Origin of the sequence: Streptomyces blastmyceticus, assembly GCF_039521185.1 — a bacterium.
GTDB classification, from domain to species: domain Bacteria; phylum Actinomycetota; class Actinomycetes; order Streptomycetales; family Streptomycetaceae; genus Streptomyces; species Streptomyces blastmyceticus.
Window position 1 is genome coordinate 155,612 of sequence record NZ_BAAABW010000001.1, and the last position, 109,253, is coordinate 264,864.

Here is a 109,253-nt window from a genome sequence, read left to right on the forward strand (position 1 = left end):
CGGAGGAGGTGCCACGACCGGGCCCGGTCACGAGAGGGGTGAGGCTCAGGCCTCGGTGCCCTCGGCGGCCTCGACGACCTCGGTGGCGGCCTCGACCGTCTCGCCGGTCTCGTCCTCGTCGTCCAGGTCGACGACCTCGCCGTTGCCGTCCTTGACCGTGGCGGCCTCGACGACGGCCGCGAGGGCCTTGCCGCGGGCGACCTCGCCGACGAGCATCGGCACCTGGCCACCCTCGACGACGGCCTGGGCGAACTGGTCGGGGCTCATGCCGGAGGACTGGGCACGGCGCATGAGGTGCTCGGTGAGCTCCTCCTGGCCGACCGACAGCTTCTCCTTGTTGACGATCTCGTCCAGGATGAACTGGGTCTTGATGCCCTTCTCGGCCTGCTCCTTGAGCTCGGCGTCGAACTCCTCGGCGGTCTTGCCCTGGATCTCCAGGTACTTCGCGAGGTCCAGGCCCATCTGGCCGAGCTGGTGGTGCTCGAGGTTGTGCTTACGGGTGTTGACCTCGTCCTCGAGCAGCTTCTCCGGCATCGGGACCTCGACCAGCTTGATCAGCTCGTCGAGGACCTTCTCCTGGGCCTGCGTGGCCTGGTCGAACTTCTTCATCCGGGCGAGGCGCTTGGCGCTGTCGGCGCGCAGCTCCTCCAGGGTGTCGAACTCGCTCGCCAGCTGGGCGAAGTCGTCGTCCAGCTCCGGCAGTTCGCGGGCCTTGACGGCGGTGACGTCGACCTTGACCTCGGCCTCCTTGCCCTCGGCGGAACCGCCCTTGAGCTCGGAGGTGAAGGTGGCGGTGCCACCGGCCTCGAGACCGGTCACGGCCTCGTCGATGCCGTCCAGCAGCTGGCCGGAACCGATGGTGTAGTCGATGCCCTTGGCGACGCCGTCCTCCAGCACCTCGCCGTCGACCTTGGCCTCCAGGTCGACGGTGACGATGTCACCCTCGGCGGCGGCGCGCTCGACCGGGGAGGTGGTGGCGAAGCGGTCGCGCAGCTGCTCGACCGACTTCTCGATGTCCTCGTCGGTGACCTCGACGGAGTCGACGGTGACCTCGATGCCCGAGTAGTCCGGGATCTCCAGGACCGGGCGGATGTCGACCTCGGCGGTGAAGGAGAGCAGCTCGCCGTCCTTCAGCTCCTTGATGTCGACCTCGGGCTGGCCCAGCGGGTTGAGGTCGGCCTCGTTGACCGCCTCGGTGTAGAACTTCGGAAGCGCGTCGTTGACGGCCTCCTCCAGCACCGCACCGCGGCCGAACCGCTGGTCGATGACACGGGCGGGGATCTTGCCCTGACGGAAGCCCTTCACCGTGACCTGCTGGTTGATCTTCTTGTACGCCGCGTCGAGGCTGGCCTTGAGCTCCTCGAAGGGCACCTCAACAGTGAGCCGAACCCGAGTCGGGTTCAGGGTCTCCACGGCGCTCTTCACGGTTCGGTCTCCTTGGGGCTGACTTCTGGGATTCTGCTGATGTCCAGCGGAGTCGCGCCCGGTACAGAGACACACGGGCACGCAGCTTGCATAGTAACCGCAAGCAGTACGAGCCCCACAATGTGATCTTGATTGGTCGGGGTGGCCGGATTCGAACCGACGACCTTCCGCTCCCAAAGCGGACGCGCTACCAAGCTGCGCCACACCCCGTCGGTGCGACACGTAGGGTACATGCCCGCAGGGCTTCCGGCTGCCGATTACGGGCCGGTCGGCGAACGGCACCCCGGGGTGTGCGGTGGAGCGCCCGGACCCGCTACGATGCACAACGTGCCGCACGCCCCTCATGGGGATCGCGGTGCGCGCGGGCGTAGCTCAATGGTAGAGCCCCAGTCTTCCAAACTGGCTACGCGGGTTCGATTCCCGTCGCCCGCTCCACGACGCCTCCGGCTCCGGCCGGGGGCGTTTTTCATGCGCCGGGCGGCGGTCAGAACTTGATGTTGTTTATGGTCTGGGCCAGCGAGTCGAGGAATTTCTGGATCGACGGCGCCATGCCCGTGGAGGCCAGGAAGAAGCCGAAGAGGATCGCGATGATCGCCGGCCCGCCCTTGATGTGGCCCTGGCGCATCAGCACCAACAGCACGATCGCCAGAAGCAGTACACCTGACAGCGAAACGGTGGTCATAGCTGATCACGCCCTCGGTCGGAATCACCCGGCCTGCCCGGAAGTCCTACTGCCCGCAGACCCCTCACGACCACCATCGTGCCATCAACTGGCCTGCTGTTGGGGGCTAGTGACATTTCATCGGTGGATCGTCCAGAAAGCTGCATGGAGAGGATATCGGCCGACTTGGCGGATACCGTGCCGGTTCGGGGTGAATAGCTCAATAGATGGAACGGGGTTTTACCGGCCCTGATTACGCCGCTAGGGTGCCTCGGATGTCCCCCGCCGCCACCCCGCCGCCCCCTTCGGCCGCCTCGACCCCGTCGAGCGCCCGGCCGTCCGCCCCGGCGGCGCCCGCCCCGGCGCAGCGCGATCCCTTCTTCGACAACGCGAAGTACCTGGCGATCGTCCTGGTCGCCCTGGGCCACGCGTGGGAACCGCTGACGCACGGCGGGCGCGCCGCGATGGCGCTGTACCTGACCGTCTACGCCTTCCACATGCCGGCGTTCATCCTCATTTCCGGCTATTTCTCGCGGGGCTTCGACATGAGCCCCGCCAAGGTCAAGCGGCTGATCACGGGGGTCGCCGTGCCGTATGTGATCTTCCAGGTCGCGTACATCTACTTCCAGCACTGGGCGGACAAGGGCACTCCGCCGGATCCGCTGTCGCTGCTGAACCCCTGGTACCTCAACTGGTTCCTGGCCGCGCTGTTCATCTGGCGGCTGACCACGCCGATCTGGAAGCTGATCCGCCGGCCTGTCCCCGTCTCGTTCGCGATCGCGATCATGGCCGCGCTGACACCGGGCATCGGGGTCGACTTCGATCTTCAGCGGGTGCTGCAGCTGCTGCCGTTCTTCGTGATCGGGCTGCACATGAAGGCCGAGCACTTCCATCTGGTGCGGCGGCGCTGGGTGCGGATCGCGGCCGTGCCGGTGTTCGCGGGAGCGATCGCCTTCGCGTACTGGGCGGCACCGCGGATGAACAGCTCGTGGTTCTACCACAACGCCGCCGTCCAGGACCTGCACGCGCCGCTGTGGTCCGCGCCGGTGATGACGCTGGCGATGTTCGGCTGCGCGGCGGTGCTGACCGCGTGCTTCTTCGCCTGGGTGCCGCGCCGCACGGTGTGGTTCACGACGCTGGGCGCGGGGACGCTGTACGGCTATCTGCTGCACGGCTTCCTGATCAAGCTGTCCCGCTGGCAGGAGTGGTACGACGCCTACGCCTGGATCCGCCGGCCGGTCGGCGAGGTCGTGGTGACCCTGATCGCGATCGCGGTGATGACGGCGCTGTGCAGCACGCCCGTGCGGCGGGTGTTCCGCTTCGCGATGGAGCCGAAGATGGAGTGGGCCTTCCGCAAGCAGGCTTGAGTCAGCCGGCGGGCGCGTCCAGGCCGAGAAGGGCGCGCATCCGCGCGTACTTCAGCCGGAGCCGTTCGCGGGTGGCCGGGTCGAGCGCCACGGCCCGCCGGGGGTCGGAGTTGTGGGCGAGGTCCGCCTCCTTGACCAGCAGCGCGCCCGGGGTGGCCAGGATGCGGGCGGCGTACGCCTCCGGTGCCTCGCCCGCCCGCTTGGTGACCGCCAGCACGATGTCCTTGGTCCGCTGCGGCAGGTCGGCCCGCGCCAGCCACTCCTCGGTGACGGCACCGTCCTCGACGGCGTCGTGCAGCCACGCGGCGGCGATCTGTTCATCGCCGCCGCCTCTTTTGCGTACGCCTTCGGCCACGGCGGCCAGGTGCTCCGCGTAGGGGCGGCCTGCCTTGTCCTTCTGCGCGGCGTGCGCTTGCCTTGCGAAGGCTTCTACGGCGTCCAGGGGCATGGGTGGCATGTCGTCTCCGTGAGCGTTGTCCGGGTGCAGGTGCGCCGTCCTCCGGCTGCGGGTCGGTGGGGGCTGATCGCGCAGTTCCCCGCGCCCCCATCAGGTGCGGCAGATCAAGAGCAGCGCTCGGTCGTCGTTGACGTCCTTCGCCACCGCTTCGATCAAGTGCCAGGCCGCGCCCTGGAAGCCGGCGGAGACGTAGCGGTCCGCTTCGCCCGTGAGGCGGTCCATGCCCTCGGTCAGGTCCCGGTCGGACGTCTCGACCAGGCCGTCGGTGAAGAGCATCAGGACGTCCCCCTGGGACAGCTTCCCCTTTATCGGGTTGAACTGGGCTCCGTCGTAGACCCCGAGGAGCGGTCCTTCGGCGGCCTTCTCCTCCCAGCGGCCGGTGCCCGCGCTGAGCTGGAGGCCCGGCAGGTGACCCGCGGAGAACATCTCGTAGTCCCCGCTGTCCAGGTCCAGGACGAGGTGGACGGAGGTCGCGAAGCCCTCGTCCCAGTCCTGGCGGAGCAGATAGCCGTTGGCGGCGGGCAGGAAGGCGTGCGGCGGCAGCGAGCCGAGCAGCCCGCCGAAGGCACCGGACAGCAGGAGGGCGCGCGAGGCGGCGTCCATGCCCTTGCCGGAGACGTCGGTCAGCACGATCTCCAGGGTGCGGCCGCCATTGGTGCGGGCCGCGACCACGAAGTCGCCGGAGAAGGACTGCCCGCCGGCGGGGCGCAGGGCCATCTCCCGGTGCCAGCCGCGTGGCAGTTTGGGGAGCTTGCTCTGGACGCGGATGCGTTCGCGCAGGTCGAAGAGCATGGTGCCGCCGCGCCGCCAGGGCACGCCGACCCGGCTGCGGAACTGCGCGATGAGCAGCCCGAGGAAGCCCACCGCGGCGACGACGAGGATCGTGCCGGGGGTGACCCGGCCGTCGCCGTGCACGGCCCGGTCCAGGGCGTAGGACTCCACGATGAGCGCGACGGCGGACGCCGCGTAGAGGGCCAGCAGGCTGGCGGGGCGCAGCAGGAGGCCGCCCGCCACGATGGGCAGGACGAGCGCGGAGGGCGCGCACCACTCGGGCAGCGCGATGGTGCCGACCGCGAGCGCGGGGACGGTGAGCAGCAGGGCCGCCAGCGCGATCCAGTCGGAGCCGTCGCCGCGGAAGTAGTCGACCCCGGCTTTGCGCATGCTCGTGCGGGCCCGGTGCAGTGCTTTGCGCATCCGGGCCGTCGGGGTCTCCGCACCGCCAGTCATTGCATCGTGACCTTATCCACCCATTCGGCGGTGCGTCGACTCACGCCGCGCCGACGCGGCCGACCGCGGCGGACCTGCGAAGAGCTGGGAGAAGCCGTGGGACGCACCGTGTCGCACGGATGGGCACCATATGCGAAATTCGTTCGCCCGCGCGGGAATCCGCTGCTACTCATGGGCTCATGACGACAGAGTTGCGTGTGCTGCGCCCGGCGGAGTGGGACCAGTGGTACGGGTCGCTGGAGTTGGCGTTCGGCGGCATGCCCGAGCCCGCCGAGGAGCTCGCGCTGTGGCGGGAGCTGACCCTGTTCGACCGGTGGCTGGGCACCTGGGACGGGGATGAAGTCGTGGGCACGACGGGGGCGTTCGACTTCCGGATCGCCGTGCCGGGCGGTGCCCTGGTCCCGGCGGCCGGGGTGACGATGGTGGGCGTGCGGCCGACGCACCGGCGGCGCGGGGTGCTGCGGAGCATGATGCGGCGCCAGTTGGACGACGTCCGGGCCTGGGGCGAGCCGCTCGCCGCGCTGACGGCGTCGGAGCCGGACATCTACGGGCGGTTCGGCTACGGCCCGGCGACGCACCAGGTGCGGGCCCACATCGACACGGACCGGGTGCGGCTTTCCATGCCGGACGGCGCGGACGGCGTGCGGCTCCGCTTGTCGAAGCCCGAGGAGGCGCGCGACGCTTGCGAGGCGGTGTACGCGCGCCGGGTGACCGCCCGGCCCGCGATGCTGGAGCGCCGGCCCGGCTGGGAGGCGCTGCCGTTGCTGGACGCACCGAGCCGCCGCGGTGACGCTTCGCCGCTGCAGTGCGTGCTGGCCGAGGCGGACGGCCGGACCGTGGGCTACGCCCGCTATTCCGTCCGGCCCCGGCCGGACGACGCGCCGTACGGCACGGTGCTGCTGCGCGATGTGGAGGCGCTGACCCCCGCCGCGTACGCCGCGCTGTGGCGCTTCCTGTTCGACCTGGACCTGACCAACGAGATCGTGGCCCGCAACCGGCCGTCCGACGACCCGCTGTGGCAGCTGGTCGACGACGTCCGGCGCTGCCGGCTCGCGTCGGAGGACTCGCTGCACCTGCGGCTGGTCGAGGTGGGGGCGGCGCTGGCGGCCCGTACGTACCAGGCGCCGGTGGACGTGGTGTTCGAGGTCGAGGACGCCTTCTGCCCCTGGAACGCGGGGCGCTGGCGGCTGACCGGTGACACCAAGGGCGCGTCCTGCGAGCGCACGGAGGACCCGGCCGATCTGGCCCTGTCCGTACGGGAGCTGGGCTCGGCGTATCTCGGCGGGGTGTCCCTGATCTCGCTGGCCGGTGCGGGGCGGGTGCGGGAGCTGCGGGAGGGGGCCCTGCACGAGGCGTCGGTGGCGTTCGGCAGCCCGGTGGCCCCGTGGCTGCCGCACGGTTTCTGACGGTGCGGCAGCTTTAGGGTGGTGTGCCGTCAGCGCTGCTGGCAGGCGGGGCACCAGAAGAGGTTGCGGGCGGCGAGATCGGCGGTGCGGATCTCGCCGCCGCAGATGTGGCAGGACTGCCGGGCCCGGCGGTAGACGTACACCTCGCCGCCGTGGTCGTCCACGCGCGGCGGGCGGCCCATGGCCTCGGGTGTGTGCTCGGGGCGCACGGTGTCGATCCTGTTGTTGCGCACGCCCTCACGCATCAGATCGACCAGATCCGACCAGATCGCGTCCCATTCCGGGCGGGTGAGATCGCGGCCGAGGCGGTAAGGGTCGATTCCGTGCCGGAAGAGGACCTCGGCGCGGTAGACGTTGCCGACGCCCGCGATGACCTTCTGGTCCATGAGCAGGGCGGCGACCGTCGTACGGCTGCGGCTGACGCGGGCCCAGGCGGCCTCGCCGTCGTCCTGTGCGCGCAGCGGGTCGGGGCCGAGCCGGTCGTGTATCGCCTGCTTCTCCCCCTCGGTGACGAGGGCGCAGGTGGTGGGGCCGCGCAGGTCGGCGTACGCGGTGGCGGTCGCGAGCCGCAGCCGCACGGTGTCGGTGGGCGGGGGGACGGGGGCGTCGCCGAAGGTGTACTTGCCGAAGAGGCCGAGGTGGATGTGGATCCATGAGTCGGCGTCGCCGAAGCCGAGGAAGAGGTGTTTGCCGTGGGCTTCGGCGGTGGTGAGGGGGGTGCCGTCGAGGAGGGCGGCGCTGTCTGCGAATTTGCCTTGCGGGCTGGTGACACGGAGGGGGTGCCCCTCGAAAAGGTCACGGTGGTCCGCGGCGAGGCGGTGGATGGTGTGCCCTTCGGGCAAGGCATTTCTCCTGCGGAGTGCGGGTTGCTGGTTGGGCGCGGCTTTTGTTCCCCAGCCCCGCCCCTTCCCGAAACCGGGGGAAACCCCCGGACCCCCGAAGCGGCTGCGCCGCTTGTCCTCAAACGCCGGACGGGCTGAAATCAGCCCGTCCGGCGTTCGGTCAGCCCTGCTGCGGGTGGTGGGCCGGGATTTCGGGGAGTTCGCCGGTCTGCTCGTAGTGGGTGAGCATCTCGATGCGGCGGGTGTGGCGCTCCTCACCCGAGTACGGCGTGGCCAGGAAGATCTCGACGAACTTCGTCGCCTCTTCCTGGGTGTGCATCCGCCCGCCGACGCTGATCACGTTGGCGTTGTTGTGCTCACGCCCGAGGGCGGCCGTCTGCTCGCTCCAGGCGAGGGCGGCCCGTACGCCCTTGACCTTGTTCGCGGCGATCTGCTCGCCGTTGCCGGAGCCGCCGATCACGATGCCGAGGCTGTCGGGGTCGGCCGCGGTCCGCTCCGCGGCGCGGAGGCAGAACGGCGGGTAGTCGTCCTGGGCGTCATAGATGTGCGGGCCGCAGTCGACGGGGTCATGGCCATGGGCCGTGAGCCACTCGACGAGGTGGTTCTTGAGTTCGTAGCCGGCATGGTCGGAGCCGAGATACACGCGCATGCGACCGAGTGTGGCACGAGTGGCGACCGAGCTCCGCCTCAGGGCTCGCCGCGCGCTCCCTCGATCACAACGATACGGATTCGACTCTTCCCGATCACACCTTCGAAAAGTTCTAATGCGGGAACTCGTAACCCGAGAACCTTAAGGAACGTACTCATGGCCACATCGCCGACTCCGACAAAGGCGTCGCACACCGGCGCCCCCGGGCAGGCCGACGCGTCGGCCCAGGACGGCCTGAAGGCCGGACTCAAGAACCGTCACCTGTCCATGATCGCCATCGGCGGTGTGATCGGTGCCGGTCTCTTCGTCGGCTCCTCCTCCGGCATCGCCGCGGCCGGCCCCGGCATCCTCATCTCCTACGCGCTCGTCGGCGCGATGGTCGTCTTCGTGATGCGGATGCTCGGTGAGATGGCCGCCGCCAATCCGACCTCCGGCTCCTTCTCCGCCTACGCGGACCGGGCGCTGGGGCGCTGGGCGGGCTTCTCCATCGGCTGGCTGTACTGGTTCTTCTGGGTCGTGGTGCTCGCGGTCGAGGCGACCGCCGGTGCCAAGATCCTGGAGGGCTGGATCCCGGCCGTGCCGCAGTGGGCCTGGGCGCTGATCGTCATGGTGCTGCTGACCGTGACCAACCTGGGGTCGGTCAGCTCGTACGGCGAGTTCGAGTTCTGGTTCGCCGGGATCAAGGTCGTCGCGATCGGCGCGTTCGTGGTCATCGGCCTGCTGGCCGTGTTCGGCGTGCTGCCGGGCGCGCACAGCGACACCGCGGGGATATCGAACCTCACCTCGCACGGAGGATTCCTGCCGAACGGCCCGGGGGCGATCCTCACCGGTGTCCTGATGGTCGTCTTCTCCTTCATGGGCAGTGAGATCGTCACCCTCGCCGCCGGTGAGTCCGAGGACCCGCGGCGCGCGGTCACCAAGGCCACCAACAGCGTGATCTGGCGCATCGGCGTCTTCTACCTGGGTTCGATCTTCGTGGTCGTCTCCCTGCTGCCGTGGAACTCCAAGGAGATCGCCGACAAGGGCAGCTACGTCGCGGCCCTCGACTCCATCGGCATCCCGCACGCCGGCCAGATCATGAACGTGATCGTCCTGACCGCCGTGCTCTCCTGCCTCAACTCCGGCCTCTACACGGCCTCCCGCATGGCCTTCTCGCTGGGTCAGCGCGGCGACGCCCCGCGGGCCTTCTCCCGGGTCAGCAAGAACGGTGTGCCGCGGATCGCGATCCTGGGTTCGGTCGTCTTCGGCTTCGTGTCGGTCGTCTTCAACTACGTGTGGCCCGACACCGTCTTCAAGTTCCTGCTGAACTCCTCGGGCGCCATCGCCCTCTTCGTCTGGCTGGTCATCTGTGTCACCCAGCTGAAGATGCGCGGCATCATCCTGCGCGAGATGCCGGAGAAGCTCGTGGTGCGGATGTGGCTCTTCCCGTATCTGACCTGGGCCACGATCGGCATGATCACCTTCGTGCTCGGCTACATGCTTTATGACGGTGGCGACAACCGTGAGCAGGTGCTGCTCTCGACGCTGCTCGGCGTGATCGTCGTGGGCGTCGGGATTGTCCTGGACCGGCGCCGCCGGGCGGTGAAGGCCGCCGCCGGGCAGTAACCGCAGAGGGACGCGTACGCGTACGGGCCGGGCCCGCACCCTGACTGGATCAGGGGTGCGGGCCCGGCCCGTACGCGTTGCCCGCGGGGGACTCAGCCGCGCCGGCCCAGCAGCTTCCACGCCGCCGGGAGCGCGCCCATCGCGAGGGCAGCCTTGAGCGCGTCGCCGATCAGGAACGGGGTCAGGCCCGCGGCGACGGCGTCGGTCAGGGAGAGGTGGGCGTACAGCGCGAGGTAGGGGACGCCCACCGCGTAGATGATCGCGGAGCCCAGTGCCATGGTGCCCGCGGTGCGCAGCGCGGAGCGGTCGGCGCCCCGGCGGGCGAGGGCGCCCGCGACGGTGGCGGCGAGCATCATGCCGAGGACGTAGCCGAAGGAGGCGAAGCCCGCGCCGGACCGGGCCTCGGCGAACCACGGCACGCCCGCCATGCCGACCAGGGCGTAGAGCGCGAGGGAGAGGAAGCCGCGCCGGGCGCCGAGCGCGGTGCCGACGAGGAGGACGGCGAAGGTCTGGCCGGTGACGGGGACGGGCGAGCCCGGGACCGGGACGGCTATCTGGGCGGCGACGCCGGTGAGCGCCGCGCCGCCGAGGATCAGGGCGGCGTCGCGGACGCGGGAGCGGCCCGCCGTGGACAGGGCGGGGAAGAGCGCGTCGGCGAGGACCGTACCGGTCCGGGTTACTGGGGCAGCGGTGGCCATCGGTACTCCGCGTCATCAAAGAAGGTCGGGGACACCGTGACGTTAATCGAGGGGCCCGGCGCGGGCACCGGGCGACCGTGACAAGGCGGTCCGCCCGGCTTTGGAGACTTCCGAGCGGTTCCGCCGCCGGTCGGCGCTGATAAGGGCGCGCCCTTCCCACTCCGTTCCCGGGTCATGCGTGATGCTCGTCACGACGGGCCGGCCAAGCTTGGCGTCGGCCGCCCGCTCGGGAGAGTGTGGAGTACCTTCGCAGCCTTTTTGCGCCCATCGCACCGATCCGAGAGTACGAGCGCCATGTCTGACGCACCGCCTGCCGCCGAACCGCTGAGCGGCGAGAAGGAACCCCTGTCGGCGGGGCTCAAGCAGCGCCATCTGACGATGCTGGGCCTGGGCGGGGTGATCGGGGCCGGGCTGTTCGTCGGCTCCGGCGGCGGTATCGCCGTCGCGGGTCCGGGGATCATCGTGTCGTATCTGATCGCGGGCGCGCTGGCGATGCTGGTGATGCGGATGCTCGGCGAGATGTCGTCGGCGATGCCCGCCTCGGGCGCCTTCTCCGTGCACGCGGAGCGTGCGCTGGGCCGCTGGGCCGGGTTCACGGTCGGCTGGCTCTACTGGTTCCTGCTGGTGGTCGTGCTCGCCGTGGAGGCGACGGGTGCCGCGCAGATCGCCAACGGCTGGCTGCCGTCGGTGCCGCAGTGGGCCTGGGTGCTGCTCTTCATGGTGGTCTTCACGACCGCCAACCTCTCCGCGGTGAAGAACTTCGGCGAGTTCGAGTTCTGGTTCGCGACGCTGAAGGTCGGCGCGATCGTCCTCTTCCTCGGGCTGGGTCTGCTGGCCATCTTCGGCGTGCTGCCGGACACGGACGCGGTGGGGATGGGCAACCTCACCGGCAAGGGCGGCTTCCTGCCCAACGGCTGGAGCGGTGTGATCTCCGGCGTCCTCGCCGTCGTCTTCGCCTTCGGCGGCCTGGAGGTCGTCACCATCGCCGCCGCCGAGTCCGACGACCCGGCGCGCGCGGTGGGCCGTGCGGTGCGCAGCGCGGTGTGGCGGATCCTCTTCTTCTACGTGGGCTCGATGCTCGTCATCGTCACCCTGCTGCCGTGGTCGTCGATCGTGCCGGGCAAGAGCCCGTACGTGGCGGTCCTGGACCATATCGGGGTGCCGGGGGCCGGTCAGATCATGAACATCGTGGTCTTCGTGGCGCTGCTGTCCGCGCTGAACGCGAACCTCTACGGGTCCTCCCGGATGGTCTTCTCGCTGGCCGAGCGGGGCGAGGCGCCGCGCTCGCTGCTGAAGGTGTCCGGCGGCGGGGTGCCGCGCCGGGCCGTGCTCGCCTCGGTCGCCTTCGGATTCGCCTCGGTGATATTGAATCTGGAGTGGCCCGATTCGATCTTCCGTTATCTGCTGAACGCGGTCGGTGCCGTACTCCTCTTCGTCTGGGGTCTGATCGCCGCGTCCCAGCTGCGGCTTCGGCGGCGCATCGAGCGCGAGATGCCGGAGAAGCTCGTGCTGCGGATGTGGGCATTCCCCTATCTCACGTGGGTGGCGCTCGCGGGGATGGGCGCCGTGCTGGTCCTGATGCTCACCGACGACGGCGCGCGGCCCCAGCTGCTGTGGTCGGGGGCGGCGACGGCGGCGGTGCTCGTGGTCGCGGGGCTGCGCGAACTCCGCTTGCGGCGCCGCTGAGTTCCGGCCGCGATACGCGGGCCCGATTCCCCTTTACCGGAGCCTTTTCTTCCGCTCCAGCCGCAATATGAGTTGCTCCTGGAGATATGCGTCATGCACAGTCAGTGACGTTGCCGTCTAGATATCGGACAGCAATGTCACAACTGTTGTCCTGAGCGAACATGACCTCCACACTGAGGCAACTTTTCCGCTCTCACCCCACGGGAATCACACGATCATGACTCGGACACCTGCGACCTCCTCCGCGCCATCGCGCGGCGAGGCCACCGATCAGGCGCCGGGCGGCACGGATCTGTCGCACGGCCTCAAGCAGCGCCATCTGTCGATGATCGCCCTCGGCGGTGTGATCGGCGCCGGTCTCTTCGTCGGCTCGGGCGCGGGCATCGCCGCGGCCGGTCCCGCCATCGTGCTCGCCTATGCGGTGTCCGGGCTGCTGGTGATGCTCGTGATGCGGATGCTGGGCGAGATGTCGGCGGCCAACCCCGCCTCGGGCACCTTCTCCGTGCACGCCGAACGCGCGATAGGCCCCTGGGCGGGCTTCACCGTCGGGTGGATGTTCTGGGTGGAGCTGTGCGTGGGCATCGCCGTGGAGGCGATCGGCGCGGCGGCCATCATGGTCTCGTGGTTCCCCTCGACGTCCTCCTGGATGTGGGTCCTGCTCTTCATGGCGGTCTTCTGCGGGGCCAACCTCGCGGCCGTCGGCAATTTCGGCGAGTTCGAATTCTGGTTCGCCACCCTGAAGGTCGCCGCGATCGGCGTCTTCCTGGTGCTGGGCGTCCTGGCGATCCTGGGGCTGCTGCCGGGCACCGACGCCCCGGGCGCCGACAACCTCACCGGCCACGGCGGCTTCGTCCCCAACGGCGCCAACGGTCTGGTCGCCGGCCTGCTGGCCTCGGTCTTCGCCTACGGCGGCCTGGAGACGGTGACGATCGCGGCGGCGGAGTCCGAGCAGCCGGTCAAGGGCGTCGCCAAGGCCGTGCGGACGGCGATGTGGCGAATAGCCCTGTTCTACGTCGGCTCGATGCTCGTCGTCGTCACGGTGATCCCGTGGACCAACAAGTCGATCACCGAGAACGGCCCCTACGTCGCGGTGCTGAAGTACCTCGACATCCCGGCCGCCGGGCAGATCATGAACGTCATCGTCCTGATCGCCCTGCTCTCCGCGATGAACGCCAACATCTACGGCGCCTCCCGCATGTCGTACTCCCTCGTCCAGCGCGGCGAGGGCCCCCGCTTCCTCGCCAAGGTCTACGGCGGCGTGCCGCGGCTGACGGTGCTGGCCTCCTCCGCCTTCGGCTTCTGCGCGGTGCTGTTCAGCTACTGGTGGCCGACGACGGTCTTCAAGTGGCTGCTGTACATGACGGGCGCGGCGATCCTGGTGGTGTGGGCCTTCATCGCCGTCACCCAGCTGCTGATGCGGCGCCGGCTGGAGCGGGAGTCGCCGGAGAAGCTGGTCGTCCGGATGTGGCTCTTCCCCGCCCTCACCTGGGTGGCGCTGGCCGGGATCCTCGGGGTGCTGGCGCTGATGCTGCGCGAGTCGGACACCCGGGTGCAGCTGTACTCCACGGCCGGGCTCACGGCCGCGCTCGCGATCGCCGGGTACGCGCGCCAGCGGTTCCGGGCGGCGGCCGCCCGGAGCTGACGCACCGACACCAGCGCACCGCACGAGGCGGGGTAGGTCCTGATCTTCAGGACCTACCCCGCCTCCGTCTTTGGACCGAAGCCCACCCCCGGAACCGCAATTCACAATCACTTGCTGGTAGCGTCTACCTGCAAGTTAATTGCAATAAGCAGTCGGAGGGCTCGGCATGGCCATCTACACACTTCCTGAACTTCCTTACGATTACGCGGCACTCCAGCCGGTCATCGACGCGAAAATCATCGAGCTGCACCACGACAAGCACCACGCCGCGTACGTCAAGGGCGCGAACGACACGCTGGAGCAGCTCGCCGAGGCCCGCGACAAGGACCAGTGGGGCGCGATCAACGGCCTGGAGAAGAACCTGGCCTTCCACCTTTCCGGTCACATCCTGCACAGCATCTACTGGCAGAACATGACCGGCGACGGCGGCGGCGAGCCCCTCGAGGCGGACGGCGTGGGCGAGCTGGCGGACGCCATCGCCGAGTCGTTCGGCTCCTTCGCGAAGTTCAAGGCGCAGCTCACCAAGGCGTCGGCCACCACCCAGGGCTCCGGCTGGGGCGTCCTCGCCTACGAGCAGGTCAGCGGCCGCCTCATCGTCGAGCAGGTCTACGACCACCAGGGCAACGTCGGCCAGGGCTCGGTCCCGATCCTGGTCTTCGACGCCTGGGAGCACGCGTTCTACCTTCAGTACAAGAACCAGAAGGTGGACTTCATCGAGGCCATGTGGCAGGTCGTCAACTGGCAGGACGTCGCGGCGCGCTACGCCGCGGCGAAGGAGCGCGGCAACACGCTGCTGCTCGTGCCGTAACCCCTGCGTCCTGCTCGTGATCGTCTTCTCACACTTCACGCAGCAGGCGAGGCCCCCACGTGAGTGGTTCACGTGGGGGCCTTTACCTTTCCGGGTGCGGGTTTGCCGCCGCCTGCGGCGGGAGCGCCCTGCGGGCGCGTCCTCAAACGCCGGACGGGCTGGAAATTGCGCACCCCAACCCCTGGGCTCACACGTGGCCGAATGCCTCGCCCGTCACCGTGAACTCCCGTGCCAGGCCCGCCTCGTGGAGACGCCCACCGCCGCCCCACACCTTGCACACCGCGAACCGGTAGTCCGTGACCACCACCCCGTCGGGAGACACCCGCACCGTCCCCGTCAGCCGGTAGTCGACCGCGCGCAGCGCGAGCCACCAGTCCGTGCCGCCCCGCCGGGCGAGTGTCACCGCCCGCCAGCCGCTGTCCGCCGGATAGGCGGACGGCGTGCGGGGCCCCTCGCGCCACCGCGCGACCGCTTCCGCGCGCCAGCGGCCGAGCTGTTCCTCGGCGGCGGACCGTACCCCCGGAAGGGCGAGCAGCAGCGCGGCGTCCACCCGGTAGGGCGCGCCGGTGCCGCGCAGATAGTGCCGCAGGGTGGCGGCCGTCTGCCGCAGGCCGAGCGCCGCCCAAAGCGGCGGCAGGGCGCGGCAGACGGCCCGCATCACCAGGTCGTACGGGCGGACGGGCCGCTCCGCGAAGCGGGCGTTGCCGCCCGGCGGCTCCGTGTCCGCCCGGCCGCCCGTGCGGCCGAGCGGGCGGGAGAGGTCCGTCTTGCCCATACCGGGACATTAAGGGACCTCATCGGGAGCCGCCCGTCGAACGTCACCCTCAGTCGAAGATCGGACCCTGCGTCCGCGTGCGCTTGATCTCGTAGAAGCCCGGCGTCGAGGCGACCAGCAGCGTGCCGTCCCACAGGCGGGCCGCCGCCTCGCCCTTGGGGGCGGGGGTGACGACCGGGCCGAAGAACGCGACCTGCTCGCCGTCCGCGCCGGGTACCGCGATGACCGGGGTGCCGACGTCCTGGCCGACCTTGTCGATGCCCTCCTGGTGCGAGGCGCGCAGCTCCTCGTCGAACGCGTCGGTGTAACCCGCGTCCGCCAGCTCCACCGGAAGACCGGCCTCCACCAGCGCGGCCTCGATCGTCGCGCGGTCGCGCGGCAGGCCCTGGACGTGGAAGCGGGTGCCGAGCGCGGTGTAGAGCGCGCCGAGGACCTCCGGGCCGTGCTTCTTCGCGGCCGCGATGCACACGCGCACCGAGACCCAGGCGCTGCCGCCGGGGAGCAGCGCCTCGCGGTACTCCCCGGGGATCTCATCCAGTTTGTTCTCGTTGAGAACGGCCAGGCTCATGACGTGCCAGCGAACCTCCACGGGCCGTACCTTCTCGACCTCCAGCATCCAGCGCGAGGTCATCCAGGCCCACGGGCACTGCGGGTCGAACCAGAAGTCTGCGACGGTCTTCTCGGAAGCGGTCACGCGAATCTCCTCATGAGAGCTCATCTGAGCTGGTCAGTAGCAGCTTCAACAACATGCCCCATGCCATGATTCCTGAGTTGTCCGAGTACCGAGACGAAGCCGAGGGAGCCACCTGTGCCCGGTGAGAATCTGACCCGTGAGGAGGCCCGCGACCGGGCCCGGCTGCTGGCGGTGGACGCCTATGACGTGGCGCTCGACCTGCGGTCCGCGGTGGGCGCGGCCCCGGAGAACCGTACGTTCCGTTCGGTGACCACGATCCGCTTCCGCTGCTCCGAGCCGGGGGCCGACAGCTTCGCCGACCTCGTGGCGCCTTCGGTCGCCTCCGTGACCCTCAACGGCGAGAAGCTCGACCCCGCGGCGGTCTTCGACGGCACGCGGATCGCGCTGCCCTCGCTCGCCGCCGAGAACGTCCTGGTCGTGGACGCCCGGTGTGCGTACAGCCGGACCGGTGAGGGCCTGCACCGCTTCGTCGACCCGGAGGACGGCGAGGTCTATCTCTACACGCAGTACGAGCCCGCCGACGCCCGCCGGGTCTTCGCCAATTTCGAGCAGCCCGACCTGAAGGCGCCCTTCACCTTCTCGGTGACCGCGCCGGCCGGCTGGACCGTCCTCGGCAACGGCGAGGCAGCCGGTGAGCCCGAGCCCGTCGGGTCCGACGCCGCCACCTGGCACTTCGTGCCGACGCGGCCCATCTCGACGTACATCACGGCCGTGGTCGCCGGCCCGTACCACGTGGTCCGCGACCACTACAGCCGCACGTTCGAGGACGGCACGGTCCTGGAGATCCCGCTGGGCGCGCTCTGCCGCAAGGGCCTCGCGCGGTACTTCGACGCCGACGAGATCTTCACTGTCACCAAGCAGGGCCTGGACTTCTTCCACGACCACTTCGACTACCCGTATCCCTTCGGGAAGTACGACCAGGCGTTCGTGCCCGAGTACAACATCGGCGCGATGGAGAACCCGGGGTGCGTGACCTTCCGGGAGGAGTTCGTCTTCCGCGGCAAGGTGACCCGGTCGTCGTACGAGCGGCGGGCCAACGTCATCCTGCACGAGATGGCGCACATGTGGTTCGGCGACCTGGTGACCATGGAGTGGTGGGACGACCTGTGGCTCAAGGAGTCGTTCGCCGACTTCATGGGCTCGTTCTCGCAGGTCGAGGCCACGCGCTACGACAACGCCTGGATCACCTTCGCCAACCAGCGCAAGTCCTGGGCCTACCGCGCCGACCAGCTGCCCTCCACCCACCCGGTCACGGCCGACATCCGTGACCTGGAGGACGCCAAGCTGAACTTCGACGGCATCACCTACTCCAAGGGCGCCTCGGTGCTCAAGCAGCTCGTCGCCTATGTGGGCCGGGACGCCTTCTTCGAGGGCGCACGCCGCTACTTCAAGCGCCACGCCTACGGCAACACGCGCCTCGCGGACCTGCTGTCCGTGCTGGAGGAGACCTCGGGCCGTGACATGGCCGGCTGGTCGCGCTCCTGGCTCCAGACGGCGGGCGTCAACTCCCTGACGCCGATGGTCACCTGTGACGCCGCCGACCGGATCACGGAACTCGCGGTCCTCCAGGAGGCTCCCGAGTCGCACCCCACGCTCCGCCCGCACCGGGTGGCCGTGGGCCTCTACCGGCGGCGGGAGGACGACGGCACGCTCGTGCGGTACGCGCGCGCCGAGGTGGACGTCTCCGGACCCCGTACGGTCGTGACCGAGCTCGCCGGGGCCGAGCGGCCGGAGCTCGTGCTGGTCAACGACGAGGACCTCACCTTCTGCAAGATCCGCTTCGACGAGGTCTCGCTGGCCACCCTCCGCAGGCACCTGGGCGAGCTCACCGACCCCCTCGCCCGCGCCCTGTGCTGGTCCGCGCTGTGGAACCTCACACGCGACGGGCTGATGCCCGCCCGCGACTTCGTCGCGCTCGTCGAGCGCTTCGCCGGGGCCGAGACCGAGATCGGCGTGCTCCAGATGGTGCAGAGCTGGGCGCAGTCCGCCCTGGTGCACTACGCCGCCCCCGACTGGCGCGCCCAGGGCGGCCGGGCGCTGGCCGGGAGCGCGCTGCGCGAGCTGCGGCTCGCCGAGCCCGGCAGCGGCCACCAGCTGGCGTGGGCGTCGTTCTTCGCCCAGCTCGCCACCGCGGAGTCCGATCTCCAGCTGCTGCGCGAACTGCTGGACGGGGCCGGGAAGATCGACGGCCTCGAGGTCGATCAGGAGCTGCGCTGGGCGTTCCTGGCCACGCTCACCGCGCAGGGCGCGGCCGACGAGTCCGCCCTCACGGCCGAGCTGGCCCGGGACAACACCGCCTCCGGCAAGCGGCACCAGGTGCGCTGCCTGGCGGCCCGGCCGTCCGCCGAGGTCAAGGCGGAGGCGTGGGCGGCCGTCGTGGAGTCCGACACCCTCTCGAACGCGCTCGCCGAGGCGACCATCGCGGGCTGGAACCAGCCGTCGCAGCGTCCGCTGCTGGCCCCTTACGCGGCGCGGTACTTCGCTTCCGTCGAGCGGGTCTGGCAGGAGCGGTCGATCGAGATCGGCATGGCCGTCGTCCGCGGCCTCTTCCCCCTGCTCCAGGGGGACCGTCGGACGCTGGACCTGACGGACGAGTGGCTTTCGGCCCACGAGGACGCGGCTCCGGCGCTGCGCCGCCTGGTGGTCGAGGCCCGTGACGACCTCGCGCGTGCGCTGCGCGCGCAGGCATGCGATTCGGCTACTGCCGGGGCCGCCTGACCACTGCCGCCCGGTGGGAGGACACCCGCTCCGCGGGTGTCCTCAATCGCCGGACGGGCTGGGTTTCGCGGACCGTAGCCAGCGAACTCAGCCCGTCCGGCGTTTGAGGACCGGGGTCCGGGGCGGAGCCCCGGTTTCGGGGAGGGGCGGGGTTGGGGAGAATCTCCCCCTCGGTCATCGAACGCCCGTACTTTAGGACAGAGTTGTCCGGATTTGCCTACGGGCCTGTAACACCGGGTTAGAGCGGCCGCGAACAGCGGCACTGGCTAGACATGAATCACGGAACCCCACTCTCGCCCCGCCCGCTGCACCACCTCTCGGACGTCCGCCACCGCGTCATGACATCGCGTCAGCTCCGCGACCACGGCATGCCGGGCGCCGTCGTGACCGAGCGCTGCCGCCCCGGCGGCCCCTGGCAGCAGCTGCTCCCCGGCGTGTTCCTGCTCCGCACCGGGCCCGCCACCAGCGAGGAGCGGCTGCACGCCGCGCTGTTGTACACCGTGCCGCGCGCCCAGGGCCTGCCCTCGCAGCCCGGTCCGGGCACGGCGACCGCCGCCGCCCGGCAGGCCGCGGCGGGCCCGTACGGCGACGCGATGATCACCGGGCTGGCGGCGCTCGCCCTGCACCGCTTCACGTCCGTCCCCCCGCTGCTCTCCCTGGACCGGATCGACGTGCTCGTGCCGCGCACCCGGCGGCTGCGGACGACCGGGTTCGTCCGGCTCGTACGGGCGCACGCGCTGCCGCACCCGAAGACGGTGACGGGCATCCCGGTCGCACCCGTGGCGCGCGCGGTGGCCGACGCCGTCGCCGAGCTCACCGACGCGTCCGCCGTGCGCAGGGTGCTGACGGAGGCCGTGCGCGGCGGGCACTGCGAAGCGCAGGCCGTCGTACGGGAGTTGACGCGCGCCCGGCTGCTGGGGCGGCCCCATGTGGTGGACGCCGTGGACACCCTGCTCGCCGAGAGCCGGGCCGTCGCGGAGGGCCGGCTGTACGACCTGGTGCGCGAGCACGGGCTGCCCGTACCGCTGTGGAACGTGGACCTCCGGCTGCCCGGGGGCCCGTGCCTCGGGCGGGTGGACGCGTTCTGGCCCGAGCACAGCGTCGCGCTGGAGATCGACTCGCGGACGCCGCGCCAGGACGACGAGGCACTGTGGTCGGAGCAGTACCGCAAGCGCGAGCACCTGGAGCGGCTCGGCATCACGGTGGTGCACCTGACGCCGAAGAAGCTGCGGGACGCGCCCGACCAGCAGGCCGCGGTGGTCCGTACCGCCGTGATGGCGTCGGCCGACCGCGACCCCGCCGCGTATCTCGTCGTCCTGCCCCACTGAACCGGCGTGGGGACCGGGGGCTCAGCGCCTGGGGAGCAGCAGCTCGGTGTTGCGGTCGTCGGCCGCGCCGCCGAGGGAGGTGTCCGCGCCGGGGGCGTTGAAGGCCAGCTCGCGGTAGAGGGAGGCGAGGCCGGTCTGGGAGAGGTCGCCGAAGTCGGTGCGGTAGGGGGCGGCGGATTCGATGAGCGTGGTGAAGAGGGACATCGTGCCGTCGTGGTTGTCCGTGACCTCGATGATCCGCGCCAGCTGGGGGTAGTCGACGTGGGAGGCGGTGGCGATCTCCCAGAAGGTGCCGCGCGGCCGGATGCGGTTGCGGTGGCTGTGCCCGTTGATCCACGCCAGGACGTTGTTGTGGCTCTGGAGGAGGCGGATCAGCTCGTTGCCGTCGTGCCGGTCGTCGTCGGGGCGGCCGGGGTCGGGAGTGAGGTTGTCCATGCTCCAGCTGGGGTGGTGGCTGAAGACGAGGGCGTATTTGTCGCGGTAGTTCCGCAAGGTCCGGTCCAGCCAGAGGAGTTGGTCCGTTCCGATGGAACCCTGGTAGTGGCCGCCGGGGTCGGTCGAGTCGAGGCTGATGCCGACGACGCTGTCGGAGACCTTGAAGGAGTAGTAGAGCCTGCCGGAGTCGAGGTTGTCGCGGGAGTAGCCGTGGCCCACGGGTCCGTGGCCGGTGTATTTCCGGTCGAGGTGGGCGGCGACGTACTGCTGCGGGGTGAGCGGGACGCGGCGCGGGTCGGGGGTGACGGTGCGCATCTCCTTCTTGTGGACGCGCAGCAGCTCACGGATGCGCTCCCCCTTGGGGTCGGCGCCCTTGGACTCGCCGTCCATGAGCCACTTCGCGTCCGCGGCGGAGATGATCTGGAGCTTCTTGTTGCCGACGGCGGCGTCCTGGATGAAGGTGCCCGCGGCGGGGTAGCAGCCGCCGGACAGCAGGTCGTGGTTGCCGAAGGTGGAGTACCACGGGATGTTCAGGCCGGGGCTGTTGACGCTGCGGGTGGCGGCGGAGAGGTACCCGTCGATGCGGGGGTAGCCGAGCTGCTTGTCCTGGTCGCGCAGGGCGCTCTCGGGGTGCCAGAAGAGCTTGAGTCCGCTGTTCTGCACGCCCTCGTAGTGGCGCGGGTCGCCGGTGTTGGGGTTCATCCGGCCGCCGCTGAGGGCGGTCAGGAACCACTCGACCTCGATCTTCGCGTTCTCGTCGCCGTTGTCGCCGGTGGTGATGACGAAGCCGAAGGGGGTGCCGGTGGCCGGGCCGCGGCGGATCTTGTTGACGCGCTCGATGAGGGAGACCACCCCGGGCAGGGTGAGCGCCTCGTGCGGGCGCCAGGCCCCGGGTTCCCCGGCGCGGAAGAACTCGTAGCGCAACGGGTGCTGGACGTCCGTGAGGTGGAGGTCGGTGAACTGGACGAAGGAGGCCAGCGTGGAGCGCCGGTCCTCCCGGCCGTTCTTCCCGGCGATGATGTCCGGGCGCACGACGCGGGGCCAGCCGGGGCCGTCGCCGAGCCGCCGGTAGCCGCCGCTGCCGCGGGGTGCCGCGACGGAGACGAGGGTGGTGCCCGCGCCCGTGGGGGCGCCCGCGGCGGCGGCCGCCGCCTGCTTGGCCGAGGCCGCCGCGGACTCGTTGGGGCCGGTGGCTGCCGCGCTGCCGTCCGATCCCAGGGCCATGCCGAAGCCGGTGGCGGTGGTCACGGCACCGGCCGCGGCGAGGAACGTACGGCGGTCGAGGCCGGCGGCTGCTGGTCCGTCAGATCTGCGGTACATATGCGGTCTCCCCGAGTGCGAACGCGAATGCTGGGCTTGACGGCGGGTCCTGCTGGCGGGTCGGTGCGGTCCTGGTTCCTGTCACTGAGGATCGTTGGCAGTGGGGGTGGCGTGGGCGTGAACACGACCGCAACGGCCGCCGCCGATCACCTCACATCGATCTTGGCGATTGCGAATCGACATACACCACTCGTCCCCTGGCGAGCTGACGCTCACTCAGCGTTCACCCGCGTGGGGAGCGCCCGGCCGGTATTGGGACCAAAGCTGTAGTCCGTTTGCGCTACAGCTCCTGAGCTGCGAGAACGCCCCTGACCGCTTCACGGCCTTCGGCATGCTTCCTCCCGTGTGGCGAATGGCGGGTTTACGCCACTCTTACTTTCCCTCACTGACAACTCTCCCCAAACCCCCGTCACTTCCATAAAAGTGATCGGTCATCCGGCTCCGATTTCCGGACGCCCCCTGTACAGCCCGCTCCTGCCGTCAACCCAGCTAGGGATGTTCATGACCCCCGCAGACCGGACCGCGCCCCTCGGCGGCGCGAGACACACGCCGTACGCCCTGACCCGAATAGCCACCGCGGCCGCCCTGGTGGCCGCGCTCACCGCGGCGGGCGCCGCCCCCGCGCTCGCCTCGGACCCCTCCCCCGCGCAGGGCCCCAACTCGGGCCCCGCCAAGCTCGGTTCGCACAACGCGGCCCTGCTCGCCGACGCCAAGGCCGACGGCGACAAGACCGTCACGATGATGATCGCCACCGCCCCGGGACAGACCGCGCAGGTCGCCGGGAAGCTCGACGCCATCCAGGGCGCCTCGGTCGGGCAGACCTACGACAAGCTCGGCTACGTCCGGGCCACCGTGCCGACCCCGAAGGCCGACGCCGCGATCGCCGAGGCGCAGAAGCTGGGCTCGGTGCACGGCATCGACCTCAAGCAGGAGATCAAGCTTCCCGACCCCTCGCCGAAGGCGGACTCCGTCCAGGGCGCCAAGGGGCGGAAGGCGGGCTCCTACCCGGGCCCCTCCAAGGACACCCCGGCGAAGAACCCCTACCAGCCGGCCTTCGAGACCGGCGCCGTCGGCTTCGTCGAGGACCACCCCAAGGCGGACGGCCGCGGCGTGACCATCGGCATCCTCGACTCGGGCATCGACCTCGGCCACCCCGCGCTCCAGAAGACCACCACCGGTGAACGCAAGATCGTCGACTGGGTCACGGCCACCGACCCGCTGACCGACAAGGACGACACCTGGCTGCCGATGACGTCCGACGTCACCGGCCCCAGCTTCTCCTTCGGCGGCCGAACGTACACCGCGCCGGGCAACGGCTCGTACGAGGTCGCCCTCTTCCGCGAGAGCGCCACCGTCGGCGGCGACATGAACGGCGACCTCAACCGGGACGGCGACACCACCGACTCCTGGGCGGTGCTGTACGACAAGGCCAAGGGCACCGTCCGCGTCGACGTCAACGACAACGGCGACTTCTCCGACGACGAGGAGATGAAGCCGTACAAGGACGGCTTCCAGGTCGGCTACTTCGGCAAGGACGACCCGGCCACCCCGGTCTCCGAGCGCATCCCCTTCGTCGTGCAGGTCCGCAAGGACGTGCCGATGGACCCCAAGGGCGGCGACTGGATCGGCAAGAAGGCCGACTTCGTCAACATCGGCGTCATCGAGTCCGAGCACGGCACGCACGTCGCGGGCATCACCGCGGCCAACGGGCTGTTCGGCGGGAAGATGAACGGCGCGGCGCCCGGCGCCAAGCTCGTCTCCTCGCGCGCCTGCACCTGGAGCGGCGGCTGCACCAATGTGGCGCTCACCGAGGGCATGATCGACCTCGTCGTCAACCGCGGCGTCGACATCGTCAACATGTCGATAGGCGGCCTCCCCGCCCTCAACGACGGCAACAACGCCCGCGCCGAGCTCTACACCCGCCTCATCGACACCTACGGCGTGCAGCTGGTGATCTCCGCGGGCAACAGCGGACCCGGCGCCAACACCATCGGCGACCCCGGTCTGGCCGACAAGGTCATCAGCGTCGGCGCGGCCGTGTCGAAGGAGACCTGGGCCGCGAACTACGGCTCCGAGGTCACCACCAAGTACGCGATGATGCCGTTCTCCTCCCGCGGCCCGCGCGAGGACGGCGGCTTCACCCCCACGATCACCGCGCCCGGCGCGTCGATCAACACCACGCCCACCTGGGAGCCCGGCGCCCCCGTCAAGGAGGCCGGCTACGACCTCCCGCCCGGCTACGGCATGCTCCAGGGCACCTCGATGGCCTCCCCGCAGGCCGCCGGCGCCTCCGCGCTGCTGATCTCGGCCGCCAAGCAGAAGCGGATGCCGCTCTCCCCCGCCGACCTGCGGACCGCGCTGACCAGCACCGCCAAGCAGATCAAGGGCGTGCAGGCGTACGAGCAGGGCTCGGGTCTGATCAGCATCGAGGACGCCTGGGACGCCCTGCGCGACCACGCGACGGCGCACACCTACACCGTCAAGGCGCCCGTCTCCACCGCGCTGTCCGACAGGCTGAAGACGCCCGGCTTCGGCACGGGGATCTACGACCGCGAGAGCGGCCTCAAGCCGGGCGAGACCCGGACGTACGACGTGACCGTCACCCGTACCTCGGGCCCCGACAAGGCCCTGTGGCACGAGCTGAAGTGGCGCAACAACGACGGCACCTTCAAGCTCGCCGGGGACGACGAGGTCAAGCTGCCGCTGAACAAGCCGGTGACCGTCAAGGTCAAGGCCAGGGCGAAGGCCGCCGGGCTGCACAGCGCGATCCTCACCGTGGACGACGACCGCACCGAGGGCATCGACCAGCAGATCATGACGACGGTGATCGCCGCCGAGCCGCTGACCGCCGCGCAGCCGCTGAAGAAGTCCGGCAAGGCGGTGCGCAACGCCACCACCTCGTACTTCCTGACCGTGCCGAAGGGCGCCAAGTCCCTCGACGTGGCCCTCGGTGACCTCGCGGCGGGCAGCCAGACCCGCTTCATCGCGATCAACCCCTACGGCGTACCGGTCGACCCGACCTCCACGGTCAACTGCTACCCGAACTACCCGAACCCGGCGAACACCTGCCGCCCCGACGCCCGCAGCTACAAGAACCCGATCCCGGGCGTGTGGGAGATCGAGGTGGAGTCCCGCCGGACGTCACCGCTGCTCGACAATCCGTACGGCCTGACCGTCACCGCGAACTAGATCATGTGCTCGAACGCCGGGCCCGCTGGAAATCGGCCGGTCCGGCGTTCGCGCGGCAGGATCCGGGGCGTCCTTACCCCGGACAACGGATTGGACTTTTGGGGCACCCGGCACCGCATGATGGAGCCGTACATACAGGCGTACAGGAGTAGGGAGTACCCGTGAGGATCGGAATCGTCGGAGCCACCGGCCAGGTCGGCGGAGTCATGCGCAAGATCCTCGCCGAGCGGGCTGCGTTTAATTCTCTCGGCCCCATCAGCGAGCTGCGTCTGTTCGCCTCCGCGCGCTCCGCGGGCACCGTCCTCGACGGGGTCACGGTGGAGGACGCCTCCACCGCGGACTACTCCGGCCTGGACATCGTGCTCTTCTCCGCCGGTGGCGCCACCTCCCGCGCGCTCGCGGAGAAGGTCGCCGCGCAGGGCCCGGTCGTGATCGACAACTCCTCCGCCTGGCGGATGGACCCCGAGGTCCCCCTCGTCGTCTCCGAGGTCAACCCGGACGCGATCGCGAACCGCCCCAAGGGCATCATCGCCAACCCGAACTGCACGACCATGGCCGCCATGCCCGTGCTGCGCCCGCTGCACGACGAGGCCGGTCTGACCGCGCTGATCGCCACCACCTACCAGGCCGTCTCCGGCTCGGGCCTCGCCGGTGTGGCGGAGCTGGACGGCCAGGTGCGCGAGGTCGCCGACCGGGCGACCGGGCTGACGCACGACGGCGGGGCCGTGGCCTTCCCGGAGCCCGCCGTCTACAAGCGCCCCATCGCCTTCAACGTGCTGCCCCTGGCCGGCAGCATCGTCGACGACGGCCGCTTCGAGACGGACGAGGAGCAGAAGCTCCGCAACGAGTCCCGCAAGATCCTGGGCATCCCGGAGCTCAAGGTCTCCGGCACCTGCGTCCGGGTGCCGGTCTTCTCCGGCCACTCCCTCCAGGTCAACGCCCGCTTCGAGCGTCCCCTGAGCGTCGAGCGCGCCTACGAGCTGCTGAAGGACGCCCCCGGCGTCGAGCTCTCCGAGATCCCCACCCCGCTCCAGGCGGCCGGCAAGGACGCCTCGTACGTGGGCCGCATCCGCGCCGACGAGACCGCCGAGAACGGCCTCGCGCTCTTCCTCTCCAACGACAACCTCCGCAAGGGCGCGGCGCTCAACGCCGTCCAGATCGCGGAGCTGGTCGCGCGGGAGCTGCGCGGCTGACGCCGTGAGCGACGCACGGAAAGGGCCGGACGCCTCGCGTCCGGCCCTTTCCGGTGCACCCCGGTCCAGGACCGCCCCGCGGGCGGCATGGAAGGATGGCGCGAACGTCGCAATGTAGAAGGAGATGCCCAGGTGCCTGGAACGAATCTGACCCGCGAAGAGGCGCAGCGGCGCGCGCAGCTGCTCACCGTCGACTCGTACGAGATCGATCTCGACCTCTCCGGTGCGCAGGAGGGCGGTACGTACCGCTCCGAGACCCTGGTGCGGTTCGAGGCGGCCGAGGCGGGCGCGGAGTCGTTCATCGACCTGGTGGCGCCGGCCGTGCGCGAGGTCGTCCTGAACGGGACCGCGCTGGACGCCGCCGAGGTGTTCGCGGACAGCCGCATCGCGCTGCCGGGCCTGCTCGCCGGGCGCAACGAGCTGAAGGTCGTCGCGGACTGCGCGTACACCAACACCGGTGAGGGGCTGCACCGGTTCGTCGACCCGGTCGACGAGCAGGCCTATCTCTACACGCAGTTCGAGGTGCCGGACGCGCGCCGCGTCTTCGCCTCCTTCGAACAGCCCGACCTGAAGGCGACGTTCCGGTTCACCGTGAAGGCCCCCGAGGGCTGGACCGTGATCTCCAACTCGCCGACGCCCGAGCGCCCGGCCGACAACGTGTGGCGCTTCGAGCCGACGCCGCGGATCTCCACGTACATCACCGCGCTGATCGCCGGCCCGTACCACAGCGTGCACAGCACGTACGAGAAGGACGGGCGCAGCATCCCGCTGGGCATCTACTGCCGGCCGTCGCTGGCGGAGTTCCTGGACGCGGACGCCGTCTTCGAGGTCACGCGGCAGGGCTTCGAGTGGTTCGAGGAGAAGTTCGCCTACGACTACCCCTTCGCCAAGTACGACCAGCTGTTCGTGCCGGAGTTCAACGCGGGCGCGATGGAGAACGCGGGCGCGGTCACCATCCGCGACCAGTACGTCTTCCGCTCGAAGGTGACGGACGCGGCGTACGAGTCGCGGGCGGAGACCATCCTGCACGAGCTGGCCCACATGTGGTTCGGCGACCTGGTCACCATGGAGTGGTGGAACGACCTGTGGCTGAACGAGTCGTTCGCCACCTACACCTCCATCGCCTGCCAGGCGGACGCCCCGGGCTCGAAGTGGCCGCAGTCGTGGACGACGTTCGCCAACTCCATGAAGACGTGGGCGTACCGGCAGGACCAGCTGCCGTCGACCCACCCGATCATGGCCGAGATCCGCGACCTGGACGACGTGCTCGTCAACTTCGACGGCATCACCTACGCCAAGGGCGCGTCCGTGCTCAAGCAGCTCGTGGCGTACGTCGGCAAGGACGAGTTCTTCACGGGCGTGCAGGCGTACTTCAAGGCGCACGCCTTCGGCAACACGCGCCTGTCGGACCTGCTGGGCGCGCTGGAGAAGACCTCCGGCCGTGACCTGAAGACCTGGTCGAAGGCGTGGCTGGAGACGGCCGGCATCAACGTCCTGCGCCCGGAGATCGCGGTCGCCGAGGACGGCACGATCACCTCCTTCGCCGTCAAGCAGGAGGCCCCCGCGCTGCCCGCCGGCGCGAAGAGCGAGCCGACGCTTCGCCCGCACCGCATCGCGATCGGCCTGTACGAGCTCCAGGGCGGCAAGCTGGTGCGCACCGACCGCATCGAGCTGGACGTCGACGGCGAGCTGACGCCGGTGGAGGCTCTGGTGGGCCGCAAGCGCCCCGCCGTCGTGCTCCTCAACGACGACGACCTGTCGTACGCGAAGGTGCGCCTGGACGAGGAGTCCCTGCGGGTCGTCACCGCGCACCTGGGCGACTTCACCGAGTCCCTGCCGCGCGCGCTGTGCTGGGCCTCCGCCTGGGACATGACGCGCGACGGCGAGCTGGCCACCCGCGACTACCTGTCGCTGGTGCTCTCGGGCGTCACCAAGGAGTCGGACATCGGCGTCGTCCAGTCGCTCCAGCGGCAGACGAAGCTGGCCCTGGACCTCTACGCGGCCCCGGACTGGCGCGCGACCGGCCTGGCCACGTGGACGGAGGCGGCGCTGGAGCAGCTGCGCGCGGCCGAGCCGGGCAGCGACCACCAGCTGTCCTGGGCGCGGACCTTCGCGGCCACCGCCCGCACGGACGAGCAGCTCGACCTGCTCCAGGCCCTGCTGGACGGCACGGAGACCATCGACGGCCTCGCCGTCGACACCGACCTGCGCTGGACGCTGCTGGGGCGGCTCGCCGCGACCGGCCGCGCCGACGAGAAGGCGATCGCCGCCGAGCTGGAGCGCGACAAGACGTCGGCGGGCGAGCAGCACGCAGCCTCGGCCCGTGCCGCGCGCCCGACCGCCGAGGCCAAGGCCGAGACGTGGGCGTCGGTCGTCGAGTCCGACAAGCTGCCCAACGCGGTGCAGGAAGCGGTCATCGGCGGCTTCGTCCAGCCCGACCAGCGCGAGCTGCTCGCCCCGTACAGCGAGAAGTACTTCTCGGTGATCAAGGGCATCTGGGAGAGCCGCAGCCACGAGATCGCCCAGCAGATCGCGGTCGGCCTCTACCCGGTCCTGCTGGTCTCGCAGGCCACTCTGGACGCCACGGACGCGTGGCTGGCCGCCGCGGAGCCCAACGCGGCCCTGCGCCGCCTGGTCACGGAGTCGCGCGCGGGCGTGGAGCGCGCCCTGAAGGCCCAGGCGGCGGACGCGGCCTCGGCCTGATGAGGATGTGAGGGGCGCCCCGGATGCCCGGGGCGCCCCTCAGCGTTTGCTCAGGCCTTCCCGGCGCGGGCCCGACGGCGGGCGAGCAGGGCCTCGCGGCGCTCGTCGAACTTCGTCGCCTCCGCGTCCAGGCCGCCCATGAACAGGCCGAGCTCCTCCTGGGCGCGCAGGCCCTCCGGGCCGAGGCCGGTGATCTCCAGGACCTTCAGGAAGCGCAGCACCGGCTGGAGCACGTCGTCGTGGTGGATGCGGAGGTTGTAGATCCCGCCGATGGCCATCTGCGCGGCGGCCCGCTCGAAGCCGGGGATGCCGTGGCCGGGCATCCGGAATCCGACGACGACGTCGCGGACGGCCGACATCGTCTGGTCGGGGGCCAGCTCGAAGGCCTTGCCGAGGAGGTTGCGGTAGAAGACCATGTGCAGGTTCTCGTCCGTGGCGATACGGGCGAGCATGCGATCGCAGACGGGGTCGCCGGAGTGGTGGCCGGTGTTCCGGTGCGAGATGCGGGTGGCCAGCTCCTGGAAGGCGACGTACGCCACGGAGTGCAGCATGCTGTGCCGGTTGTCGGACTCGAAGCCCTCCGACATGTGCTGCATCCGGAACCGCTCCAGCGCGACCGGGTCGACGGCCCGCGAGGTCAGCAGGTAGTCGCGCATCACGATGCCGTGCCTGCCCTCCTCCGCGGTCCAGCGGTGCACCCAGGTGCCCCAGGCGCCGTCGCGGCCGAAGAGCGACGCGATCTCGTGGTGATAACTGGGGAGGTTGTCCTCGGTCAGCAAGTTGACGACGAGGGCCGTACGCCCGATATCAGTGACCTTCGACTGCTCCGGCGCCCACGCCTCGCCCCCCATCACCCCGTCGAAGTTCCGCCCGTCGCTCCACGGCACGTACTCGTGCGGCATCCACTCCTTGGCGACCTTCAGATGCCGGTTGAGCTCGGCTTCCACGACCTCTTCGAGTGCGTACAGCAGCCGGCTGTCGCTCCATGCGGCCCGGGCGTGGTGGCGAAGGGGGGCGATGGTCACAGACAGCTCCAGGCGGGGACGATTGATCTTACTTACGGATCCGTAGGTTACGACACCGTAGGTTAAGGCGGCGATAAACGGCAAGGGGTACCGGAATTTGATCTCTCACTTCATGGGTGAGCGGGCGCTTGCGCTGTGTAGCCGCTCCATGGCGAGCCACCCGTACGGACGAACCGCCGCGCACCCGGGATGCCGACGGCCCGGTGGTACGTGAGGCTGTCGGGGCGTGGCCCGCCACGAGCCGGTCCCAGGATCGCGAGGCCGGCCACACCATGCCCTCGACAGCAGCAGGAGGTCCGCCGTGGCGAACAAGATCTACGCCGTCAGCATGGGCGACAGCTATGTCTCGGGCGGTGATCCCTCCAGCAAGAACACGGTGCTCTACGCGAAGTGGGACCCGCCGACGGACACCCTCGACAAGGACTTCACCCGGGTCTTCGCGGAGTCCTGGGAAGGCACCCCGGAGCAGCGGCGCTGGATGGAGAAGGCGGCGGCCGCGGGCCGGAGCATCCCGTCGCTCTACCTGCCGAAGACGGGCAAGGTCTACTTCCTGCACGAGGACCAGTACGTGCGCTGCACGCTGGCGACGATGACGATCGACGAGGGATTCCCGAAGTCGATCGGCTCGTACTGGCCGGGGCTGAAGGCCGTGGGTTTCGACAGCGGGATCGACTCGATCCTGTGGTGGGACGAGAAGACGATCTACATCTTCAAGGGCCTGCACTACGTGCGCTACAACCTTGAGACCGACAAGGTCGACGAGGGCTATCCGAAGTCGATCGTCGCCTACTGGCCGGGGTTCAAGGAGGCGGGCTTCGAGGGCGGGATCGACGCGATCTTCCGCTGGGAACCCGACTGGGTCTACGCCTTCAAGAACGACCAGTACATCCGCCTCCACATCCCCACCAACAAGGTCGACGTGGGCCCCAGGACGAGCGCCAGATACTGGAACCCGCTCGGCGAGCTGAGCTCCCGCCGGGTCCTCACGGTGTTCCAGGCTCCGGACGTCACCGCGCCTGTCCGCGTCAGCCTCCCCAAGGTCCAGGTGATCGACGGGTTCCCCACGGGGACGTTCAAAATCACCAATGCCGAGACGGGGCTGTGCCTTGAGGCATACCTGAGTTCCGAAGGAGACTACAAAGCCGGCACGTACGCGGTGAAAAACCCCACCCCTGGGCGCACCGAGCAAGCCGCCTTCCTGGAGAAGTGCACCAACAGCAAGGACCAGCTGTGGCGCTACAACGCCAAGAAGAAGACGCTGGAAAACATCGGCACCGGCCGGTGCCTGATCATGGACATCCCGCCTTCGGGGGCGGCCATCCTGTCCGGCTTGGTGCCCAAGGGCGCGGCCTGGGTCCTCGGCCTCCACGGCTGCAACACCGACCCCGGTTGCTTCGAGGCCGGTACCAACCAGTTCCGCGCCGAGAACGGCTACATCACTCTCGCCGATACCACCAAGGAAGAGGCGGAGAAGAGCTACTGGACAGCCGACAAGGACTCCAAGACGGCAATGATCCATGGCATGGCCAAGGGCGGACCCCGCCAGAAGTGGATCCTCACCCCCGCCACGTAGCAGCCAAGAAGCTGGCATGCCTCTCGCTGTCCGGGCATCCGGGATGCCCGGACGTATTGCCGCACCGACGGTCGTACCGATCTCGAGAGTTTGCGCTGCTCAGCGGCCAGGCTCCGGCGTCGTCGGTACAGGCGATGCGGTAGGTCAACCGGCACTCCTGCACTCGTCCGTCTCATTGTCGAAGCGCACGTCGGAGAAGTCCCCGGCCTTCAGCCGCCGGACGCCAGCGCGCGGGCAAGGAGTGTGCCCGTCTTCCAGCCCTCGGCCGGGGCCATCTCGCGTACCAGGGGATGACGGAATCCGTGCTCCTTGAGAAGAGCGGTCCACATGTCAGGGGTGTAGTCCCAGCGCTTGACGACCAGCGGGTTCGGGTCGTCGGCCTGGTTGATGTAGGAAGCCTGGCAGCCGTAGCAGCCTTCGACCGGGGGACGCTGGGAGAACGCCAGGACTCCACCCGGTTTCATGACTCGGCGGATCGCGGGGAGCATCTGCCCCGGATCGGTGAACCAGATGGCGCCGAAGACGGAGTACACGGCATCGAAGCGCTCGGCGGTCTCGCTCATGAAGTCGAGCGCGCCCCGCTGGTGCAGTTCCAGGCCCGGCAGGTCCCCCCAGCGTTCGCGGGCGGCGTTGAGCTGGACGGGGGAGACGTCGACGCCGACGGCGCGGTGTCCAAGGGTGGCGACGTGAGCAAGGTTGCCACCGGTACCGCACCCGAGCTCCAGGACACAGGCTGCGGCCCTGTCGCCCAGCACTTCGACGCCGGGGCCGTGGTCGGGGTACTGCGTCCAGTTGAACCAGGTGGTCTCACCCTTGGCGTTCTTCTCCCGCCGACCGCCGGGCTTCCTGCGGGCGTAGGTGTCCCACGCCATCGTGTCGGTCACGTGCTCCTCCGTCGCGTCCATGGGTGCGGCCGGCCGCACCACACGGGTACGACCGGCCTGGCTGCCTTCTGCTCTGATCAACCGCTCTTGGCAGCGTTGTGATTCGGGCTGTTGTGGCAGTTCGCGTGACACTGCGAGCAGTCGGCGATGTCAAGCTCCGGCCAGAACTCCGGATCCACCGCGTACCCGGCGGCCTGGATGGCGTCCACAGTCCGGGCGCGCAGGCCCTTGCCCCCGCCGTGCTCCTCACGGTCCAGGAACCCGGGCTGGTGGTGGACGAACTTCCCGAAGGTCTCTCCACAGAAGTCGGCATAAGCCTTGGTCCGCAGAACGAACGCGTGCCAGAAGTCGTCCACCAGCGGGGACGGACTCAGCGGCTTCTCACTCGCCGCACTGGCAGCCACGAACGCCAGCATCTGACCCACGCCCCGGTGAGCCATGCCCGCCGGGATGTGGTCGTACTTGGCCCGCACATCAGCCGCGATGATCTCCCGCAGCTCCGCACCGACCAGGGTCCCCGCATCGATCGCGGGCCGTTCCTCAACGTTGGTCACGTCTTACCTCCGGGGCTTCGTCCGGCGTCGTCTCTCTGCTGCTTGCCTTGCAGACACGCTAGGGGCGAGGCGCTTGCCCGGAATCTCTGATTCGCGAATATTCGACCAACGCAAGCGGGACTTCCGCATGATTCTCAAGCGGTGTCCAGCGCCCGCCGGGCCCGGGTGAGCACGCGATGTGCGTCGGCACCGTAGACAGCCGAGTCGGCGAACGCCTGCCACACCTTGAGATACAGACCGACGCTCTCCGCGTCGTCGAGCCACAGTTCCGCGTGCCAGTCCTCCGCGATGACCAGGCGTTCGTCATAGACCCAGAACCCGTTGGCCGGCGGTAGCTTGAGCGGGGCACCGAACGGGACAATGCCCAGGGACACGGTGTCGAGTCCGAGTACGCCGCTCAGGCGGTCGAGTTGCGCGGCCAGCACTGAAGGCGGGCAGACCAGGGAGTGCAACGCGGCTTCCCACATCACGATGTGGAACGTCCTGCCCGGCTCGTACAGCATTTCCTGACGCTTCACGCGTGCCCGGACGGCTTCTTCCGTGTCCCGGACCGACTGGTGCAGATCTCTGTACCGCGAGATAATGTGGCGGGCGTACTCCGCCGTCTGGAACATGCCGGCGACCATGGCGCTCTGCCAGGCCCGGAAAATCGTGGAACGCTCGTACTCGGCCGTGAGTGCGTCCTGGACGGGCTTGTGTCCGGCGGCGAGCTGTCGCCGCCAGGAGCGGGACCGGGATTCCAGGCTCCGGAGCCGCGTGGTCAGTTCCTCGGCGGCCTCGGGCCGCCCGGTGCCCCGCGCCCACGCCAGAAGGTCGTCAGCCGTCGCGGTCTGGCGGCCGGTCTCCAGCTTGCTGACCTTGGACTGAGTCCACCCCAGCTTGTCCGCCAGCTCCCTGCCCGTAAGCCTCCGCTCGGTGCGCAACTCGCGGAGTCGCGCACCGAGGGCAGCCCTGGCCTGCTGAAAGTCTGTGGTCACTCGGTGGAAGGCACCTGATCCCTGAACTTGTCGTAGGGAATGGCGTGGTGCCATGCCGCATCGCGGACCTGGCAGGCGCGCGCGACTTCCACAGGATCCGTGACGAGTTCGACGCCGGTCATCCGGTCGGCGTCGTCGAAGTGAAGCCGCGCGATAACGCGCGAATCGAAGAGCCAGAAGTCTTCCTCCGGGAGCTTCAGCCGCTCCGCGTCGCCCCTCCACAGGTTCCGGATGTCTTCGCCCACGGCACTGTTCCGGCGGGCGTTGTCGAGCAGGTACCGCTGCCCCGGAGTCGGCGGGTTGTCCACCACACGGACGCGCTCGAACCGCTTGCCCAGGGCCGACTGTTCACGCCGGGAGACGCACCACGGGTCATCCAGATCCCATCCGGCGTCCTCGCCACGAGCGAACCGGCGGTATGTCTCCGTCTCCTCGTCCGACTGATAGCGACGACGGGTCTCCAGGCGCCAGGCGGTGTGCTCGAACGTCCGGAACATCCCTCCGAACTCGCCGAAGCCGATCATCACGGGCACCCTGTCAACCTCCCTCGGAGCGAAGTCCGCCAGCAGGACGCGCGGCACCACGACGGCCCGCTCTCCGTCCTTCACATTACGGAGCTGAGCCACGTCGTCGGGGTCGGTCACCGCATCCCCTTGGACCAGCACATCCCCGGTGTCCAGGTCTTCATACAGCGTCGGACAGCCGTCGTTGCCGGAGTTGGTACCGATGAAGCGAAGTCGCCGAGCCATCGTCGTTCCCCTCTCGTCGGACGGATCCCGACCAGGATGGGACCGCCCAGGAGGTTCTGTCCGGCGTGATTCTCGATTATTCGCGTGGGATCCCGCTCTACTGGTAGCTGTCGAAGCGCCCCGTCTTCACGCCGGCCAGGAAGGCAGCGAAGGGGGCGTGGCTCGCTCTCGCGGTCACGCCCGGTTCGTCGCTCTCGCGTATCAGGATCACGTCGACTTGGGCTGCGATCTCGACGCACTGCTCACCACCGGCTCCGGAAAAGGAGGATTTCTGCCACTTGATTCCAGTACTCATCGCCAGGACCTTCACAGCTCTCGTGTGACATCACGAATGAACCTTCGCGATTCCAGGGGATCAAGGGAGGCGCGCTCCGCAGAATCAACGAGCGCCCTGTAACTGCCGAGTTCTGCAACGGAGTTCAGGTATCGACCACCAAACGGCGTATCGATTTGAACCGTGTCCAATTGACGAACAACACCACCCGCGTACAGCACAGTCTGGGTGACCTCGACGAAGTCATCGCTGGCGAACGGGATGACGCGCACGGTCACGTACGGCCGCTCGGACGCTTCCATCAGGTGATCGAGCTGTTCCCGGGCCACTTTCCGGCCACCGATGCGCATACGCAGGGCAGCTTCATGGATGATCACTTCGAAGCGCGGAGGCGCCGCACGTTCAAAGATCACCCGCCGCTTCATGCGATGCTCCACTCGCGCTTCGACCTCGTCAGCGGGTAGCACGGGACTGGACCCCCTGAAAAGGGCCCGCGCATAACTCTCGGTCTGGAAGACACCCGGGAATGTCACCGGCTGCAGGGCTCGAAGGCTTACCGCATGGTGTTCCAACTCGGCAATATCAAGGAACCCAGGGACAAGGACCCCTCGGTACGCGTCCCACCACCCCTTGCCACGATGCTCCCGTGCTATCGAGCAGAGCGCATCAATCAGCGCCTCATCTCGGCAGGAGTAGAACGTCGCCAGGCGACGGATGCGCTCCTCACCGATCCCGACACGACCCGCTTCGATATGACTGATCTTCGCCTGGTCAGTGGAGATCAGACCAGCGGCTTCGCGGGCCGTTTTACCCGCGCGTTCACGCAGCTTGCGCAGCTCTGCACCCAAACGCACCTGTCGGGCACTCGGGTTGTCCCTCGGCGGCATGTCACCTTCCCCTGGTCGCGCACAGTGTCCCGCGCAACCGTGCCATGGGTCCACTCGTGAGGGCTACTTCGAAGCAACAAGCTTGCTCCGGAGCATGGTTGACCCCTACGGTCCTCACAGAGTCGGGGTAGCCCGAACTACAGCCATCCGCAAGCAAGTTGCAGTAGCGGGAGACAAACATGAGTACAGCAACGCTCGCCACTCCCCTCACCACCACCGCCCACAAGACCGCGCAGACCTACCAGCTGACCGCCCCCGCGACCGCGACAACCGCCCACGTGGCCCGGAGCTTCATCACGGCCGCGCTCGCGGCCAACGCGCACGAGCCGCTGATCGGTGACGCCTGTGTCTGCGTCTCCGACGCCGTCGCCAACGTCGTGACGCACGCGCGCGTGGCCGCGCTCACCGTGGAGGTCGTCGTCCACGACAACGGCAGCGTCGTAGTGGCCGTGCGCGACGACGACCCCGGACGACTGCCGTGGCCCCGCAGCGCTCGCGCCGACGCGGAGAACGGCCGGGGGCTCACGCTCGTACGCCGCCTCGCGCACGCGTCCGGGGTCACGCTGCTGTGGGACGAGCTGCGGCCCATCGGCAAGGAAGTGTGGTTCGTCCTGCGGGAAGACGCCCCAGCGGCGATCAGCGGCTGAGCGCGTCGGTCTCCGCGTAGCCGGGGATGCCCGCGGGCAGCGGGTCGCCGTCACGGACCGCGACTGCCGTGGTGACCGTGGCTTTCAGGGCCGCGCGGAAGAGCAGGGAGCCGGTGCTGACCCGCCGCACGCCCAGGTCCGCCAACCGGTCGAGGCCGAGGGCGGGCAGGTGCAGCACGTTGACCGGTACGGGCACCGCGGCGGTCACGGCGGCGATGTCCTCCTCCCCGGCCAGGCCCGGCACGAAGATCCCGTCGGCGCCCGCTTCCACGTACCGTCGCGCGCGGTCCAGCGTCGCGGGCACCGAAGCGTCGACCCCCAGCCAGTAGGTGTCCGCGCGGGCGTTGAGGAAGACTTCGGGCGCCCGGCTCTTGACCGCGCGGATCAACGCCACCTGCGTCGCGGGGGCGGCCAGCCGGTCGCCGCGCCCGTCCTCCAGGTTGATCCCGGCGACCCCGAGGTCGGCCAACTCGGCTACCAGGTCACCTACTTCCCCCGGGTCGGCGCTGAAGCCCGCCTCGATGTCGACGGTGACCGGGCACGACAACCGGACCAGCCTCCTCGCCAGCGCCACGGTCTCGTCGCGGGCCAATCCCGCGGCGTCGGGCAGGCCGTTGGCCGCGGCCACACCGAGGCTGGTCGTGCCGATGGCCGCGAACCCCGCAGCGGCCAGCGCCGCGGCCGACGCGAAGTCCCAGGCGTTGGGCAGCAGCAACGGCCGGTCCGCGTGATGCAGTGCGTGGAACGCGGTGTTCAACGGGTCCTCGCTTCCAGTGGGACGACGAACTCCGGGCCGGTCAGAGGGGCGTGGCTCATCAAGGGCATGGCGCCAGGCTAGCGGGCAGGTCAGACATCGCGGCCGGGACTCGGGCTGGTTAGGCTGCCGGCCATGAATACGGCCATGACCAGCAGCGGGACCCGCGAGCCCGTCGTCCTCGACGCGACGGAAGTGACGGCCGATCCGGACCTCGGGGCCCGGTTCGCGGAGTCGGCCCATCGGATCCTGGCGGACCTGGTCCGTGGAGGTGCGGCACTCGGCTGGGTCGAACCGCCCTCGCCCGATGAGGTGGCGGAACTCCTCGACCACGTCGTCTCCGCGGCCCACGCCGGCGATGCGGCGATGCGTGCCGCTTACGTCGACCGTCGGCTGGTCGGGCTGGGGTACTGGCTGCGCTACGCGCGACCGACGCATCGTCCGCACGCCGATCTGGAGAAGATCGCGGTGGCTGCCGCCGCCCACGGTCGCGGCGTCGGTCGGGCACTGACCGCCGCCCTGATCGCTGACGCCAGGCGGGCGGGAATCGAGGTCCTCACCCTGGACGCCCGGGGCGACAACAGCAATGCCCTGCACCTCTACCGGTCGCTGGGCTTCAGCGAATACGGGCGTCTGCCCGACTTCGTCGCCGTCGGCGCACGCCGCTACGACAAGGTTTTCCACATGCTCGACCTCCGCCAAGAGGGGTGACCCCACGCGCGCGAACAAAACCGCCCGGCACCCCGCCCCGAAGGGGCAGTGGCGCCGGGCGGCGGAAGGAGAAGGGTCAGCGCGTGCGTGCGTGGTGGGTGTCGCGGGTGTGCGGGTTGTCCCCGTGGCGCGAGGCGACCATGACGAGGCCGGCGATCACCAGGAAGAGGACGATCGGCGCGGCGACGTAGAGGCCGAGGGTGTCGAGCACGCTCAGGCCCGGGCCCGGGTCGTCGCCGTCGTCGCGGGTGAGCGCGAACGCGGGGGACGACATCAGCAGCATCAGCATTGTGCCGGTGGCGATGGCACCGGCACGCACGGCGTTCTTGTTGACCTTATTGCTCACGGGCTCAACGTATCGGACACTCGCTCGGACCGCGCGTCCGGGGTGGCCTATGGGGACCTCACCCCTCTGACCTCCTGCATCAGGGCGTGTAGCCGGGGCGAGGCGACCAGTTCCTCCAGGGAGACGGGGCGGCCGGTGGCGTCGGCGACGGGCAGTCGCCAGTTGGGGTACTGGTCCCACGTGCCGGGCAGGTTCTGCGGCCGCCGGTCCCCGACCGTGTCCGGCAGCCAGACGCCGATCATGCGGGCCGGGGTGAGCAGGAGATAGCGGTGGACGGCCCGGACGGCGGCCTCCTCGTCGACCTCCCCTTCCGGAAGCAGGCCCAGCCGCCGGAAGAGCGCCAGCCACTCGGCGACCTCGCGCGCGTCCTCCCGCCGCTCGTCGGCGAGCGGGCGGCCGAGGAGGCCCAGCCGGTGGCGCAGCCCGACGTGGTCGCCGGTCAGCCGGGAGGCGGTGCTCGGCAGGTCGTGGGTGGTGGCGGTGGCCAGGCAGGACGTGCGCCACCGGGCGGGCTCCAGGGGCTCGGCGGGCTCCCGCGCCCAGTCCCGTTCGAACCACAGCACCGAGGTGCCCAGCACGCCCCGCTCGGCGAGCGCGTCGCGGACACCCGGTTCGACCGTGCCGAGGTCCTCCCCCATGACGGTGGCGCCCGCGCGGTGGGCCTCCAGGGCGAGGACGCCGAGCATGGCCTCCGGGTCGTAGCGGACGTACGTGCCCAGCGTCGGTTCGCGGCCCTCCGGAACCCACCACAGGCGGAACAGGCCCATCACATGGTCGATGCGCAGCGCGCCCGCGTGCCGCAGCAGGCCGCGCAGCAGGTCGCGGTACGGGCCGTAGCCGCCGGCCTCCAGGGCGTCGGGCCGCCAGGGCGGCAGGCCCCAGTCCTGGCCGCGGGAGTTGAAGGCGTCGGGGGGCGCGCCGATGGACATGCCCGCGGCGAAGGCGTCCTGCTGCGCCCAGGCGTCGGCGCCCGAGGGGTGGACGCCGACGGCCAGGTCGTGGACGAGCCCGACGCGCATGCCCGCCTCGCGCGCCGCCCGCTGCGCGGCTGCCAGCTGCTCGTCGGTCAGCCAGGCGAGCCAGCAGTGGAAGTCGACGCGGTCGTGGAGTTCCTCGCGGGCGCGGGCCGTGGCGGCGGAGCGGGGGTCCTTCAGGCCGCCGGGCCAGCCCCGCCAGTCGGTGCCGTGCGCCTCGGCGAGCGCGCACCAGGTGGCGTGGTCCTCCAGCGCCCGGCCCTGCTCGGCGCGGAAGGCGTCGTACGCGGCCCGGCGCCCGGGGCCGAGCGGCACGGCCCGTACGAGCTCCAGAGCCCGCCGCTTGAGCGCCCACACGGCGTCCCGGTCGATGAGCTCGGCCCCGCACAGCACACCGTCCCGCAGAGCGGCGGCCCTGGTCAGGAGCGTCCCGGCGCGCTCGCGCGCGGCGCCGGTGAGGTGCGCGTACTCCGTGACGTCCCCGACCCGCAGGTGCACGGGGTCGGGGAAGCGGCGGGAGGAGGGGCGGTAGGGCGAGGGGTCGGTGGGCGCGCCCTGGGTGCCGGGCACGGCCGCGTGCAGCGGGTTGACCTGCACGAAGTCCGAGCCGTACGTACGCCCAGACCAGGCCGCGAGCTCCGCCAGGTCGCCGAGGTCGCCCATGCCCCAGGAGCGGGCGGACAGCAGGGAGTACAGCTGCACGAGGAAACCGTGGGCGCGCCCCGGGGGCGCGGGCAGCCGCTCGGGGGCGACGATCAGGGACGCGCCGGCGGTCCGGCCGTCGGGGGCGTGGGCGTGCAGGAGGTGACGGCCGTACGGCAGGCCGCCGAGGAAATCATCGGTTGCGTGCGGCGAGCCATCGGCGCACGTGGTGTCCCGAGCGCCGGTCGGGGCTCCCGCGGGCCCCTCCCACGCGACACTCCGCCCGTCCTCGGTCTCGACCCGCAGCAGCGTGCCCTCCGGCAGCGCGGGCAGCTCCGGCCGGGAAGGGCGCAGCACCACCGTGGCGGGCAGCAGCCGCAGGGCGTCCGCCTGCGCGCGGGCCTCCAGCGCCTCCTGGACGGACCGGGGGGTGGACGCGTCGACGCCCAGGGCGGCGAGGACGGCGACGACGGTGTCCTCTGACACCGGGACGCTCCGGCCGGGCGCGGGAGCGTAGGAGGTGGCGACGCCGTGCAGGGCGGCGAGGTGCGCTCTGCCCATCCGGGCCTCCTCAGATCTCCGGGTTCTCCGTGCCACAGGGGGTGCGGGTGGTGGGTTCGCTGGTGAGGGGCGGTTCGGGGGTGAGCGGGGGTTCGCTGGTGAGGGGGGTGGTGTCGGCGAGGGGAGGTTCGCTGGTCAGGGGCGGTTCCGAGCAGCTGGTGAGAGCGGAGAGCAGCAGTTGGGCTGACGCGGCCACGGGGGCCTCCTGTGGGTGACGGGGGTGGGTCATGTCTTGGCCTACCCACTGGCCGGGCCCGCAGACACAGTTCTTTCCCCACCCCGCCTCTCCGCGAACCGTGGCTCCGCCCCGGACCCCGGTCCGCGGAGCCCCGGGAGTGGACGGACACCCAGACTCGCCGGGCAATAAGCGCACTTCGGTCACGTCCGTTGACACGTTCACCGGCTGGTGATGGGCTCGACCCTCACCGACACGGGGAACACGGGGAACACCGGGAACAATGAGGAGACGGCCGTGCACTTCCGGGGCAGTGACTCCTCGTTCGCCCACCCCCGCCGCGCCGGGGTCACCGTGCTGGCCGCGGCCCTCCTCGGCGGGCTGCTGGGCGGCTCGTCCGACGCCCTCGCCGAGCCCCGGCCGGACGGCACGGCGACGTCCGTGCCCGACCGGGAGGGCGAGTCCGGTCTGCCGCCGGTGTGGCCGCGCCCGCAGACCTCGCGCGCGCTGGGGGCGTACGTCCCGGTCGGCGACCAGGTCACCCTCATGGCCGACAACGGCACCGATCCGTACGCGATCGACGCGCTCCGCGCCGTCCTGCGCGCGGCCGGTGCCCGTACGGTCGTCGACGCCGCGCCCGGCGGCACCCCGCCGCCGAGCGGGCTGATCGTCTACGCGGGCGGGCAGGCCGCCGAGGACGCCCTCAAGGCGCTGGGCGCGCCCGCCGCCGGTGACCTGCCCACGGGCGGCTACCGCCTCGCGACCGGCCAGGTCGACGGGCGGCCGACGGCGGCGCTGTCGGGCAACGGCCCGGACGGGCTGTTCCACGCGGCGCAGACGCTGCGGCAGTTGGCGGTGGCGCGCGACGGCGGGCAGGCCTTCGCCGGTGCGGTGGTCCGCGACTGGCCGGGCACGGCGGTGCGCGGGCTGACCGAGGGGTTCTACGGGCAGCCGTGGTCCCGCGAACAGCGGCTCGCGCAGCTGGACTTCATGGGGCGGACGAAGCAGAACCGCTATCTCTACGCGCCCGGCGACGACCCCTACCGCCAGGCCCGCTGGCGCGCCCCGTACCCCGCCGCGCAGCGCGCCGACTTCCGCGCGCTGGCCGAGCGGGCCCGCCGCAACCATGTGACGCTCGGCTGGGCGGTCGCGCCGGGGCAGTCGATGTGCTTCTCGTCCGCCGGGGACCTGCGGGACCTCAAGCGGAAGATCGACGGGATGTGGGCGCTGGGGGTGCGCGCCTTCCAGCTGCAGTTCCAGGACGTGAGCTACAGCGAGTGGCACTGCGACGCGGACGCGCAGGCCTTCGGCTCCGGGCCGAAGGCGGCGGCGAAGGCTCAGGCGAAGGTCGCGGGCGCGATCGCCGCGCACCTGGCGGCCAAGGGCGCCGAGGCCGCTCCGCTGTCGCTGCTGCCGACCGAGTACTACCAGGACGGCCGGACGGCGTTCCGGCGGGCGCTGGCCGACGCGCTCGACCCGCGGGTGGAGGTGGCGTGGACGGGGGTCGGGGTGGTGCCCAGGACCATCACCGGCGGTGAACTCGCCGACGCGCACGCGGCGTTCGCGCACCCGCTGGTCACCATGGACAACTACCCGGTGAACGACTTCGCCGAGGACCGCATCTTCCTCGGCCCGTACACCGGCCGGGAGCCGGCCGTGGCGACCGGCTCGGCCGCGCTGCTGGCCAACGCCGCCGCGCAGCCGACCGCTTCGCGCATCCCGCTGTTCACCGCCGCCGACTACGCCTGGAACCCGCGCGGCTACCGCCCCGACGAGTCGTGGCAGGCGGCCGTCGACGACCTGGCGGGCCCGGACGGTCCGACCCGGGATGCGCTGCGGGCGCTGGCGGGCAACGACGCCTCCTCCGTGCTCGGCGGCGAGGAGTCGGCGTATCTGCGCCCGCTGCTTGACGCCTTCTGGGAGGCGCTGTCGGGCACGGACCAGGGCAGGCTGGCCGAGGCGGCGGACCGGCTGCGGTCGGCCTTCGGCACGATGCGGGACGCCCCGGGCCGTCTGACCCGGGCCCTCGACGGCTTCGGCGGCGAGGTGCGGCCGTGGCTGGACCAGCTGGCGCGGCACGGCGAGGCGGGCGCGCGGGCCGTGGACATGCTCACCGCGCAGGCGCGCGGCGACGGCGCCGCGGCCTGGCGGGCCCAGCTCGACGTGCAGGGGCTGCGGGAGCGGATCGACGACAGCCCGGTGACGGTCGGCAAGGGGGTGCTGGCGCCGTTCCTGGACCAGGCCCTGGCCCGTGCGAACGGCTGGACGGGCGTGGACCGGCCGGCGCGCACGGCGGGCGCGGCGACGGACGGCGATCCCACGACGGCGACGACACCGCGCGCGGGCACCCCGCTGACCGTACGGCTGGCGGGGCAGCACCCGCTGACGGCGGTCACCGTGCTCACCGCGCCGGGCAAGGGCGTGCGTGGCACGGTCGAGGCCCATGACCCGGCCAAGGGCTGGCAGCCGCTCGGCGCGGTGTCCGACAGCGGCTGGACCCAGTCGCCGGGCAGGGGCGTACGGGCCGACGCGCTGCGGCTGGTCTGGGCGGACGGCAGCGCTCCGCCCGCCGTGCACGAGATCGCGCCGTGGTTCGGGGACACCCCGTCGGCCGACTTCGAGCTCACGCGCAGTGACGTGGACACGGAGACCGGCGGGCAGCCCGCGGCCGTGGACGTCCGAATGATCAACCGGCGGCCGGACGCGGTCCACGAGAAGCTCACCGTGCAGGCTCCGTCGGGCGTCACTGTCAAGGCACCGCCGGAGCTGGCGGTGGCGCGCGGGGGCGTGACGACGGCCCGTATCGAGCTGTCCGTGCCCGCCGGGTCCCCGGCCCGGACCTTCACCGTGCCGATCCGGCTGGGGGACGTGGAGCGGACCCTGACCGTACGGGCGTACCCGCCGGTCGGCGGCCCGGACCTGGCGCGCGGCGCGAGGGCGACGTCCTCGGGCGACGCGTCGGGCCGCCACCCGGCGTCGGCGGCCGTCGACGGCGACCTCGGAACCTGGTGGGCCGCCGAGCCCGACGACGGTGCCTGGTGGCAGCTGGAGCTGGCGCGCCCGGCCCGGCTGGGCAGCCTCGTGCTGCACTGGCGGGACGGGCACCCGTCCCGCTACCGCGTCCAGGTCTCCCCGGACGGCCGGACCTGGCGGGACGCGGCGGTCGTCGACCGGGGCAGGGGCGGGGAGGAGACGGTGCGGATGGACGCGCCGGAGGCCCGGTTCGTCCGGGTCCAGGGCGGGAAGCGGGCGACGGACGATGCCTACGCGCTGACGGAGGTGGAGGCGTACGCCGTGGCGGACAAGCAGGAGAAGGGCACGTAGAAGCCGTGAGACCGGGCCATCGCCGTACGCGCGGGTGACCGCGCGCACACTATGACAACGGCCCGGTCGACTCAGGCGGAAATGCCGTCGATCCGGGCCATCGCGTCCTCCGCGCCGAATGCCTCCAGATAAGGCAGCCAGCGCGGGTCCCTATGCCCCGTGCCGATGATGCGCCACGCCAGCCCGGACGGCGGTGCCGGCTGATGCCGCAGCCTCCACCCCAGCTCGGCGACGTGCCGGTCGGCCTTGACGTGGTTGCAGCGGCGGCACGCGGCCACCACGTTTTCCCAGGCGTGCTGGCCACCACGGCTGCGCGGGACGACGTGATCGACGCTGGTTGCGACGCCACCGCAGTACGCGCATCGGCCGCCGTCGCGGGCGAAGAGGGCGCGGCGGGTGAGCGGAACGGGCCCCCGAAAGGGCACCCGCACAAAGCGCTTCAGCCGGACGACGCTGGGTGCGGGGATGGTGCAGGTCGCGCTGTGCATATAGGCGCCGGAGTCCTCGAGGCTGACGGCCTTTTCGTTGAGGACGAGTATGAGCGCGCGGCGGAGCGGTACGACGCCGAGCGGCTCGTACGACGCATTGAGGACCAGGACATGCGGCACGGGTGCCTCCTTGTACGCCGGCGGCGCGTGGCTCGCGCCGGGACGATCTCCTGCAAGTGTCCCCCGGCCCCCGGCCGGAGCGCCACCATCGTCGGGTAACGGGCCACGGGTGTTTTGGAACACAGTGTGTTCATCCCCCGCTCAAGACCGGCCCCATCTCGAACAGAGCAACGGAGGAACGCGGCTGCCCCGTTAGTGTGGTGAGCTGCCCGCGCGGCTGTTCCGCCGCGGGCGTGGCTCATACGGAGGGTTACTGCTGTGTTCTGGTCCGCTGCCCTGGCTGCCGACTCGACGCCCCGTCCCGTTTCCCTGGACGAGGCGCAACGGACGGCGAACGACGCCGCGGGCTGGGTGGAGGAGAACTGGTCCATCTGGCTCAGCAACGGCCTGCGCATGATCCTGATCGTGGTGATCGCGATCGTGATGCGGTCCCTGATCCGGCGGGCCATCACCAAGCTCATAGCCCGCATGAACCGCACCACCGAGTCCCTCGACGGCACGGCGCTCGGCGGTCTGCTGGTCAACGCGGAGCGGCGCAGGCAGCGCTCCGAGGCCATCGGCTCGGTGCTGCGCAGCGTCACCTCGTTCCTCATCATGGGCACGGCGGCGCTGACCGTGCTGTCCGTGCTGAAGATCAACCTGGCCCCGCTGCTCGCGAGCGCCGGTGTGGCCGGTGTGGCCATCGGTTTCGGCGCCCGCAACCTGGTCACGGACTTCCTGTCCGGCGTCTTCATGATCCTTGAGGACCAGTACGGCGTCGGTGACGAGGTGGACGCGGGCGTCGCCACCGGCACCGTCATCGAGGTGGGCCTGCGCGTCACCAAGCTGCGCGGCTCCAACGGTGCCATCTGGTACGTGCGCAACGGCGAGGTCAAGCGCATCGGCAACCTCAGCCAGGGCTGGGCCACGGCGGGCGTCGACATCCAGGTCCGCTCGGACGAGGACCTGGACCGGGTGCGCGGCATCATCACCCGGGTCGGCGAGGACATGCAGAAGGACGAACCGTGGAACGAGCGGCTGTGGGAGCCGGTCGAGGTGCTCGGCCTGGACGCGGTCTACCTCGACTCCGTCGTCATCCGGGTGTCCGCGAAGACGATGCCGGGGGTGGCGCTGGGGGTGGAGCGGGAGCTTCGCTGGCGGATCAAGCGGGAGCTGGATGCGGAGGGGATTCGCATCGTGGGTCGGCCGCTGGACGCGGACCTGGAGACGGCGTCCTCGCCCGACCCTTCGGCGGGCGTCGCCGCGCCGTCCGCTTTGGCCAATCCGACTTCCCCGCAGTCCCAGGCCACTGTCCCGATACCGCCGGGCCCCTCGCTGGGGAAGTGATCCGCCTGCGGCGGGCTTGTTCCCCAGCCCCGCCCCTTCCCGAAACCGGGGGAAACCCCCGGACCCCCTGAAGCGGCTGCGCCGCTTGTCCTCAAACGCCGGACGGGCTGAATTCGCTGGCTACGGTCCGCGAAATCCAGCCCGTCCGGCGTTTGAGGACCGGGGTCTGGGGCGGAGCCCCAGTTTCGGGAAGGGGCGGGGTGGGGGAGCAAAGCCCGCCGGGCCGCACCCGGGCACGGGTCCGGGGCGGAGCCCCGGCCTCGGCGGAGCCGAGCATCAGACGCTGCGGGAAGGGGCGGGGTGGGGAACAAAAACCGCCGGGCCGCACCCATTGACGCCACCTTTATCGCAGGCTTAACGTCTCGTTGATCGATAGGAAAGTTTCCTAACAGACGAGGCGGAGGCCATGGCCGGAACCCCCGGGACACCACGCGTGCTGCGCGCCATGAACGACCGGGCGGCCCTCGATCTGCTCATCGCCCACGGCCCCCTCACCCGCACCCGGCTCGGTGAGCTGACCGGGCTGTCCAAGCCCACCGCCTCGCAGCTGCTGACGCGGCTGGAGGCCGCCGGGCTGGTGCGTCCGACCGGCAGCGTCACCGGCCGGCCCGGGCCCAGCGCCCAGCTGTACGAGGTGAACCCGGGCGTCGCCCACGTCGCGGCGCTCGCCGTGGACCCCGAGGGCGTCACCGCGGTGGTCGCGGACATCACCGGGCGGGTCGTCGGCGAGCACCGCGTCGAGGCGGAGGCGACGGCCGAGCCCGTACGGACCCGTACCGCCGCGCTCGTCGCCGAGGTCGTCGACGGGGCGCTCGCCGCGGCGGGCCTGGGCCACGACGCCCTGCACCGCACCGTCATCGGCACCCCGGGCGCCCTCGACCCGCGCACCGGGACCCTGCGCTACGCGCCGCACCTGCCGGGCTGGCAGTCCCGCAGCCTGCGCGACGAGCTCGCCGCGGTGCTCGGGACGCCCGTCGTCATCGAGAACGACGTCAACCTCGCGGCCGTAGCCGAGCAACACCACGGCACCGCCCAGGACTTCGACGACTTCGTGCTCGTCTGGGCGGACGAGGGCGTCGGCGCCGCCATCGTGCTCGACGGCAACCTGCTGCGCGGCGCCACCGGGGGCGCGGGCGAGATCGGCTATATGCCGCTGCCCGGCGCGCCGCTCGCGCGCGGCGGCGAGGACGCGACCGCGGGCCCGGACGGCGGCGGGGGCTTCCAGATGCTCGTCGCCTCCGCCGCCGTGCTCGCGCTCGCCGCCGCCCACGGCATCGAAGCCCGTACGGCACCGGAGGCCCTGGCCCTCGCCGCCGCCACCCCGGGGGCGGGCGACGACGTGCTCGCCGAGCTCGGGCGGCGGCTGGCCGTGGGGCTCGCGGCCGTCGTCGCCGTGGTCGACCCGGAGCTGGTGGTGCTCTCGGGGGCGGTCTGCAAGGCGGGCGGCGAGCGGCTGCGCGCGATGGTCGAGGCCGAGCTCACGGGGCTGTCCCTGCCCCGGCCGCTGCTCCGGCTGAGCGCCGTGACGGGCTCGCCGATCCTGACCGGAGCGCTGCGGATCGCGCTCGCCGACGCCCGCGACACCGTCTTCGACACGGCCTGACCGGCCCCCGCCCCGCCCGTTCCCGCGCGCTTCCTCCCCGACCGCCCCTGCCGCAAAGGAAGTTCCGCCATGCCGCGAACGCACCGCCGCGCGCCGGCCCTCCTCGTCCCCCTGCTGCTCTGCGCGGGACTGCTGCTGTCGGGCTGCGCGAACCCGGGCCGGGGAAGCGCCGACGACGACCCGACCCGGCCGGTGACCCTGAAGTTCTGGCACGGCTGGTCGGAGAAGAACGAGGTCAAGGCCGTCGACGCGGCGATCGCCCGGTTCGAGAGGCTGCACCCCAACATCCGGGTGAAGTCGACCGGGAACGTCAGCGACGCGACCGTCAACCAGGCGCTGCGCGCGGGCGGGGGCGACGCGCCCGACGTGGTGTCCTCGTTCACCACCGACAACGTCGGGCAGTACTGCTCCTCGGGCATGTGGGCCGACCTCGACCCCTTCATGAAGAAGTCGGGCCTCGACAAGGAGAAGGTCTTTCCGAAGACCCTGCTGTCGTACACCTCCTACGAGGGCAGGCAGTGCGCCCTTCCCCTCCTCGCGGACGCCTACGGCCTCTACTACAACAAGGACGCCTTCGAGAAAGCGGGCATCACCCGGCCGCCGCGCACGATGTCCGAGTTCCGCGAGGACGCGGTGAAGCTCACCGAGCGGACCTCCGGCGGCTCGTACAAGCAACTGGGCTTCATGCCGGACTTCCGGCTGTACCAGAACAGCCCGGACCGGCTTCTCGCCCAGTGGGGGCCGCGGTACTTCGACGCCGAAGGAAAGGCCCGGCTCGCCGAGTCGCCCGAGACCGCGGAGTTCTTCACCGTCCAGCGGGACCTGATCCGCGCGCAGGGCGGCTACGGGGCGCTGGAGAAATTCCGCACAACCTTCGGCGACGAGATGTCCTCGCAGAACGCGTTTCTCACCGGGAAGCTGGCCATGCACATGGACGGCGAATGGCGCGGGCTGATGCTGAACGAGGCCGGGCCCTCCTTCCGCTGGGGCACGGCCCCCATGCCGGTGCCCGACGACCGTGCCGACACTTACGGCCGCGGCTATCTCACCGGCACGGTCGCGGGCATCGCCCACAGCAGCAAGCATCAGAACGCGGCGTGGGAACTGCTGAAATTCCTGACCGCGGACACCGATCAAGTGGTCGCGTTCGCCAACGCCATCCACAACATCCCGTCCACCAACGCCGCGCTCGCCTCGCCGAGGCTGGAACGCGACCCCGCCTTCCGCACCTTCCTCGACATCGCGGCGAATCCCCGCAGCACCGGCATGCCGCCGTCCGTGAACGGCGGGCAGTACATCGTCTCGCTCCGCGATTTCGCCTTCGACGTCGAGGCGGGAAAGGTCCACGACCTCACCAAGGGGCTGCGCGCACTCGACCGGCAGATAGACGAAGACAACCTCCAGTCCCGGAACTGACGGAGCCCGCCATGGCGATACCCATAGCACCCGAACTGCGCCGCAAACGCACCCGAGAGCGGCTGCGGACGCTCGGCTTCCTCTCCCCCTGGCTGGTCGGCTTCACCGTCTTCTTCGGCTATCCGCTCCTCGCCACCGTCTATTTCTCCTTCATGCACTACAACCAGATCCAGGCCCCGACCTTCGTCGGCCTGCGGAACTGGAGATATGTGCTGGAGCAGATGCCCCTCTTCGGCCCGGCGCTGTGGAACACCCTCTGGCTCGTGGTCGTCATGGTCGCCCTCCGCGTCGCCTTCGGACTGGGCATAGGCCTGCTCGTCACCAAGGTGAAAACGGGAGCGGGCTTTTTCCGTACGGCCTTCTACCTGCCGTATCTGGCCCCGCCCGTGGCCGCGACGGTGGCCTTCGTCTTCCTGCTCAACCCCGGTACGGGACCGGTCAACGAGGCGCTCTCGGCGGTCGGCGTCTCCGCCCCCAACTGGTTCAACGACCCCGACTGGGCCAAGCCCTCACTGGTGCTGCTCTCCCTGTGGGGAATCGGCGACCTGATGGTCATCTTCATGGCCGCCCTGCTGGACGTGCCCAAGGAGCAGTACGAGGCCGCCGAACTGGACGGCGCGGGCCCCTTCGCGAAATTCCGCTACGTCACCTGGCCGTCGATCGTGCCGATCGTGATGTTCGCGGTGGTGACGGGGGTCGTGCAGACCATGCAGTACTACACCCAGGCCCTGGTCGCCGGAAAGCTCGCCTCCGGGGTCAGCGTCGGACCCGGCACGGTCATCCAGCCCGGCTATCCCGACCACTCCACGCTCACCGTGCCGCAGCTGGTCTATTCGCTCGGCTTCCAGAACTTCAACACCGGCGCCGCGTGCGTGCTCTCGCTCGTGCTCTTCGCCATCGCCATGGCCGTGACCTCGCTGCTGATGCGCAAGCGGGCCGGTCTGCTGACGGCGGAGGACTGACCATGAGAACCCGTCGTCGCGTTCTGCACTGGATAGCCGTGCACACCACCGCCGTCGCCGTCGCGCTCTTCTTCGTCCTGCCGTTCGTCTTCGTCTTCCTGACCTCGGTCATGAGCGACGACCAGGCGATGAGCGGCGACCTGTGGCCGCACGAGTGGAACTGGTCGAACTACGCGGACGTGTTCCGCACGCCGGGCTTCCTCGGCTGGTGGCGGAACTCCCTGCTGTACGCGGGACTGGGCACCCTCTTCACCGTGTGCTCCTCGGTCCCGGTCGCCTACGCGCTCGCCAGATTCCGCTTCCGCGGCCGCCGCACGGCACTCGTCCTCGTCATCTCCACGATGATGCTGCCGCCCCAGGTCATCGTCATCCCGATGTATCTGGTGTGGGCCCAGCAACTGCACCTGTCGGGCTCGCTGTGGCCGCTGATCATCCCGATGGCGTTCGGGGACGCGTACTCCATCTTCCTGCTCCGGCAGTTCCTGCTGACGATTCCCAAGGAATACCTGGAGTCGGCGAAGGTCGACGGCTGCGGCGAGCTGCGCACGCTGCTGGGCATCGTCGTGCCGATGGCCAAGCCGGGAATCGCGGCGGTCGCGCTCTTCCAGTTCTTCTACTGCTGGAACGACTACTTCGGTCCGCAGATCTACGCGGCGCAGAACCCGGGCGCCTGGACGCTCAGTTATGGTCTGGAGTCCTTCAAGAGCGCGCACAGCGTCAACTGGAATCTGACCATGGCGGCGACACTGCTGGTCATGGCACCGGTCATCGTCGTTTTCTTCTTCGCACAGAAAGCCTTCGTCGAAGGCGTCACTCTCACCGGAGTAAAGGGCTGATTCCCATGCTCATTCCCATGGAGCGCACATGAAGCTCGCCGTGGTCGGCGGAGGCTCGACCTACACCCCCGAACTCGTCGACGGCTTCGCCCGGTTGCGCGACGCGCTGCCGCTCGCGGAACTCGTCCTGATCGACCCGGCCGCGGACCGCCTGGAGCTCGTCGGCGGGCTCGCGCGCCGGATCTTCGCCCGGCAGGGCCACCCCGGCCGGATCTCCTGGACCTCCGACCTGGACGCGGGCGTGGACGGCGCCGACGCCGTGCTGCTCCAGCTGCGCGTGGGCGGCCAGGCCGCCCGCAACGAGGACGAGACCTGGCCGCTGGACTGCGGCTGCGTCGGCCAGGAGACGACGGGCGCCGGCGGCCTCGCCAAGGCGCTGCGCACGGTCCCGGTGGTGCTGGACATCGCGGAGCGCGTACGGCGGCGCAACCCCGACGCGTGGATCGTGGACTTCACCAACCCGGTGGGGATCGTGACCCGGGCGCTGCTGACCGCGGGCCACCGGGCGGTCGGGCTGTGCAACGTGGCCATCGGCTTCCAGCGGAAGTTCGCCCGGCACCTGGGGGTGGCGCCGGAGGCGGTCTCCCTGGAGCACGTGGGGCTCAACCACCTCACCTGGGAGCGGTCGGTGACCGTCGGCGGCCACAACGTGCTGCCGCAGCTGCTCGCCGAGCACGGCGAGGCCATCGCCGCCGACCTGCACATGCCGCGGGAGCTGCTGGACCGCCTGGGCGTCGTGCCCTCGTACTACCTGCGCTACTTCTACCAGCACGACGAGGTCGTACGGGAGCTCCTGGGCAGGCCCTCGCGGGCGGCCGAGGTGGCCGAGATGGAGCGGCAGCTGCTGGCGCTCTACGGCGATCCGGCGCTGGACGAGAAGCCGGAGCTGCTGGGCAAGCGGGGCGGCGCCTTCTATTCGGAGGCGGCGGTCGCGCTGACGTCCTCGCTGCTGCGCGACACCGGCGACGTACAGGTCGTCAACGCCCTCAACAACGGCACGCTGCCGTTCCTGCCGGACGACGCGGTCATCGAGGTGCCCGCGTCGGTGGACGCGCGGGGCGCGCACCCGCTTCCCGTACACCCCTTGGAGCCGCTGTTCGCCGGGCTGGTCGCGGGCGTCACCGCCTATGAACACCTGGCGCTGGAGGCGGCGCTCAAGGGCGGTCGCGGCCGGGTGTTCGACGCGCTGCTCGCGCATCCGCTGATCGGCCAGGTCGCCTACGCGGACCGGCTGACCGACGACCTCATCGCGCACAACCGGGAGCACCTCGCGTGGGCCTGAGCGACACGGCGCTCGCGATCGACGCGGGCAACAGCAAGACCGACGTGGCCCTGGTGGCCGCGGACGGGACCGTGCTCGGAGCGGCGCGGGGCGGGGGTTTCCAGCCACAGCGGACGGGGGCCGGGCAGGCGGTCGCGAGCCTCGGTCCGCTGCTGGCCGAGGCGGCGGCGCGGGCCGGGCACACCGGCCCGGTGCGGGTGGGCCACGTCCAGGCGTGCCTGGCCAACGCCGATCTGCCGGTGGAGGAGGAGCGGCTCACCGCCGAGATCGAGGCACACGGCTGGGGGCGTACGGTCACGGTCGCCAACGACACCTTCGCGCTGCTGCGGGCGGGGCTGCCGGACGAGGGCGAGCCCGCGGGCGTGGCCGTGGTGTGCGGGGCCGGCATCAACTGCGCGGGCCTGGCGCCGGGCGGCCGAACCGCCCGCTTCCCCGCGATCGGCCGGCTCTCCGGCGACTGGGGAGGCGGCGGCCACCTGGCGTCCGAGGCCCTGTGGTGGGCGGCGCGCGCGGACGACGGACGCGGCGTGCCGACCGAGCTGGCCCACGCCCTGCCCGCACACTTCGGGCTGCCGGGCATGCCCGCGCTGATCGAGGCGCTGCACCTGGGCACTGTGGACGAGGACCGGCAGTACGAGATCACGCCGCTGCTGTTCGCGGTGGCCGCGGCGGGGGACGCGGTCGCGGGGGCGCTCGTGGCCCGGCAGGCGGAGGAGGTGGTCGCCATGGCGTCGGTGGCTCTGGCGCGGCTCGATCTCCTGGAGTCGCCCGTCCCCGTGGTCCTGGGCGGCGGTGTCCTGGCCGCGCGCCACCCCCTGCTGCACGACCGCGTCGTGGAACTGCTGTCGGAGCGCGCGCCGAAGGCTGTGCCGGTGGTGGTGACGGCTCGCCCTGTGCTGGGCGCCGCCCTGTTGGGCCTGGACCGGACCTCGGCTCCGGCTCCCGCGTACGCGCGCTTGCGTTCGCACTTCGCGTAGCGGCGGTGTTTGTTCCCCACCCCGCCCCTCCCCGAAACCGGGGCGCGTGCCCCGGACCCCCGACTGCGGGCCGGTCCGCCGCCTGCGGCGGGAGCGCCCTGCGGGCGCGTCCTCAAACGCCGGACGGGCTGATTGCGCTCCCCGGGGGCCTGGGGGCGAAGCCCCCAGTTTCGGGAAGGGGCGGGGTAGGGGAACAAGCCCGCCGGGCCGCACCCGGGCACGGGTCCGGGGCGAAGCCCCGGCCTCGGCGGAGCCGAGCATCAGACGTTGCGGGAAGGGGCGGGATAGGGGAACAAGCCCGCCGCAGGCGCAAGCAACCCGCACCCACCCCTGGCCTGATCACGCTCACGTTCGCGTCATCCTCGCGCCGTGAGACCCGTCACCGCGGACGGCCATGCTCCGAAGAAACGGTCACCAAGATCATCCGTGACCGGAAATTCTCCTGACTCGGCGTCAGTAAGGCCATACGCCAGAAACTTCTCCCCCGGCGATAGTTCACCCTTCACGCACCGAATGTCCGTAAAGCGACCAACCATTTCTCGCCCCCCATCCACCCGTGCGAGCATCCGCCTCGCACGGATTGATCACGAAATACAACAAGCAACCGCCATCAAAAGGGATTTGCGGGCGCATTCGTGACAACCGCGCTCCTGATCACCTTTCGAGGGGGGTTCGACACCCATGTCGTCCAACATCACCCGACGCGTCGTACTCAGAGGCACCGCCGTAGCCGTGGCCGGCGTCGCGCTGGCCGCTCCGACCGCGATGGCCGCCACCCGCGGCGCCATGACCGGCATGGACCACTCCGGCCACACCGGCCACGGCGGTCCCCAGCCGTTCGACGAGATGTACCAGGGCCGGCACATCGTCGGTAAGGCCGCCGAGCCCGGCAGCATGAGCGCCCACCACGGCGACGGCTTCTCGGTCTTCATCGACGACCGGGAGCTGCACATCATGCAGAACGGCGACGGCACCTGGATCAGCATCGTCAACCACTACCTGCCGCTCGCCGACCCGTACGCGATAGCCCGCGCCGCGGTCGACAAGCTCCGGGGCGCCGAGCTCGTCCCGATGATGATGAACATGGCGCACTGACCCACCACTGCCGGACACCGAACCCGACCCGAAAGGAACACGAACCACCATGGCAGTGCGCAAGAACCAGGCGGGCCTCTCCGCCACCGACAAGCGGAACTTCGTCAACGCGGTGCTGGAGCTGAAGAAGCGCGGCATCTACGACGGCTTCGTCCGTACGCACGAAGAGTTCATCATGAGCGACCGCGACAACAGCGACCGCGTCGGCCACCGCTCGCCGTCCTTCCTCCCGTGGCACCGCCGCTTCCTGATCCAGTTCGAGGGAGAGCTGCAGAAGATAGACGCGTCGGTGTCGCTCCCCTACTGGGACTGGACCGTCGACCGCACGCCCACCGCCTCCATCTGGGGCGACGACTTCCTCGGCGGCAACGGCCGCAGCCGCGACGCCCAGGTGATGACCGGCCCGTTCGCCTACTCCACGGGCAAGTGGAACATCAACGCCAGCAGCGACGACCGTCCCTACCTCCAGCGTGAACTGGGCGCCGACGGTGCCCAGCTGCCCACGCGCGCGCAGGTGGACGCCGTGCTCGCGATGACCACCTACGACACGGCGCCCTTCAACAGCCTCTCGGAGGGCAGCTTCCGCAACTACCTGGAGGGCTGGCGCGGCCAGGGCCGCATCCACAACAGCGTGCACGTGTGGATCGGCGGCCAGATGGCCACCGGCTACTCCCCCAACGACCCGGCGTTCTGGCTGCACCACTGCTTCATCGACAAGCTGTGGTCGGACTGGCAGCGCATGCACCCGACTTCGGGCTACCTGCCCGCCGGCGGCACCGCGAACGTCGTGGACCTCAAGGACACGATGCGCCCCTGGAACAACGTGACCCCGGCCGACATGCTCGACCACACGAAGTTCTACACCTACGACCGCTGACGGTCGTTCGGCCGGCCCGGGAACCGAACGGGCCCGCCGTACGTGGTGGGGTACAGAGGCCGACGCAGACCCCGGTGAAGATCCCGATCCGAACAAGATCGGTCCGGCACCGGTGTGTTTGTCAGTCCCTGCGGCCATACTGACTGGCCGGGCACCTGTCCTCCACCGCATCGGGTGACGGGCCGCCCTCAGCGACCGAGGGGGAGGTCTCGTGTCCCATCCGCAGCCGGCCGGAGCCGTCGCGCCACCGCCGCCTGTGCCGTCCCCGCCCGCGCCCGCGCAGCCGCCCGAGCGGTCCGTCGCCTGGCGCGAGGCGCTCGACCGGCTGCGGGCCGCGGCGACGACCGAGCCGGGGCGGCTGCGCATCATAGGCGCCGTCCTGGCCCTGCTGCTGGTCGCGTTCGGCACGGTCACCGCGTGGCAGGTCGCGGCCAGATCCTCGGCCGCCGACGACGTCGTGCACCGCAGCCAGCCGCTGAGCGCCGAGGCCGCGGACATCTACCGCTCCCTCGCCGACGCCGACACCACGGCCGCGAGCGGCTTCCTCGCGGGCGGGCAGGAGCCGCGCGCGGTCCGGCAGCGGTACGAGAAGGACATCGCGCGCGCCACCGAGCTGCTGGTCAAGGCGGCCGCCGGCACGGCCGGTTCGGACACCTCCCGCAGCCGCATCGCCGAGCTCAACGCGGCACTCCCGCAGTACACCGGCCTGGTGGAGGCCGCCCGCGCCAACAACCGGCAGGGCCTCCCCCTCGGCGGCGCCTATCTGCGCTACGCGGGCGACCGGATGCGCGACGACCTGCTGCCCGCCGCGCGCGGGCTCTACGAGTCGGAGACCGGCCGCCTCGGCTCCGACTACGGCGACGCCAAGGCCTGGCCCTGGGCCGCCCTGGGCACCGGGGTGCTCGCCCTCGGCGCGCTCGGCTGGGCCCAGCGGCGCTCCTTCCTGCGTACCAACCGCGTCTTCAACCACGGCCTGCTGGCCGCGACCGGCGCCACCACGGTGGTGCTGCTCTGGCTGGCCGTCGGCCACGGAGTGGCCCGCTCCGGTCTGGAGAGCTCCTCCGCCCACGGCGCCGAGTCCCTCCAGGTGCTCAACGAGGCCCGGATCGGCTCCCTCCAGGCCCGCGGCGACGAGAACCTCACCCTGGTGGCGCGCGGCGCCGTCCTGACCAAGAGCGGCGACGACGCCTACGAGGCGAGCTACCGCGACGGCATGGGCAAGCTCATCGGCGGCGACCACGGCGACCCCGCTCCCGGCAGCCTCCTGGACCGCGCCCGCGAGCTCGCCGACGACACCGCGGGGCGCGCCCCCGTGGAGGCGGCGATCAAGGACGTACGGGAGTGGCAGCGCCGGCACAGCGGCGCCCGCGCCACCGACGACGGCGGCTATTACGACCAGGCCGTGCCCAAGGTGATCGGCGAGACGGGCAGCACGGGCGAGTCCTTCGACCGCGTCGACGACGAGCTGCGGCAGGCCCTGGACCATGAGCAGAGCGAGTTCCGGCAGGCGGCCGACGACGGGCGCGGCGCGCTCTCGGGCCTCGCGGCGGGCGCCGCCGTGCTGGCCGTCCTGGGGGCGGCGGGCGCCGTGCTCGGCATCGGGCGCAGACTGTCGGAGTACCGGTGACGGGGGGAGACAGGGGCGTGAACGCACCACTGCGGGCGCTCGGGACACGAGCGCGCTCCAGGCCGCTGCTCGCGGCCGCGACGGCGGCGGGCTGCGCGCTGGCGGCGACGGCCGCCGTGCTCGTGCCCACCCAGAAAGGCACCGCCGCGGAGCGCCCGGACCGGCCGCCGACGGCGGTCGAGGGGCAGGCGCGCGGCGTCTCGGCGGCGAAGTGCGAGAACCCGGCGGCCAGTCTGCGGCCGACGGGCGACCTGGACGGCCCGGCCGTCCAGCGGATCAAGGCCCGCGGCAAGCTGATCGCGGGCGTCGACCAGAACAGCTACCGCTGGGGCTACCGCAATCCCGCCACCGGGGAGCTGAGCGGCTTCGACATCGACCTGGTGCACGCCATCGCCAAGGACATCCTGGGCGACCCCGGCAAGGTCATGTTCCTGGCGATCCCCACCAACCGCCGGATCCCCGCCGTGCAGTCGGGCAAGGTGGACATCATCGCGCGCACCATGACCATCAACTGCGACCGGATCAAGCAAGTCGCCTTCTCCACCGCCTACTTCGAGGCCGGGCAGCAGGTGCTGGTCCCCAAGGGGTCGCCGGTGAAGGCGTTCGACGACTCGCTGAAGGGGAAGAAGGTCTGTACGGCCGAGGGGTCCACGGCGGAGGCCAAGGTGCGGGAAGAGCCGCACGGTTCGACCCTGCTGACCGTCCCCAACCACCTCGACTGCCTGGTGCGGCTCCAGCTGGGCCAGGTGGACGCGGTGGTCAACGACAACGCCCTGGCGGCCGGCCAGGCGGCCCAGGACCCGTCCGTGGAGCTCGTCGGAAAGCCGTTCACCACCGAACCGTACGGCGTGGCGATGAACCTCAAGGACGTGGACCTGGTACGCCGGGTCAACAAGGTGCTGGAGGACTACCGCAGCGGTGGCGCCAACAGCCCGTGGATGCAGGCGTACCAGCACTGGCTCGCCTCCGGCCTCGGCGGGACGGACGCCCCGCCGGCACCCGAGTACCGGGACTGACGGCGGGCCGGCGCGAGGATCGACGAGCATCACCGTTACGGAGACGTCGGCGGCAGGACCGCGGACAGGAGAGGGGATCGATGGCGGTCGCGGGGCCCACCGGGCCGGCCTTGAGCCGCGAGGAGGTGGACCGTGCGCTGGCGAGGCTCGGCGCGGAGCACGAGGCCGTCGAGACCTCGCTCCTCGCCCTCCAGGACCACGCCGGGCGCCGTCTCCTCGAAGGGGCGGAGCTCTCCGGCACCACCAAGAGCCGATGGGCGGCCGCCGAGCAGCTCATCGGGCGGCTGTGGGCGTGCTTCGACGCCTACACGGCGGCCCTGACGACCGCCCGCGAGCTGCGCGCGCGGCGCCGCTGGCCCTCCCAGACCGAGCTGTCCGAGCTCACCGAGCTGCTGCGCGGCAGCGGCGTCACCCTGCCCGGTGAGGCGACGCTCGCCTTCACCTCGCCGGGCACCGCCGCCCGCCTCAGCGAGCAGCTGAGCCTCCAGGAGCTCCTGGAGCGGATGAACGGCTGGTACGCCCAGGCGCTCGACGTGGTCGTCACCGCCGACGCGGTCTGGTCCGCGCTGCCCGCGCGGATCGACCTGCTGGCGGCGGAGCTGCAGCGCGTCCGCTCCCTGGCCCACTCGGTGGGCGTGCGGCCCGGCGAACACCCCTCCGGTGACGACCTGGAGCAGATCACCCACGAGCTGACCGCGCTGCGGTCGGAGGTGGTGTCCGATCCGCTGGCCTTCTGGGCGGGCGCCTCGCCCAGCTCCGCGCCGGGCGGCGGCCGCCCCGACACCGGGCGCTACGACCGCGCCGCGCGCGCCCTGGAGGACGTACGGCGGGAGGTCGAGGCCGTCCTGGACGTCCGGCTGGACGCCGAGCAGCGGCTGCTCGGCGTGCGCGACGTCCTCTCGCGGGCGGACCGCACCCTGAACGAGGCGCGCCAGGCGCGCGCCGAGGTGCTGTCCAAGATCGCCGCGTTCGAGGTGCCGGCCGTGTCGGGCCCGCCGACCGCGCTGTACGAACAGCTGGCGGCGGCCGCCGACCACCGCAGGCACGCGCGGTGGCACCGCCTGTCCCCGCTCCTGGAGGGCCTGGAGCAGCGGGCCGAGGACGAACTGCTGCGGGCCCGCGAGTCGCTGGCCGCGGTGACCGCCCCGCTGGCCGTACGGGCCGAGCTGCGCGGGCGGCTGGACGCGTACCGCGCGAAGGCGGGGCGGCACGGCCTGGCGGAGGACTCCTTCCTGATCGAGCGGCACGACGCGGCGCGCCGCATGCTGTGGAGCGCTCCGTGTGATCTGGTGGCCGCCGAAATGGCCGTGCTGCGCTATCAGCACGCGCTGGCCGAAGCACTGGCGCCGACCGGGACCTCCGGGCCCGTCGACCGTAGGGGGGAATCATGAGCGGTGCCTGCCAGCGACCGGGCTGCACCGGGGCGTACGAGGACGTGGGCGGCGGCGAGCTGTACTGCGACACCTGCGGGCTGACGCCGGTGGTCTCGCCGCGCGGCATGCTGGCGTCCCCGGCCACCGGGGTGACGGCCGGGGGGCGGGGCTCGGGGCAGAGCGGCGGTTCGGCGCGGTCGTCCTCGGGGTCGTCGTCGCGGTCGTCGTCGAGATCGTCGGGGTCCTCGACGTCGCGCCGGTCGGTCTCGGGCAGGCTGTCGCGTTCACTGACCGGCGGTTCGGAGGGGTCCGGGGGCACGGCGGGCGCCCGGTCGGTTTCGGTGCGCAGCTCGCGCTCCTCGGCGGCCCCGGTGTCCGGGCGCGGCAAGCTGGGCGCGGGGCTGGTGAGCGTGCCGGAGGTGCCGCGCCCCGATCCACGGGCGGCGGTCCTCGACAACCCCGAGGTCCCCGAGCGCAAGCGGTTCTGCAGCAAGGGCGACTGCGGCGCGCAGGTGGGGCGTTCGCGCGGGGACCGGCCGGGGCGCACGGAGGGCTTCTGCACCAAGTGCGGGCACCCGTACTCCTTCGTCCCGAAGCTGCGCGCGGGCGACGTGGTGCACGGGCAGTACGAGGTCGTGGGCTGCCTCGCGCACGGCGGTCTCGGCTGGATCTATCTGGCCGTGGACCGCGCCGTCTCCGACCGCTGGGTCGTCCTCAAGGGCCTGCTCGACACGGGCGACGAGGACGCGCTGGCGGTGGCCGTCTCCGAGCGGCGCTTCCTCGCGGAGATCGAGCACTCCAACATCGTCCGCATCTACAACTTCGTCGAGCACCTCGACCAGCGGACCGGCAGCCTCGACGGCTACATCGTCATGGAGTACGTGGGCGGCAAGTCGCTCAAGGAGATCGCCAACGAGCGGCGGCAGCCGGACGGGCGGCGCGACCCGCTGCCGGTCGAGCAGGCGTGCGCGTACGGCATCGAGGCGCTGGACGCGCTGGGCCACCTGCACAGCCGCAACCTGCTGTACTGCGACTTCAAGGTCGACAACGCCATCCAGCAGCAGGACCAGCTCAAGCTGATCGACATGGGCGCGGTCCGGCGGATGGACGACGACGACAGCGCGATCTACGGCACCGTGGGCTACCAGGCGCCGGAGGTCGCGCGGGTGGGGCCGTCCGTCGCCTCCGACCTGTACACGGTGGCGCGCACGCTGGCGGTGCTCACCTTCGACTTCCAGGGCTACACCAACGTCTTCGCGGACAGCCTCCCGGACCCCGACAGCATCGAGGTCTTCACCCGCTACGAGTCCTTCTACCGGCTGCTCGTCCGGGCGACCGACCCCGATCCGGGGCGGCGGTTCGCGTCCGCGCAGGAGATGGCGGACCAGCTGACGGGCGTGCTGCGGGAGGTCGTGGCGCTCCAGACGGGGCGGCCGCGGCCCGCGCTGTCCACGCTGTTCGGGCCGGAGCTGCGGGTGGTGGACACCCGGCTGTTCGAGGAGACGGTGTGCGAGACGTCGGTGCTGGGCGCCCGGGTGGTGACGGGCCGCAAGGCGGTGGCTGCCGCGGTGCCCGCGCAGCGGCTTCCCGCGGGTGCGGGCGGCGGCCGGGCGGCGGCCGTGGCCCCGCTGGACACCCGGGCCGCGGCGCTGGCCCTGCCGGTGCCGCTGGTCGACCCGAACGACCCCAACGCCGGTTTCCTGGCGGGCCTGCTGGCCTCCCAGCCCGCCGAGCTGTACGCGGCGCTCCAGGCGGCGCCCAGCCCGTCGCCGGAGCTGCGGCTGCGGCGCGTGCGGGCCCAGTTGGAGCTCGGCGAGGAGGGTGCGGCGTCGAAGGCGATCGAGGCGCTGGAGGCGGCGCACCCCGAGGACTGGCGGATCGTCTGGTACCGCGGGCTGCACGCGCTGGCCTGCGGTGACCACGAGACGGCCGCGCTGTCCTTCGACGCCGTCTACGACGCGTTCCCGGGCGAGCCCGCGCCGAAGCTGGCGCTGGGGGTGTGCGCGGAGGTGCTGGGGCAGCTCGACAACGCCGCCGAGTACTACCGTCTGGTGTGGGCGACGGACCCGAGCTTCGTCGGCGCCGCGTTCGGCCTGGCCCGGGTGCGGCTGGCCGCCGGGGACCGGGCGGGCGCGGTGGACGCGCTGGAGTCCATACCGGAGGCGTCCATCCACTACACGGCGGCACGGGTCGCGGCGGTACGGGCCCGGCTGCGCGGACGCCTCCCCCAGGACGCGCTGCTGGACGACCTGCTGGCCGCGGCCGGCCAGGTGGAACGGCTCGCGGACTTCGGGCTGGACGCCGTGCGGCGGGAGCGGCTGTGCACGGAGGTGCTCGGCACCGCGCTGGACTGGGTGCTCTCGGGCGCCCCGGGAGCGCGGGCGCGTCCGGAGCACACCGCCACGCTGCTCGGCAGCGGCCTGGACGAGCGCGGGCTGCGTTTCGGGCTGGAGCGCTCGTACCGCGTGCTCGCGCGCCTCGCCCAGCGCGGTGAGGAACGGATCGAACTGGTGGAGCGGGCCAACCGTTTCCGCCCCAGGACATGGGTGTGATCGATGTCGCAACTGCCGCGCCCCCCACAGCTGACGGTATGTCCCTCCTGCCACGAGCCCCTGGAACCGGCCGACAATTTCTGCGGCGGCTGCGGTGCCGACCTCTCGGCGCCGCCGCTGCCGTCGGCCGGGCCTCCCGGGGGCCTGTTCACGGCGCCGGAGGGGCGCACGGCCGCACGGGCGGCCGACCGGCCCGCCCCGGGGCCGCCGCCCGGCAGCGATGCCTCGGCGGCGCCCGGCACCGGCCCCGACCCGCGCGAGGCGCGCGTTTTCGGGGGTGTGCCCGCGCAGGCGGCGCACGGTGTCTCCGGGGCGCCGCCGGAGCCGGGCGCCGCGCATCCCGGCGCGGACGGCACCGGCAGGATCTGCGGGTCCTGCCGATCCGGCATGATCGACAAGGACGGGTACTGCGAACACTGCGGTCATGCACAGCCGCGCGAACGGGATCACATGGAGCACCAGTTGCCAGGCGTCGCGGCGGTCAGTGACCGCGGCCTGCGCCACCACCGGAACGAGGACGCGTACGCCGTGTCCACCGTGGCACTCGCGGACGGCGGCCCTGCCACCGTCGCCGTTGTCAGTGACGGCGTGTCGTCCGCGACCCGCCCCGACGAGGCGTCGGCGGCCGCCTGCGCGGCCGCGCGCGAGACCCTCGTGGCGGCCCTGCCGGTGGGTGCGGACCCCCGGCAGGCCACCCACGACGCGATCGTCCACGCCGCCGAGGCCGTCACCGCGCTCGCCACGGCACCGGCCGCGGACGAGGCGCGCAGGCACGAGCCGCACCGCCACGAGAACGCCCCCGCCTGCACCATCGTCAGCGCCGTCATCACCGGTGACCTCCTGACGGTCGGCTGGATCGGCGACAGCCGCGCCTACTGGGTGCCGGAGGACCGCGCCACCCAGCCCGCCCGGCTCACCGAGGACGACTCGTGGGCCGCCCAGATGGTCGCGGCGGGCCTGCTGTCGGAGGCCGAGGCGTACGCGGACGAGCGCGCCCACGCGATCACCGGCTGGCTCGGCGCGGACGCGTACGAGGTCGAGCCGCACACCGCGTCGTTCCACCCCGACCGGGAGGGCGTCGTCATCGTGTGCACCGACGGGCTGTGGAACTACGCGGAATCCGCCGAGCACATGGCCGCGATCACCCCGCCGGACGCCCGGCAGCGGCCGCTGGAGTGCGCGCGGCGGCTGCTGGCCCACGCGCTCGACGGGGGCGGCCACGACAACGTAACAGTGGCGGTCCTGCCGTTCCCGCTGCCGCTCGAAGGGGCAGGATCGGCCTGACGCGCGCGTGTCCACGGGGGGATGCACACCGCGGTGCCGGGTCCGGTGCCGGGCGCCTGGCCGCCCCCCGCCACTTGTTGCTTGTGATGAGTACCGAGGAGCGGTTCAGATGGCCATTTTCTCCAAGCCGGGCGTGCCCCGGTTCACGGTCGAGGTGTACCAGAACGCCCATCTGCCCGAGGGCGGCCGCGAGGTCGACGCGATCGTCACGGTCACCTCGACCGGGGGTGGCACCACCGGAGAGACGCCCATCCCGGCCCAGTTGTCCCCCTCCGCGCACACGGCCCGTGAGCCGGGTCCGGACGCCGCCGTCGTCATCATGGTCGACTGCTCGGGCTCGATGGACTATCCGCCCACCAAGATGCGCAACGCCCGGGACGCCACCGCGGCCGCCATCGACACCCTGCGCGACGGCGTGGCCTTCGCCGTGGTGGCCGGTACGCACCAGGCGAAGGAGGCGTACCCCGGCGGCGGCCGGCTCGCGGTGGCCGGTCCCGTCACCCGGCAGCAGGCCAAGGAGGCGCTGCGCAAGCTCGCTCCGGGCGGCGGCACCGCGATCGGCACCTGGCTGCGGCTGGCCGACCGGCTGCTGGAATCGTCCGACACCGCGATACGCCACGGCATCCTGCTGACCGACGGCCGCAACGAGCACGAGGAGCCGGAGGCGCTGCGGGCCACGCTGGACGCGTGCGCGGGACGGTTCACCTGTGACGCGCGGGGCGTGGGGACGGACTGGGAGGTCAAGGAGGTCACCGGCATCGCCTCGGCGCTGCTGGGCACCGCCGACATCGTCGCCGATCCGGCCGGGCTGGCCGCGGACTTCACCAGCATGATGCGGGCCACCATGGGCAAGGAGGTCGCGGACGTGGCACTGCGGCTGTGGACCCCGCTGGGCGCCGAGGTGCGGTTCGTCAAGCAGGTCGCGCCGTCGATGGAGGAACTGACCGGCAGGCGGACCGAGTCGGGGCCGCGCACGGGCGACTATCCGACGGGTTCGTGGGGCGACGAGTCGCGCGACTACCACGTGTGCGTGCGGGTGCCGAGCGCCGCGGTGGGCGAGGAGATGCTGGCCGCGCGGGTCTCGCTCGTGCTGCCCGCGCCGGACGGCTCCACGCCGCGGGCGCTCGCGCAGGGGCTGGTCCGGGCGATCTGGACGGACGACCTGGCGGCGTCGACGTCCATCAACCCCCAGGTCGCCCACTACACCGGGCAGGCCGAGCTGGCCGAGGTCATCCAACAGGGCCTGGACCTGCGGAAGTCGGGGGACGTCGACGGGGCCACGGCCAAGCTCGGCCGCGCCGTGCAGCTGGCGAACCGGTCCGGCAACGAGGACACCGCGAAACTCCTTGCGAAAGTGGTGGACGTCGTGGACGCCGCGACGGGTACTGTGCGGCTGAAGGCGAAGGTCACGGCCGAGGCGCGGATGACGCTCGAAACGCGCTCGACCAAGACCGTACGAGTGAAGAAGTAGCGAGGAACGGCGCAGGGGGCGCGCGGCTGCCGCGAGGGTGGCGGTGGCGGCTCCCGGCGGCGGGCCGGCCGGGGTTCGCGCATCGGTACGGACCGGGCTCGCCCCCGTCCGGTGGCGGCCCGGCGGCGACCGGTGCGTGCCCCGGTGAGACGATCCGGTGCGACGAACCGGCGAAGAGACCGGCGACGAACGGCACACGAGGGGGAATCAACCGACATGCCGACCTGCCCGAACGGCCATCAGTCGGCGGCCGACGACTGGTGCGAGGTGTGCGGCCACCGAATGTCGGCGGCCGCCCCCGCGGGTGCCGTCCCGCCGCCGCCACCGCCTTCCGCACCGCCCCTGTCCGGCACGGGCGGTGGCTATTACGGGGAGACGACCGTCCAGGCGGAGCTGTGCCCGCGCTGCCGTACGCCGCGTGAGGCGCAGGCGCCCTTCTGCGAGGAGTGCCGCCACAACTTCCTGACGCACCCGGGGGGTTCGTTCGGTCCGCCGCCGGTGCCGCAAGCGCAGGAGCCGCAGTCGGCGCCGCCCCCGGCACCGCAGCACACCCAGCCGCCGCAGTCGTACGAGTACTACGGTTCGCGTCCGTCCCGGATCAACCGGCCGGCCGAGCCGCTCACTCCGGAGACGCACCCGGCGTCGTCTTTCGGTGACGACGACGACTGGATGCTGCCGCCGCCGAGTTCGGCGTCGGCGCCGTCGTACCCGTACGCGGAGCACGCGGCTCCCTATCAGGAACACGCCGCCCCGTATCAGGAGCATGCGGCTCCGTATCAGGAGCACGCGGGCGAGGGCGTGCCGCAGAGCGTGCCGCCGCAGGCGGGGCCGCCCGCCGCGCCCGCGGGCTGGACCGCGGTCGTGGCACCCGACCGCGACTACTTCCTGGCGATGATGAACCGCAGCGGTCCGGAGGCGGCCGGGCTGAACCTGCCCGCCTACTCCCCCGAGCTCCAGCTTCCGCTCGGGGGCCCGCAGGTGACGATCGGCCGCCGCCGGCACAGCACCGGGGAGTCCCCGGACATCGACCTGTCCCGGCCGCCGGAGGACCCGGGCGTCTCGCACCAGCACGCCATGCTGGTGCAGCAGCCGGACGGCAGCTGGGCGGTCGTCGACCAGGACTCCACCAACGGCACCACGATCAACGGCTCGGCGGAGCCCATCCAGCCGTACGTCCCGGTGCCGCTCCACGACGGCGACCGGGTGCACGTCGGCGCCTGGACGACGATCACGCTCCGCCGGAGCTGATCTCCCGGCCGAGCGGCCAGCGCCAGGGTCCTTCGGGGGTGTCGAGCCAGGCCCACTGCCGGTCCCCGGCCACGGTCACGCCGTAGCGTTCGCGCGGCGGGCGGCCTTCGTCGTGCCACAGGGCGAGGGCGTCCGCCGGTGCCATCCGGCTCAGCGTCAGCAGGAATTGGAACCGGTCGCTGCTCAGCAGGCGCCAGGGGAGCCCGCTCCGGTCGGGCGGCGGTGGCACGGCCGCGCCGCGCAGCGGCACGAAAAAGGCGGGGGTCCGCAGGAACCTGCCTTCCGCATGCGTGGCGTCCGCGACCCGCAGGGCGATCAGGCCGGTGGCGAGCGGGGCGAGGATCAGCCCGCCCGGCCCGCTCTGTGCGACCCAGGCGGGCGGCACGGAGGACAGGGCGCAGGTGGCCATGGTCCGGTCGAAGGGGGCGCATGACGGACAGCCGAGCGCCCCGTCACCGGTGACGACCGTGGGGTGGAAGCCGGCCGCCGCGAGGTGCGCGCGGGCGGCGTCCGTGATCTCGGGGTCGAGGTCGACGGTCGTCACGGCGTCGTCACCGAGGCGGTGCGCGAGCAGCGCGGCGTTGTAGCCGGTGCCCGCGCCGATCTCCAGGACGGTGTGGCCGTCGTGGAGGTCCAGGGCCGCGAGCATCTTGGCCATCAGGGACGGCTGGCTGCTGGAGGAGATCAGCTCGCCGCCCCGGACGTACGTGGCCAGCGGCTCGTCCACATAGACCCCGCTCAGCCAGGCGTCGCGCGCCCGCGGGTCCGGGTCGTCGCGGGAGAGCCGCCGGTGTCCGCCGGGAGCGCCCACGTAGTAAGAGGGCACGAAGAGCTCGCGCGGGACCTCCTCGAAGGCGGCCAGCCACCGGGGGTCGGTCAGCTCGCCGCGGGCGACCAGCTCCCGTACGAGCCCGGCGCGCAGACCGGCCGCGAGCTCCTCGTCCTCGGCCATGCCTTCTTCGGCCATGCTTCCAGGGTGCGCCGCCGCCGGGCCTGGGGCGATGCCGCGGCGTCGCCCGTCGACGGTGCGCCGGAAGGTGCGATGGTCCTACTTCCCCCGTCCTCGGCCGTGTGGTCTGAGACCATGGAGGGGTGAATGAGATTCCGCGCGGCACACTGCAGGAGCAGACGTTTTACGAGCAGGTGGGCGGCGAGGAGACCTTCCGGCGCCTGGTCCACCGCTTCTACCAGGGGGTGGCCGAGGACCCGCTGCTGCGGCCGATGTACCCGGAGGAGGACCTCGGCCCGGCCGAGGAGCGCCTGGTGCTCTTCCTCATCCAGTACTGGGGCGGCCCCCGTACGTACAGCGACAACCGCGGCCACCCGCGGCTGCGGATGCGGCACGCGCCTTTCGAGGTGAACCGCGCCGCGCACGACGCGTGGCTGCGACACATGCGGGACGCGGTGGATGAGCTGGAGCTCGCGCCCGAGCACACCGAGCAGCTGTGGAGGTATCTGACCTACGCCGCGGGCTCGATGATCAACACCGAGGGGTGAGCGGGGCGCCGCTCCCGGCGCCCCGGCACCTCAGGCGGGGGTGACCGTCAGGCCCTGGAGGCCGCCCGTGCGGACGGCGATCGAGCCGTACGGGGTGCGCAGGCGCAGCCAGCCTCCCGCGGCGAAGAGCGTCAGCGGCTCGGGGCCGAGGGCGAGCGCGGCACCGGCCCGGCCCGCGGCGGGCCCGGCGGCCGCCCCGGTCCGTACGGGCCGCAGGAAGCCCAGCGACTGCGCGGCGTGCACCGCGCGCAGCGGCAGCGCCGTGGCACCCAGGGTGCGGGACCAGATCTCCCGGCCGATGCGGTCGCGCTCGACGCGCGTGCGCTGCGGCTCGGGCAGGGCCTCGTCCCGGGTGCGGAACTCGGTGACGGCGGCGGCCACGGCGCCCCGCACGGCCTCCACGCCGGGCAGGCCCTCGACGCGCTGCCAGCCGCTGCGCGGCGGCAGCACACCGGCCCACGGCGGCCCGGTAACGGCCTCGGGGACGACCACGACCGGCCCGGAGCCGGGGGTCGCGGCGCCCGCGGCGTCCAGGGCGTCGGCGAGCTGACCTGCGGAGACCGTGGTGTCCAGCACGGTCCGCCCCGCACCCTCCGCGGGCTCGGCCAGCCGCGCGGTGCGGATGGCGAGGACCTCGAAGGACGGCGGGCGGCCGAAGACGCCCAGCACCCCGCCGCTCGCCTGGAGCCGGACCGCGGCGGCCCGGTCGTAGTGGATCAGCCGGGCCAGGAAGCCGGCCAGGTCGGCCGCCTCCCCGGCATCGGCGAAGCACAGCCGCTGCCCGTACGGAACGGGGTGCGCCGTCATGCGGCGACGGCCCCCTTCGCGGCGGGACGGCCGTCGGCCTGCCCCTCGTCGTCCCGGTACTCCTCCAGGAAGGCCCGCTCCTCGGCGGTGATCCGCCGCGGGCGGCCCGCCTGGAAGTCGTACGGCACGACGACGGTGGTGGCCTTCACGTACACCCGGTCCTCGTCCTTGACCTCATAGGCGACGGTCAGGGACGCCGCGCCCAGCTTCGTCACCCACGTCTCGATGGTCACCGGAGCATGCCGGTGCACCAGGGGACGCAGATAGTCGATCTCGTGCCGGGCCACGACGGAGCCGCCCGTGAAGGACGCGCTCCCCTCCCCCGGCGCCAGCCGGAACATGAAGTCGATCCGTGCCTCTTCGAGGTAGCGGATGAAGACCGCGTTGTTCACATGGCCGAAGGCGTCCATGTCCGACCAGCGCAGGGGGCACGAGTACACGTGACGGGCCACGGTCAGCCCCGGGTGAGCTTCTTGTAGGTGGCACGGTGCGGACGGGTCGCGTCCGCGCCGAGCCGCTCGATCTTGTTCTTCTCGTACGACTCGAAGTTGCCCTCGAACCAGTACCACTTGGAGTTGCCCTCGTAGGCGAGGATGTGCGTGGCGACCCGGTCCAGGAACCAGCGGTCGTGCGAGATGACCACGGCCGCCCCGGGGAACTCCAGCAGCGCGTTCTCGAGCGAGGAGAGGGTCTCGACGTCGAGGTCGTTCGTCGGCTCGTCGAGGAGCAGCAGGTTGCCGCCCTCCTTGAGCGTCAGCGCCAGGTTCAGACGGTTGCGCTCACCACCGGAGAGGACACCGGCGGGCTTCTGCTGGTCCGGGCCCTTGAAGCCGAAGGCGCTGACGTACGCGCGGGACGGCATCTCGACCTGGCCGACGTTGATGTAGTCCAGCTCGTCGGAGACGACGGCCCACAGCGTCTTCTTGGGGTCGATGTTGGCGCGGCCCTGGTCGACGTAGGAGATCTTGACGGTCTCGCCGACCTTGATCGAGCCGGAGTCCGGAGTCTCCAGGCCCTGGATCATCTTGAACAGGGTCGTCTTGCCGGCGCCGTTCGGGCCGATGATGCCCACGATGCCGTTGCGCGGCAGCGTGAACGAGAGGTCGTCGACGAGCACCTTGTCGCCGAAGCTCTTGGAGAGGTTGTTGACCTCGACGACGATGGAGCCCAGGCGCGGGCCCGGCGGGATCTGGATCTCCTCGAAGTCCAGCTTCCGCATCTTGTCGGCCTCGGCCGCCATCTCCTCATAGCGAGCGAGACGGGCCTTGGACTTGGTCTGCCGGCCCTTGGCGTTGGAGCGGACCCACTCCAGCTCCTCCTTGAGGCGCTTGGCGCGCTTCGCGTCCTTCTGCCCCTCCACCTTGAGGCGGGTGGCCTTCTTCTCGAGGTAGGTCGAGTAGTTGCCCTCGTACGGGTGCGCCCGGCCGCGGTCGAGCTCCAGGATCCACTCGGCGACGTTGTTGAGGAAGTAGCGGTCGTGGGTGACGGCGACAACGGCGCCCGCGTACTTCGAGAGGTGCTGCTCCAGCCAGTTCACCGACTCGGCGTCGAGGTGGTTGGTGGGCTCGTCGAGGAGCAGCAGGTCGGGGGCCTCGAGCAGCAGCTTGCAGAGCGCGACGCGGCGCTTCTCGCCACCGGAGAGGTTGACGACCGGCCAGTCGCCGGGGGGGCAGCCCAGGGCGTCCATGGCCTGCTCGAGCTGGGCGTCGAGGTCCCAGGCGTTGGCGTGGTCCAGGTCCTCCTGGAGCTTGCCCATCTCCTCGAGCAGCGCGTCGGAGTAGTCCGTCGCCATCAGCTCGGCGATCTCGTTGAAGCGGTTGAGCTTCCCCTTGATCTCCGCGACGCCGTCCTCGACGTTCTCCAGGACGGTCTTGGACTCGTCGAGCTTCGGCTCCTGCATGAGGATGCCGACGGTGTACCCCGGGGAGAGGAACGCGTCACCGTTGGAGGGCTGCTCCAGGCCGGCCATGATCTTGAGCACCGTGGACTTACCGGCACCGTTGGGCCCCACGACACCGATCTTCGCGCCGGGCAGGAAGTTCAGCGTCACGTCATCGAGGATGAGCTTGTCGCCGTGCGCCTTGCGCGTCTTGCGCATGGTGTAAATGAACTCAGCCAAGATAAACCGTCCGGCAATCGAGAAGGGCCAATGTGCGGCTCCGCCGCGTGAGGGCAGATACACCCCATCATGCCGGACTGGTAGCCCTCGGCGGAAACGGGTTGGTCACAGCCTCGCGCGGCCAGTGGTGTGCGGGGCGGTGTCGCAGGCGGTGTGCCAGGGGGTGTGCGGGCAGGCGGGCTCCCGCCCGCACACCGTGACCGGGGTCACTCCCCGGAGGCCGCCTTCTGCCTGCGGAGGAGGTAGACCGCTCCGCTGCCGACGACGATCAGCGCGATCGCCACGCCGGTGAACGTGGGGTCGGTGTGGTTGCCGCCCGTCTCGGCGAGATCACCCTCGGCGGAGGCGTTGACCACGCCCTTCCCGGTGCCGCCCACCGACGCCGGGCGCATGCGGGACGCGCGCTCGGCCTTCGTGCCGGTGCCCGCGCCCGCCGCCGTGCCGCCGTCGGTGGCGGCCGCGGCACGGCTCTCGGCGGTCATGCAGTCCAATATCCCGGAGAACGTCCTGGAGAAGCCGTTGGGACCCTTGATCGTGAACCTGTACGCCTGGTCCTCGGCCACCTTCACGAAGGTCGTCTCGGACCGGCCGGCGGGGACGGTGTGCCGGGTCCCGTCGAGGTCGAAGACGAACGGGGCGTCGCCCTTGTTGTCGGCGGTGAGGTCCACCCCGCCCTTGGCACAGTTCTTCCTGGCGGTCAGCGCCGGTATGGCGCCCTTCTCCGCCCAGGTCGCGGTGGCCGTGGCGGAGACGGTGCTCTCGCTGGAGCCGGCCAGGATCTGGCTCTGCGTGGTGGTGTGGTCGCCGATGAAGACCCGGCCGACCGGCGCCTTGGTGGCCGCCGCGGCCCTCAGGGACAGGGAGCCGTCACGCGCGCCGGGCCGCACGTCGAAATAGAGCTCACCCCCGTCGACGGTGGAGGTGACCGGCTTGCCCTCCTTGTCGACGATCTTCACGCCCTTGGCGTCGGCGTCACCGGCCGGGGTGACGGTGACACTGCTCGCGCTGGTGCGGACGGTGACCGGGCCGAGCCGTCCGCCGGACTTGCCGGAGACCGCCGACGGGGTCAGGGACAGGGACGCGGCGGGCTCGTCGGCGTCCTGGGCGTTCTTGTAGAGGTAGTCGGCGAGTTTCTCGGCCGCGGCGTCCTTGGCGTCGACCTGGACGCCGTCGGAGTAACGCCAGATCGCGACCTGGGTGCCCGCGGCGGCGGTGTTCGCGTCGAGCGGGCCCGAGTCGGCGTCCTTGGCGAGCGCGGCGAGGTCGTTCACCTGCGGGTAGGAGTGCTGGAGGATCCAGCGGATCCTGCCCGCGTTCCTGTTGCCGTGGAGGGGCGACTCGCCCCAGCCGACCTCTTTGTACTTCGCGCCGTCCACGGTGTTGGTGAGTATGTCGACGCAGTACGTCTGGAGCGAGCCACCGCCGTCGACCTTCATCTCGAACAGGCCCGCCTGCATGTCGCCGGTCTTCCGCCGGTCGTGGACGACGGCTCCCGATCCGGCCGTGATCCTGCCGAGGGTGGCGCTGACGCCGCCCTGGTTCTGCGGCGCGTCCTCCGCGGCGGCGGGGCCCGCCACGACTATCGTGCCTACCGCAGCCAGACCCGACACCAAGGCCGCTGCGGCAAGGCGGGCAGCTCCCCGCCTCTTGACAGAAGTCATCAATTTCCTTCCGGGCGCGCGCAGATCGAGTCGATGCGCCTCGTCAGTGAACTCAAAACTCAGAAGCCCCCGTTGCCACGTGCTGCGAACGTGATCTTAAGGAGCGAGCGCGACAGCATCCCCACCGAGGGCTCCGCTCAAGCGATCCGAATCGGAATCGTTACCGGAGAACGCTGCCTGACCTGGCATTATCGATAAATCTGCGGGACAAAAGGCCCATTTCACAGGGGCGTTGCCCAGACCGCGACCTCGGTGGCGCCGACAGCTCCCGCGCTCACCGCTCCCGCTCCCCCGGCTCCCGCCACTGCCGGCGGGTGGTCCGGAGCGACCCCTTTCATCCCCGGTTCCGCCCCCGGCGGAGCCATTGCGTCCGCTCTTGCTCCCGCCATCCGCACCAGCTCGACCGGCAGCGGTCTGGCCGGTGAGACCCTGCGGAAGGCAGACGTGCCGCGGGTGAGGTCGTGGCCGATCGACACGGCGTCAATCTCCGCCGACAGCCACCGCTTTCCGTCGCGCTCCTGGTCCTGGATCCTCAACTTTCCCTGCACGATGACCGGTTCGCCGATCGTGACGGAGGCCACGACATTCGCGGCCAGCGTGCGCCAGGCGCGCACGGTGTAGAAGCTCGTGTAGGCGTCCGACCACTCCTCCCTGCCGCGGTCCCAGCGGCGCACCGTCGCCGCGAGCCGGAACCGTGAGACGGCCGAGCCGTTCGTCGCCTCCCTGTAGTCCGGCTGCGTCGCGACGTTTCCCACGACCGTCACCAATGTCTCGTTCATCCGAGCCGCCTCCCCCGTTGCGTTGGCCTTGCGCCGAGACCCATGCTGCCCCTGCTCGCGCAAGCCCGCTGAGGGCTGTGGACGGCGGGCACTTTGTGGAAAAGTCCGTCACTCGCGAGGGTCAGGGGCCGGAACCGATCGATGTGCGCACACGCTCGCCGGCCCGCGGCAACGTCAGTCCCTCACGCCCCGCCCGCCGCGATCACGAACTGCGCCCGCACCTCCCGGTACCGCAGCAACTCCGCCGCCACAGGCTCCAGGACGCGCTCCCGCCCACACCCCGCCGCCGCGCTCCGCAGGCGCCGCTCCGTCTCCAGGCCGTAGCGTCGCGCCGGCCCCCGCGCCAGCATCCGGCAGCACCAGGTGAGGACCGGACCGCCCACGCCACCGCCCGTCAGCAGGAGCCCGGGGGCCCACCACTCGCCCCCGAACACATCCGCCGTCAGGCCCATCAGCCACACGGTCCCCGCCAGTTGCAGCCCGAGGAGCGCTCCTTGCAGGGTTCCCGCCACCGTCCACCAGCCGGGGCGCGCCGGGCGCGCGCCCCCGCGTGTGCGCCAGGCGCTCAGCCGCCCGGACCCCGTACGCGGGCCGCTCCGACCCCTGGAACCCTTGCTTCCGGAGCGCTTCATGAACCTCCGGCCCACCGCGAGACGCGGGCGGGCGAAGCGCGGGCGAGCGCGCCGACCAGCGGCATCCCCTGAGGTGGGGCGCTGATCGGCAACATCACCCGAGACGTCGGCCACGGCGACCGCCCCGCGCGGACCACCGGCACCGTCCGTACCGTCCGTTCCCGGGGGCCTGGGGACCACAGGACCGGAAGCCACAGGCCCGGAAGCCGCGGATCCGGAGGCAGCAGATCCGCCCGTCACTCCCACCCCTCGCTCTTGGCCACCGCTCCCGCTCACCGGCGCACCCGCCGTCCCCGCGCCCCTCGTCCCCGTGCACGGCTCGCTCGTCCCCGTGGCGGGCCCGCCGCCCTTGGCATGGCGGCCCCCGACGCTCGTACGCGGTCCGCGGGCGCGCAGGCCCACGCCCGTCCGTCCGGTCCAGCGGATCGCCATGGCCGCTGCCGCCGAGGCCGCCTCGTCCAGGGCGTCCGCGAGCCCCTCGGCGCCGCGGCACGCGGCCTCCCGTACTGCCTGGGCCCAGGGGTCGGGCAGCCCGGCGGACGCCTCGTACGCCAGGGCCCGTACCGCCTGTTCCACCAGGGGCCGGGACACCGTGCGGCACGGCGAGGAGGCAGGCCGGGCGAGGATCCCGAGGGCGTCGGCGGCAGTGGGGGGCGGGGGAATGTCGACCGCACTCCCGCTCGCAAGCCCGCCCGTACGCCCGGTCGTGCTTGCTTTCACGCTCCCCTTCGCGCGTACCGCCTTCCGTGCCCCCCGCTGCCATCCGTACCAGCGGCGCGCCAGCGTCCAGGACGTCCCGCAGGCGCGCTCCGCGTCGCGCAGCCACGCGCGCTCCGCCGCGAGGCCGGCCGCCTGGGCGCCCACCGCCTCCGCCAGCCGGTCCTCGAACTCCTGCCTCGCCGCCTCCGTCAGCCCGGGCCGCCCCTTGGCCACATAGGCGGGCCGCAGCCGCGCGGAGACGCCGTCCACATCGGCGACCAGCCGCCGCTCGGCGACGTTCCGGCCGGCCGTGAACTGGGCCAGGGTCTCGCGCAGTTCGCCCACCCCGGCCCCCGTGAGCGCCGAGAGGGCCAGCACGACGGCGCCCGGCTCGCCGTGTTCGCCGAGGGCCAGCCCGTCCTCGTCCAGCAGCCGCCTCAGGTCGTCCAGCACCTGGTCGGCGGCGTCCTCCGACAGCCGGTCGACCTGGTTGAGCACGACGAACGTGACCTCTGCGTAGCCCGCCAGCGGCCGCAGATAGCGCTCGTGCAGCACCGCGTCCGCGTACTTCTCCGGGTCCACCACCCAGATCACCGCGTCCACCAGCCGCAGCATCCGGTCCACCTGCTCGCGGTGGCCGGCCGTCGCGGAGTCGTGGTCGGGCAGGTCCAGCAGGACGAGCCCGTGCATGCCCGGGTCGTACGGGCGAACCGGCTGCCGGCGCGCCCGAGCCGGGATGCCGAGCCGGTCCAGCAGCGCCTCCGCGCCGTCCGTCCGCTCCGTCCACGCGCACGCGATCGGCACGGCCGTCGTCGGCCGGCGCACCCCGGCCTCCGAAAGCTGCGTCCGGGCCAGGGCGTTGAAGAGGGTCGACTTGCCGCTGCCCGTCGCCCCGGCGATCGCCACGACCGTCAGGTCCAGCGGGTGCCGCTGCCGTGCCGCGGCCTCCTCCAGCACCCGCCCCGCCTCCGCGAGCGTCCGCCGGTCGAGCCTTGCCCGCGACAGCCCCACGAGCTCCCGCAGGGCGTCCAGGCGAGGCCGCAGGAGCATGCCGACCGGGGGCGTGGAGGCAGGCTCTGGCGCGTACAGAGAGCGCTCAGGGGCATTCGTACGCCCATGTGGAGCGCCGGCCTCCTCCTGGACCGCGCGCCCGGCGCCCGCGCTCTCCGGGGCGGCGTGCGAGCGGGGAACGCGCCCCGGGCGGGCGCGGCGCGCGATCAGCCCGTCGTCCCAAGTGCCGCGCGGGGTCTCGGGGACAGGCTTCTCGTTCCGTTCCTCACGACTGTCGGACGTGGACACGGCGGTCACCTCTCCTTCTGGAGCACGGACAGCGCGGCGATGAGTTCGACCTGATGGTCGGGGGTGATGTCGAGCGCTTCGAGGGGCGCGGTCCGGCGGTCGCGCTCCCCTTCGAGCACCCGCTCCAGGCAGTCGGCCAGCAGTTGCGCGCCCCGGTCGCGCAGCCGCAGCACGCCCTGGGGCCCGAGCGTCCCGGCGAGGATCTCCCCCGCCGTACGGGCCCGCCGGCCGCCCAGCAGCGATACGGCGACCAGGGCGGCGGCCCGGTCCGCGTCGAGGCCCGTGCTGCGCTCGGCAGCCCGTACCGCCTCCTCCGCGACCTCCTCCAGGCAGCGGCGCCAGCGGCGCACGGCCACACCGATCCGGCCGATCGCCCCGTCCGGATCGCGCGGCGCGAGCACGGTGCCGGCCGCCGGGTCGCCCACGCACGCGGCGGCGATCTCCTCGTCGGCGGCCGCGACGGAGCAGCTCAGCACCGCCGCCAGCGAACTGGTGAGGGCGGTGAGCAGTTCGTCCGCGGTGCTGTCGTGCGGGTGGCCGCGCCAGTGCGTGAGCGCGTCACCGGCGAGCACCTCGCCCGCGGCGACCTCCTCCCGCACCCGCTCGCCCGCCCGCCCGTACGCGTCCTCCACCCGCTGGAGCAGCCGTACGGCCGCGGCGTGCTGCACCGCGGCCGCCCCCGCGAGACCGGGCAGCCGGGACCCCAGCGAGGCCAGCAGCCCCGCGACCGTGCGGGCGGACGCGACGACGTGCGCCGCCGGATCCTGCGCCCGCTGGTCGAGCCAGGCGCGCAACCCCGCGACGGCCGTGGAGGGCAGCAGTCCGTTTCCGCCGCCCGCGGACTCCGGCAGCTCGGGGATGGTGAACCGCGGCACGTCGCCGAGCCCCGCCGCCGCCAGCAGCGCGCCGTAGTGCCGGGACACCTCGGCGGCGACCTGGTGCGGCACCCGGTCGAGCACGGTGACGAGGGTGACGTCGTACTCCTTCGCCGTGCGCAGCAGGTGCCACGGCACCGCATCGGCGTACCGGGTGGCGGTGGTGACGAGTACCCAGATGTCGGCGGCGCAGATCAGCTCGGCGGCGAGGTCGCGGTTGCGGGCGACGAGGGAGTCGATGTCGGGGGCGTCGAGCAGGGCGAGTCCGAGCGGAAGGCTCCGGTCCGTCTCGATCCGCAGCGCGGGGAGCTCGCCGGGGTCCTCGCCCCGGGCGTCCTCCTCCTCGCCGGCCGCGTCGCGCCCGTCCGGGGCGTGCGGCTTCCGCGCGGCGTGCGGCTCCAGCAGCTCGCGCGGATGGAGCAGTTCATGGGTCCCCAGCAGCTCCCGCATCTGCCTCAGGTCGCACGGTTCGTACGCGGTGATCTCCTGGGCCGGGACCCACATCCTGCGCAGCTCCGGCAGCACCCGCTGCCCGGCGAACCAGTGGTGGTCGTCCGGGTGGCAGACCAGCACTGGCGTGCGGGTCGTCGGCCGTAGGACCCCCGCCGCAGTGACCCGACGGCCCACCAAGGAGTTGACGAGAGTGGACTTGCCCGCTCCGGTGGACCCCCCGACGACCGCCAGCAGCGGCGCTTCGGGGGCGCACAGCCGGGGCACCAAGTAGTCATCGAGTTGCGCCAGGAGTTCGGCACGGTTTCGACGGGCGCGGGCGGCGCCGGGAAGGGGGAGCGGGAAGCGTGCGGCGTCGACACGGTCACGCAGTGCGGACAGCGCGTCGAGCAGTCGGGGCCGTACGTCCAAGGTCGCCACACGTGCAGAATGCCCAATTCTGGTGTGATTTTGAAGCGTATAGCCCCTGGCGCGCGAGGCGTGGCGAATGGGACTCAGGCATAACGAGTACACAACACCCGACGCCTGAGGCGTGAAAAACGGTGCAAGATTCGTACCTGCCTGCGATTATCAGGACCGCTTCACCAAACCTGCACATCGTGTCACGGAGGTGAAGCAACCGGGACGGGGCGAGCGGAGCCCTATCCTTGTCCCCGGCAAGGTCACGGCACCACCGAGCCTGGGGCTTCACCCGTCCGCGACCGCCGTACACCGGCCCCCGTAGCTCAGTGGATAGAGCAGGCGCCTTCTAAGCGCTTGGCCGCAGGTTCGAGTCCTGCCGGGGGCGCTCCGTTTACACCGCACGCCCCTCCCCGTCGGGAGGGGCGTTTTCGCTGGTTCCGGGGACGTTAGCGGGGGTGGCGTAGTGGGGGCGTAAGCGGTGGGGCGGCCGGTCGCCGACTCACCACACCACCGGCAGTGACGTCGGATAGCGCCAGATCGAGGTCGTGTTCCAGGGGACCTCTTCCTTCGGGACCGCGAGGGTCAGGTCCGGGAAGCGCTGCAGGAGGGTGCCCAGGGCCACTTGGAGTTCCATCGCGGCCAGGGGGGCGCCGAGGCAGTGGTGGGAGCCCCAGCCGAAGGTCATGTGGGGCGGGGCCTTGCGGTCCAGGTCGAGTTCGTCGGAGTGCTCGAACTTCCGCTCGTCGCGGTTGGCCGTCAGGTACGAGACGTGGACCATGTCGCCGGCCTTGATCGTGACGCCGCTGAGCGTCACGTCCTCCAGGGCGACGCGCGGGATGCCGACGCCCTTGCGGAAGGGGATGAACCGCAGCAGCTCCTCCATCACCTGCGGCAGCCGCTCGGGGCGCTCGCGCAGCACGGAGGCCACCTCGGGCCGGGTGAGCAGGGTGTAGGAGATGTTGCCCAGCTCGTACGAGGTGGTGTCCTGGCCGGTGATGAGCAGGACCATGGCCATCACCGAGAGCTCCTCGTCGTTGAGGATCTCGTCGCCGTCGCGGGCGAGGGCCAGCGTGCTGATCAGGTCGTCGCCGGGGTCCGCGCGCCGCTGGGCGGTCAGCGTGTCGAAATAGGCGCGGAGCTCGGCCTTGGCCTTGACGGCCGCCTCCCGGCCGCTCGCGCCGACGCCCATCATCGTCCAGGCGTTGCGGCGCAGTTGGGTGCGGTCGGCCTCGGGGATGTCGAGGACCTCGCAGATCGTCGTCATGGGCAGCGGCGAGGCCATGTGCTCGACGAGGTCGGCGGGGGTGCCGTGCTCCTTCATGCGGTCAAGCAGGTCGTCCACGACGTGCTGGGTGCGCACGCGCATCCGGTCCACGTGGCGCGGCGCGAAGCCCTTGGCGATCAGGCTGCGCAGCCTGCTGCTGGCCGGCGGGTCCATCACATTGATGGCCTCGGCCTGGATGATCGGCTCGGGCGTCATCCGGGGATAGTCGCGGCCGACGACCGCGCTGCGGCTGAAGCGCCGGTCGGTGGTGACGGTGCGGACGTCTTCATAGCGGGTGACGAGCCATGCTTCGCCCTCCCCATAGGGCATGCGGATGCGGGCGACGGGTTCATCCGTGAGCAGCCGCTTGAGCATGGGGTCGAACTCGAGGGCCTGGGCGAAGTCGAAAGGGCATGTCCAAACGTCGGATTCCATCGCAGGTGCTCCAGACGGGTGCTTGCGCCAGGTGTCCGGCCGGGAAACGGGCCGGTGAGGGCGTACATGCCCATGGTCCCCCGAACGCATGTAACGAAGTACTCGAATTAGCCCGAACAGGTGATAGGGGTACGGAACGCGCTTGCGGGGCCGCGATGACCACGCGCGGCACCCCGTCACCCGTCCGCTCCTGTGCTCACGACGCCTTCGCGCACTCGTGATTCGATCTGATCACGGAGGTGCTCATATGGTCAGTGGAGACCCGCAGCCGGACGGTCAGGCCCGGCGGCCCATGTCGAGGCGGCGGCTGCTGGCCGCCGGCGCGCTCGTGTCCGTGCCGGCCCTGGCGGGCACCGTCGCCGCGGCCCACGCCGAGCCCGCCACCGGCAGCGAGGGCGGCGTCACGACGGTCAAGCCCCTGCCCACCACCGAGGCGGACTGGAAGGACATCGCCGACGTACTGGGCCGGCCGGGCAGCATGGCGCGCGGCTTGGTCTACCACACCGACTACCCGCGCCACGATCTCCACGTGGTCTCCCGCGGCATCACCGTCTCCTCCGGCCTCGCCCTCGGCTCGCACGTGGCCTTCGTCCGCTACGCCGACGGCAGCACGATGATGATGGGCGACCTCGCCGTCGCCGAGGCGGAGCTCCAGCACGTGACCAAGGCCCTGCAGCGGCACGGGATCGAGCAGACGGCGATCCACAAGCACCTGCTCGCGCAGAGCCCCGACATGTGGTGGACCCATGTGCACGGCCACGGCCACGACCCGGTGGCCCTGGCCCGTGGCATGCGTGCGGCGATGGACCGCACCGGCACCCCGCCGCCCCGGCCGCACGGTCCGCCGGCGATCGACCTGGACACCGACGGCATGGACGCCGCGCTGGGCGCCAAGGGGTCCCACTACGACGGGGTCTACAAGTGCGTCTTCGCCCGCCGGGAGACGATCGTCGACGGCGGGCACGTCCTGCCGCCGGGTCTCGGCGCGATCTCCGCCTTCAACTTCCAGTCCCTGGGCGGCGGCCGGGCGGCCCTCAACGGCGACTTCGTGATGGTGGCCGACGAGGTCCAGCGCGTGCTGAAGACCCTGACCCGCGGTGGGATCGAGGTCGTCGACCTGCACAACCACGGACTGCGGGACGAACCGCGGCTGTTCTTCGCCCACGTCTGGGGGGTGGACGACGCCGTCCGGCTCGCGAAGGCCCTGCGGACGGCGGTGGACCTCACCAACGTCCGGACGTTCCCCTGAGCCCCTGAGCCCATGGGCTCGTCGGCCGGCCGGAGTGACCGCGGGCTAGACCGACTGGACCGACCCCGCCCGCTCCAGGGTCGTCATGCTGTTGCGGCCCAGCGCCTCGCGGATGTACGTGCGCGCCTGAGCGAGGGTCGCGTCCGGGCCCAGCACGGTCCTGACGCCTTCCGGGGAGAGGGCGACCGTGTGGCGGGCCGTGGCGACGGGGTCCGTCGGGGAGTCGGTGAAGGTCCATTCGCCGCTGTGGCCGGTGAGGAGCGCCGGCGGGAGCTGCTGCTTGTAGGCGATCCAGCGGGGGCTGTCGCAGACGCGGATGGAGCGGGTCGTGTGGGCGGAGCCGTCGGCCGTGGTCGTGTCCATCTCCATGTGCTGGATGCCCGGGCGCGGTTCCGTGAGGTCGACGCGGGCGACGTGCGGCAGGTGCCGGGGCCACAGGTCGGAGCGGGCGACGAAGGTGTACGCCTCGGTGGCCGTGGTCTTCAGCGGGACCGTGTCGGTGAAGGAGAAGACGATGTCGTCGACGGGGTGGCCCAGTTCGGCGACACGGGCGAGGGCGGCGAGTTCGCGGCCGCTGTTGGTGTCCAGGGCGGTGGTGAGGGCGGCCAGGGCCGCGGGAGAGTCGTCGGCGAGGGTGAAGCGGTGCCGGAGGACGACCTCGGTCCTGCCGCCGGGGAGCTCGCGGAAGAGCCAGCCGCCGGACATGGAGGTGACGGGCGGCGTGCTGTGCTCCTGCCGGAAGTGGACGTAGCGGCGGGCCGCGTCCAGGGTGCGGCGGGAGGTCCAATGGGCCACCTCACCGCCCACCGTGGCCCAGATCTCGAAGCGCTCGGCGCCTTCGGAGCGCTCCAGGTGGCGTACGGCGACGGTCGGTTCGAAGACGGCCGGCCAGCGGGTGACGTCGGCGACCAGGTCGTACAGCGCGGACGCGGGCGCGTCGACGGTGCGGGTGTGCTCGACGCGGTGCAGGCGGTGCGGAGTGACGGCGGACATGGGAACGGGGCTCTCCCTTACGGCGGACGAGCTTGCGGCGGACGAGCTTGCGGCAGGCGGGGCGGACGAGGAGCGGGGCCCGCGTGACGCCGCGGGCCCCGCGGTGCTGCGGCGGGCGGCCGGCTCAGGCCGCCCGGACCGCCCCGTTGATCAGGTCGAGCAGGGCGCGCGGCGTCTCGGCGTCGGAGACCGCGTCGTCGGCGACGGAGATGCCCGCCTCGCGCTCTATGGCGGCGGCGCTCTCCATCAGGGCGAGCGAGTCGTACCCGAGCTCCTCGAAGGGGACGTCGAGGATGTCGCCGCTCAGGTCGACGTCGTCGTTCTCGCCCGCGCAGGCGATGAGGACGCGGCGGAGGTCGTCAAGGGTCAGCTGTGCCATGGGGGTTCCCCTCAGTTGTGGGTGTCTGCCGCGGTCACCACGACCGCCGAGTTGAAGCCGTGGCGGCCGCGCGCGAGGACGAGCGCGGACCGCAGTGCCGCTTCCCGCGGCTGCCCGACGACGAGGTCGAGTCCGTACTCCTCGGGTACGGAGGCGGTGTGCGCGGTGTGCGGGATCACCTGGTCGCGCAGGGCGAGCAGGGCGGTGGCCACGTCGGCCGCGCCGCCGCCCGCCGCGAGCCGGCCCGTGAGGGCCTTGGGCGCGGTGACCGGCACGCCGCGCGGGCCGAAGACCGCGCGGAGCGCCTCCGCCTCCACCCGGTCGGCCTCCGGCCGCCCGGCGCCGTCGGCGAATACGACGTCGATGTCGCCGGGGGCCAGGCCCGCGTCGGCCAGGGCGAGTTCGGCGGCGCGGCGCAGGCCGGAGGGGCGGTCGCTGCCGGGGGCCGGGTCGAAGGTGGCCGCGTAGCCGGCGATCTCGCCGTGGATCCGCTCGGCGCCGCGTTCCCGGGCGGAGGCGGCGTCCTCGGTGATGAGGATGGCGCCGCCCTCGCCGGGCACATGGCCGCGGGCGTCGGCGTCGAAGGGGAGGTACGCCCGCTCCGGGTCGGTCGAGGTGCTCACCAGGCCGCCCGCGAGCTGGGAGGCGAAGCCCCAGGGGTCGAGCGCGGAGTCGACGCCGCCGGTGAGGACGGCCCGGGTGCCGGCCCGTACCGTGCGCCGGGCGTGGCCGATCGCGTCGAGGCCGCCCGCCTGCTCGGTGACGAGGGCGGCGCTGGGGCCGCGCAGGCCGTTGCGGATGGAGATCTGGCCGGTGTTCACGGCGTAGAACCAGGCGAACGACTCGTAGACGCTGACGAATTCCGGGCCCTTGCTCCAGAGCTTGTGGAACTCGCGGTGGGTGAAGTCGAAGCCGCCCTGCGCGGTGGAGGTGACGACGCCCACGTCGTAGTCGGCGAGCGGGGAGCCGGGGCCGAGGCCCGCGTCGGCGAGCGCCCAGTCGGCGGCGGCCAGGGCGTAGCGGGTGGAGACGTCGGTCTGCGGCAGCAGCCGGGAGGGCAGGTGCTCCTTGGCCTCGAAGTCCTGGATCTGCCCGGCCAGCCGGGACGGATAGCGGGAGGCGTCGAAGCGGGTGATGGCGGTGATGCCGTTCCTGCCGGTGAGCAGCGCCTTCCAGTACTCCTCGCGGCCGAGGCCGCCCGGGGCCACGACGCCGATGCCGGTGACGACGGTGCGGGTGGGGGTGCTCATGCGGCCACCTCCGGGCGGTGCAGGACCATGGCCGTCTGGAAGCCGCCGAAGCCGCTGCCGACCGTCAGGACGGTGTCGACGCGCTGTTCGCGCGCGGTCAACGGGACGTAGTCCAGGTCGCATTCGGGGTCGGGTGTGTGCAGGTTGGCCGTGGGCGGGATGACGCCGTGCTCGATGGCGAGCAGCGAGGCGGCGATCTCGACGGAGCCGATGGCGCCGAGCGAGTGGCCGACCATGGACTTGATGGAGCTGACCGGCACGTTGTAGGCGTGCTGTCCGAGGCTGCGCTTGAAGGCGGCGGTCTCGTGGCGGTCGTTCTGCTTGGTGCCGGAGCCGTGCGCGTTGATGTAGTCGATGGCGGTGGCGTCCAGGCGGGCCTCGCCGAGGGCGGCGCGGATGGCCTCGGCCATCTCGCGGCCGTCCTTCTTCAGACCGGTCATGTGGTACGCGTTGCAGCGCGTCGCATAGCCGCCGACCTCGGCGTAGATGTGGGCGCCGCGGGCCTTGGCGGCCTCGTACTCCTCCAGGACGAACATCGCGGAGCCCTCGGCGAGTACGAAGCCGTTGCGGCTGCCGTCGAAGGGCCGGGAGGCGTGCGCGGGGTCGTCGTTGCGCGAGGTCGTCGCCTTGATGGCGTCGAAGCAGGCGACCACGATCGGCGAGATGGGGGTGTCGGTGGCGCCGGCGAGTACCACGTCGGCGGAGCCCTCGCGGATCAGCGTGACGGCGTGCCCGACCGCGTCCAGGCCGGAGGTGCAGCCGTCGGAGACCATCGCGACCGGGCCCTCGGCGCCGATCTCCCAGGCCACCTCGGCGGGCATCACGCCGGGCGAGAGGTAGTCGAACATGTACGGCGAGAGGTGGGCGGGGTCGACGAGCCAGTCGCGGCCGGAGTCGGACATCACCAGGTACTCGTTCTCGAGGCTGGTGGCGGAGGCGACCGCGCTGCCCAGGGTGACGCCCACCCGGTGCGGGTCGAGGCCGGCGGTGTCCAGGCCGCTGTCGGCCAGCGCCTCCCGAGTGCAGGCCACGGCGAACTGGGTGGCCCGGTCCATGCGCCGGATCTGCTGCGGGGTCAGGCCCTCGGCGCGCGGGTCGAAGTCGACCTCGCCCGCGACGCGGGAGCGGAACGGCGAGGCGTCGAAGAAGCTGATCTCCCGGGTGGCCGTGCGCCCCTCGCTGAGGAGGCTCCAGAACTCCTTCGTCCCGGACCCGCCGGGTGCGCGGACCCCGATGCCGGTGATCACCACGCGCCGGGTCACGGGGTGGTTCCTGCGGTGCTGTGCATGGTGGAGAACTCCTAGGTGTGGAACATCAGTCGTAGGACACGTGGCGGGACTTGAGGAGGACGGTCTCGTCGTCGGCCACGATCACGTCGTGCACGACGCAGCTGGGCCAGACCTCCGGCCGGCCGCCGGGCCGGGTCCGGACGATCAGGGCGTAGACGGTGGCGCGGAGCGTGCCGTCGTCCTGCGGCTCCAGCAGCAGCTGGCTGAAGTAGTGGCGACGCTGCACCGGGTCGTCCACGTACTTCTTGTTGAACTCGTGCAGTTCGGCGAGGATCCCCTCGCGGGTGCGCGCGGGCTCGGTGCCCGGCGTGTGCTGGAAGACGCCGTCCTCGGTGAACGTCCCGGCGTATTCCTCGAAGCGCCCGGCGTCCAGTGCCTGCATCTGGCGCGCGTAGAACTGCGTGACGCGGGAGTGCAGCTTCTCATCGACCGCTCGCACGTCCTGTGCCTCCTCGGTGCGGTGTGGTGCGGATTCACGGCTGGGTGGGCGCCGCGCCCGCCGGCCCGCGGTGGGGCGCGTGCCGGCGGGGCGGCCGTCCCCGGGTCACTTCGACAGGCGCGTGCCCGAGATGGTGACCGAGAAGGTCTCCAGGAGGTTGCCGTCGAGGTCGTAGCGGCCGGAGATGCCGGACGAGGTGAAGGTGTCGCCGGTGACCTTGCCCGCCTGCTCGGCCCTGATCTGGGAGACCGGCTTGCCGTCGGCGTAGATGTAGTGCTCCAGGTGGAAGGTGAAGGAGCCGTCGCGCTGCTGCTTCCAGGTGCCGCTGCCGACGTAGGCGTTGTCCTCCGGGATCATCACGAAGGTGCCGTCGGCCTTGAAGGTGTAGGTCGGCTCGACGGGGTTGCCGTTGGCGATGCCCTTGACCTTCCACACGCCCAGCAGGGAGTTGTGGGTGGTGGCGTCCGAGGCCACGTGCGGGGCGGCGGTGCCGGTGTCGGCGGCGACCGCGGCGGTGGCGCCGAGACCGGCGACGGCGGTGACGACGGAGGCGGCGAGGAGACCGGCGCGGGTGGCGGCGCGGCGGCTGCGGGAGATGCTCATGGGAATCTGATCTGCCTTTCGGGAGAAGACCTGCGGGGGAACCGCTGCTGGTTCCCGGCGAGAAGGAGTCTTCTCAAGTCCCCTGGAGGCTGATTCAAGTCACGGTGGAGTACGGGGCGTTGCCCCCTGCCGCGGCATGACAACGGCGGGCCCGGCACACTGCCGGACCCGCCGAGGCGTCACTCATTCAATGGGACGGCCGGGCGTCAGGCACCCGGCGCGTTCTGCCGGACGAACTCCTCCACCGAGGTGGGGGCGATCTCCGGGTAGCGGTCGTTGTCCAGGGAGTCGAACTTCGCCTTGCCGGTCACCATGCCCCACTGGTACTGCAGCGCGACGTAGTCGAAGGGGTTCTGCGTCTGCGCGGCCTGGCGCTCGATCTCGGCCCGCAGCTCGGCGCCCGTGCCGAGCGTGCGGAATTCGAGCGTACGGCCCGTGGCGCGCTCGACGGCGGCGTGGAACTGGCGCATCGAGAGGACCTCGCCGGAGAACCGTACGGCCCCGCCGGCCAGGGCCGGGTCGAGGACGGCCGCGGCGGTGAAGGCGGCCGTGTCCTTGACGGAGGTCAGGTCCATCGGCTGGTCGGGGTCGCCCCAGTGGGAGAAGGTGTTCTTCTCGAAGTCCACGATCTGCATAAAGGTGATCATGACCTCCATGAACGCCCCGTTGAGCACGGAGAGCACGGAGACCGGGGAGCCCGCGAAGCGCTCGGCGGCCTTCTTGCGCATGTCGATCATGAAGTTGTCGGTGTAGTCGAGCTTGAAGATGTCGATGGCGAAGTCGGAGGGCACGAAGCGGGAGACCCCGGCCTTCTCGGCGGCGCGCAGCAGGTTCTCCTGGCCGTCGACGATCACCTCGGGGCCGCCCTGGACGGCGGAGACCACGGTCTCCACGCCCTTCAGCGCACCGGCGAGCTTGTCCACGTCGTCGGTGATGTCACCCTCGACGAGCTCCAGGCCACGCGCCTCAAGGGCGCTGAGCGCGGCCTTCTTCTCCGCGTCGATCCCGGGGCGCACCAGGGCCCGCACGCTCGCGCCGCGGTCCAGCAGGTTCGCGGCGATCTGGCTGCCGAGCAGTCCGGTCGCGCCGGCCACCAGGATCTTTGCGTCTGTTGCCATGTCCCGTTCTCTCCTTGTCGATTTCATCAGTGAAAGTCGAATAGATAAAAGGGCGTTGCTCTCAGGGGATGAGCAACGTCTTTCCGACGGTGGCCCGCGACTCGACGGCCGCGTGCGCGGCCGCCGCCTCCGCCAGCGGGAAGCGCTGGCCGATGACGGCCTTGACGCGCCCGGCCACCGCCAGGTCGAGCACCTCGGTGACCAGCTCACGGGCGTGGTCGGGACGGCTCCAGACCTGGCCGGCCGTGAAGCCGGTGAGGGTCAGGCCGCGGCCGAGGAGTTCCATCGGGCCGATCTCCACGGGCGAGCCGCTGGAGAAGCCGAAGGTGACGAAGCGGCCGGTGCCGCCGGTGAGCAGCCCGAAGGCCGCCTTCGAGACAGGGCCGCCGATGTGGTCGAAGACCACGTCCACGGTGCCGCCGAGCGCGGCGCGGACCTGGTTGTCCCAGCCGGTCTCGGAGTAGTCGACGGCGAGGTCCGCGCCCAGCTCCTTGATCAGGGCCAGCTTGCGCTCGCCGCGCGCCGTGCCGATGACGGTTCCGACGCCCGCGGCCTTGAGCAGCTGGACCAGCAGGGTGCCGACGGCGCCGGCGGCGGCCTGGACGAGGACGCGGTCGCCGGGGCCTAGGCGCGCCGCGCGGATCAGCCCGGCGGCCGTGCAGCCGTAGCGGTAGAGGGCGAGGGCGTCCTCGGTGTCCAGCCCGGCGGGGATCTCGATGACCGAGTCCGCGGGGACGACGGCCTTCTCGGCGTAGCCGCCGGTGCCGGCGGTGCTCGCGAGGACGCGCTTGCCGATCAGGTGGGCGTGCTCGGAGGAGCCCACCGCGCCGACCGTGCCCGCGAGTTCCTTGCCGAGGACGACGGGGAAGGGGGCGCCGCCCAGGACGCCGCCCATCTTCCCCGAGCGGACCTGTGTCTCCAGGAACTGGACCCCGATGGCCGCGGCGTCCACGGTGACCTCTCCCGGCCGGGGGGCCGGCGCGCTCACCTCGCCGATCTTGAGGTTCTCCGGGGGGCCGAACTGATGCAGCAGTACCGCGCGCATGGGTGTGAAACTCCTTGTCGTGGGCTGGGATTGATTCCGCCGGGCCTCGGTCAGGCCGACGGGATCACCGGGATCAGCAGGTGGGAGTCGTGGTCGCCACCGCTGTGGATGATGTGGTCGCCCGCGTTCCGTGTGGTGCGGTGGCCGGGCAGCACCCCGGTCATGTAGTCGCTGCCCTGGACGATCAGTTCGAGCTGCTCGCCCGCCTCGAAGAGGGTGGAGGACGGCCAGATCTCGATCTCCACGGGCACCGGCACGCCCGGCTCCAGCCGCTCCTCGCGGTCGTGGGTGTGCCAGGGCTGCCAGGGCGTGGACCGCTCCGCATCGAGGGCGCGGTGGCTGGCCCGCTGCCAGCCGAGGGCGACCGGCCCGTCGTCGTAGAGCGCGAAGAACGGGAAGGGCACGACCTCGCCCGAGCGGTCGATCTTGCGCAGGACGACGAAGAGGTCGGCGTCGTCGGAGCCGTCCGCCTCGATCCACAGCCGCAGCTTGGCGTGGCCGGTCAGCCGGGTCCGCTCGGTGAACTCGTGGCGGAAGCGGGCGCCGTTGCCCTCGCCCTGCGCGGGGTAGCGCAGTGCGGTCGAGGTCTCCGACGGCTTCTCGTCGAGGCCGGCGGTCGCGGTGTCGAGGTGCAGCGGGGTGTAGGCGGTGCGGGCGATGGGCCACTCCGTCTCCTGCGCGAACCCGCCCACGGAGTGGCGCTCGCGGACCTCGGTGAGGACCTTGGGCCGCCGCGTCCAGCCGTTGTCGACGCCCTTGAGCGCCCACTCGAAGAACAGCCGCTGGTTCTCCAGGCTCTCCGGCTCGTAGTAGTACTGCCACGTCTTGCGGCCGTGCGCCTCCAGCCACTTCTGCGGCGAGGAGATGGCCTTGAAGCCCTCCAGCGTGCCGCGCCCGTGCAGGCCCTGGTTGGACCAGCTGGCCACCACGTACGCCGGGACCTCGATCGCCGCGAGGTCGGCGACCTTGGCCTGCCAGTAGGCGTCGAAGAAGGGGTGTTCCTTGTGGAGGGTCTCCAGGTCCTCCACCCGCGTCGTGGAGTAGCCGAGGCTGCGCCGGGCGAAGGTCTCCATGAAGCCGGTCTCCGGGATGCCGCCGTGGTAGGCGACGTCGCGGTAGAAGTCGGTCAGCCCTTCCCAGGGGTTGATCGCGGCGAGGTGCGGCGGCCGGGTGGCCGCCACCCGCCACTGCGCGATGCTGAGGTAGGAGACGCCGGACAGGCCGACCTTGCCGTTGGACCAGTCTCGGGTGCCCGCCCACTCGATCGCGTCGTGGAAGTCCCGGGCCTCCTGGTCGGAGGCCAGGGTGTAGTCGCCCTTGGTCCACCAGGTGCCGCGCGGGTCGACGTACATCAGGGCGAAGCCGTTCGGGCACCAGAACTGCGGGTCCGGGGCCTCGATCGCGGTGTACTCCGACAGCTGCTCGTGCCGCACCCCGCTGGCGGCGCTGCGGCTCGGTGCGGTGGTGCGCCCGCCGTGCTTGCCGTACGGGCCCCACGCGATGATCACGGGGAGGTCCTCGGCGGCGTGCTCGGGGCGGTAGACGTTCGCGTAGAGCTCCGCGCCGTCCCGCATCGGGATCGCGACGTCGTAGTCGATGCGCAGGCCGTTCTCGGTGACCGAACGGGGGGCGAATCCCGGGTAGTTGCCCTCGGCGAGGGGGTTCGGCTCGCGGAACTTCAGCGGTGCCGGGGCGGTGGGATGCTCACTTCCGTTGACCATGTGACGCTCCTTGGGATTCGTTCAATTCCGGTGCCGTGGCAGCACCAGCGCGGATATCGCGCCGGCCGCGACGAACGCGGCGGCCACCACGAAGGCCAAGCTGTATCCGGAGACCATGGCGCCGGCCGTGGGGCCCGTGCCGGTGGACTCCGCGTGGATGCGCGCGGTGGAGAGGGTGGTCAGCACGGCGAGGCCGAGCGCGCCGCCCATCTGCCGCGAGGTGTTCAGCAGCCCCGACACCACACCCGCGTCGGCCGGGGCGACGCCCGAGGTGGCCGCGGCCGCGACGGGGGTGAAGACCAGCCCGACGCCGAGGGACATCAGGATGCCGGGCAGGACCACCATCAGCAGGAAGTCGCTGTGCGGCGTCATCTGCGCCTGCCATACGAAGCCGGCGAACGCGCTGAGCGCTCCGGCGAGGATCAGCGGCCGGTGGCCGAGCCGGTGCACCAGGCGGGAACTCAGCCGGGCGCCGACCATGACCATGACCGTGTGCGGGAGGAAGGCCAGCCCGGCCTTCACGGGGCTGAAGTGGAGCACGTCCTGCAGATAGAGCGAGACGAAGTACCACATCGACAGGAAGGCCGCGTTCATCAGCAGGCCGACGAGGTTGCCGCCGGTCACCGACCTGGAGCGCAGCACGCCCAGCCGGATCAGCGGCACCGCGGCGAAGCGCGTCTCGATCGCCACGAACAGCCCGAGCAGGGCGACCCCCGCGATCAGCGGTACGAGGACGCGCGCGTCTCCCCAGCCGTAGTTCGCGGTGCTCACGATGCCGTAGACCAGGGCCATCAGGGCCAGGGTCACGGTGATCGCGCCCGCCACGTCCAGCCGCCGCGGCCCGTCGCCGCGGCGCTCCTGGAGCGCGCGGGCGGAGGCGATGATCAGCCCGATGCCGATGGGGATGTTGACCAGCAGCACCCAGCGCCAGGAGAGATAGCCGGTGAGGACGCCGCCGCTGATCGAGCCGACGGCTCCGGCGCCGCCCGCGACCGCGCTCCACAGGCCGAGCGCGGCGGTGCGGCGCGGCCCCTCGGGGAAGGTCGTGGTGAGCAGGGCCAGCGTGGCCGGTGACAGCGCGGCCGCGCCGACGCCCTGCAACGCCCGTGCCGCGACCAGGACTCCCGGGTCGGTGGCGAGTCCGCCGGCCAGGCTGGCGAGGGTGAAGAGGGCGATGCCCGCGATGTAGACCCGCTTGCGGCCGAAGAGGTCACCGGCCCGCCCGCCGAGCAGCAGGAAGCCGGCGAAGGTCAGGGTGTAGGCGTTGACGACCCATTGCAGGTCGGCGGGGGTGAAGCCGAGGCCCTCCTGGATGGAGGGGAGGGCGACGTTCACGATCGAGACGTCCAGCAGGACCATGAACTGGCCCAGGCACGCGAGGGTGACGATCACCCAGGGTGCGGCCGGCCGCCGTCCGGCGGGTGTGGGAGGGGCGGGGGGTAACGCGTCCCGTGTGCCCTCCCCCGTTCCCGACTCCGGTTGCGGGGCGCTTAACGGGCTTTTCACCGGGCTCAGTACCCCCGTTTCTTGATCTCGTCCGCGAGCGCCTCCAGGCTGTCCGCCAGATACGCCACGTCGGGCGCGTCCCAGTCGGTCATCAGCTCGGCGACCGCCCGCGCGCGGGCCTTCCAGAGCTTGGTGATGGCCAGCCGTCCGGCTCGCGTGACCTTCACCAACTGCGCCCGGCCGTCCGTGGGATCGGGCGAGCGCTCGATGAGGCCCTGCTCCTCCAGCCGCTTGGCGGGCGGGGTGAGCGTGGACTTGTCGACCTCCATGGCCTCGGCCAGCACCGAGAGCCGCACGGGCCCGCCGTGGGAGATCTGGGCGAGCAGGGTGTAGTCCCCGAGCGGGAGCCCGAGGCCCGAGTCGGCCATGATGCGCCGCCGGATCGCGGTGGAGAACATCCAGTTCCCCACGACCGCGAGGGCGCCCGCCACCCGTCCCGTCTCCTGCTCGGTGCTCGCCGCGGGGGCATCGTCCGACGCCCCCGCACGGTCTTCGTCCCGCACTGCCTCCCCCTTACAAGTTGGTTGGCTCCCACCAACTATCCATCATGTCTGCGCTGCTGCGCAACAGCATTCGCAAGAAGTGCCGTACGGGGCAAGGGAGATCCACCGGGGCTCGATCGGGCGTCGAGCGGCCCGCGAGCCGACTTTGTGACTGTCGCTGTGCTCAGGTGAAACCGGCATGCAACGAGGTGCGATGTGGAATTCGGTGTGACGTTCTTCCCCACCGTGGGACCGAAGGACAAGGACGCCCAGACCTACTACGACGAGGCGCTGGGCCTGATCGAGCGGGCCGACGAGCTGGGCTACCGGCATGTGAAGACGGTGGAGCACTACTTCTTCAGCTACGGCGGGTACAGCCCCGACCCCGTGACCTTCCTGGCCGCGGCCGCCGCCCGGACCCGTAACGTCCGCATCATCACCGGCGCGGTCATCCCGGCCTTCACCCACCCGGTCAAGCTGGCGGGCAAGCTGGCGATGCTGGACAACCTCTCGCACGGCCGGCTCGACGTGGGCTTCGGACGGGCCTTCCTGCCCGACGAGTTCGCCGCCTTCGGCATCTCCATCGACGACAGCCGCGCGATCTTCGCCGAGGGCGTCGAGGCGTGCCGCAGGCTATGGTCCGAGGAGGACGTGGTCTGGGAGGGCCGCTTCCATCAGTTCGGGCCGGTGACGCTCCAGCCGCGTACGGTGCAGCAGCCGCACCCCCCGATCTACATCGCCACCGCGATGAGCCAGGAGTCCTGCGAGGAGGCCGGGCGCAACGGCTACCACCTGCTGCTCGTCCCCGCGACCTCCAACCGGGAGCGGACCCAGGAGCTGATCGCGGCCTACCGTACGGCGCGCGCGGAAGCGGGCCACGAGGGCGAGGGCAACGTCCAGTTGAGCTACCCCTGCTACCTCGCCGAGGACGGCGCCGAGGCGCGCCGCATCGCCCGCTACGACGAGGAGCGCTACAACGAGCGCCTCGGCGAGGCGGTCCGGGCGTGGGGCGAGGTGTCCAGCAGCGCGTACCCCGGCTACGAGAAGATCCTCGACGCCACCAGGAACTACGACTTCGACAAGAAGCTCGGTGACAACAAGCTGCTGGCCGGCACCCCCGGCGAGGTCCTGACGCAGCTCAAGGAGATCGAGTCCTGGTACGGCGCGGACATCACCGTGAGCCTCACCATCCACTCCGGCCTGCTGCCGGTGGAGCAGTCGAGGCGCTCGCTGGAGCTGTTCGCCGAGCACGTGGCACCGCACTTCGCCGCGCAGGGCCGATGAGCGGTACGGCCGGCGAGCCCGTACGGACCGCGGCGGTCGTCGGCGCCGGGACGATCGGCCTGGCCTGGACGACGCTGTTCCTCGCGCACGGCCTCGACGTCCGCGTCAACTCCCGCCGCGCGGACGCTGAACAGGCCGTGCGCGAAGGGGTCGAGCTGTTCGCCGCGACCCTGCCCGGCGGGCCCGCCGACCCGGCGGAGCTGCTGGAACGCGTGACCGTCGAGCCCGACGTGGCGAAGGCGGTGGCCGGGGCCGACGTGGTGCAGGAGAACCTGCGCGAGGACCTGGCCGAGAAGCAGAAGCTGTTCGCCGGGATCGAGCACACCGCGCCCGGCCACGCGCTGCTGCTGTCGTCGACGTCCTCGCTGCGCGCCGACGACATCGGCGCGGACATGGCCGACCCGGGGCGGCTCATGATCGGCCACCCGTTCAACCCGGCGCACCTGATCCCGCTCGTGGAGATCATCCCCGGCACGCGCACGGACCCCGACGCCGTCACCCGGGCCCTCGACTTCTACCGGTCGCTCGGCAAGACACCCGTCGCCGTGCGCGGGCCGGTGACCGGAACGGTCGCCAACCGCCTGCAGTCGGCGCTCTTCCGGGAGGCCGTGCACCTCGTGCTCGACGGCGTCCTCACCGTCGACGAGCTGGACGCGGTCGTGACCGGCTCGATCGGGCTGCGCTGGGCGGCCGTCGGCCCCTTCCGCGCCTTCCACCTCGGCGGCGGGCCCGGCGGGCTGCGGCGGATGCTGGAGGCCGTCGGGCCGAAGATGGCGGCGGAGTGGCAGCACCTCGGCACCCCCGAACTGGACGGTCCGGCGGTCGAGTTGCTGGTCGAGCAGGCGGAGGAGGCGTTCGGCCGCGGGCCCGGGGCCTACGAGCGGCTCGCCGCCTGGCGTGACGCCCGCCAACTGGCCTTGCTCGCCACCTTGAACCGTCTCGCACCGCCGGAGTCCTCGTCATGACCGTGGAGCTCGGCTACGGCATCGACGAATTCCGGGCGACGATGGCGCGGTTCGCGAGCGGCGTCGTCGTGGCCACGACGCGCGACGCGGAAGGCAACCCGCATGGATTCACCGCGAGTTCGTTCTGCTCCGTGTCGCTGGACCCGCCGCTGGTGCTCGTGTGCCTGGCGAAGACGGCGAACTCCTACGAGGCGTTCCGGTCGTCCTCCACGTGTGCGATCAGCATTCTCGCGGAGGATCAGGTGGGGGTGGCGCGGCGGTTCGCGACGAAGGGGGGTGACAAGTTCGCGGGCGCCCCCTTCATGTCACTGCCCGAGGGCGGCCTCGGGGTGCCGGGGGCGCTGGGGGTCATGGAGTGCGAGGTGCGGGACCGGCATGTGGCCGGGGATCACGTGATCCTGGTGGCCGAGGTCCGGAACGTGCGGGTGGGGCCGGGGCGGCCGATGGTGTATTTCGGGAGCGAGTTCCATCGCTTGGGCGACTGATTTTCCCCCACCCCGCCCCTTCCCGAAACTGGGGGCAAGCCCCCAGACCCCCGAAGCACGCTTCGCGCGCTGTCCTCAAACGCCGGACGGGCTGGAAAATCCAGCCCGTGGGGGCACCTCCCAGCGGTAGCTGGGGGAGTTTGAGGACCGGGGTCCGGGGCGGAGCCCCGGTTCGGGAAGGGGCGGGGTGGGGAACAAGCCGCCCGGCAGAGCTGAAGGGTGCTCGGAAAATTCCGGGCACCCTTTGCGCGCGACCCGTCAGGGTCAGTAGTTGCCCAGGCCGCCACAGACGTTGAGCGCCTGCGCGGTCACAGCGGCAGCGTCATCGCTGACGAGGTACTCGACCATCGCCGCCACCTCGCGCGTCTCCACGTAGCGGCCCATCGGGACGCGGTTCGTGATGCGGTCGAAGGTCTCCTCCTCGCTCACGCCCCAGATGCCCGCGTAGTGCTCGCGGACCTTCTCCGCCATCGGCGTCTCGACGAAGCCGGGGCAGACGGCGTTGACCGTGATGCCCGTGCGGGCGAGTTCCAGGCCGAGGGCCTTGGTGAGGCCGACGACGCCGTGCTTGGAGGCGGAGTAGGGGACGGCGTGCACGACGCCCTGCTTGCCGCCGGTGGAGGCGATGTTGATGATCCGGCCGCGGCCCTGCTCCTGCATCCGGCCGGCGTTCAGCACCTCCTTGGTCATCAGGAAGACGCTGTTGAGGTTGGTGTTGATGACGTCGAGCCACAGCTCGTCGGGGATCTCGGCGGTCGCGCCGCCGCCGCTGCGCCCGGCGTTGTTGACCAGGATCCCGACGGGGCCGTAGCGCTCGACGGCCGCCGCCACGAAGGCGCGGATCTGGCCGGCGTCGGCCACGTCGCACACGGTGCCGTCGACGTCCAGGCCCTCGTCCCTGAGCTCCTTGAGTACCCCCTCCAGCCGGGCCTCGTCGCGTCCGCAGATGAAGGTGCGGGCGCCGAGCCCGGCCAGCCGCCTGGTGATCTCCAGGCCGATACCGCTGGTCGCGCCGGTGACCAGGGCGACGGGGGCAGGGGTGGTGGACATGTGACCTCCGTTGTCGAGGATGTCGAGAGTGTCGATAGGGAGTGCGGCCGATCTGGCGGTGAGCCTCGCGGAGCCCCCTTGAGCTGCACTGGAGGGTGCGTGGACCACACGCGCGGGGCCCCGTCCATGCGCTCTCGACCGGCGTTCGAGCCGGGGGCGGCACAGTGGCGGTTCCTGGCGGTTTCCTGACTGGGGGTCCCCGTGTCGTCCGTTCCTTCACCGGCCGTGCTGCTGCCCGTGCGGCTCCTCGCCCCGTCCGGGCCCTGGGACGAGGTGGTGGCCGACTGGGCGCGCGAGGGCACGGTGCTCGCGTACGGCGTGGTCCCCGAGTGGGTGCCGTCGTGCGGCGCCGACGCGGACCGGCTGGCCGCGGACGAGCCCTGCCGCTGGGCGGCACTGCGCGGCGAGCGGCTGCGGGCCCGGTTCCTCGCCTCGCGGCTCCTGCTGCGCAGCGTGGTGGGCGCGGTGACGGGCACGGGCTGGCGCGGGGTGCGCCCGGACCGTACGCCGCTGGGCCGGCCCTACGTCCGCGGGCTGCCGGGGCTGCGCGTCAGCCTCAGCCACAGCGGGCCGGTGCTGGCCGTCGCGGTGAGCGGGCACGGGGCGATCGGGGTGGACACCGAGCGGGCCGGGCGGGGCACGTCGCTGTCCCCCGCGCACGTCTGCACCGCCGAGGAGGCGGGGCGGCTGGCCGGGCTGCGGGACGACGAGCGCGCGGCGGAGCTGCTGCGGCTGTGGACGCTGAAGGAGGCGTACACCAAGGCCCTGGGCGTGGGGCTGCGGCGCTCCCCGCGCAGTTTCGGATTCGCCCCCGGGGCGCGCGGGCCCGTGCTCCGGGACGGCGGCGAGGAGGAACCGGACCCGCACCGGAGGTGGTCGTTCGCCACCCGCCTGGTGCGGTCCGCCCTCCCGGAGCCGTATCTGCTGAGCGTGGCGGCGGCTCAGCCCGCGGACAGCGGGCGGGCCGCGGTCGCGTCCGGCCGCTCCGCGAGCGACATGTCGCCGCTGAGGACCGCCTGATGGAGCCGCTGGAGCCGGGGCGTCGGCTCGACGCCCAGCTCGCGGGAGAGGGTCTCGCGGAGCCTGCGGAACTCCTCCAGGGCGCGCCAGGGGCTGCCCGAGTGGTAGAGCGCCGTCATCAGGTGGGCGCTGAGGTTCTCGTTGAGGGCGTGGCGGGCGGTGAGGATGCGCAGTTCGGCGATGAGGCCGGAGTAGCGGCCGAGCGCGAGGTCGGCCCTGATGCGCTGTTCGAGGACCTGCATGCGGTCCTCCTCCATCCCGATGGCCTCCAGTTGGAGTGCCGGGCCGTGCGGGGTGTCGGCGAGGGCGGGGCCGCGCCAGAGTTCGAGCGCCTCCCGCAGCAGCCGGGCGGCCGCGCGGGGGTCGCCCGCCTCCATGGCCGTACCGCCGCGGGTGGCGAGGTCCCGGAAGGCGTTGAGGTCGTGGCTCGCGGGTTCGACGGCCAGCCGATAGCCGCCGAACGAGGTGGAGAGCACGTCCTTCGCCGAGAGCCCGGTGTCGTCGGGCAGCACCGCAGCGATGTGGCGCCGCAGTTGGAGTATGTACGTCTGGAGGGTGGTGGCTGCACTGCGCGGGGGTGCGGCGCCCCAGATCTCCTCCATGAGGAGCTCCTTGGGCACGGTCCGTCCCGCGTGGAGCGAGAGCAGGGCGAGGACCTGGCGGGGTTTTCCCGCGGTCGGGACGATGGATCCGCCGTGGTGACGGACGGCCAGGGGTCCCAGTACGGCAATCTGCACGGTCGCAACTCCGATCCGGAGCGGTGGGGTTGTGCTGGAGCATCGCACCGGCGGCGGCCGGGCAACCAGTGGGAGCGGCACCAGCCGGGGCGTGAATACCACCGGCCTGGCATATGCGTTTTGCATATGAGGATCCGGCCGTGCGCGACTCCACCCCGCCACAGCGGGCCGACGGCGTCAAGACCGCACCGGCCGGAGGCGTCGCATTCCGGCCTTCATTTCAAGATTGTTTCGTCGGAAGGATTCGGGAAGTACGGGATTCAATCGTACGTATGATGCCTTAGGGGGTATTCCAAAGGCACTGAGGGGGGACCAAGTGGTGCGTGGGAGAAGTCAGTTGATCGCGTCGTGGCCATTGACGGCCCGCATCCTGGGGCTCCAGGCCGGACTGGGTCTCGTGGGCCTCGCCGGGGAACCCCACGCCGCGTGCAGCTTCCCCAGCCTCGCCACCTGGGCCGTCTGCCTCACCGTGCTCCTCGGCCTCCAGTGGCTGCACAGCACCCCCTCGCACTGCGCGCGGTTACGCAAATGGAAACCCATGACGCTCGCCCTCCACGCGGTGTGCACGTTCCTGCCGATGGCGGTGTGGGAAGCGGAATGGCCGGGAATGGCGGGCTTCCTGGCCGGTACCGCCGCCAACACCCTCGGCCGCAGGTCCGGCTGGGCGGCGTTCGCCGCCACGGCGGTCTGCTCGTGGGTCATGGCCCGGGTCGTCGAACCGCACGCCCTCGACTCCTGGGTCGCGCTCGCGACCACCGTCACCATCGGGCTCGTCGTCCGCGGCGCACTGCGGGACGTGCGCCTCACCGCCCGGATCCGCGCGGACATCCTGGCCATGGACCGGCGCGCCCGGCAGGAGGAGTGCGAGCGCATCGCCCGGGAGCTGCACGACCGGTTCACCAACCCGCTCACCGCGGTGACGCTCAAGAGCGAGATGACGCGCCGCGCGCTCCCCGAGGAACAGGAGCGCACGCGCCGCCAGCTCCAGGACATCGCGAGCCTGACGCGCGAGGTGCTCACGGAGCTGCGCGCCACCGCCGGCGGCTACCGCGACCTCTCCCTGCGGGACGAGCTGGAGTACGCGCGCCGGCTGCTCACCGACACCGGCATCGAGGTGGCGGTGTGGAACGACGTGCCCGCACCGGACCGGGCCGCCGCGGAGGTCCTCGCCATCGCCGTACGGGAGGGGGTGGCCAACATGCTGCGGCACAGCGACGCGACCCGGTGCTCCATCCAGGTGCGCCAGCTCTACGACGGGGGCACGCTGCTGACCATGGGCAACGACGGCATCAGACCGGCGGATTCGGAGGCGGCGTCCACGGGGGCGGGGCTGCACAATCTGTCGCTGCGCGCGACGAGCATCGGCGGGACGGCTCGGGCGACGGTCCTGCCGAAGGGCTGGTTCACCCTCACCGTGACGTGTCCCGCGCCGCTGACCGAGCGGCTCACGGCGATGCGGGCAGCAGCCACCCGGCTTCCTGGGCCAGGCGCACCGCGTCCTGACGCGTACGAGCGCCGAGCTTAGCGACCGCGTTGCCGAGGTAATTCCGAACGGTTCCTGCGGAAAGCCGGAGCGAGACGGCGATTTCCGCGACGGGATATCCGGCGGCCGCTTGTTGGAGCACTTCCGTTTCCCGGGAGGTGAGCGGATTCTCCGGGCTCTGCCAGGCATTCAGCAACAGCGTCGTGTCCACGACGCGGCCGCCCTGGGCGACGGTGCGGATCGCCTGGGTGAACTCGTCGGGCGGCGCGTCCTTGAGGAGATAGCCGTCGACGTGGAGATCCATCGCGCGGCGGATCACCCCCGGCTGGCTGAGGCTGGTCACCAGCAGGATCCGGCAGTCCGGCAGCTGCTCCCGCAGCTGCGCCGCCGCGTCCAGGCCGCTCATGTCGGGCATGTTGACGTCCAGCACGGCGACATCGGGCCGGTGCTCCAGCGCATACGGCAGAACGGACCGGCCCTCCCCCGTCTCGGCGACGACCTCCATGCCGTGCTCCGCTTTCAGCAGGAGCACCAGTGCGCCCCGGATAAGACTCTCGTCCTCGGCCAGCAGAACTCGTATCACGCGCCCACGCCCCCCGGTATTTGTATGGAGCATAGACCATGCGTATTTCACGCAAGCCCTATGGAGAACACGGTTTTTACGAGTTTTCTGCGCCTGCCCGGCCGCTACCCCACAGCGCGTACCGACGGCCTCCGGGAGGCGGCTCCAGCAGGGCTCCATCCGCTCAGCCGACCATGGGCCAGATCGACGACGTGCTGGAGGAGGCCCGTATGACTGGTGTCGGACAGGGGACGGAAGGACGGCTGGAGGAGGTCGCCGACGGGGTGTTCGGCTACATCCAGCCCGACGGCGGCTGGTGCCTGAACAACGCCGGGCTGATCGTCTCGGACGGACAGTCCGCGCTCGTGGACACCGCCGCGACGGAGACCCGCGCCCGCGCGCTGCGCGAAGCCGTGCTCGGCGTCTCCCCCGCGGCCCCGCGGACGCTGGTCAACACCCACTTCCACGGGGACCACGCCTTCGGCAACTTCGTCTTCCCCGAGGCCCTCGTCATCGGGCACGAGCGGACCCGTACGGAGATGCTCTCCGCCGGGCTGCACCTGACCGGGCTGTGGCCCGACGTGTGCTGGGGCGACATCGACCTGGTGCCGCCCGCGCTCACCTTCACCGACCAGCTGACGCTGCACGTGGGGGACGTCCGCGCCGAACTCCTGCACCTGGGGCCCGCGCACACCAGCAACGACACCGTCGTCTGGCTCCCGGAGCAGCGCGTGCTCTTCGCGGGCGACCTCGTGATGAACGGGGCCACCCCCTTCGTGCCCATGGGCTCCGTCAGCGGGTCGCTGGCCGCGCTCGCCGCGCTGCGCGAGCTGGACCCGCGCACCATCGTGCCGGGGCACGGCGCGGTGTCGGGGCCGGGGCTCCTGGACGACGCCGAGCAGTACCTCCGGTATGTCCGCGAGCTCGCCCGGGAGGGCATGGAGGCCGGGCTCTCGCCGATCGACATCGCCCGCGAGGCGGACCTCGGCCCGTACGGCGGCTGGCTCGACTCCGAGCGCCTCGTACCAAATCTGCACCGCGCGATCGCCGAGGAGCGCGGGGCCGCGCCGGGCAGTCCTGTCGACATGACGGCGCTCTTCGGAGAGATGATCGAGTTTCACGGCGGCGTTCCGGATTGCCATGTCTGACACCACCGTTCGGGGGTGCGTCGGGTCTTTCCCGGCTGCGCTCTGACCTTGGCGGAGGGGGCTGGAGCGGGGCTGGATCGGTGCTTGGCCACGGCTCTCGGGTGCAGGTTCGCTGCGCCTGCGGCGGGCTTTGTTCCCCACCCCGCCCCTTCCCGAACTGGGGCTCCGCCCCAGACCCCGAAGCACGCTCCGCGCGCTGTCCTCAAACGCCGGACAGGCTGGATTTGCGCACCCGGAAGTCAGCCGAACGGGACGTCCACGCCCGCGTCTCGCGCCATCGCGCACTGATAGAGCAGGTCACAAACCACCGCATCCTCCACCGGCACGCCCACCGACTTGAAGACCGTGACCTCCTCCGAGGAGCGCCGCCCCGCGTGCCGGCCGGAGAGGAGGTCGCCCAGCTCCGTCATCGGCGGACGGGCCGGGAGCGCGCCCTCGGCCACCGGGATCAGGACATCGCCCGCTTCGCGGAGCACCGCTTCGGCGGATTCCACGAAGAGGCCGGCCCGGGCGACGAGCGCGGTCGGCAGTTCGCGCCGGGCCGGGCCGTAGGCGCCCACGGCGCTGACGTGCAGGCCCTCGCGGCGGACCGCGGAGTCCTCGAAGAGGGGACGTTCGGCGGAGGTCAGCGTGCAGATCACGTCCGCGTCCCGGACGGCGGTGGTGACGTCCTCGTGGACCTCGGCATCGATGCCCTGCCCGCGGGCCCACTCGGCGAGCAGGCGGGCCTTGCGCGGATCGCGGCTGTGCAGCCGGACGGAGGTCCAGGGCCGCAGACCGGCGAGCCCTTCGAGATGGCCCCTGCCCTGCGCCCCGGCGCCGATGACGGTCAGCACGCGCGCGGCCGGGGGCGCGAGCAGGTCGGTGGCGAGGACGGTGACGGCGGCCGTCCGCAGGCGGGTCACGGCGGCCGCGTCCAGTACGGCCAGCGGGCGGCCGGTGACGGCGTCGAAGAGGGGCACCAGCCCCTGGATCGCGGGCAGTTCGGGCGCCGTGTCAAAGAGGGTGAGCAGCTTGACCGACAGCGTCGTCGCGTGGACCGCGGGCATGAGGAGCAGTTCGCCGTCCCCGACGGACACGGCCGTCCGCGTGAACCCGGGGTCCGCGCCGCCGCCCGAGGTGAAGGCCGCGCCGATACCGGACGCGAGCTCGGGTACGGACAGGAGGCCGTCGATCGTCTTTGCGTCCAGGAACTTCAGCACGTTTCACGCCCAGGGTCCGGTGCGGAGGGGTTCGGCGTAGCGGTTCGGCGGAGTGGCGTGCGCCAGCTTAACGGCGCCGCCCGCCGCGGGCCCGTACGCCTCCATAGCCGATTCCTATGGAGATGAGTCGCACTATGTCTTGGACCTCTCGGAAGGGGCCGACCTAGGGTCGTGTTCATGGCATTGGCAACGCGGACGGACCGACGGCCGTCCATCGCGCGCACCTTCTGGGGATCGACCGTCGGCAAGAAGACCGTGATGGCCGCGACCGGACTGATCATGATCGCGTACCTGGCCGTCCACGCGTTGGGCAACGCCAAGATCTTCTTCGGGGCCGGCGACTTCAACGACTACGGGCACTGGCTGCGCGTCATGGGCGCCCCGGTCCTGCACCGCGAGTGGGGGCTGTGGACCGCCCGGGTGGTGCTGTCCGCGTCCGTGATCCTGCACGGGGTCTCCGCGTACCAGCTGAGCCGCCGCGACATCAAGGCGCGCGCCACGGCCTATGTGCACAAGCGGCGGCGCGCGAGCTACGCGACGCGCACCATGCGCTGGGGCGGCATCATCCTCGCCCTGTTCATCGTCTGGCACATCCTCGACCTGACGACGGGCACCGTGCACCCCGGCTTCCAGGAGGGGCACCCGTACCAGAACGTGGTGGACACCTTCTCCACCTGGTACGGCAACGTCATCTACATCGTCGCGATGCTCGCCCTGGGCCTGCACATCCGGCACGGGTTCTGGAGCGCCGCGCAGACCCTGGGCGTCGGCAACGCGACGCGCGACCGGATCCTCAAGGCCGTGGCCAACGTCCTGGCGGCGCTGCTGACCGCGACCTTCATCTCCGTCCCCGTGGGCGTCATGACCGGAGTGGTGAGCTGACATGACCTACACCGACTACGCGACCGGCGAACCGCTCGTCGACACCAAGGCGCCGGAAGGCCCCATAGCCGAGCGCTGGGACCGCCGCCGCTTCGAGGCGAAGCTGGTCAACCCCGCCAACCGCCGCAAGCAGACCGTGATCGTCGTGGGCACCGGGCTCGCCGGCGGCGCGGCCGGGGCGACCCTGGCCGAACAGGGCTACCACGTCGTGCAGTTCTGCTATCAGGACTCGCCGCGCCGCGCCCACTCGATCGCCGCGCAGGGCGGCATCAACGCCGCGAAGAACTACCGCAACGACGGCGACTCCATCCACCGTCTCTTCTACGACACCGTCAAGGGCGGCGACTTCCGGGCCCGCGAGTCCAACGTCCACCGCCTCGCCCAGGTCTCGGTCGAGATCATCGACCAGTGCGTGGCACAGGGCGTGCCCTTCGCCCGGGAGTACGGCGGGCTCCTCGACACCCGCTCCTTCGGCGGCGTCCAGGTCTCCCGCACCTTCTACGCCCGCGGCCAGACGGGCCAGCAGCTGCTGCTGGGCGCCTACCAGGCGCTCAGCCGCCAGGTCGCCGCGGGCAACATCGAGCTGCACCCGCGCACCGAGATGCTCGACCTGGTCGTCGTCGACGGCAAGGCCCGCGGCATCGTCGCCCGCGACCTGATCACCGGCCGCATCGACACCTACTTCGCCGACGCGGTGGTCCTGGCCTCCGGCGGCTACGGCAACGTCTTCTACCTCTCCACCAACGCGAAGAACTCCAACGCCACCGCCGCCTGGCGGGCCCACCGGCGCGGCGCGTACTTCGCCAACCCCTGCTTCACCCAGATCCACCCCACCTGCATCCCGCGCTCCGGCGACCACCAGTCGAAGCTGACGCTGATGAGCGAGTCGCTGCGCAACGACGGCCGCATCTGGGTGCCCAGGGCGCAGGGCGACACCCGGCCGCCCGCCAAGATCCCCGAGGACGAGCGCGACTACTACCTGGAGCGCATCTACCCGTCCTTCGGCAACCTCGTGCCGCGCGACATCGCCTCCCGCGCCGCGAAGAACGTCTGCGACGAGGGCCGCGGCGTGGGCCCCGGCGGGCAGGGCGTCTACCTCGACTTCGCCGACGCCATCGCGCGGCTGGGCCGCAAGGCGGTCGAGGCGAAGTACGGCAACCTCTTCGACATGTACGAGCGCATCACCGCGGAGAACCCGTACGAGGTCCCGATGCGCATCTACCCCGCGATCCACTACACGATGGGCGGGCTCTGGGTCGACTACGACCTCCAGACCACCGTCCCCGGCCTCTTCGCCGTCGGCGAGGCCAACTTCTCCGACCACGGCGCCAACCGGCTCGGCGCGTCCGCGCTGATGCAGGGCCTGGCCGACGGCTACTTCGTACTGCCGTCCACCATCAACGACTACCTCGCCCGCCACCCGCACCGCGACGAGGTCGACGCGAGCCACCCGGCCGCCGTCGCCGCGGTCGCCGAGACGACCGGGCGCCTGGAGCGGCTGCTCGCCGTGGACGGCGACCGCACGCCCGACTCCTTCCACAAGGAGATCGGCGAACTGATGTGGGAGTACTGCGGGATGGCCCGCACCGAGGAGGGCCTGCGCAAGGCCCTGGAGACGATCCCGCAGATCCGCGAGGAGTTCTGGCGCCGGATCAAGGTGCCGGGCACCGGCGAGGAGTTCAACCAGTCGCTGGAGAAGGCCAACCGCGTCGTCGACTACCTGGAGCTCGCCGAGCTGATGTGCCTCGACGCGCTGCACCGGTCCGAGTCCTGCGGCGGTCACTTCCGCGAGGAGTCCCAGACCGAGGGCGGCGAGGCGGCCCGCAAGGACGAGGAGTTCTCGTACGCCGCCGCCTGGGAGTTCACCGCCACCGGCGGCGCCCCCGTCCTGCACAAGGAAGACCTCGTCTTCGAGTACGTCCACCCCACCCAGCGGAGCTACGCATGAGGCTCACCCTGCGCGTCTGGCGCCAGAAGAACACCGACGCCCCCGGCGCCATGGCCACCTACGAGGTGGACGGCATCTCGAAGGACATGTCCTTCCTGGAGATGCTCGACACCCTCAACGAGAAGCTCATCCTGGAGGGCGAGGACCCCGTCGCCTTCGACCACGACTGCCGCGAGGGCATCTGCGGCGCGTGCAGCATGGTCATCAACGGCGACGCGCACGGCCCCGAGCGCACCACCACCTGCCAGCTCCACATGCGGTCCTTCGCCGACGGCGACACCATCGACATCGAGCCGTGGCGGGCCACGGCCTTCCCGGTGGTCAGGGACCTCGTCGTGGACCGGTCCGCGTTCGACCGGATCATCGGGGCCGGCGGCTACATCAGCGTCCCCACCGGTGCCGCGCCCGAGGCGCACGCCACGCCGGTGCCCAAGGCCGACGCCGACTACGCCTTCGAGCACGCCGAGTGCATCGGCTGCGGCGCGTGCGTGGCCGCCTGCCCCAACGGCTCCGCGATGCTCTTCACCTCCGCGAAGATCAATCACCTGAACGTGCTGCCGCAGGGCGCGCCCGAGCGGGAGTCCCGCGTGCTCGACATGGTCGCCACCATGGACGCCGAGGGCTTCGGCGGCTGCACCCTCACCGGCGAGTGCGCCACCGCCTGCCCCAAGGGCATCCCGCTGCCGTCCATAGCCGCCATGAACAAGGAGTGGCTGCGCGCCACCCGCAAGGCCGGCAAGCGCTGACCCGCCGCCCGCCCCGCGCTGTTATGTTCGCCTCTTTGGGGGTGCGGACGTGGCGCGGGTGACGGGTGAGGACCGGCTGAGGGTACCGGTCGGCGACGACGCGGAGCGGTGGACGACGCGCGGGCGGCTGCGGAAGGTGCTCTTCGTCGTCCACAACGTGACCTCGGCGACCCGCCTGCTCGACGTGCTGCCGCTCTTCGACGACGACACGCGCCTGCAACTGCTGGCGACCTGCACGGGCTCGTCGCCGTTCCTCGCCGGGGTACCGGAGCTGATGGCGGCGGCGGGTCTGCCGGTGCTGCCGTGGGAACAGGCGAAGGCGACACCGGTGGATCTGGCGATCTCGGCGAGCTATGGCGGTGAACTGCCGCTACTGCGTGGCAAGTTGGCGATATTGTCACACGGCGTTGGCTACAATAAGAGATTGGCGACACCGGACACCGGACACCGGACACCGGACACCGGACACGGTGCGCGGGGCGCGTCCGCCGCTGCCGTCATGCCCGCCGTTTCCCGGGGCTCCGCCCCGGACCCCGAACGCGGCTACGCCGCGTGTCCTCAATCGCCGGACGGGCTGGAGAGTGCGGGCCGCGGGTCGGCAAATCCAGCCCGTCCGGCGTTTGAGGACGCCCGCCGCAGGCGCAACGGCGCCGCACCCGGCAACGCACCCGCACCCACACCGGTATTCGGGCTGGCGCCCGACTGGTTGCTTCATGACGGGCGGCCCATCGCCGATGCCACCGTGCTGTCCCACCCCGAGCAGCTCGAACGCCTGAGGGCCGCCTGTCCGGAGGCCGTGCCCACCGCGGTGCTCGCCGGGGACCCCTGCTTCGACCGCATACTCGACGCGCTCCCGTACCGGGAGCGGTTCCGTCGTGCGCTCGGCGTGGCGGTGGGTCAGCGGCTGATCGTGGTCAACTCGACCTGGTCGCCCGGTTCCCTGTTCGGCGACGGCGGCGGGGATCTGCTGCCGTCGTTGCTCCCCCGGCTGGCGGCCGAGCTGCCCGCCGACGAGTACCGTGTGGCCACCGTCCTCCACCCCAACATCTGGCACGGGCACGGCCCCGGCCAGGTCCGTGCATGGCTGGACCGGGCGCGCCGGGCGGGGCTGGTGCTCGTACCGCCGCTGGAGGGCTGGCGGCAGGCGCTGATCGCCGCCGACTGCGTGCTGGGCGACCACGGGTCCGTCACCTACTACGCCGCGGCCATCGGTACGCCCGTGCTGCTGGGCGCGTTCCCCGACGCCGCGCTGGACCCGGATTCACCGGTCGCGGCCCTGGGGCGCGCCGCGCCGCGGCTGCGTCCGTACGACGGGCTGCGCGCCCAGCTCGACCACGTCGTCGACCGCCACGAGCCCGGCCGCTACCGCGAGTTCGCCGCGCAGGTCAGCTCGGATCCGGGCGGGTCGGCGCGGCTGTTGCGCCGGGTCTTCTACGAGCTCATCGGCATCCCCGAGCCCACCGACCGGCCCGCCCTCCTCGACCGGCTCCCCCTGCCCGCCTTCGAACCGGCGACGCGCACCGCCCCCGTACGGGTCCTCACCCGGCTGCTCGGCGCCGACCCGCCGGAGATCGCCGTCGTCCGCCACGCGGAAGGCACGTACGAGCCGGAGAGCGACGACGACTTCGGCTGGGACGCCCACACGACGGTCCACGAGGACACCAGGGACGCGGGCCGGCTGGGCATCGCGGACGTGATCGTGCGGTACGGCTGCGCCGACGATCCCCGGGTGGGTCCGCCGGAGGCGTGGACGGAGGAGGTACTGGCCCGGCACCCCGGGTGCGCGCTCGCGGTGTACGTGACGGGGGTGGACCGCTGCGCGGTGCGCGTGCGTGGGGGCGGGGTGGTGTGGCTGTCCGCGGCTGCGGGTTCTGACGGGCGTCCCGATCTTTGCGACCCGGCGGTGTATGCGTCCGCGTTGCACGCGTGGCTGGCCTCTGGGAAGTCGCTTGCGGAGGTGGCGGCTTCGGGGGTGACGGTGGTGACGGGTGGGGTGCGGCACGGGGTGAGGGTGCGGGATTAATTCCCCAGCCCCGCCCCTTCCCGAACTGGGGCTCGTGCCCCAGACCCCCGGCTGCGGGCCGGTTCGCCGCCTGCGGCGGAGCGCCCTGCGGGCGCGTCCTCAAACGCCGGACAGGCTGAATTCAGCCCGTCCGGCGATTGAGGACAGCGCGCGAAGCGTGCTCCGGGGTCTGGGGCGGAGCCCCAGTTTCGGGAAGGGGCGGGGTAGGGGAACAAAGCCCCGCCGGGGCCGCAGCCGGGCACGGGTCCGGGGCGGAGCCCCGGCCTCGGCGGAGCCGAGCATCAGACGCTGCGGGAAGGGGCGGGGCTGGGGAAAACTAGCCCGCAGCCGCCAGTCGCATCTCGACGCGCGCCACCCCACCCGCATCCCCCACCGACTCGTACAAATCACGCGCCCAGCGCAGAAAACGCACCGCACCGTCACCGCACCCCGCCCGCAACTCCACCGCATCCGCGAGCTGGAGCCGAGCCCCCTCCCCCTCCATCACCGCGATCGCCTCGTCCAACGAGACCCGAGCCGCTTCGAGATCGCCCGCCGCGAGCAGCGTCTCCCCCAAGCTCATGCGAACGCGCGCCTCGTTGTAGGAGTCGCGCTCCCGCAGCGCGCGGAAGCAGGTGAGGGCGTGCCGCAGCTGGGTCACCGCCTCGGGGTAGCGGCCCTGGCCGCTGAGTGCGCGGCCGAGGTGGTGTTCGAGGAGGGCGAGGGCGCGTGGTGCGTCGGGCGCGCCGTCGTCCTCGGGGCCGACCGCGTCCCAGATCCGCTGGGCCTGGAGGAAGCGTTCCTCGGCGTCCTCGTAGCGCCACTGCCGCAGGCAGAGCAGGCCGAGGGACTCGACGGCGCTGGCCCGGCCCCGGTGGTGTCCGGCCGCGCGGTCGGCCGCGGCGGCGGCCGTCAGTTCGCGTTCGGCATCGGCGAGGCGGCCGAGTCCCATGTAGGCGAAGGCGAGTTGGGAGCGCATCCGGCCCTCCGCCCGTGGTTCGTCCGCGGCGCGGCGCCGGGCGGCGGCCACGCCGCGGACGTGGGTCGCCCCCCACTGCTCGTGGAAGCCGAGGCGCAGGTGCAGCGCCCACATCGCCTCGCACAACTGCCAGGTGAGCGCGTCGAATCCGTACTCGTCCGCCGCCCGCACGGCCTCGGCGAGGTTCTCGCGCTCGCGGGTGAGCTCCGACAGGGCGGCGCGGGCGATCCCGGGCTCGGCGACGGGCTGGGGCAGCCGGTCGTAGACGGGTCCGAGGTGCCAACGGCCGGGTATCACCCGGTAGTCGGCGGCGGCGGCGAACTCCAGGAACCAGGTGATCACGCGCTCGACGGCGGCCCCGGCCGCCGCCCGGCCGTCCTCCTCTTGGGCCCGCAGCTCGGCGTGGTGGCGTACGAGGTCGTGGAAGCGGTAGCGCCCGTCGGCGACCTCTTCCAGGAGGCGGGCGCCGACGAGCTCGTCGAGCAGGGCGCGGGCCTCGGCCTCGGTGGTCCCCGCGGCGGCGGCAGCCGCGCCGACGGGGACGGCGGGCCAGGGCCACAGCGCGAGCAGCCGGTGGAGGCGCGCGGCCGCGGGGGTGAGGGCGCGGTAGGAGAGGTCGGTGGCGAGGCGGGTGGGGTCGGCGGGGTCCGGGGTGCCTCCGCCGGGGGCGAGGGCGGCGAACTCGCGCTCCAGGCGCGCCCAGTCGACGTCCTCCTGCCCGGCCACGAGCGCGCCCGTCTCGCACAGCGCCAGCGGAATGCCCCCGCAGCGGGCCACCACCGCCTCGGCGTGCGTGCGCTGCGCGCCGACGGGCTCCAGGCCGGCGATCCGGGTGAGCAGCAGCACCGCGTCGTCGTCGGACAGCGGGCGCAGGCGCAGGACGCGGGCGCCGTGGTCGCGTACGAGCTCGGGCAGCCCGTGGCGGCTGGTCACGAGGGTCAGCGCGCCGGGCGCGGCGGTGAGCAGCGGGGCGATCTGGGCCGCCGAGTGGGCGTTGTCGAGGAGGACGATCAGCCGCCGGCCTGCGGTGCGGTCGCGGTAGAGGTCGATCTGCGCCTGCTCGTCGGCGGGCACCCGGTCGGCCGGTACGCCGAGGGCGTGCAGGAACCGTACGAGGACCCCGGAGGGGGCGGCCGCGGTGCCCGGTGCGGCACCGCCGAGGTCGGCGTACAGCTGGCCGTCGGGGAAGCGGTCCGCGAGGGCGTGCGCGACGTGCACGGCGGTGGCGGTCTTGCCGAGGCCGCCGCGGCCGGTGAGCACGACGATGCGCGGGGCGCCCGCGGCGGTCGCGTCGGGGTCGTCGAGGAGGGCGGCGATGGCGCGCCGTTCGGCCTCGCGGTCGGTGAAGGCGGCCGTGCCGGGCGGGAGCAGCTGCGGGCGGTTCGCCGCGGGGGCGCAGGCGGGCCCGGTGGTGTCGCGCAGGAGGTTCGTCTCGCGGAGCCAGGCGATGAGGTCGCGGGCGAAGGCCGGTTCTTCGCGGGCCTGTTGGAAGAGCCGCTCGGCGAGGTCGCGGCGTGCGGCCGGGTCCGCGGGGAGGGTCGGCGGGAGGCCGGGGTCGCCGTCGGTGCCCCGTCCGCGTACGCGGCGGGCGAGGGCCGCGAGGCGTTCGGTGGTGCGTCGGCCCACTTCCGAAGCCGCGCCGGACAGTGCGCCAGAAGTCGCCGTGTTCACGGCCGAAAGTACGGCCGCCGTCGTGAACGGATCCACGTCTGCCCTCCCCGGAGTCGCCGATCCGCCCACGCTATCGGGAAGATCGTCGGGTGGGACGGCTTCCGGGCAAGTGCTCCGGGGGCGGGGCCGCGGGAGGCGGGCCGGCGTGGCGCCCGGGACGGGCAGGGGCGCCACGCACGGGCCGGGGCGGAGCCCCGGTCAGGCCTCGCGGGGCGGGGTCACGACTTGTTGATGCAGGTGTTGCCGGACGCCGCGTTCAGCAGGGCGATGATGTCGATGCTGTTGCCGCACAGGTTGATCGGGACGTGCAGCGGAACCTGGATGACGTTGCCCGAGACGATGCCCGGCGAGCCGGCGGCCACGCCGCGCGCACCGGAGTCGGCGACGGCCCCTCCGGTGAAGCCCGCGAGCGCGGCGCCGACGGTGGCGGTCAGTGCGACGGTTTTGGCGATTCGTGACATGCGGAGACACCTTTGCTCAGTCGTTCTGGGAGGCACCCGACCGGTGACAGCCGGGGTGAGGCTCAACGCCTGATAGTCACAAAGGTTTCGTACATGGAGCGGACGGGTGACTCGGGACTTCGAGCCACCTATCCGCCCATTTTCGACATTGGACCGGACGGCCGATGCCGGTGTCCCCCACAGGGCCGGTCGCGGGC

90 protein-coding genes, 3 tRNA genes and 1 pseudogene are annotated in these 109,253 nt (G+C 71.6%); 45 read left to right on the top strand and 49 right to left on the bottom strand.

Features of this window, described 5'->3' with window-relative positions:
- Positions 1-45: 45 nt before the first annotated feature.
- Together tig and ABD269_RS00720 are read right to left on the bottom strand one after the other, a co-directional pair.
- Positions 46-1,425 (bottom strand): trigger factor, encoded by a 1,380-nt coding sequence (gene tig, locus ABD269_RS00715; RefSeq protein ID WP_162890229.1) that lies wholly within the window; start codon positions 1,423-1,425, stop codon positions 46-48.
- 133 nt (positions 1,426-1,558) lie between these two features.
- Positions 1,559-1,635, bottom strand: a tRNA-Pro gene (locus ABD269_RS00720).
- Positions 1,636-1,786: 151 nt separating this feature from the next.
- Here ABD269_RS00720 and ABD269_RS00725 point away from each other — a divergent pair.
- Positions 1,787-1,860 (top strand) — tRNA-Gly (locus tag ABD269_RS00725).
- Positions 1,861-1,909: 49 nt separating this feature from the next.
- Here the strand turns inward: ABD269_RS00725 and ABD269_RS00730 are convergent.
- Positions 1,910-2,107, bottom strand: coding sequence for a hypothetical protein (locus tag ABD269_RS00730; RefSeq protein WP_116211813.1), 198 nt, complete (start codon positions 2,105-2,107; stop codon positions 1,910-1,912).
- 254 nt (positions 2,108-2,361) lie between these two features.
- On the opposite strand from ABD269_RS00730, the gene ABD269_RS00735 reads away from it, so the two are divergent.
- On the top strand, positions 2,362-3,453 hold the full coding sequence (locus ABD269_RS00735) for an acyltransferase family protein (RefSeq protein WP_344114965.1): 1,092 nt from the start codon (positions 2,362-2,364) through the stop codon (positions 3,451-3,453).
- A gap of 1 nt (position 3,454) precedes the next feature.
- Here the strand turns inward: ABD269_RS00735 and ABD269_RS00740 are convergent, their stop codons facing one another.
- Together ABD269_RS00740 and ABD269_RS00745 are read right to left on the bottom strand one after the other, a co-directional pair.
- Positions 3,455-3,901, bottom strand: coding sequence for an HD domain-containing protein (locus tag ABD269_RS00740; RefSeq protein WP_344115400.1), 447 nt, complete (start codon positions 3,899-3,901; stop codon positions 3,455-3,457).
- Positions 3,902-4,000: 99 nt separating this feature from the next.
- On the bottom strand, positions 4,001-5,137 hold the full coding sequence (locus tag ABD269_RS00745) for a PP2C family protein-serine/threonine phosphatase (protein WP_344114967.1): 1,137 nt from the start codon (positions 5,135-5,137) through the stop codon (positions 4,001-4,003).
- Positions 5,138-5,316: 179 nt separating this feature from the next.
- On the opposite strand from ABD269_RS00745, the gene ABD269_RS00750 reads away from it, so the two are divergent.
- Positions 5,317-6,543 carry a GNAT family N-acetyltransferase gene (locus ABD269_RS00750; RefSeq protein WP_344114969.1) on the top strand — a complete coding sequence of 409 codons (1,227 nt, stop codon included), beginning with the start codon at positions 5,317-5,319 and terminating at the stop codon, positions 6,541-6,543.
- A gap of 29 nt (positions 6,544-6,572) precedes the next feature.
- Here ABD269_RS00750 and ABD269_RS00755 read toward each other — a convergent pair whose 3' ends face one another.
- Positions 6,573-7,385 (bottom strand): Fpg/Nei family DNA glycosylase, encoded by an 813-nt coding sequence (locus ABD269_RS00755; protein ID WP_344114971.1) that lies wholly within the window; start codon positions 7,383-7,385, stop codon positions 6,573-6,575.
- A gap of 160 nt (positions 7,386-7,545) precedes the next feature.
- A complete protein-coding gene (locus tag ABD269_RS00760; protein ID WP_301887386.1) occupies positions 7,546-8,034 on the bottom strand; it encodes a ribose-5-phosphate isomerase in 489 nt (162 codons plus the stop codon).
- A 156-nt stretch (positions 8,035-8,190) separates the two neighbouring features.
- Here ABD269_RS00760 and ABD269_RS00765 point away from each other — a divergent pair, with 156 nt between their 5' ends.
- Entirely contained in the window at positions 8,191-9,639 is a 1,449-nt protein-coding gene (locus ABD269_RS00765) for an amino acid permease (protein ID WP_344114973.1), read from the top strand.
- A 92-nt stretch (positions 9,640-9,731) separates the two neighbouring features.
- Here the strand turns inward: ABD269_RS00765 and ABD269_RS00770 are convergent, their stop codons facing one another.
- On the bottom strand, positions 9,732-10,337 hold the full coding sequence (locus ABD269_RS00770) for a biotin transporter BioY (RefSeq protein ID WP_116211821.1): 606 nt from the start codon (positions 10,335-10,337) through the stop codon (positions 9,732-9,734).
- Positions 10,338-10,631: 294 nt separating this feature from the next.
- On the opposite strand from ABD269_RS00770, the gene ABD269_RS00775 reads away from it, so the two are divergent.
- From ABD269_RS00775 to ABD269_RS00785, 3 genes are all read left to right on the top strand, one after another.
- A complete protein-coding gene (locus ABD269_RS00775; protein WP_301887384.1) occupies positions 10,632-12,023 on the top strand; it encodes an amino acid permease in 1,392 nt (463 codons plus the stop codon).
- A gap of 217 nt (positions 12,024-12,240) precedes the next feature.
- The gene (locus ABD269_RS00780; RefSeq protein WP_301887383.1) at positions 12,241-13,665 is read left to right on the top strand and encodes an amino acid permease; all 1,425 of its coding nucleotides are present in this window, start codon (positions 12,241-12,243) and stop codon (positions 13,663-13,665) included.
- Between the two features lie 166 nt (positions 13,666-13,831).
- On the top strand, positions 13,832-14,473 hold the full coding sequence (locus tag ABD269_RS00785) for a superoxide dismutase (RefSeq protein ID WP_344114978.1): 642 nt from the start codon (positions 13,832-13,834) through the stop codon (positions 14,471-14,473).
- 187 nt (positions 14,474-14,660) lie between these two features.
- Here the strand turns inward: ABD269_RS00785 and ABD269_RS00790 are convergent, their stop codons facing one another.
- Both ABD269_RS00790 and ABD269_RS00795 read right to left on the bottom strand, forming a co-directional pair.
- Entirely contained in the window at positions 14,661-15,248 is a 588-nt protein-coding gene (locus ABD269_RS00790; RefSeq protein WP_344114980.1) for a hypothetical protein, read from the bottom strand.
- Between the two features lie 49 nt (positions 15,249-15,297).
- Positions 15,298-15,942, bottom strand: a complete 645-nt coding sequence (locus tag ABD269_RS00795; RefSeq protein ID WP_425572799.1) for a mycothiol-dependent nitroreductase Rv2466c family protein — start codon at positions 15,940-15,942, stop codon at positions 15,298-15,300.
- A 114-nt stretch (positions 15,943-16,056) separates the two neighbouring features.
- On the opposite strand from ABD269_RS00795, the gene pepN (ABD269_RS00800) reads away from it, so the two are divergent.
- Together pepN (ABD269_RS00800) and ABD269_RS00805 are read left to right on the top strand one after the other, a co-directional pair.
- Positions 16,057-18,660, top strand: coding sequence for an aminopeptidase N (pepN, locus tag ABD269_RS00800; protein WP_344114984.1), 2,604 nt, complete (start codon positions 16,057-16,059; stop codon positions 18,658-18,660).
- 272 nt (positions 18,661-18,932) lie between these two features.
- A complete protein-coding gene (locus ABD269_RS00805) occupies positions 18,933-19,988 on the top strand; it encodes a hypothetical protein (RefSeq protein WP_344114986.1) in 1,056 nt (351 codons plus the stop codon).
- 21 nt (positions 19,989-20,009) lie between these two features.
- Here ABD269_RS00805 and ABD269_RS00810 read toward each other — a convergent pair whose 3' ends face one another.
- Positions 20,010-21,743 carry a TIGR03767 family metallophosphoesterase gene (locus tag ABD269_RS00810; RefSeq protein ID WP_344114988.1) on the bottom strand — a complete coding sequence of 578 codons (1,734 nt, stop codon included), beginning with the start codon at positions 21,741-21,743 and terminating at the stop codon, positions 20,010-20,012.
- Between the two features lie 501 nt (positions 21,744-22,244).
- Between ABD269_RS00810 and ABD269_RS00815 the strand changes: the two are divergent.
- The 3 genes and pseudogenes from ABD269_RS00815 to pepN (ABD269_RS00825) all read left to right on the top strand — a co-directional run.
- Positions 22,245-24,920, top strand: a pseudogene (locus tag ABD269_RS00815) (S8 family serine peptidase); the annotation flags it as partial.
- Between the two features lie 173 nt (positions 24,921-25,093).
- Positions 25,094-26,125, top strand: coding sequence for an aspartate-semialdehyde dehydrogenase (locus ABD269_RS00820; RefSeq protein ID WP_344114990.1), 1,032 nt, complete (start codon positions 25,094-25,096; stop codon positions 26,123-26,125).
- Positions 26,126-26,257: 132 nt separating this feature from the next.
- On the top strand, positions 26,258-28,828 hold the full coding sequence (gene pepN, locus ABD269_RS00825) for an aminopeptidase N (RefSeq protein WP_344114992.1): 2,571 nt from the start codon (positions 26,258-26,260) through the stop codon (positions 28,826-28,828).
- Between the two features lie 50 nt (positions 28,829-28,878).
- Here pepN (ABD269_RS00825) and ABD269_RS00830 read toward each other — a convergent pair whose 3' ends face one another.
- The gene (locus ABD269_RS00830; protein WP_344114994.1) at positions 28,879-29,853 is read right to left on the bottom strand and encodes an acyl-ACP desaturase; all 975 of its coding nucleotides are present in this window, start codon (positions 29,851-29,853) and stop codon (positions 28,879-28,881) included.
- Between the two features lie 301 nt (positions 29,854-30,154).
- Between ABD269_RS00830 and ABD269_RS00835 the strand changes: the two genes are divergently transcribed.
- Complete coding sequence (locus ABD269_RS00835) at positions 30,155-31,426, top strand: hemopexin repeat-containing protein (RefSeq protein ID WP_344114996.1); 1,272 nt, start codon at positions 30,155-30,157, stop codon at positions 31,424-31,426.
- Between the two features lie 209 nt (positions 31,427-31,635).
- On the opposite strand, the gene ABD269_RS00840 is transcribed toward ABD269_RS00835, so the two are convergent.
- The 6 genes from ABD269_RS00840 to ABD269_RS00865 form a co-directional block, all read right to left on the bottom strand.
- The gene (locus tag ABD269_RS00840; protein WP_344114998.1) at positions 31,636-32,310 is read right to left on the bottom strand and encodes a class I SAM-dependent methyltransferase; all 675 of its coding nucleotides are present in this window, start codon (positions 32,308-32,310) and stop codon (positions 31,636-31,638) included.
- Between the two features lie 77 nt (positions 32,311-32,387).
- On the bottom strand, positions 32,388-32,864 hold the full coding sequence (locus ABD269_RS00845) for a glycine-rich domain-containing protein (RefSeq protein ID WP_344115000.1): 477 nt from the start codon (positions 32,862-32,864) through the stop codon (positions 32,388-32,390).
- A 134-nt stretch (positions 32,865-32,998) separates the two neighbouring features.
- Positions 32,999-33,841 (bottom strand): helix-turn-helix domain-containing protein, encoded by an 843-nt coding sequence (locus ABD269_RS00850; protein ID WP_344115002.1) that lies wholly within the window; start codon positions 33,839-33,841, stop codon positions 32,999-33,001.
- A complete protein-coding gene (locus tag ABD269_RS00855; protein ID WP_344115004.1) occupies positions 33,838-34,590 on the bottom strand; it encodes a DUF6879 family protein in 753 nt (250 codons plus the stop codon). The genes ABD269_RS00850 and ABD269_RS00855 overlap by 4 nt, the downstream gene beginning before the upstream one ends.
- Positions 34,591-34,687: 97 nt before the next feature.
- On the bottom strand, positions 34,688-34,885 hold the full coding sequence (locus tag ABD269_RS00860; protein WP_344115006.1) for a DUF397 domain-containing protein: 198 nt from the start codon (positions 34,883-34,885) through the stop codon (positions 34,688-34,690).
- Between the two features lie 11 nt (positions 34,886-34,896).
- The gene (locus tag ABD269_RS00865; RefSeq protein ID WP_344115008.1) at positions 34,897-35,751 is read right to left on the bottom strand and encodes a helix-turn-helix domain-containing protein; all 855 of its coding nucleotides are present in this window, start codon (positions 35,749-35,751) and stop codon (positions 34,897-34,899) included.
- A 179-nt stretch (positions 35,752-35,930) separates the two neighbouring features.
- On the opposite strand from ABD269_RS00865, the gene ABD269_RS00870 reads away from it, so the two are divergent.
- Positions 35,931-36,398: an ATP-binding protein gene (locus ABD269_RS00870; RefSeq protein ID WP_344115010.1), complete on the top strand. Its 468-nt coding sequence runs from the start codon at positions 35,931-35,933 to the stop codon at positions 36,396-36,398.
- Here the strand turns inward: ABD269_RS00870 and ABD269_RS00875 are convergent.
- Positions 36,388-37,155, bottom strand: coding sequence for an isocitrate lyase/PEP mutase family protein (locus ABD269_RS00875; protein ID WP_344115012.1), 768 nt, complete (start codon positions 37,153-37,155; stop codon positions 36,388-36,390). The two genes, ABD269_RS00870 and ABD269_RS00875, sit on opposite strands and share 11 nt — an antisense overlap.
- A gap of 144 nt (positions 37,156-37,299) precedes the next feature.
- Between ABD269_RS00875 and ABD269_RS00880 the strand changes: the two genes are divergently transcribed.
- Positions 37,300-37,863, top strand: a complete 564-nt coding sequence (locus ABD269_RS00880) for a GNAT family N-acetyltransferase (protein ID WP_425572808.1) — start codon at positions 37,300-37,302, stop codon at positions 37,861-37,863.
- 76 nt (positions 37,864-37,939) lie between these two features.
- On the opposite strand, the gene ABD269_RS00885 is transcribed toward ABD269_RS00880, so the two are convergent.
- From ABD269_RS00885 to ABD269_RS00895, 3 genes are read right to left on the bottom strand one after another with little or no spacing between them, the layout of a single operon-like run.
- Positions 37,940-38,209 carry a hypothetical protein gene (locus ABD269_RS00885; protein ID WP_301887367.1) on the bottom strand — a complete coding sequence of 90 codons (270 nt, stop codon included), beginning with the start codon at positions 38,207-38,209 and terminating at the stop codon, positions 37,940-37,942.
- Positions 38,210-38,256: 47 nt separating this feature from the next.
- Complete coding sequence (gene malQ, locus ABD269_RS00890) at positions 38,257-40,386, bottom strand: 4-alpha-glucanotransferase (RefSeq protein ID WP_344115018.1); 2,130 nt, start codon at positions 40,384-40,386, stop codon at positions 38,257-38,259.
- A gap of 10 nt (positions 40,387-40,396) precedes the next feature.
- A complete protein-coding gene (locus ABD269_RS00895; protein ID WP_116211842.1) occupies positions 40,397-40,582 on the bottom strand; it encodes a hypothetical protein in 186 nt (61 codons plus the stop codon).
- Positions 40,583-40,858: 276 nt separating this feature from the next.
- On the opposite strand from ABD269_RS00895, the gene ABD269_RS00900 reads away from it, so the two are divergent.
- Positions 40,859-43,885: a glycoside hydrolase family 84 protein gene (locus ABD269_RS00900; protein ID WP_344115020.1), complete on the top strand. Its 3,027-nt coding sequence runs from the start codon at positions 40,859-40,861 to the stop codon at positions 43,883-43,885.
- A gap of 71 nt (positions 43,886-43,956) precedes the next feature.
- On the opposite strand, the gene ABD269_RS00905 is transcribed toward ABD269_RS00900, so the two are convergent.
- On the bottom strand, positions 43,957-44,493 hold the full coding sequence (locus ABD269_RS00905) for an HNH endonuclease (RefSeq protein ID WP_116211844.1): 537 nt from the start codon (positions 44,491-44,493) through the stop codon (positions 43,957-43,959).
- Positions 44,494-44,751: 258 nt separating this feature from the next.
- On the opposite strand from ABD269_RS00905, the gene ABD269_RS00910 reads away from it, so the two are divergent.
- From ABD269_RS00910 to ABD269_RS00985, 16 genes are all read left to right on the top strand, one after another.
- Positions 44,752-45,819 carry a mechanosensitive ion channel family protein gene (locus ABD269_RS00910; RefSeq protein ID WP_301887364.1) on the top strand — a complete coding sequence of 356 codons (1,068 nt, stop codon included), beginning with the start codon at positions 44,752-44,754 and terminating at the stop codon, positions 45,817-45,819.
- 406 nt (positions 45,820-46,225) lie between these two features.
- Positions 46,226-47,422, top strand: coding sequence for an ROK family transcriptional regulator (locus tag ABD269_RS00915; RefSeq protein WP_344115024.1), 1,197 nt, complete (start codon positions 46,226-46,228; stop codon positions 47,420-47,422).
- Between the two features lie 69 nt (positions 47,423-47,491).
- Positions 47,492-48,838, top strand: coding sequence for an ABC transporter substrate-binding protein (locus ABD269_RS00920; protein ID WP_344115026.1), 1,347 nt, complete (start codon positions 47,492-47,494; stop codon positions 48,836-48,838).
- Positions 48,839-48,849: 11 nt separating this feature from the next.
- Positions 48,850-49,800 (top strand): carbohydrate ABC transporter permease, encoded by a 951-nt coding sequence (locus ABD269_RS00925; RefSeq protein WP_344115028.1) that lies wholly within the window; start codon positions 48,850-48,852, stop codon positions 49,798-49,800.
- On the top strand, positions 49,707-50,636 hold the full coding sequence (locus ABD269_RS00930; protein WP_425572800.1) for a carbohydrate ABC transporter permease: 930 nt from the start codon (positions 49,707-49,709) through the stop codon (positions 50,634-50,636). Before ABD269_RS00925 ends, ABD269_RS00930 begins: the two co-directional genes overlap by 94 nt.
- A gap of 28 nt (positions 50,637-50,664) precedes the next feature.
- A complete protein-coding gene (locus tag ABD269_RS00935; protein ID WP_344115030.1) occupies positions 50,665-51,918 on the top strand; it encodes a 6-phospho-beta-glucosidase in 1,254 nt (417 codons plus the stop codon).
- Positions 51,909-52,895, top strand: a complete 987-nt coding sequence (locus ABD269_RS00940; protein WP_344115032.1) for an N-acetylglucosamine kinase — start codon at positions 51,909-51,911, stop codon at positions 52,893-52,895. Before ABD269_RS00935 ends, ABD269_RS00940 begins: the two co-directional genes overlap by 10 nt.
- A gap of 681 nt (positions 52,896-53,576) precedes the next feature.
- Positions 53,577-53,990, top strand: coding sequence for an apotyrosinase chaperone MelC1 (gene melC1 / locus ABD269_RS00945; protein ID WP_344115034.1), 414 nt, complete (start codon positions 53,577-53,579; stop codon positions 53,988-53,990).
- A 49-nt stretch (positions 53,991-54,039) separates the two neighbouring features.
- Positions 54,040-54,867 (top strand): tyrosinase MelC2, encoded by an 828-nt coding sequence (gene melC2, locus ABD269_RS00950; RefSeq protein WP_344115036.1) that lies wholly within the window; start codon positions 54,040-54,042, stop codon positions 54,865-54,867.
- Between the two features lie 211 nt (positions 54,868-55,078).
- Positions 55,079-56,494 (top strand): hypothetical protein, encoded by a 1,416-nt coding sequence (locus tag ABD269_RS00955; protein WP_425572802.1) that lies wholly within the window; start codon positions 55,079-55,081, stop codon positions 56,492-56,494.
- A 17-nt stretch (positions 56,495-56,511) separates the two neighbouring features.
- Entirely contained in the window at positions 56,512-57,510 is a 999-nt protein-coding gene (locus ABD269_RS00960) for a glutamate ABC transporter substrate-binding protein (protein ID WP_344115038.1), read from the top strand.
- An 80-nt stretch (positions 57,511-57,590) separates the two neighbouring features.
- Positions 57,591-58,901, top strand: coding sequence for a hypothetical protein (locus ABD269_RS00965; RefSeq protein ID WP_344115040.1), 1,311 nt, complete (start codon positions 57,591-57,593; stop codon positions 58,899-58,901).
- Positions 58,898-61,435, top strand: a complete 2,538-nt coding sequence (locus ABD269_RS00970; protein WP_344115042.1) for a serine/threonine-protein kinase — start codon at positions 58,898-58,900, stop codon at positions 61,433-61,435. Before ABD269_RS00965 ends, ABD269_RS00970 begins: the two co-directional genes overlap by 4 nt.
- 3 nt (positions 61,436-61,438) lie before the next feature.
- Positions 61,439-62,719: a protein phosphatase 2C domain-containing protein gene (locus ABD269_RS00975; protein WP_301887352.1), complete on the top strand. Its 1,281-nt coding sequence runs from the start codon at positions 61,439-61,441 to the stop codon at positions 62,717-62,719.
- A 109-nt stretch (positions 62,720-62,828) separates the two neighbouring features.
- The gene (locus tag ABD269_RS00980) at positions 62,829-64,190 is read left to right on the top strand and encodes a vWA domain-containing protein (protein ID WP_344115045.1); all 1,362 of its coding nucleotides are present in this window, start codon (positions 62,829-62,831) and stop codon (positions 64,188-64,190) included.
- A 216-nt stretch (positions 64,191-64,406) separates the two neighbouring features.
- A complete protein-coding gene (locus tag ABD269_RS00985) occupies positions 64,407-65,438 on the top strand; it encodes an FHA domain-containing protein (protein ID WP_344115047.1) in 1,032 nt (343 codons plus the stop codon).
- On the opposite strand, the gene ABD269_RS00990 is transcribed toward ABD269_RS00985, so the two are convergent.
- Positions 65,419-66,405, bottom strand: coding sequence for a methyltransferase domain-containing protein (locus ABD269_RS00990; protein ID WP_344115049.1), 987 nt, complete (start codon positions 66,403-66,405; stop codon positions 65,419-65,421). The genes ABD269_RS00985 and ABD269_RS00990 overlap by 20 nt on opposite strands.
- A 125-nt stretch (positions 66,406-66,530) precedes the next feature.
- Between ABD269_RS00990 and ABD269_RS00995 the strand changes: the two genes are divergently transcribed.
- Complete coding sequence (locus tag ABD269_RS00995; protein WP_301887348.1) at positions 66,531-66,935, top strand: globin; 405 nt, start codon at positions 66,531-66,533, stop codon at positions 66,933-66,935.
- A 30-nt stretch (positions 66,936-66,965) separates the two neighbouring features.
- Here the strand turns inward: ABD269_RS00995 and ABD269_RS01000 are convergent, their stop codons facing one another.
- The 7 genes from ABD269_RS01000 to ABD269_RS01030 all read right to left on the bottom strand — a co-directional run bounded on the left by ABD269_RS01000 (position 66,966) and on the right by ABD269_RS01030 (position 76,667).
- Entirely contained in the window at positions 66,966-67,742 is a 777-nt protein-coding gene (locus ABD269_RS01000; protein WP_344115052.1) for a DUF8010 domain-containing protein, read from the bottom strand.
- Positions 67,739-68,194, bottom strand: a complete 456-nt coding sequence (locus ABD269_RS01005; protein ID WP_344115054.1) for an acyl-CoA thioesterase — start codon at positions 68,192-68,194, stop codon at positions 67,739-67,741. Before ABD269_RS01005 ends, ABD269_RS01000 begins: the two co-directional genes overlap by 4 nt.
- A 2-nt stretch (positions 68,195-68,196) precedes the next feature.
- Entirely contained in the window at positions 68,197-69,861 is a 1,665-nt protein-coding gene (gene ettA / locus ABD269_RS01010; RefSeq protein WP_301887345.1) for an energy-dependent translational throttle protein EttA, read from the bottom strand.
- 206 nt (positions 69,862-70,067) lie between these two features.
- Positions 70,068-71,438: a Cys-Gln thioester bond-forming surface protein gene (locus tag ABD269_RS01015; protein ID WP_344115056.1), complete on the bottom strand. Its 1,371-nt coding sequence runs from the start codon at positions 71,436-71,438 to the stop codon at positions 70,068-70,070.
- A gap of 305 nt (positions 71,439-71,743) precedes the next feature.
- Complete coding sequence (locus ABD269_RS01020) at positions 71,744-72,301, bottom strand: single-stranded DNA-binding protein (RefSeq protein ID WP_344115058.1); 558 nt, start codon at positions 72,299-72,301, stop codon at positions 71,744-71,746.
- A 182-nt stretch (positions 72,302-72,483) separates the two neighbouring features.
- Positions 72,484-74,682, bottom strand: a complete 2,199-nt coding sequence (locus tag ABD269_RS01025) for a YfjP family GTPase (RefSeq protein ID WP_344115406.1) — start codon at positions 74,680-74,682, stop codon at positions 72,484-72,486.
- A 254-nt stretch (positions 74,683-74,936) separates the two neighbouring features.
- Entirely contained in the window at positions 74,937-76,667 is a 1,731-nt protein-coding gene (locus tag ABD269_RS01030; RefSeq protein ID WP_344115409.1) for a dynamin family protein, read from the bottom strand.
- A gap of 303 nt (positions 76,668-76,970) precedes the next feature.
- On the opposite strand from ABD269_RS01030, the gene ABD269_RS01035 reads away from it, so the two are divergent.
- Positions 76,971-77,043: transfer RNA gene (locus ABD269_RS01035), tRNA-Arg, on the top strand.
- 114 nt (positions 77,044-77,157) lie between these two features.
- On the opposite strand, the gene ABD269_RS01040 is transcribed toward ABD269_RS01035, so the two are convergent.
- Positions 77,158-78,357: a cytochrome P450 gene (locus tag ABD269_RS01040; RefSeq protein ID WP_301887342.1), complete on the bottom strand. Its 1,200-nt coding sequence runs from the start codon at positions 78,355-78,357 to the stop codon at positions 77,158-77,160.
- Positions 78,358-78,604: 247 nt separating this feature from the next.
- Here ABD269_RS01040 and ABD269_RS01045 point away from each other — a divergent pair, with 247 nt between their 5' ends.
- Positions 78,605-79,606: a DUF1259 domain-containing protein gene (locus ABD269_RS01045; protein ID WP_344115061.1), complete on the top strand. Its 1,002-nt coding sequence runs from the start codon at positions 78,605-78,607 to the stop codon at positions 79,604-79,606.
- Positions 79,607-79,651: 45 nt separating this feature from the next.
- Here ABD269_RS01045 and ABD269_RS01050 read toward each other — a convergent pair whose 3' ends face one another.
- The 11 genes from ABD269_RS01050 to ABD269_RS01100 all read right to left on the bottom strand — a co-directional run bounded on the left by ABD269_RS01050 (position 79,652) and on the right by ABD269_RS01100 (position 90,452).
- Positions 79,652-80,599 carry an aromatase/cyclase gene (locus tag ABD269_RS01050; RefSeq protein ID WP_344115064.1) on the bottom strand — a complete coding sequence of 316 codons (948 nt, stop codon included), beginning with the start codon at positions 80,597-80,599 and terminating at the stop codon, positions 79,652-79,654.
- 124 nt (positions 80,600-80,723) lie between these two features.
- Complete coding sequence (locus ABD269_RS01055) at positions 80,724-80,978, bottom strand: acyl carrier protein (RefSeq protein WP_301887339.1); 255 nt, start codon at positions 80,976-80,978, stop codon at positions 80,724-80,726.
- A gap of 11 nt (positions 80,979-80,989) precedes the next feature.
- On the bottom strand, positions 80,990-82,228 hold the full coding sequence (locus ABD269_RS01060; protein WP_344115066.1) for a ketosynthase chain-length factor: 1,239 nt from the start codon (positions 82,226-82,228) through the stop codon (positions 80,990-80,992).
- Positions 82,225-83,490, bottom strand: coding sequence for a beta-ketoacyl-[acyl-carrier-protein] synthase family protein (locus ABD269_RS01065; protein WP_301887337.1), 1,266 nt, complete (start codon positions 83,488-83,490; stop codon positions 82,225-82,227). The genes ABD269_RS01060 and ABD269_RS01065 overlap by 4 nt, the downstream gene beginning before the upstream one ends.
- A 52-nt stretch (positions 83,491-83,542) precedes the next feature.
- A complete protein-coding gene (locus ABD269_RS01070; RefSeq protein ID WP_301887336.1) occupies positions 83,543-83,956 on the bottom strand; it encodes a nuclear transport factor 2 family protein in 414 nt (137 codons plus the stop codon).
- 105 nt (positions 83,957-84,061) lie between these two features.
- On the bottom strand, positions 84,062-84,559 hold the full coding sequence (locus ABD269_RS01075) for a chalcone isomerase family protein (protein WP_344115070.1): 498 nt from the start codon (positions 84,557-84,559) through the stop codon (positions 84,062-84,064).
- 206 nt (positions 84,560-84,765) lie between these two features.
- The gene (locus tag ABD269_RS01080) at positions 84,766-85,677 is read right to left on the bottom strand and encodes an NmrA family NAD(P)-binding protein (protein ID WP_301887334.1); all 912 of its coding nucleotides are present in this window, start codon (positions 85,675-85,677) and stop codon (positions 84,766-84,768) included.
- A 61-nt stretch (positions 85,678-85,738) separates the two neighbouring features.
- Complete coding sequence (locus tag ABD269_RS01085; protein ID WP_344115073.1) at positions 85,739-86,722, bottom strand: zinc-binding dehydrogenase; 984 nt, start codon at positions 86,720-86,722, stop codon at positions 85,739-85,741.
- A 50-nt stretch (positions 86,723-86,772) separates the two neighbouring features.
- The gene (locus ABD269_RS01090) at positions 86,773-88,443 is read right to left on the bottom strand and encodes a CocE/NonD family hydrolase (protein ID WP_344115075.1); all 1,671 of its coding nucleotides are present in this window, start codon (positions 88,441-88,443) and stop codon (positions 86,773-86,775) included.
- Positions 88,444-88,464: 21 nt separating this feature from the next.
- Positions 88,465-89,835 carry an MFS transporter gene (locus tag ABD269_RS01095; protein WP_344115077.1) on the bottom strand — a complete coding sequence of 457 codons (1,371 nt, stop codon included), beginning with the start codon at positions 89,833-89,835 and terminating at the stop codon, positions 88,465-88,467.
- 119 nt (positions 89,836-89,954) lie between these two features.
- On the bottom strand, positions 89,955-90,452 hold the full coding sequence (locus ABD269_RS01100; protein ID WP_344115079.1) for a MarR family winged helix-turn-helix transcriptional regulator: 498 nt from the start codon (positions 90,450-90,452) through the stop codon (positions 89,955-89,957).
- Positions 90,453-90,659: 207 nt separating this feature from the next.
- Between ABD269_RS01100 and ABD269_RS01105 the strand changes: the two genes are divergently transcribed.
- From ABD269_RS01105 to ABD269_RS01115, 3 genes are read left to right on the top strand one after another with little or no spacing between them, the layout of a single operon-like run.
- On the top strand, positions 90,660-91,715 hold the full coding sequence (locus ABD269_RS01105) for an LLM class flavin-dependent oxidoreductase (RefSeq protein ID WP_344115081.1): 1,056 nt from the start codon (positions 90,660-90,662) through the stop codon (positions 91,713-91,715).
- Positions 91,712-92,680 carry a 3-hydroxyacyl-CoA dehydrogenase NAD-binding domain-containing protein gene (locus tag ABD269_RS01110; protein WP_344115083.1) on the top strand — a complete coding sequence of 323 codons (969 nt, stop codon included), beginning with the start codon at positions 91,712-91,714 and terminating at the stop codon, positions 92,678-92,680. The genes ABD269_RS01105 and ABD269_RS01110 overlap by 4 nt, the downstream gene beginning before the upstream one ends.
- Positions 92,677-93,165, top strand: coding sequence for a flavin reductase family protein (locus ABD269_RS01115; protein ID WP_344115085.1), 489 nt, complete (start codon positions 92,677-92,679; stop codon positions 93,163-93,165). Before ABD269_RS01110 ends, ABD269_RS01115 begins: the two co-directional genes overlap by 4 nt.
- A 264-nt stretch (positions 93,166-93,429) precedes the next feature.
- Here ABD269_RS01115 and ABD269_RS01120 read toward each other — a convergent pair whose 3' ends face one another.
- Positions 93,430-94,215, bottom strand: a complete 786-nt coding sequence (locus ABD269_RS01120) for an SDR family NAD(P)-dependent oxidoreductase (RefSeq protein WP_301887326.1) — start codon at positions 94,213-94,215, stop codon at positions 93,430-93,432.
- A 201-nt stretch (positions 94,216-94,416) separates the two neighbouring features.
- On the opposite strand from ABD269_RS01120, the gene ABD269_RS01125 reads away from it, so the two are divergent.
- Positions 94,417-95,235, top strand: a complete 819-nt coding sequence (locus tag ABD269_RS01125; RefSeq protein ID WP_344115089.1) for a 4'-phosphopantetheinyl transferase family protein — start codon at positions 94,417-94,419, stop codon at positions 95,233-95,235.
- Here the strand turns inward: ABD269_RS01125 and ABD269_RS01130 are convergent.
- Positions 95,157-95,972: an AfsR/SARP family transcriptional regulator gene (locus ABD269_RS01130; protein WP_344115091.1), complete on the bottom strand. Its 816-nt coding sequence runs from the start codon at positions 95,970-95,972 to the stop codon at positions 95,157-95,159. The genes ABD269_RS01125 and ABD269_RS01130 overlap by 79 nt on opposite strands.
- Before the next feature lie 337 nt (positions 95,973-96,309).
- On the opposite strand from ABD269_RS01130, the gene ABD269_RS01135 reads away from it, so the two are divergent.
- Positions 96,310-97,497 carry a sensor histidine kinase gene (locus tag ABD269_RS01135; protein ID WP_344115093.1) on the top strand — a complete coding sequence of 396 codons (1,188 nt, stop codon included), beginning with the start codon at positions 96,310-96,312 and terminating at the stop codon, positions 97,495-97,497.
- On the opposite strand, the gene ABD269_RS01140 is transcribed toward ABD269_RS01135, so the two are convergent.
- Positions 97,418-98,038 carry a response regulator transcription factor gene (locus ABD269_RS01140; RefSeq protein WP_344115095.1) on the bottom strand — a complete coding sequence of 207 codons (621 nt, stop codon included), beginning with the start codon at positions 98,036-98,038 and terminating at the stop codon, positions 97,418-97,420. The two genes, ABD269_RS01135 and ABD269_RS01140, sit on opposite strands and share 80 nt — an antisense overlap.
- A 209-nt stretch (positions 98,039-98,247) precedes the next feature.
- Here ABD269_RS01140 and ABD269_RS01145 point away from each other — a divergent pair, with 209 nt between their 5' ends.
- Complete coding sequence (locus ABD269_RS01145) at positions 98,248-99,165, top strand: MBL fold metallo-hydrolase (protein WP_344115097.1); 918 nt, start codon at positions 98,248-98,250, stop codon at positions 99,163-99,165.
- A 239-nt stretch (positions 99,166-99,404) separates the two neighbouring features.
- Here ABD269_RS01145 and ABD269_RS01150 read toward each other — a convergent pair whose 3' ends face one another.
- Positions 99,405-100,367, bottom strand: coding sequence for an ornithine cyclodeaminase family protein (locus tag ABD269_RS01150; RefSeq protein ID WP_344115099.1), 963 nt, complete (start codon positions 100,365-100,367; stop codon positions 99,405-99,407).
- A 177-nt stretch (positions 100,368-100,544) separates the two neighbouring features.
- Between ABD269_RS01150 and ABD269_RS01155 the strand changes: the two genes are divergently transcribed.
- From ABD269_RS01155 to ABD269_RS01170, 4 genes are read left to right on the top strand one after another with little or no spacing between them, the layout of a single operon-like run.
- Positions 100,545-101,249, top strand: coding sequence for a succinate dehydrogenase cytochrome b subunit (locus ABD269_RS01155; protein WP_301887319.1), 705 nt, complete (start codon positions 100,545-100,547; stop codon positions 101,247-101,249).
- Between the two features lies 1 nt (position 101,250).
- Positions 101,251-103,197, top strand: coding sequence for a fumarate reductase/succinate dehydrogenase flavoprotein subunit (locus tag ABD269_RS01160; RefSeq protein ID WP_344115102.1), 1,947 nt, complete (start codon positions 101,251-101,253; stop codon positions 103,195-103,197).
- Positions 103,194-103,943, top strand: coding sequence for a succinate dehydrogenase/fumarate reductase iron-sulfur subunit (locus tag ABD269_RS01165; RefSeq protein WP_301887317.1), 750 nt, complete (start codon positions 103,194-103,196; stop codon positions 103,941-103,943). The genes ABD269_RS01160 and ABD269_RS01165 overlap by 4 nt, the downstream gene beginning before the upstream one ends.
- A 58-nt stretch (positions 103,944-104,001) precedes the next feature.
- Positions 104,002-105,966 (top strand): hypothetical protein, encoded by a 1,965-nt coding sequence (locus tag ABD269_RS01170; protein WP_344115411.1) that lies wholly within the window; start codon positions 104,002-104,004, stop codon positions 105,964-105,966.
- A 316-nt stretch (positions 105,967-106,282) separates the two neighbouring features.
- On the opposite strand, the gene ABD269_RS01175 is transcribed toward ABD269_RS01170, so the two are convergent.
- On the bottom strand, positions 106,283-108,550 hold the full coding sequence (locus ABD269_RS01175) for an ATP-binding protein (RefSeq protein ID WP_344115104.1): 2,268 nt from the start codon (positions 108,548-108,550) through the stop codon (positions 106,283-106,285).
- 263 nt (positions 108,551-108,813) lie between these two features.
- Positions 108,814-109,056, bottom strand: coding sequence for a chaplin (locus tag ABD269_RS01180; RefSeq protein WP_116211906.1), 243 nt, complete (start codon positions 109,054-109,056; stop codon positions 108,814-108,816).
- Positions 109,057-109,253 lie beyond the last annotated feature (197 nt).

Excerpts from the sequence above, each read along its gene's own strand:
- ABD269_RS00760 (WP_301887386.1), bottom strand. The coding sequence starts at position 8,034 with ATGCGCGTGTATCTCGGCTCCGACCATGCCGGCTACGAACTCAAGAAC.
- ABD269_RS00965 (WP_344115040.1), top strand. The coding sequence starts at position 57,591 with ATGGCGGTCGCGGGGCCCACCGGGCCGGCCTTGAGCCGCGAGGAGGTG.
- ABD269_RS01055 (WP_301887339.1), bottom strand. The coding sequence starts at position 80,978 with ATGGCACAGCTGACCCTTGACGACCTCCGCCGCGTCCTCATCGCCTGC.
- ABD269_RS01025 (WP_344115406.1), bottom strand. The coding sequence starts at position 74,682 with ATGCTCCTGCGGCCTCGCCTGGACGCCCTGCGGGAGCTCGTGGGGCTG.
- ABD269_RS01040 (WP_301887342.1), bottom strand. The coding sequence starts at position 78,357 with ATGGAATCCGACGTTTGGACATGCCCTTTCGACTTCGCCCAGGCCCTC.
- ABD269_RS00970 (WP_344115042.1), top strand. The coding sequence starts at position 58,898 with ATGAGCGGTGCCTGCCAGCGACCGGGCTGCACCGGGGCGTACGAGGAC.
- ABD269_RS00785 (WP_344114978.1), top strand. The coding sequence starts at position 13,832 with ATGGCCATCTACACACTTCCTGAACTTCCTTACGATTACGCGGCACTC.
- ABD269_RS00775 (WP_301887384.1), top strand. The coding sequence starts at position 10,632 with ATGTCTGACGCACCGCCTGCCGCCGAACCGCTGAGCGGCGAGAAGGAA.
- ABD269_RS00915 (WP_344115024.1), top strand. The coding sequence starts at position 46,226 with ATGGCCGGAACCCCCGGGACACCACGCGTGCTGCGCGCCATGAACGAC.
- ABD269_RS00990 (WP_344115049.1), bottom strand. The coding sequence starts at position 66,405 with ATGGCCGAAGAAGGCATGGCCGAGGACGAGGAGCTCGCGGCCGGTCTG.
- ABD269_RS00860 (WP_344115006.1), bottom strand. The coding sequence starts at position 34,885 with ATGAGTACTGGAATCAAGTGGCAGAAATCCTCCTTTTCCGGAGCCGGT.
- ABD269_RS01075 (WP_344115070.1), bottom strand. The coding sequence starts at position 84,559 with ATGAGCATCTCCCGCAGCCGCCGCGCCGCCACCCGCGCCGGTCTCCTC.
- ABD269_RS01115 (WP_344115085.1), top strand. The coding sequence starts at position 92,677 with ATGACCGTGGAGCTCGGCTACGGCATCGACGAATTCCGGGCGACGATG.
- ABD269_RS01020 (WP_344115058.1), bottom strand. The coding sequence starts at position 72,301 with ATGAACGAGACATTGGTGACGGTCGTGGGAAACGTCGCGACGCAGCCG.
- ABD269_RS00780 (WP_301887383.1), top strand. The coding sequence starts at position 12,241 with ATGACTCGGACACCTGCGACCTCCTCCGCGCCATCGCGCGGCGAGGCC.
- ABD269_RS00855 (WP_344115004.1), bottom strand. The coding sequence starts at position 34,590 with ATGGCTCGGCGACTTCGCTTCATCGGTACCAACTCCGGCAACGACGGC.
- ABD269_RS00730 (WP_116211813.1), bottom strand. The coding sequence starts at position 2,107 with ATGACCACCGTTTCGCTGTCAGGTGTACTGCTTCTGGCGATCGTGCTG.
- ABD269_RS00980 (WP_344115045.1), top strand. The coding sequence starts at position 62,829 with ATGGCCATTTTCTCCAAGCCGGGCGTGCCCCGGTTCACGGTCGAGGTG.
- ABD269_RS00865 (WP_344115008.1), bottom strand. The coding sequence starts at position 35,751 with ATGCCGCCGAGGGACAACCCGAGTGCCCGACAGGTGCGTTTGGGTGCA.
- ABD269_RS01145 (WP_344115097.1), top strand. The coding sequence starts at position 98,248 with ATGACTGGTGTCGGACAGGGGACGGAAGGACGGCTGGAGGAGGTCGCC.
- ABD269_RS01050 (WP_344115064.1), bottom strand. The coding sequence starts at position 80,599 with ATGTCCGCCGTCACTCCGCACCGCCTGCACCGCGTCGAGCACACCCGC.
- ABD269_RS01060 (WP_344115066.1), bottom strand. The coding sequence starts at position 82,228 with ATGAGCACCCCCACCCGCACCGTCGTCACCGGCATCGGCGTCGTGGCC.
- ABD269_RS01080 (WP_301887334.1), bottom strand. The coding sequence starts at position 85,677 with ATGGCAACAGACGCAAAGATCCTGGTGGCCGGCGCGACCGGACTGCTC.
- ABD269_RS00745 (WP_344114967.1), bottom strand. The coding sequence starts at position 5,137 with ATGACTGGCGGTGCGGAGACCCCGACGGCCCGGATGCGCAAAGCACTG.
- ABD269_RS01120 (WP_301887326.1), bottom strand. The coding sequence starts at position 94,215 with ATGTCCACCACCCCTGCCCCCGTCGCCCTGGTCACCGGCGCGACCAGC.
- ABD269_RS01000 (WP_344115052.1), bottom strand. The coding sequence starts at position 67,742 with ATGACGGCGCACCCCGTTCCGTACGGGCAGCGGCTGTGCTTCGCCGAT.
- ABD269_RS00765 (WP_344114973.1), top strand. The coding sequence starts at position 8,191 with ATGGCCACATCGCCGACTCCGACAAAGGCGTCGCACACCGGCGCCCCC.
- ABD269_RS00750 (WP_344114969.1), top strand. The coding sequence starts at position 5,317 with ATGACGACAGAGTTGCGTGTGCTGCGCCCGGCGGAGTGGGACCAGTGG.
- ABD269_RS00810 (WP_344114988.1), bottom strand. The coding sequence starts at position 21,743 with ATGTACCGCAGATCTGACGGACCAGCAGCCGCCGGCCTCGACCGCCGT.
- ABD269_RS00920 (WP_344115026.1), top strand. The coding sequence starts at position 47,492 with ATGCCGCGAACGCACCGCCGCGCGCCGGCCCTCCTCGTCCCCCTGCTG.
- ABD269_RS00925 (WP_344115028.1), top strand. The coding sequence starts at position 48,850 with ATGGCGATACCCATAGCACCCGAACTGCGCCGCAAACGCACCCGAGAG.
- ABD269_RS00880 (WP_425572808.1), top strand. The coding sequence starts at position 37,300 with ATGACCAGCAGCGGGACCCGCGAGCCCGTCGTCCTCGACGCGACGGAA.
- ABD269_RS00735 (WP_344114965.1), top strand. The coding sequence starts at position 2,362 with ATGTCCCCCGCCGCCACCCCGCCGCCCCCTTCGGCCGCCTCGACCCCG.
- ABD269_RS00975 (WP_301887352.1), top strand. The coding sequence starts at position 61,439 with ATGTCGCAACTGCCGCGCCCCCCACAGCTGACGGTATGTCCCTCCTGC.
- ABD269_RS01155 (WP_301887319.1), top strand. The coding sequence starts at position 100,545 with ATGGCATTGGCAACGCGGACGGACCGACGGCCGTCCATCGCGCGCACC.
- ABD269_RS00740 (WP_344115400.1), bottom strand. The coding sequence starts at position 3,901 with ATGCCCCTGGACGCCGTAGAAGCCTTCGCAAGGCAAGCGCACGCCGCG.
- melC2 (WP_344115036.1), top strand. The coding sequence starts at position 54,040 with ATGGCAGTGCGCAAGAACCAGGCGGGCCTCTCCGCCACCGACAAGCGG.
- ABD269_RS01090 (WP_344115075.1), bottom strand. The coding sequence starts at position 88,443 with ATGGTCAACGGAAGTGAGCATCCCACCGCCCCGGCACCGCTGAAGTTC.
- melC1 (WP_344115034.1), top strand. The coding sequence starts at position 53,577 with ATGTCGTCCAACATCACCCGACGCGTCGTACTCAGAGGCACCGCCGTA.
- ABD269_RS00870 (WP_344115010.1), top strand. The coding sequence starts at position 35,931 with ATGAGTACAGCAACGCTCGCCACTCCCCTCACCACCACCGCCCACAAG.
- ABD269_RS01085 (WP_344115073.1), bottom strand. The coding sequence starts at position 86,722 with ATGCGCGCGGTACTGCTGCATCAGTTCGGCCCCCCGGAGAACCTCAAG.
- ABD269_RS01180 (WP_116211906.1), bottom strand. The coding sequence starts at position 109,056 with ATGTCACGAATCGCCAAAACCGTCGCACTGACCGCCACCGTCGGCGCC.
- ABD269_RS00985 (WP_344115047.1), top strand. The coding sequence starts at position 64,407 with ATGCCGACCTGCCCGAACGGCCATCAGTCGGCGGCCGACGACTGGTGC.
- malQ (WP_344115018.1), bottom strand. The coding sequence starts at position 40,386 with ATGGGCAGAGCGCACCTCGCCGCCCTGCACGGCGTCGCCACCTCCTAC.
- ABD269_RS00770 (WP_116211821.1), bottom strand. The coding sequence starts at position 10,337 with ATGGCCACCGCTGCCCCAGTAACCCGGACCGGTACGGTCCTCGCCGAC.
- ABD269_RS01165 (WP_301887317.1), top strand. The coding sequence starts at position 103,194 with ATGAGGCTCACCCTGCGCGTCTGGCGCCAGAAGAACACCGACGCCCCC.
- ABD269_RS00805 (WP_344114986.1), top strand. The coding sequence starts at position 18,933 with ATGAATCACGGAACCCCACTCTCGCCCCGCCCGCTGCACCACCTCTCG.
- ABD269_RS01110 (WP_344115083.1), top strand. The coding sequence starts at position 91,712 with ATGAGCGGTACGGCCGGCGAGCCCGTACGGACCGCGGCGGTCGTCGGC.
- ABD269_RS00935 (WP_344115030.1), top strand. The coding sequence starts at position 50,665 with ATGAAGCTCGCCGTGGTCGGCGGAGGCTCGACCTACACCCCCGAACTC.
- ABD269_RS01045 (WP_344115061.1), top strand. The coding sequence starts at position 78,605 with ATGGTCAGTGGAGACCCGCAGCCGGACGGTCAGGCCCGGCGGCCCATG.
- ABD269_RS00790 (WP_344114980.1), bottom strand. The coding sequence starts at position 15,248 with ATGGGCAAGACGGACCTCTCCCGCCCGCTCGGCCGCACGGGCGGCCGG.
- ABD269_RS01160 (WP_344115102.1), top strand. The coding sequence starts at position 101,251 with ATGACCTACACCGACTACGCGACCGGCGAACCGCTCGTCGACACCAAG.